General features: G+C 41.6%; 130 protein-coding genes, 1 tRNA gene and 2 riboswitches (1 of these 133 running past the window's edge). Of the genes, 10 read left to right on the top strand and 121 right to left on the bottom strand.

Annotated elements, in window-relative coordinates:
- From proC to BLR65_RS00565, 18 genes are all read right to left on the bottom strand, one after another.
- Positions 1-181: the 5' end (the start) of a pyrroline-5-carboxylate reductase gene (proC, locus tag BLR65_RS00650; RefSeq protein WP_093791431.1), read on the bottom strand. Its footprint begins 632 nt before the window's first position; only the first 181 of its 813 coding nucleotides appear in the window; its start codon is at positions 179-181; its stop codon lies off the left edge, out of view.
- 26 nt (positions 182-207) lie between these two features.
- Positions 208-660 (bottom strand): cell division protein SepF, encoded by a 453-nt coding sequence (locus tag BLR65_RS00645; protein ID WP_093791430.1) that lies wholly within the window; start codon positions 658-660, stop codon positions 208-210.
- Between the two features lie 20 nt (positions 661-680).
- Positions 681-1,352 (bottom strand): YggS family pyridoxal phosphate-dependent enzyme, encoded by a 672-nt coding sequence (locus BLR65_RS00640; RefSeq protein WP_093791428.1) that lies wholly within the window; start codon positions 1,350-1,352, stop codon positions 681-683.
- A 171-nt stretch (positions 1,353-1,523) separates the two neighbouring features.
- A complete protein-coding gene (locus BLR65_RS00635) occupies positions 1,524-2,687 on the bottom strand; it encodes an ABC transporter substrate-binding protein (RefSeq protein ID WP_093791426.1) in 1,164 nt (387 codons plus the stop codon).
- Positions 2,688-2,956: 269 nt separating this feature from the next.
- On the bottom strand, positions 2,957-4,105 hold the full coding sequence (locus BLR65_RS00630) for an NAD(P)/FAD-dependent oxidoreductase (RefSeq protein WP_093791424.1): 1,149 nt from the start codon (positions 4,103-4,105) through the stop codon (positions 2,957-2,959).
- Positions 4,098-4,373 (bottom strand): (2Fe-2S)-binding protein, encoded by a 276-nt coding sequence (locus tag BLR65_RS00625; protein ID WP_093791422.1) that lies wholly within the window; start codon positions 4,371-4,373, stop codon positions 4,098-4,100. Before BLR65_RS00625 ends, BLR65_RS00630 begins: the two co-directional genes overlap by 8 nt.
- Positions 4,374-4,376: 3 nt before the next feature.
- Complete coding sequence (locus BLR65_RS00620; protein WP_093791420.1) at positions 4,377-4,865, bottom strand: 4Fe-4S dicluster domain-containing protein; 489 nt, start codon at positions 4,863-4,865, stop codon at positions 4,377-4,379.
- Positions 4,858-5,964 (bottom strand): NAD(P)/FAD-dependent oxidoreductase, encoded by a 1,107-nt coding sequence (locus BLR65_RS00615; RefSeq protein ID WP_093791418.1) that lies wholly within the window; start codon positions 5,962-5,964, stop codon positions 4,858-4,860. Before BLR65_RS00615 ends, BLR65_RS00620 begins: the two co-directional genes overlap by 8 nt.
- Positions 5,961-6,266, bottom strand: coding sequence for a (2Fe-2S)-binding protein (locus tag BLR65_RS00610; protein ID WP_093791416.1), 306 nt, complete (start codon positions 6,264-6,266; stop codon positions 5,961-5,963). Before BLR65_RS00610 ends, BLR65_RS00615 begins: the two co-directional genes overlap by 4 nt.
- Positions 6,267-6,429: 163 nt before the next feature.
- Positions 6,430-8,175, bottom strand: coding sequence for a sigma 54-interacting transcriptional regulator (locus BLR65_RS00605; protein ID WP_245692260.1), 1,746 nt, complete (start codon positions 8,173-8,175; stop codon positions 6,430-6,432).
- A gap of 163 nt (positions 8,176-8,338) precedes the next feature.
- Positions 8,339-9,154, bottom strand: a complete 816-nt coding sequence (gene pgeF / locus BLR65_RS00600) for a peptidoglycan editing factor PgeF (RefSeq protein ID WP_093791414.1) — start codon at positions 9,152-9,154, stop codon at positions 8,339-8,341.
- 142 nt (positions 9,155-9,296) lie between these two features.
- The gene (gene fusA, locus BLR65_RS00595) at positions 9,297-11,378 is read right to left on the bottom strand and encodes an elongation factor G (protein WP_093791412.1); all 2,082 of its coding nucleotides are present in this window, start codon (positions 11,376-11,378) and stop codon (positions 9,297-9,299) included.
- Between the two features lie 483 nt (positions 11,379-11,861).
- The gene (locus BLR65_RS00590) at positions 11,862-12,071 is read right to left on the bottom strand and encodes an FmdB family zinc ribbon protein (RefSeq protein ID WP_093791410.1); all 210 of its coding nucleotides are present in this window, start codon (positions 12,069-12,071) and stop codon (positions 11,862-11,864) included.
- 16 nt (positions 12,072-12,087) lie between these two features.
- Positions 12,088-12,606 carry a cob(I)yrinic acid a,c-diamide adenosyltransferase gene (locus tag BLR65_RS00585; protein WP_093791408.1) on the bottom strand — a complete coding sequence of 173 codons (519 nt, stop codon included), beginning with the start codon at positions 12,604-12,606 and terminating at the stop codon, positions 12,088-12,090.
- The gene (gene ndk, locus BLR65_RS00580) at positions 12,599-13,039 is read right to left on the bottom strand and encodes a nucleoside-diphosphate kinase (protein WP_093792000.1); all 441 of its coding nucleotides are present in this window, start codon (positions 13,037-13,039) and stop codon (positions 12,599-12,601) included. Before ndk ends, BLR65_RS00585 begins: the two co-directional genes overlap by 8 nt.
- A gap of 177 nt (positions 13,040-13,216) precedes the next feature.
- Positions 13,217-14,083 carry a zinc metalloprotease HtpX gene (gene htpX, locus BLR65_RS00575; protein ID WP_093791406.1) on the bottom strand — a complete coding sequence of 289 codons (867 nt, stop codon included), beginning with the start codon at positions 14,081-14,083 and terminating at the stop codon, positions 13,217-13,219.
- 137 nt (positions 14,084-14,220) lie between these two features.
- Positions 14,221-14,661 (bottom strand): type II toxin-antitoxin system RatA family toxin, encoded by a 441-nt coding sequence (locus BLR65_RS00570; protein WP_093791404.1) that lies wholly within the window; start codon positions 14,659-14,661, stop codon positions 14,221-14,223.
- Between the two features lie 26 nt (positions 14,662-14,687).
- Positions 14,688-15,944, bottom strand: a complete 1,257-nt coding sequence (locus BLR65_RS00565) for an aminotransferase class III-fold pyridoxal phosphate-dependent enzyme (RefSeq protein ID WP_093791402.1) — start codon at positions 15,942-15,944, stop codon at positions 14,688-14,690.
- A 193-nt stretch (positions 15,945-16,137) separates the two neighbouring features.
- On the opposite strand from BLR65_RS00565, the gene BLR65_RS00560 reads away from it, so the two are divergent.
- The 3 genes from BLR65_RS00560 to BLR65_RS00550 all read left to right on the top strand — a co-directional run bounded on the left by BLR65_RS00560 (position 16,138) and on the right by BLR65_RS00550 (position 21,891).
- The gene (locus BLR65_RS00560) at positions 16,138-17,406 is read left to right on the top strand and encodes a DNA recombination protein RmuC (RefSeq protein WP_093791400.1); all 1,269 of its coding nucleotides are present in this window, start codon (positions 16,138-16,140) and stop codon (positions 17,404-17,406) included.
- 217 nt (positions 17,407-17,623) lie between these two features.
- Complete coding sequence (gene htpG, locus BLR65_RS00555; protein ID WP_093791398.1) at positions 17,624-19,585, top strand: molecular chaperone HtpG; 1,962 nt, start codon at positions 17,624-17,626, stop codon at positions 19,583-19,585.
- A gap of 65 nt (positions 19,586-19,650) precedes the next feature.
- Positions 19,651-21,891 (top strand): HelD family protein, encoded by a 2,241-nt coding sequence (locus BLR65_RS00550; protein WP_093791396.1) that lies wholly within the window; start codon positions 19,651-19,653, stop codon positions 21,889-21,891.
- Positions 21,892-21,929: 38 nt separating this feature from the next.
- Here BLR65_RS00550 and BLR65_RS00545 read toward each other — a convergent pair whose 3' ends face one another.
- The 9 genes from BLR65_RS00545 to BLR65_RS00500 form a co-directional block, all read right to left on the bottom strand.
- Positions 21,930-22,301, bottom strand: a complete 372-nt coding sequence (locus BLR65_RS00545) for an HsmA family protein (RefSeq protein WP_093791394.1) — start codon at positions 22,299-22,301, stop codon at positions 21,930-21,932.
- A gap of 139 nt (positions 22,302-22,440) precedes the next feature.
- Entirely contained in the window at positions 22,441-22,566 is a 126-nt protein-coding gene (locus tag BLR65_RS31270) for a hypothetical protein (protein WP_281241468.1), read from the bottom strand.
- 47 nt (positions 22,567-22,613) lie between these two features.
- Positions 22,614-22,700: riboswitch (cyclic di-GMP riboswitch) on the bottom strand.
- Between the two features lie 107 nt (positions 22,701-22,807).
- Positions 22,808-23,227 (bottom strand): DUF1259 domain-containing protein, encoded by a 420-nt coding sequence (locus tag BLR65_RS00540; RefSeq protein WP_093791392.1) that lies wholly within the window; start codon positions 23,225-23,227, stop codon positions 22,808-22,810.
- A gap of 163 nt (positions 23,228-23,390) precedes the next feature.
- A complete protein-coding gene (gene rpoZ / locus BLR65_RS00535) occupies positions 23,391-23,597 on the bottom strand; it encodes a DNA-directed RNA polymerase subunit omega (protein ID WP_093791390.1) in 207 nt (68 codons plus the stop codon).
- A gap of 125 nt (positions 23,598-23,722) precedes the next feature.
- Positions 23,723-23,995 carry an anaerobic ribonucleoside-triphosphate reductase gene (nrdD, locus tag BLR65_RS00530; RefSeq protein WP_093791388.1) on the bottom strand — a complete coding sequence of 91 codons (273 nt, stop codon included), beginning with the start codon at positions 23,993-23,995 and terminating at the stop codon, positions 23,723-23,725.
- 1,724 nt (positions 23,996-25,719) lie between these two features.
- A riboswitch (cyclic di-GMP riboswitch) is annotated at positions 25,720-25,806 on the bottom strand.
- A gap of 497 nt (positions 25,807-26,303) precedes the next feature.
- Positions 26,304-26,486, bottom strand: a complete 183-nt coding sequence (locus BLR65_RS00515; protein WP_093791382.1) for a hypothetical protein — start codon at positions 26,484-26,486, stop codon at positions 26,304-26,306.
- Positions 26,487-26,728: 242 nt separating this feature from the next.
- Positions 26,729-26,965 carry a hypothetical protein gene (locus BLR65_RS00510; RefSeq protein ID WP_093791380.1) on the bottom strand — a complete coding sequence of 79 codons (237 nt, stop codon included), beginning with the start codon at positions 26,963-26,965 and terminating at the stop codon, positions 26,729-26,731.
- A 629-nt stretch (positions 26,966-27,594) separates the two neighbouring features.
- The gene (locus BLR65_RS00505) at positions 27,595-27,810 is read right to left on the bottom strand and encodes a hypothetical protein (RefSeq protein WP_093791377.1); all 216 of its coding nucleotides are present in this window, start codon (positions 27,808-27,810) and stop codon (positions 27,595-27,597) included.
- A 445-nt stretch (positions 27,811-28,255) separates the two neighbouring features.
- On the bottom strand, positions 28,256-28,552 hold the full coding sequence (locus BLR65_RS00500; RefSeq protein ID WP_093791375.1) for a LysM peptidoglycan-binding domain-containing protein: 297 nt from the start codon (positions 28,550-28,552) through the stop codon (positions 28,256-28,258).
- A gap of 672 nt (positions 28,553-29,224) precedes the next feature.
- Between BLR65_RS00500 and BLR65_RS00490 the strand changes: the two genes are divergently transcribed.
- From BLR65_RS00490 to BLR65_RS00485, 3 genes are all read left to right on the top strand, one after another.
- Entirely contained in the window at positions 29,225-29,635 is a 411-nt protein-coding gene (locus BLR65_RS00490) for a DUF6173 family protein (protein ID WP_093791369.1), read from the top strand.
- Positions 29,636-29,664: 29 nt separating this feature from the next.
- The gene (locus BLR65_RS29360; protein WP_169716862.1) at positions 29,665-29,811 is read left to right on the top strand and encodes a hypothetical protein; all 147 of its coding nucleotides are present in this window, start codon (positions 29,665-29,667) and stop codon (positions 29,809-29,811) included.
- A 648-nt stretch (positions 29,812-30,459) separates the two neighbouring features.
- A complete protein-coding gene (locus BLR65_RS00485; protein WP_093791367.1) occupies positions 30,460-30,900 on the top strand; it encodes a GrlR family regulatory protein in 441 nt (146 codons plus the stop codon).
- Here BLR65_RS00485 and BLR65_RS28860 read toward each other — a convergent pair.
- From BLR65_RS28860 to BLR65_RS00310, 36 genes are all read right to left on the bottom strand, one after another.
- On the bottom strand, positions 30,897-31,073 hold the full coding sequence (locus BLR65_RS28860) for a hydrogenase maturation nickel metallochaperone HypA (RefSeq protein WP_143122458.1): 177 nt from the start codon (positions 31,071-31,073) through the stop codon (positions 30,897-30,899). The two genes, BLR65_RS00485 and BLR65_RS28860, sit on opposite strands and share 4 nt — an antisense overlap.
- Before the next feature lie 165 nt (positions 31,074-31,238).
- Positions 31,239-31,315: transfer RNA gene (locus BLR65_RS00480), tRNA-Pro, on the bottom strand.
- 110 nt (positions 31,316-31,425) lie between these two features.
- The gene (locus tag BLR65_RS00475) at positions 31,426-33,246 is read right to left on the bottom strand and encodes a cobalamin B12-binding domain-containing protein (protein WP_093791365.1); all 1,821 of its coding nucleotides are present in this window, start codon (positions 33,244-33,246) and stop codon (positions 31,426-31,428) included.
- A gap of 12 nt (positions 33,247-33,258) precedes the next feature.
- Complete coding sequence (locus tag BLR65_RS00470; RefSeq protein ID WP_093791363.1) at positions 33,259-33,495, bottom strand: hypothetical protein; 237 nt, start codon at positions 33,493-33,495, stop codon at positions 33,259-33,261.
- 96 nt (positions 33,496-33,591) lie between these two features.
- Positions 33,592-34,971: a hypothetical protein gene (locus BLR65_RS00465; protein WP_093791361.1), complete on the bottom strand. Its 1,380-nt coding sequence runs from the start codon at positions 34,969-34,971 to the stop codon at positions 33,592-33,594.
- 12 nt (positions 34,972-34,983) lie between these two features.
- Complete coding sequence (locus tag BLR65_RS00460; protein WP_093791359.1) at positions 34,984-36,264, bottom strand: FAD-dependent oxidoreductase; 1,281 nt, start codon at positions 36,262-36,264, stop codon at positions 34,984-34,986.
- A 23-nt stretch (positions 36,265-36,287) separates the two neighbouring features.
- On the bottom strand, positions 36,288-37,757 hold the full coding sequence (locus BLR65_RS00455; RefSeq protein ID WP_093791357.1) for a PLP-dependent aminotransferase family protein: 1,470 nt from the start codon (positions 37,755-37,757) through the stop codon (positions 36,288-36,290).
- Between the two features lie 68 nt (positions 37,758-37,825).
- Positions 37,826-38,284 (bottom strand): RidA family protein, encoded by a 459-nt coding sequence (locus BLR65_RS00450; protein WP_093791355.1) that lies wholly within the window; start codon positions 38,282-38,284, stop codon positions 37,826-37,828.
- Between the two features lie 28 nt (positions 38,285-38,312).
- Positions 38,313-38,735: a DUF6917 domain-containing protein gene (locus BLR65_RS00445; protein ID WP_093791353.1), complete on the bottom strand. Its 423-nt coding sequence runs from the start codon at positions 38,733-38,735 to the stop codon at positions 38,313-38,315.
- A 145-nt stretch (positions 38,736-38,880) separates the two neighbouring features.
- Positions 38,881-39,789 (bottom strand): homoserine kinase, encoded by a 909-nt coding sequence (thrB, locus tag BLR65_RS00440; protein WP_093791351.1) that lies wholly within the window; start codon positions 39,787-39,789, stop codon positions 38,881-38,883.
- A 20-nt stretch (positions 39,790-39,809) separates the two neighbouring features.
- On the bottom strand, positions 39,810-41,102 hold the full coding sequence (locus BLR65_RS00435; protein ID WP_093791349.1) for a homoserine dehydrogenase: 1,293 nt from the start codon (positions 41,100-41,102) through the stop codon (positions 39,810-39,812).
- Positions 41,103-41,112: 10 nt separating this feature from the next.
- Positions 41,113-41,562: an ACT domain-containing protein gene (locus BLR65_RS00430; RefSeq protein WP_093791347.1), complete on the bottom strand. Its 450-nt coding sequence runs from the start codon at positions 41,560-41,562 to the stop codon at positions 41,113-41,115.
- A 152-nt stretch (positions 41,563-41,714) separates the two neighbouring features.
- Complete coding sequence (spoIVA, locus tag BLR65_RS00425; RefSeq protein WP_093791345.1) at positions 41,715-43,193, bottom strand: stage IV sporulation protein A; 1,479 nt, start codon at positions 43,191-43,193, stop codon at positions 41,715-41,717.
- Positions 43,194-43,337: 144 nt separating this feature from the next.
- Positions 43,338-44,366, bottom strand: a complete 1,029-nt coding sequence (locus BLR65_RS00420) for an NAD(P)H-dependent glycerol-3-phosphate dehydrogenase (RefSeq protein WP_093791343.1) — start codon at positions 44,364-44,366, stop codon at positions 43,338-43,340.
- Between the two features lie 10 nt (positions 44,367-44,376).
- Entirely contained in the window at positions 44,377-44,997 is a 621-nt protein-coding gene (plsY, locus tag BLR65_RS00415; RefSeq protein ID WP_093791341.1) for a glycerol-3-phosphate 1-O-acyltransferase PlsY, read from the bottom strand.
- Positions 44,998-45,017: 20 nt separating this feature from the next.
- Positions 45,018-46,343: a ribosome biogenesis GTPase Der gene (der, locus tag BLR65_RS00410; protein WP_093791339.1), complete on the bottom strand. Its 1,326-nt coding sequence runs from the start codon at positions 46,341-46,343 to the stop codon at positions 45,018-45,020.
- A gap of 59 nt (positions 46,344-46,402) precedes the next feature.
- On the bottom strand, positions 46,403-47,710 hold the full coding sequence (locus BLR65_RS00405; protein ID WP_093791337.1) for a DUF512 domain-containing protein: 1,308 nt from the start codon (positions 47,708-47,710) through the stop codon (positions 46,403-46,405).
- Between the two features lie 109 nt (positions 47,711-47,819).
- The gene (gene spoIIP / locus BLR65_RS00400) at positions 47,820-49,025 is read right to left on the bottom strand and encodes a stage II sporulation protein P (RefSeq protein ID WP_245692257.1); all 1,206 of its coding nucleotides are present in this window, start codon (positions 49,023-49,025) and stop codon (positions 47,820-47,822) included.
- Positions 49,015-49,776, bottom strand: a complete 762-nt coding sequence (locus tag BLR65_RS00395; protein WP_245692254.1) for a DUF1614 domain-containing protein — start codon at positions 49,774-49,776, stop codon at positions 49,015-49,017. The genes spoIIP and BLR65_RS00395 overlap by 11 nt, the downstream gene beginning before the upstream one ends.
- Positions 49,777-49,876: 100 nt before the next feature.
- Positions 49,877-50,938: a type 2 isopentenyl-diphosphate Delta-isomerase gene (gene fni / locus BLR65_RS00390; protein WP_245692252.1), complete on the bottom strand. Its 1,062-nt coding sequence runs from the start codon at positions 50,936-50,938 to the stop codon at positions 49,877-49,879.
- Positions 50,939-50,946: 8 nt separating this feature from the next.
- A complete protein-coding gene (locus tag BLR65_RS00385; protein WP_093791335.1) occupies positions 50,947-52,908 on the bottom strand; it encodes a bifunctional 4-hydroxy-3-methylbut-2-enyl diphosphate reductase/30S ribosomal protein S1 in 1,962 nt (653 codons plus the stop codon).
- 138 nt (positions 52,909-53,046) lie between these two features.
- The gene (locus BLR65_RS00380) at positions 53,047-54,906 is read right to left on the bottom strand and encodes a carbon starvation CstA family protein (RefSeq protein WP_093791333.1); all 1,860 of its coding nucleotides are present in this window, start codon (positions 54,904-54,906) and stop codon (positions 53,047-53,049) included.
- A gap of 212 nt (positions 54,907-55,118) precedes the next feature.
- Complete coding sequence (locus BLR65_RS00375; protein ID WP_093791331.1) at positions 55,119-55,889, bottom strand: LytR/AlgR family response regulator transcription factor; 771 nt, start codon at positions 55,887-55,889, stop codon at positions 55,119-55,121.
- The gene (locus BLR65_RS00370) at positions 55,879-57,603 is read right to left on the bottom strand and encodes a sensor histidine kinase (protein WP_245692249.1); all 1,725 of its coding nucleotides are present in this window, start codon (positions 57,601-57,603) and stop codon (positions 55,879-55,881) included. Before BLR65_RS00370 ends, BLR65_RS00375 begins: the two co-directional genes overlap by 11 nt.
- Before the next feature lie 2 nt (positions 57,604-57,605).
- Complete coding sequence (locus BLR65_RS00365; RefSeq protein ID WP_093791329.1) at positions 57,606-58,211, bottom strand: lysophospholipid acyltransferase family protein; 606 nt, start codon at positions 58,209-58,211, stop codon at positions 57,606-57,608.
- Positions 58,204-58,878: a (d)CMP kinase gene (cmk, locus tag BLR65_RS00360; protein ID WP_093791327.1), complete on the bottom strand. Its 675-nt coding sequence runs from the start codon at positions 58,876-58,878 to the stop codon at positions 58,204-58,206. The genes BLR65_RS00365 and cmk overlap by 8 nt, the downstream gene beginning before the upstream one ends.
- Positions 58,875-60,191 carry a 3-phosphoshikimate 1-carboxyvinyltransferase gene (gene aroA / locus BLR65_RS00355; protein WP_093791325.1) on the bottom strand — a complete coding sequence of 439 codons (1,317 nt, stop codon included), beginning with the start codon at positions 60,189-60,191 and terminating at the stop codon, positions 58,875-58,877. Before aroA ends, cmk begins: the two co-directional genes overlap by 4 nt.
- 3 nt (positions 60,192-60,194) lie before the next feature.
- Positions 60,195-61,223, bottom strand: a complete 1,029-nt coding sequence (aroF, locus tag BLR65_RS00350; protein ID WP_093791323.1) for a 3-deoxy-7-phosphoheptulonate synthase — start codon at positions 61,221-61,223, stop codon at positions 60,195-60,197.
- A gap of 128 nt (positions 61,224-61,351) precedes the next feature.
- A complete protein-coding gene (locus tag BLR65_RS00345) occupies positions 61,352-61,909 on the bottom strand; it encodes a hypothetical protein (protein ID WP_093791321.1) in 558 nt (185 codons plus the stop codon).
- Positions 61,910-61,941: 32 nt separating this feature from the next.
- Positions 61,942-63,180, bottom strand: coding sequence for a BaiN/RdsA family NAD(P)/FAD-dependent oxidoreductase (locus tag BLR65_RS00340; protein ID WP_093791319.1), 1,239 nt, complete (start codon positions 63,178-63,180; stop codon positions 61,942-61,944).
- Between the two features lie 68 nt (positions 63,181-63,248).
- The gene (locus BLR65_RS00335) at positions 63,249-63,983 is read right to left on the bottom strand and encodes a pseudouridine synthase (protein WP_093791317.1); all 735 of its coding nucleotides are present in this window, start codon (positions 63,981-63,983) and stop codon (positions 63,249-63,251) included.
- Positions 63,984-64,013: 30 nt separating this feature from the next.
- A complete protein-coding gene (locus tag BLR65_RS00330; protein ID WP_093791315.1) occupies positions 64,014-64,997 on the bottom strand; it encodes a hypothetical protein in 984 nt (327 codons plus the stop codon).
- Positions 64,998-65,014: 17 nt separating this feature from the next.
- Positions 65,015-66,295, bottom strand: a complete 1,281-nt coding sequence (locus tag BLR65_RS00325; protein WP_093791313.1) for an FAD-dependent oxidoreductase — start codon at positions 66,293-66,295, stop codon at positions 65,015-65,017.
- A 106-nt stretch (positions 66,296-66,401) separates the two neighbouring features.
- Complete coding sequence (locus tag BLR65_RS00320; protein ID WP_211285138.1) at positions 66,402-66,941, bottom strand: spore maturation protein; 540 nt, start codon at positions 66,939-66,941, stop codon at positions 66,402-66,404.
- Between the two features lie 18 nt (positions 66,942-66,959).
- A complete protein-coding gene (locus BLR65_RS00315) occupies positions 66,960-67,541 on the bottom strand; it encodes a nucleoside recognition domain-containing protein (RefSeq protein ID WP_093791311.1) in 582 nt (193 codons plus the stop codon).
- A 73-nt stretch (positions 67,542-67,614) separates the two neighbouring features.
- Entirely contained in the window at positions 67,615-68,712 is a 1,098-nt protein-coding gene (locus tag BLR65_RS00310; RefSeq protein ID WP_245692244.1) for a D-alanyl-D-alanine carboxypeptidase family protein, read from the bottom strand.
- Between the two features lie 222 nt (positions 68,713-68,934).
- Here BLR65_RS00310 and BLR65_RS00305 point away from each other — a divergent pair, with 222 nt between their 5' ends.
- Positions 68,935-69,123, top strand: a complete 189-nt coding sequence (locus tag BLR65_RS00305; RefSeq protein ID WP_093791307.1) for a ferritin family protein — start codon at positions 68,935-68,937, stop codon at positions 69,121-69,123.
- A gap of 66 nt (positions 69,124-69,189) precedes the next feature.
- Here BLR65_RS00305 and ytfJ read toward each other — a convergent pair whose 3' ends face one another.
- The 6 genes from ytfJ to BLR65_RS00275 all read right to left on the bottom strand — a co-directional run bounded on the left by ytfJ (position 69,190) and on the right by BLR65_RS00275 (position 73,343).
- Positions 69,190-69,636 carry a GerW family sporulation protein gene (ytfJ, locus tag BLR65_RS00300; protein ID WP_093791305.1) on the bottom strand — a complete coding sequence of 149 codons (447 nt, stop codon included), beginning with the start codon at positions 69,634-69,636 and terminating at the stop codon, positions 69,190-69,192.
- Complete coding sequence (locus BLR65_RS00295; RefSeq protein WP_176772656.1) at positions 69,629-70,240, bottom strand: DUF2953 domain-containing protein; 612 nt, start codon at positions 70,238-70,240, stop codon at positions 69,629-69,631. The genes ytfJ and BLR65_RS00295 overlap by 8 nt, the downstream gene beginning before the upstream one ends.
- Positions 70,241-70,405: 165 nt before the next feature.
- On the bottom strand, positions 70,406-71,005 hold the full coding sequence (scpB, locus tag BLR65_RS00290) for an SMC-Scp complex subunit ScpB (RefSeq protein WP_093791301.1): 600 nt from the start codon (positions 71,003-71,005) through the stop codon (positions 70,406-70,408).
- Positions 71,006-71,012: 7 nt separating this feature from the next.
- Complete coding sequence (locus BLR65_RS00285) at positions 71,013-71,726, bottom strand: segregation and condensation protein A (protein WP_093791298.1); 714 nt, start codon at positions 71,724-71,726, stop codon at positions 71,013-71,015.
- 3 nt (positions 71,727-71,729) lie between these two features.
- A complete protein-coding gene (trpS, locus tag BLR65_RS00280; RefSeq protein ID WP_093791296.1) occupies positions 71,730-72,707 on the bottom strand; it encodes a tryptophan--tRNA ligase in 978 nt (325 codons plus the stop codon).
- Positions 72,708-72,722: 15 nt separating this feature from the next.
- Positions 72,723-73,343: a site-2 protease family protein gene (locus BLR65_RS00275; protein ID WP_093791294.1), complete on the bottom strand. Its 621-nt coding sequence runs from the start codon at positions 73,341-73,343 to the stop codon at positions 72,723-72,725.
- A 175-nt stretch (positions 73,344-73,518) separates the two neighbouring features.
- Between BLR65_RS00275 and BLR65_RS00270 the strand changes: the two genes are divergently transcribed.
- Positions 73,519-74,271, top strand: coding sequence for a hypothetical protein (locus BLR65_RS00270; protein WP_093791292.1), 753 nt, complete (start codon positions 73,519-73,521; stop codon positions 74,269-74,271).
- A gap of 43 nt (positions 74,272-74,314) precedes the next feature.
- Here the strand turns inward: BLR65_RS00270 and BLR65_RS00265 are convergent, their stop codons facing one another.
- The 19 genes from BLR65_RS00265 to BLR65_RS00170 all read right to left on the bottom strand — a co-directional run bounded on the left by BLR65_RS00265 (position 74,315) and on the right by BLR65_RS00170 (position 89,350).
- Positions 74,315-75,829: a spore germination protein gene (locus BLR65_RS00265; protein ID WP_093791290.1), complete on the bottom strand. Its 1,515-nt coding sequence runs from the start codon at positions 75,827-75,829 to the stop codon at positions 74,315-74,317.
- Entirely contained in the window at positions 75,819-76,427 is a 609-nt protein-coding gene (gene spoVAEA, locus BLR65_RS00260; protein ID WP_093791988.1) for a stage V sporulation protein SpoVABEA, read from the bottom strand. Before spoVAEA ends, BLR65_RS00265 begins: the two co-directional genes overlap by 11 nt.
- Positions 76,428-76,437: 10 nt before the next feature.
- Positions 76,438-77,004 (bottom strand): hypothetical protein, encoded by a 567-nt coding sequence (locus tag BLR65_RS00255; RefSeq protein ID WP_093791288.1) that lies wholly within the window; start codon positions 77,002-77,004, stop codon positions 76,438-76,440.
- Between the two features lie 63 nt (positions 77,005-77,067).
- Entirely contained in the window at positions 77,068-77,379 is a 312-nt protein-coding gene (locus tag BLR65_RS00250) for a hypothetical protein (RefSeq protein WP_218130609.1), read from the bottom strand.
- Positions 77,380-77,460: 81 nt separating this feature from the next.
- Positions 77,461-77,799: a stage V sporulation protein AE gene (gene spoVAE, locus BLR65_RS00245; protein ID WP_093791986.1), complete on the bottom strand. Its 339-nt coding sequence runs from the start codon at positions 77,797-77,799 to the stop codon at positions 77,461-77,463.
- Between the two features lie 30 nt (positions 77,800-77,829).
- Positions 77,830-78,837 carry a stage V sporulation protein AD gene (gene spoVAD / locus BLR65_RS00240; RefSeq protein WP_093791284.1) on the bottom strand — a complete coding sequence of 336 codons (1,008 nt, stop codon included), beginning with the start codon at positions 78,835-78,837 and terminating at the stop codon, positions 77,830-77,832.
- Positions 78,838-78,852: 15 nt separating this feature from the next.
- Complete coding sequence (gene spoVAC, locus BLR65_RS00235) at positions 78,853-79,308, bottom strand: stage V sporulation protein AC (protein ID WP_169716863.1); 456 nt, start codon at positions 79,306-79,308, stop codon at positions 78,853-78,855.
- Positions 79,309-79,497: 189 nt separating this feature from the next.
- Positions 79,498-79,698, bottom strand: a complete 201-nt coding sequence (locus tag BLR65_RS00230; protein ID WP_093791281.1) for a dodecin family protein — start codon at positions 79,696-79,698, stop codon at positions 79,498-79,500.
- 4 nt (positions 79,699-79,702) lie between these two features.
- A complete protein-coding gene (locus BLR65_RS00225; RefSeq protein WP_093791279.1) occupies positions 79,703-79,918 on the bottom strand; it encodes a hypothetical protein in 216 nt (71 codons plus the stop codon).
- Positions 79,919-79,989: 71 nt separating this feature from the next.
- Positions 79,990-80,736 carry a SigF/SigG family RNA polymerase sporulation sigma factor gene (locus tag BLR65_RS00220; protein WP_093791277.1) on the bottom strand — a complete coding sequence of 249 codons (747 nt, stop codon included), beginning with the start codon at positions 80,734-80,736 and terminating at the stop codon, positions 79,990-79,992.
- 8 nt (positions 80,737-80,744) lie between these two features.
- Positions 80,745-81,191 carry an anti-sigma F factor gene (gene spoIIAB / locus BLR65_RS00215; RefSeq protein ID WP_093791275.1) on the bottom strand — a complete coding sequence of 149 codons (447 nt, stop codon included), beginning with the start codon at positions 81,189-81,191 and terminating at the stop codon, positions 80,745-80,747.
- Positions 81,192-81,203: 12 nt separating this feature from the next.
- On the bottom strand, positions 81,204-81,545 hold the full coding sequence (locus BLR65_RS00210) for an STAS domain-containing protein (protein WP_245692239.1): 342 nt from the start codon (positions 81,543-81,545) through the stop codon (positions 81,204-81,206).
- Positions 81,546-81,657: 112 nt separating this feature from the next.
- Positions 81,658-82,824 (bottom strand): D-alanyl-D-alanine carboxypeptidase family protein, encoded by a 1,167-nt coding sequence (locus tag BLR65_RS00205; protein ID WP_093791271.1) that lies wholly within the window; start codon positions 82,822-82,824, stop codon positions 81,658-81,660.
- Positions 82,825-82,918: 94 nt separating this feature from the next.
- Entirely contained in the window at positions 82,919-84,241 is a 1,323-nt protein-coding gene (locus BLR65_RS00200) for a pyrimidine-nucleoside phosphorylase (RefSeq protein WP_093791269.1), read from the bottom strand.
- Positions 84,242-84,248: 7 nt separating this feature from the next.
- The gene (locus tag BLR65_RS00195) at positions 84,249-85,436 is read right to left on the bottom strand and encodes a phosphopentomutase (RefSeq protein ID WP_093791267.1); all 1,188 of its coding nucleotides are present in this window, start codon (positions 85,434-85,436) and stop codon (positions 84,249-84,251) included.
- 52 nt (positions 85,437-85,488) lie between these two features.
- A complete protein-coding gene (gene xerD / locus BLR65_RS00190) occupies positions 85,489-86,376 on the bottom strand; it encodes a site-specific tyrosine recombinase XerD (RefSeq protein WP_093791265.1) in 888 nt (295 codons plus the stop codon).
- Between the two features lie 538 nt (positions 86,377-86,914).
- On the bottom strand, positions 86,915-87,553 hold the full coding sequence (gene spoIIM / locus BLR65_RS00180) for a stage II sporulation protein M (RefSeq protein ID WP_093791261.1): 639 nt from the start codon (positions 87,551-87,553) through the stop codon (positions 86,915-86,917).
- 69 nt (positions 87,554-87,622) lie between these two features.
- Positions 87,623-88,807, bottom strand: a complete 1,185-nt coding sequence (locus BLR65_RS00175; RefSeq protein WP_093791259.1) for an endonuclease Q family protein — start codon at positions 88,805-88,807, stop codon at positions 87,623-87,625.
- A 3-nt stretch (positions 88,808-88,810) separates the two neighbouring features.
- Positions 88,811-89,350 (bottom strand): NUDIX domain-containing protein, encoded by a 540-nt coding sequence (locus BLR65_RS00170; protein WP_093791984.1) that lies wholly within the window; start codon positions 89,348-89,350, stop codon positions 88,811-88,813.
- 74 nt (positions 89,351-89,424) lie between these two features.
- On the opposite strand from BLR65_RS00170, the gene BLR65_RS31265 reads away from it, so the two are divergent.
- Complete coding sequence (locus BLR65_RS31265; protein ID WP_281241467.1) at positions 89,425-89,550, top strand: hypothetical protein; 126 nt, start codon at positions 89,425-89,427, stop codon at positions 89,548-89,550.
- A gap of 78 nt (positions 89,551-89,628) precedes the next feature.
- Here the strand turns inward: BLR65_RS31265 and BLR65_RS00165 are convergent, their stop codons facing one another.
- The 33 genes from BLR65_RS00165 to aroQ form a co-directional block, all read right to left on the bottom strand.
- Positions 89,629-90,291 (bottom strand): nucleotide-binding protein, encoded by a 663-nt coding sequence (locus BLR65_RS00165; protein ID WP_093791257.1) that lies wholly within the window; start codon positions 90,289-90,291, stop codon positions 89,629-89,631.
- Between the two features lie 18 nt (positions 90,292-90,309).
- Positions 90,310-91,380 (bottom strand): butyrate kinase, encoded by a 1,071-nt coding sequence (gene buk, locus BLR65_RS00160; protein WP_093791255.1) that lies wholly within the window; start codon positions 91,378-91,380, stop codon positions 90,310-90,312.
- A gap of 106 nt (positions 91,381-91,486) precedes the next feature.
- A complete protein-coding gene (spo0A, locus tag BLR65_RS00155; protein WP_093791253.1) occupies positions 91,487-92,272 on the bottom strand; it encodes a sporulation transcription factor Spo0A in 786 nt (261 codons plus the stop codon).
- A 149-nt stretch (positions 92,273-92,421) separates the two neighbouring features.
- The gene (gene spoIVB, locus BLR65_RS00150; RefSeq protein ID WP_245692236.1) at positions 92,422-93,828 is read right to left on the bottom strand and encodes a SpoIVB peptidase; all 1,407 of its coding nucleotides are present in this window, start codon (positions 93,826-93,828) and stop codon (positions 92,422-92,424) included.
- Between the two features lie 309 nt (positions 93,829-94,137).
- On the bottom strand, positions 94,138-94,344 hold the full coding sequence (locus BLR65_RS00145; RefSeq protein ID WP_093791251.1) for an aspartyl-phosphate phosphatase Spo0E family protein: 207 nt from the start codon (positions 94,342-94,344) through the stop codon (positions 94,138-94,140).
- A gap of 236 nt (positions 94,345-94,580) precedes the next feature.
- On the bottom strand, positions 94,581-96,290 hold the full coding sequence (gene recN / locus BLR65_RS00140; RefSeq protein ID WP_093791249.1) for a DNA repair protein RecN: 1,710 nt from the start codon (positions 96,288-96,290) through the stop codon (positions 94,581-94,583).
- Between the two features lie 13 nt (positions 96,291-96,303).
- A complete protein-coding gene (gene argR / locus BLR65_RS00135; protein ID WP_093791247.1) occupies positions 96,304-96,774 on the bottom strand; it encodes an arginine repressor in 471 nt (156 codons plus the stop codon).
- 5 nt (positions 96,775-96,779) lie between these two features.
- A complete protein-coding gene (gene mnmM / locus BLR65_RS00130) occupies positions 96,780-97,346 on the bottom strand; it encodes a tRNA 5-(aminomethyl)-2-thiouridylate-methyltransferase MnmM (RefSeq protein ID WP_093791245.1) in 567 nt (188 codons plus the stop codon).
- Entirely contained in the window at positions 97,333-98,202 is an 870-nt protein-coding gene (locus tag BLR65_RS00125) for an NAD(+)/NADH kinase (protein ID WP_093791243.1), read from the bottom strand. The genes mnmM and BLR65_RS00125 overlap by 14 nt, the downstream gene beginning before the upstream one ends.
- Before the next feature lie 15 nt (positions 98,203-98,217).
- A complete protein-coding gene (locus tag BLR65_RS00120) occupies positions 98,218-99,036 on the bottom strand; it encodes a TlyA family RNA methyltransferase (protein WP_093791241.1) in 819 nt (272 codons plus the stop codon).
- A complete protein-coding gene (gene dxs, locus BLR65_RS00115; RefSeq protein WP_093791239.1) occupies positions 99,033-100,925 on the bottom strand; it encodes a 1-deoxy-D-xylulose-5-phosphate synthase in 1,893 nt (630 codons plus the stop codon). Before dxs ends, BLR65_RS00120 begins: the two co-directional genes overlap by 4 nt.
- Before the next feature lie 91 nt (positions 100,926-101,016).
- Entirely contained in the window at positions 101,017-101,475 is a 459-nt protein-coding gene (locus BLR65_RS00110) for a divergent PAP2 family protein (protein ID WP_093791237.1), read from the bottom strand.
- Positions 101,476-101,485: 10 nt separating this feature from the next.
- Positions 101,486-102,373 (bottom strand): polyprenyl synthetase family protein, encoded by an 888-nt coding sequence (locus BLR65_RS00105; protein ID WP_093791235.1) that lies wholly within the window; start codon positions 102,371-102,373, stop codon positions 101,486-101,488.
- Entirely contained in the window at positions 102,373-102,633 is a 261-nt protein-coding gene (xseB, locus tag BLR65_RS00100) for an exodeoxyribonuclease VII small subunit (protein ID WP_093791233.1), read from the bottom strand. Before xseB ends, BLR65_RS00105 begins: the two co-directional genes overlap by 1 nt.
- A complete protein-coding gene (xseA, locus tag BLR65_RS00095) occupies positions 102,623-103,876 on the bottom strand; it encodes an exodeoxyribonuclease VII large subunit (RefSeq protein ID WP_245692233.1) in 1,254 nt (417 codons plus the stop codon). The genes xseB and xseA overlap by 11 nt, the downstream gene beginning before the upstream one ends.
- 90 nt (positions 103,877-103,966) lie before the next feature.
- Positions 103,967-104,104, bottom strand: coding sequence for a hypothetical protein (locus BLR65_RS29355; protein WP_169716850.1), 138 nt, complete (start codon positions 104,102-104,104; stop codon positions 103,967-103,969).
- Between the two features lie 76 nt (positions 104,105-104,180).
- A complete protein-coding gene (locus tag BLR65_RS00090; RefSeq protein WP_093791229.1) occupies positions 104,181-105,137 on the bottom strand; it encodes a Kae1-like domain-containing protein in 957 nt (318 codons plus the stop codon).
- Entirely contained in the window at positions 105,134-105,550 is a 417-nt protein-coding gene (gene nusB / locus BLR65_RS00085; RefSeq protein WP_093791227.1) for a transcription antitermination factor NusB, read from the bottom strand. Before nusB ends, BLR65_RS00090 begins: the two co-directional genes overlap by 4 nt.
- Before the next feature lie 22 nt (positions 105,551-105,572).
- The gene (locus BLR65_RS00080; RefSeq protein ID WP_093791225.1) at positions 105,573-105,800 is read right to left on the bottom strand and encodes a DUF2273 domain-containing protein; all 228 of its coding nucleotides are present in this window, start codon (positions 105,798-105,800) and stop codon (positions 105,573-105,575) included.
- A 10-nt stretch (positions 105,801-105,810) separates the two neighbouring features.
- Positions 105,811-106,350 (bottom strand): alkaline shock response membrane anchor protein AmaP, encoded by a 540-nt coding sequence (gene amaP, locus BLR65_RS00075; RefSeq protein ID WP_093791223.1) that lies wholly within the window; start codon positions 106,348-106,350, stop codon positions 105,811-105,813.
- A gap of 28 nt (positions 106,351-106,378) precedes the next feature.
- Entirely contained in the window at positions 106,379-106,780 is a 402-nt protein-coding gene (locus tag BLR65_RS00070; protein ID WP_093791221.1) for an Asp23/Gls24 family envelope stress response protein, read from the bottom strand.
- A 134-nt stretch (positions 106,781-106,914) separates the two neighbouring features.
- On the bottom strand, positions 106,915-107,457 hold the full coding sequence (locus tag BLR65_RS00065; RefSeq protein WP_093791219.1) for a SpoIIIAH-like family protein: 543 nt from the start codon (positions 107,455-107,457) through the stop codon (positions 106,915-106,917).
- 13 nt (positions 107,458-107,470) lie between these two features.
- Positions 107,471-108,085, bottom strand: coding sequence for a hypothetical protein (locus BLR65_RS00060; RefSeq protein ID WP_093791217.1), 615 nt, complete (start codon positions 108,083-108,085; stop codon positions 107,471-107,473).
- The gene (gene spoIIIAF / locus BLR65_RS00055) at positions 108,082-108,702 is read right to left on the bottom strand and encodes a stage III sporulation protein AF (protein WP_093791215.1); all 621 of its coding nucleotides are present in this window, start codon (positions 108,700-108,702) and stop codon (positions 108,082-108,084) included. Before spoIIIAF ends, BLR65_RS00060 begins: the two co-directional genes overlap by 4 nt.
- Positions 108,703-108,717: 15 nt before the next feature.
- Positions 108,718-109,875, bottom strand: coding sequence for a stage III sporulation protein AE (gene spoIIIAE / locus BLR65_RS00050; protein ID WP_245692230.1), 1,158 nt, complete (start codon positions 109,873-109,875; stop codon positions 108,718-108,720).
- 12 nt (positions 109,876-109,887) lie between these two features.
- The gene (gene spoIIIAD / locus BLR65_RS00045) at positions 109,888-110,274 is read right to left on the bottom strand and encodes a stage III sporulation protein AD (protein WP_093791211.1); all 387 of its coding nucleotides are present in this window, start codon (positions 110,272-110,274) and stop codon (positions 109,888-109,890) included.
- A gap of 15 nt (positions 110,275-110,289) precedes the next feature.
- Complete coding sequence (gene spoIIIAC / locus BLR65_RS00040; RefSeq protein WP_093791209.1) at positions 110,290-110,487, bottom strand: stage III sporulation protein AC; 198 nt, start codon at positions 110,485-110,487, stop codon at positions 110,290-110,292.
- A gap of 38 nt (positions 110,488-110,525) precedes the next feature.
- Complete coding sequence (spoIIIAB, locus tag BLR65_RS00035) at positions 110,526-111,044, bottom strand: stage III sporulation protein SpoIIIAB (protein ID WP_093791207.1); 519 nt, start codon at positions 111,042-111,044, stop codon at positions 110,526-110,528.
- Positions 111,035-112,042: a stage III sporulation protein AA gene (gene spoIIIAA, locus BLR65_RS00030; RefSeq protein ID WP_245692228.1), complete on the bottom strand. Its 1,008-nt coding sequence runs from the start codon at positions 112,040-112,042 to the stop codon at positions 111,035-111,037. The genes spoIIIAB and spoIIIAA overlap by 10 nt, the downstream gene beginning before the upstream one ends.
- Before the next feature lie 128 nt (positions 112,043-112,170).
- Positions 112,171-112,638 (bottom strand): CD1247 N-terminal domain-containing protein, encoded by a 468-nt coding sequence (locus BLR65_RS00025; protein WP_093791202.1) that lies wholly within the window; start codon positions 112,636-112,638, stop codon positions 112,171-112,173.
- A gap of 109 nt (positions 112,639-112,747) precedes the next feature.
- The gene (gene efp, locus BLR65_RS00020; RefSeq protein WP_093791200.1) at positions 112,748-113,305 is read right to left on the bottom strand and encodes an elongation factor P; all 558 of its coding nucleotides are present in this window, start codon (positions 113,303-113,305) and stop codon (positions 112,748-112,750) included.
- Between the two features lie 28 nt (positions 113,306-113,333).
- Positions 113,334-114,401 (bottom strand): M24 family metallopeptidase, encoded by a 1,068-nt coding sequence (locus BLR65_RS00015; protein ID WP_342741355.1) that lies wholly within the window; start codon positions 114,399-114,401, stop codon positions 113,334-113,336.
- On the bottom strand, positions 114,398-114,856 hold the full coding sequence (gene aroQ, locus BLR65_RS00010) for a type II 3-dehydroquinate dehydratase (RefSeq protein ID WP_093791198.1): 459 nt from the start codon (positions 114,854-114,856) through the stop codon (positions 114,398-114,400). The genes BLR65_RS00015 and aroQ overlap by 4 nt, the downstream gene beginning before the upstream one ends.
- Before the next feature lie 208 nt (positions 114,857-115,064).
- On the opposite strand from aroQ, the gene BLR65_RS00005 reads away from it, so the two are divergent.
- Positions 115,065-115,343: transposase family protein (locus BLR65_RS00005; protein ID WP_143122457.1), on the top strand; the 279-nt coding region annotated here is incomplete at its 3' end.

Raw genomic sequence — 115,343 nt, 5'->3', positions numbered from 1 at the left:
CCTGACTGTCGGTGGTTGTTAAAATCGTAAAAGTACCACGCAGGTAGTCCAGACGTTCTACGGAAACATCACTTACCAGTATTTGCGACGGCACTACCAGCCCTGCATTTAAAATGCCGCGAATGAGTGCTTCAGCCATGGCGCCGCCGCCAATGAAGCCAATTTGTTTATTTTTTAGCATAGTTCCTCCGTCTGGTGCTCTAACTTTTATTTATTTCCCCAAGGTATAAATGTCTTATCACTGACATCTTCCCGTGGGCTATAGGCAACATCAACATTGCTGGGAGCACATAGAAAAATATTATTGCCTACTTTTTGAATTTGACCGTTTAAAGCGTAAGTAGTACCACTGATGAAATCAATCATGCGTTTGGAAATATCGGGATCAGTGCTTTCCAGGTTAACGACAACCGGTTTGCGATTTTTTAGATAATCGGCAATATGTTGAGCATCATCAAATGAAAAAGGTTCAACGACCATAACCTTAACTTGTTTAGCTTGCGGCTGACTATTATTATTCGGGGCTATCGGCAATGATACTACATTACTATTTCTTTGCTTGTTTTTTGATTCAGGTTCCTCTAATTTTGGACGCTCATCCTCTTGCTCTGATGGTTCGAACAGACCAAGACTGCCCCAAACCTTTTCCATGAACTTCATACCTTACTCTCTCCTCCTTATTATTGACGCGAACCAAATATTCCAGTGCCAATACGCACTAAGTTTGCTCCTTCTTCAATAGCCACCATATAATCATTTGTCATCCCCATGGATAACCACTTGATATCAGTATTGGCAAGATTCAGCCCCTTTAATTCGCCAAACAACTGATAAAGTTCTTTAAACACAGGACGTACTGTCTCGGGATTTTCGCTAAAAGGTGCAATCGTCATCAAACCGCAAAGCCTGACATTTTCCAGATTGTTGATAAATTTTGCTAACGGTAGAGCTTGATTAACGGAAATACCATATTTGCTGTCTTCATCCGCGACATTAACCTGTACAAGCACCTCTTGCCGTTTACCTAAAGTACCGGCAATTTTATCAATTTCTACAGCTAACCGTTCACTGTCGACTGAGTGAATCAGATCGATCAGCGGGACAATCTGGCGGACTTTATTGGTTTGTAAATGACCTATTAGATGCCATTCTACCGGTTTTGCCGCCCGGACGGTAACTTCCGGATATTTTGCGAGTGTCTCCTGAACGCGGTTTTCACCTACGGCCACTACCCCGGCAGCAATTGCTTCCAGCATTGCGGAAACGCTGTGATTTTTCGTAACGGCTACAAGTTTAACCTTGTTAGCGAATATTTTATTTTCAATTTCAGCAATATTTTGCGCTATAGACATGGCAAACCCTCCATTTTAGTAGATATTCGCCCACAAACAGAATTTTCCTCTAAAAATCACATATATTATTGTATCTTTTTACATAAAAACTATAAGAGACACCCTCTGGTTTTCTGCTACTAAAAAAATCACCGTCCAGTCTAAGCCGGACGGTGATTTTTTAGGCTACAATTACGGTTTTATAGTTTCTTTGTAAACTTGTTTACCATCTTTCATTTCGATGATTACTGCACTTCTGATAGCATCATGGTTAGGACTTAAATCCATATCACCGCTCAAACTTTTGAATCCTTTGGTTGCCACAAGTGCCTCGCGGATTTTTGCTGCATCGGTGCTGTTAGCGCGTTTAATGGCGTCTACCAGTAAGTAGGCGGCATCATAGCCCATAGCTGACATGGCATCAGGAGTTTGTCCATATTCTTTCTTGTATGCTTCAACAAATGCTCTTGAAGCGGGGTTAGTATCTTCAACAGAATAAAGGTTAGTGAAATAAGTATTGTTCAGAGCTTGAGGACCACCAATTTCGGGCAGTTTGGGAGAGTCCCAGCCGTCGCTGCCGAGAACAGGTACCATGATACCCATTTCACGAGCTTGTTTTACTATCTTGCCTACTTCCTCATAATAAGCAGGAATATAGAGTATATCAGGATTTTGAGCTTTAATCTTGGTTAGGATGGCCTTAAAGTCTTGGTCTTTTTGCAAAAATGCCTCTTCAGCTATAATTTGGCCGCCGCCTTTAGTAAAGGCATCTTTAAAGAATTGGGTCAAGCCTTTGCTATAGTCGCTAGAATTATCAATCATAATCGCGGCTTTTTTGACCTTTAAACTATTAAGTGCAAAATTGGCACCAACCGTACCTTGGAACGGATCAATAAAACAGGCGCGGAAGACAAAATCTTTTACCTTACCGGATTTCTCATCAAGGGTAACTTTGGGATTGGTAGTTGCTGCCGCTACGAACGGAATTTTATTCGCTTCAGCTACAGTCGATCCGGCGATACCATTAGAGCTTACAGTAAAGCCGGTTACTGCAACTACTTTGTCCTGATTTATTACTTTGGTCATAGCATTTGTTGACTCTGAAGGCTCCCCTTTGTTGTCCGCAACTATTAACTGAATTTGTTTGCCAAGAACACCACCCTTAGCATTGATTTCTTTGAAAGCCAGCTTTGCTCCATTGGCTGCCGCAGTACCAAAAGAAGCAGTATTGCCTGTCAATTCATACACTACGCCAATTTTGAGATCCTTGCTGCCGGAATCACCACAGCCTGACACTAAACCGACCAGCATTACCAGCATTGTCAATAAAACTGCCAATTTAAACCCTTTACTCATAAATTCCTCTCCTCTCTTAGTTTACCTGGTTTTATATGATTCATCAAAATTTAGATCTATCACCCCCGACGGCTATATTGTTGCTAAAGCAATGAATAAAAAAAGCTTTTTGAGGAAAAATGTTTCCTCAAAAAGCATCTTTGCTTAACATATTAAATACTTTTGTTTCCTTACAATAAACATTGTATTACAGAAAATAAAAATAAGCAAGAATAATTTTAGATTATTTTTAAGTTTTTTTACTGTCATTGTTTATGTGACAAACAAATTTAAACAACCGATGGCTCTATATATAATTGATTGAGAGCAAAACGCTCAGCACTAAACATAGTAATTGGGATATCTGTAGGTGATCCCATAATCGTTTGCGCCATAAGCTTGCCCACTATAGGTGAAATCATAAAGCCGTGTCCGCTAAAACCGGCAGCAATATAGAACCCTTTCAATGCGGAATCTTCGCCTAAAATAGGTGTTCGGTCAGGACACATATCATAGAGACCTGCCCACTGTCTAATAACATTAAGATTCTTTAACGGCGGTAAAATTTTCGTAATGCGCCTTGCCATTTCCGGAAGAAATGACAAGCTTGATTTGATGGTAAAGGTCTCTGGTTCATTGGGATGACCGATACCCATAATAAAGCTGCCGTGTGGAGTTTGCTGACAATAAAGATTGTGGTAAAAACACATAACCATCGGCATATGCATAGGTTCAACCGGTTCGGTGACGAGGATTTCATGCCGCTCCGGGAAGATCGGTAACTCTACACCAGCCATGCGGCCTACTACTTTGGCATAGCCGCCAGCCGCATTGATTACGGTGTTTGTGTCAATATCACCTTTTGTGGTATGAACTGTTGTAATTTTACCGGACTTAACGGTTATATCCGTAACTTCCGTATAAGTATAAAATTCTACCCCCAACCGGCGTGCCGCTTTAGCGTACAAACTGGTTACCTTAAACGGATTAGCATGCCCATCCTTGCCACAAAATGTGGCTCCCAGGAGACCTTCTATGTTTAATTGGGGAACAATTTCTTTTGCCTCAGACGGTGTGGTCCATCTGGCTGGAATGTCAAGAGAATTTTGCAAAACAAGATTTTTCTTGAACTGATCTACCATTTTATCGGTATAGGCCAGCAGTAAATAACCACTTTGATTAAACTCAATATCGTCTTTTTCTTCGAGGATAGCCGGCAAGTTTTCCAGGATCTTAACACTTTCGCGAGAGAGCAGACAATTTGTCTTGCTTCCCCATTGCATCCGGACACCGGCACCACAGCGGCCTGTTGCCCCGCTGGCCAAATAGGCGCGTTCAATGACAGCCACTTTTCCGGCTCCGGCTTTAGCGAGATTGTAGGCTATAGAACAACCGACAACACCGCCGCCAATAATAACAATATCTGCCTGCTTAATCATGATTGTCACCCCTGGCTAGAGCACCTAACGATATGGGGGCAGTCGGCGGCCGGAACGTCGGTAAGGCAACATCGCCGACATTACTTTTTAGCGTTTTGGCCAGTTCTTGCGCAATAAGCGGGGTACAAGTCCGCCCCTGGCAAGGACCCATGCCGCACCGACATTCGCGTTTTAGTTCTTCTATGGTATGTTTTCCTTGTTTGATAAGTTCTTGAATCTCTTCAAGGGTAATGTCTTCACAACGACAGATAATAACAGGCTCAGTCATGGTTTAGCCCTCCTTTCGCAGGGCGATGCCCCGCACTTCCATAATTAATGCTTTGGGGACAGATACCCATACCACATTTGTCTTGTTTTTATTTTGTTGTACCCGCACAATTTCGGCGGCAGCGACTGCTTTCCCCTGACGGTTCAAGGCATCCACGGTTTCACCGGTCGCAGGCAACGGCCAATATTCGTACGGCAATTTAATCAAAGCCGTATCCGGGGCATAAGCATAGTCAATAACAAAAATGGATAGACCGGGACAATGTGTTATACAAATACCACAGCCATTGCATTTGCTTTCATCAAGTACCGGGCGCTCATTGATATCAGCACCAATAGAAATCGCCCCTTGCGGACAAGCATCAACGCAGGGATTACAAGGAATATTTTGAAAACATTCAAAGATTGCGATCGGCCCCTTGTTTAAACGTTCCATAACTGGCAAAACAGCACTAATTTTATCGGTAGTCGGTATCCCTGTTTGTTCAAGCATTTTGCATCACCTCCGCTTGACTGCTGATTGTTGCCTTAGCAAGGCCGAAACGTATTTTATTACTGATATCTCCAGCTCGAAGGACAGTCAATTGGTTTTTAAGTTCGCTATAATTTTCTTGCTGGGAAGATGTCAACAGTCCGATACCGGCAGCAGCAGCCATTCCGGCTAATTTACCTTCGACCATGGCCGCCGAGGCTTCTTCAACGCCGGCTACGTCACCGGCAACATAGATATCAGGCTGGGTAGTCTGTAATGTATCGTCGCGTAATGGCACATAACCGCCCAGTTCCGGCACATAGAGCATTTGACAGCCAGCTTGCCACAATAGCTCGGCAAGCGGTGTAAGCCCGACGGCCAGGCAGAGTCCGTCAATCCTAAGGTCAAACTCAGTACCGGCGATTGGCTGCCAATTTTTATCAAGCCGATATATGGTTGCTTTGTTTAGGGCAGGTGAGCCATAAGCAGCTTTTATACTATGAGAAGTATAGATGGGAATACCGGCCCGGCGGATTTTGGCGGCATGAACCAGGTAACCGCCAATTGTCGGGGCTGCTTCCACAATGCCCGCAACTTCTACGCCGGCCTGTAGCAGTTGATACGCTACTATTAGGCCGATATTGCCTGCGCCTATCATTAATAATCGCTTGCCAGGCATAACGCCATAAACGTTCATCAAAGTTTGGACTGCACCGGCGCCGTAAACGCCAGGTAGGTCGTTACCCGGAAAAGCCAATGTTTTTTCAGAGGCACCGGTAGCAACAATGATCTTCTTTGCCTGTACTGTAGCATAATTGCCCTGACGGTTGACGGTCAGAACTTTTTCTTCCTGGTAATATCCCAATACAGTGGCATTTGTCCAGGTGGTAACATTTTTATTGCTTAGTGTTTTTTCTATTAGCATAGCGGCAATAGTTACACCGCGTTCACCGGCGAATTGGCTTTTAGAACCAAAAAATTTGTGTGTTTGTTTGATGAGTTGCCCGCCTAAATTGGCGGCACGCTCAATTAAAAGCACCGAAGCTCCCTGACTGCCGGCTTGAATAGCTGCCATTAAGCCTGCAGGGCCGGCACCGATAACTGCAATATCTATTTTCATGGCAGTTTACCTCTTCCCACTTGAGTTTCTACCCTCATACCTTCAACGAGTGGTTCAACACATACCCGCACATTTGGCATCCCGTTAACAGTCATTAAGCAGGATGAACAATTGCCGATTGCGCAGAACAATCCTCGCGGCCGATTCAGTTCGTGACTATGTTTAAGCACTGTGATACCGGCGGCATGCAGCGCGGCAACAATAGGTTCACCAGCATAACCTTCAAGTGACTGGCCATTGAAGCTGAATGAGACTTTTTCTTTTGGGGGAAACTCTAAAATTGGATGATTAGTAATTCGCATAACTGCACCTCCTTGTCTATTTAAACAGCAAGAAGTGTGCCAATATAAATAGCGACGAAAATTTCATTGAGAAAACCAGTAAATAGGATTGCTCTTAAAAAAAACGCCTCCTCTGGCTGAGGAGGCGCAAATCATAAATGTGTCAAGTTTTTGACGCTGTCGTCTATTTATTGACATTAATATCTTCCAAGTTAAATTGGTGCATTTTATAATACAAGGTACTGCGGGGAATGCCCAGTTTTTTCGCTGCCATTGCTTTATTGAAGTTAACTTCCTTCAAGGTTTGCTCAATAAGTAAACGTTCCAGGGTTGATAATTCCGGAATGGTTTTTAGTTTGGCGTTTTCGGGTAATTTGTCAATAGGCTTGCCGTGATGCCCATTAGTAAGAAAATTAGGCGGCAAATTAGCTGTTGTTAAGCTGTCACCATCGGTAAGAATGACCAGACGCTCCAGAATATTATTAAGTTCACGGACATTTCCCGGCCAGTCGTGTTCTAAAAAAACGGCCATAAGCGCCGGATCCACTTTGTTAATTACAGCTTCCTGGTTAGAGTTGGCGGTAAAGTTTTTGAGCTTGCGGTATACTAATTCGGGAATATCTTCCCGTCTGTCACGCAGCGGAGGTAAATATAAGGTGACAACATTCAGGCGGTAGTATAAATCCTCTCGAAAATCGCCAGTAACTATCATTTCTTCCAGGTCACGATGGGTAGCCGAAATAATTCGCACATCTACTTGTATTGGTTTTTCACCGCCTACCCGATAAAAACTTTTTTCTTGGAGAACTCTGAGTAATTTTACCTGCATCTCTTTCGGCATTTCACCAATTTCATCGAGAAATACGGTACCGCCGTCAGCAAGTTCAATCAGGCCTACCTTTCCTTTTTTGTCAGCGCCTGTAAAAGCTCCGGACTGATAGCCAAAAAGTTCACTTTCAAATAAATTGGCAGGAATGGCCCCGCAGTTAATTTCCATGAATTTACCTTGACGGCCACTGGCCGTATGTACAGCCCTGGCAAATACTTCCTTGCCTGTACCGCTTTCACCTCTGATAAGTAGTGGCGCATTGGTAGCTGCTACTCGTCTGGCCATGCTCACGGCGGTTACTATGCCTGGGCTGTGGCCGGAAACATTGGCAAATGCATCGGTTCCGGCGTTGATTTTATCAATTTGGCTTTCCAGGGACTGCACTTTGCGGCTAGTTCGCGTGAGTTCCTGATTCAGTGTTACCACTTCGGTAATATCGCGTTCGGCACTAACTCCGCCAACAACCTCGCTTTTTAGGAAAATGGGGGCGGCATTAATAAGTACATGGGTACTTGAACAAGGTTTATGATATTGATCTTTGACAACGAGCTGCTCAGCAAGCGCCTTTTTCACCAGCAAATTTGTAAAAAAATTATCAATCCGGTTGCCTAAAATACTATCAGCGGCAATGCCATATAGTCTCTCGGCGCGTTTATTCCATACTACGACTTTATTATTCGGATCAATAATACATACCGATTCACCAACCGTATCTAAAACAGCTGTCATACGTGCCTGCTGAAGATGGTATTGGGTAAGCAGTGCATCAATTAATGATTCAGGAGTACTGATCCCTACTATTTTTTGATCATCTTCAAACAAAACAGGTGTTCGCAGCAGATTTGCCGGGTAATTTTCCACTATGTCATCTAAACAGGAGGCTGAAGTAATTACAGCATCAAAATTAGCAATATCTTGGGCACATTGACCGGTACGGCTGAGGTCGTTTAACGTAATATAGCCCCAGTTGCTCTCTGCTCTTATAATAATGGCGCTTTGTTCATTATTCGCGATAACATTAGCCACGTCAGCAAGTACGGTTGATGGATCCATTACGATAACATTGGTAATAATAATGTCTTTTATGCATAATGGGAGCATGCTGTCATACCTCCTTATAGTCAAAAAGACGCTATCTTCCCAAAGGAAATACAGCGTCTTTGCTTAGTGTCAATTATTTGACGTTTATTCTATTATAGCTTGCTAAAGTGTTAATTTCAAGAAATAAATAGCATTTAAAAACTACATATGTTTACAAAAATTACTATAAGGAGATAATGGCGCCAATTCGCCCGGTATTGCCTTTCTCGGCACGATGGGAAAAGAATAGGGCCGTATTGTCGGCTGTGCATATTTGGCTAACTGTAATATTATTGTCTCTGATACCAATTTCGTTAAGTTGTTGACGATTGGCTTCCCACAAATTTAGTTGCCAGCGATTTTCACCTGTTGGCTTTACCAGTCTGTCCCAATGGTCAAACTCCACACTCAGCTTATTAATTACGGCTTCATCGACTTCATAGCAGCAAGGTCTGATTGACGGCCCAATTCCTACCAGGCAGTCTGACGGGTTTGTATGAAACTGACGCTGCATAGCGAATATAGTTTTTTGCGCAATTTTGGCAACCGTACCTTTCCAGCCAGCGTGGCTTATGCCAATGGCTTTGGCTACCGGGTCAACAATAAGTACCGGTACACAGTCAGCAAAAAACAACATTAACGGCAGACCCGGTTCATTGGTGATAAGCGCATCGGTACCTTTTATCGCTTCATCATAGTGTTGGGCACCGCGCCCGGCATCTGTTGCGGTAACTCGATAGATGGAATCACCGTGTATTTGTTCGGCAGTGACTACTTTCTCTGCGGTCAAGCCCACGGCTTGACAAAATAACTGTCTGTTATGCCAAACAACTTCAGCATCATCACCAGTATGCAGTCCCAGGTTTAGGCTGGCAAAAGGAGAAGCGCTATGGCCTCCCAGACGAGTAGATATGCCATGTTTGATGCCTAACGCCGCAAAGCTGGTAAATGTTCCATACCAAACTTTATTTATAGCTTGTTGCAAAACGAATTTGCTCATAATAATCCTCCGAAAATTAATGATATAATTCATGTTACTCATATTTTACCGCAATATGGCGGCTGTAGCAAAATTTCCATGAAAAAAGCCCTGGCAGATGTCCAAACTCCCTACCAAGGCTTACTCTTCCTTATATCTTATATTAGGACTCTTCTACTTTATCTTTCTTGGCATTGGCAATGATTGATTCGGCAATACGCGCCGGTACGTCTTCATAATGAGAAAAAGTCATATCAAAGGAACCGCGTCCTTGGGTTATGGATCTAAGATCAATACTGTAGCGGAACATTTCCGCCAATGGTACTTGCGCTTTTACTTTTCCAAGTCCGTCACCAATGGGCTCCATACCTTGAATTCGTCCACGCTTGGTATTAAGATCCCCAATGACATCACCCATATAGGGTTCTGGGACAACAACTTCTATAGAATAGATTGGCTCAAGCAAAACGGGTTTGGCTTGTAAAACGCCTTTACGCAATGCCATGGCGCTGGCAATTTTAAAAGCCATCTCCGATGAATCGACTGTGTGATATGAGCCATCAGTTAAGGTTACTTTGACATCAACCATGGGATAGCCGGCAAGTATGCCACCGGTTAAAGCTTCTTTTACGCCTTTTTCAACAGCGGGAATATACTGACGTGGTACGGCACCGCCAAAAATTGAATCAACGAACTCAAAATCCTTACCAGGAGCGAGTGGTTCCAGTTGCAGCCAGACATGACCATACTGTCCATGTCCCCCGCTTTGCTTTTTGTGTTTGCCTTCTACTTTGGCTGAACCGCGAATAGTCTCACGGTAAGGCACTTTTGGTGTAGCCAGCAGGGTTTCAACGCCGAACTTTCTTTTCATACGTTCAGCTATAATATCCAAATGCAGTTCACCCATACCGGAAATAAGCAATTGATGGGTTTCCACATCCTTACGGACTTTGAAGGTTGGATCTTCGTCCATGAGACGGGCTAACGCCTGCCCAATCTTATCTTCGTCACCTTTATTCTTGGCTTCAACCGTGCGGGTAAACATCGGTTTGGGATAAGCAATCTGTTCAAATAAAATGGGATTATCTTTGTCGCAGAGAGAATCACCGGTAGCGGTTTCCTGCAGCTTCGCTACAACGACAATATCGCCGGCGTTTGCATTCGTGATTGGATCTTGATGTTTGCCTTTTAGCGTAAAGATCGTCCCAATACGTTCAGCTTTTTGTTTAGTGGCGTTATAGAGAGTAGTATCCGGTTTCATACTGCCGGAAAACAGACGAATATAACTTAAGCGGCCAACGAAGGGGTCGGCGGTTGTTTTAAAGACCATAGCGGAAAAAGGATCGGTACTATTTCTTTCAACAGGATCATTACTCACAGGGTGATAACCCAAAACCGAAGTAGCATCCGAGGCTGGCAGGTAAGTAACAATGGAGTCAAGCACCTGTTTTACACCAATATTTTTAAGAGCTGATCCACAGAAGACCGGAAATACTTTGGCTTGGGCAATACCGGCTAATAAACCGTTTTTTATTTCGTCATCGCTTAATTCTTCTCCTTCAAGATATTTAGTTAAAAGCTCATCATTGCCTTCCGCGGCTGCTTCAATAAGTGCCATTCTTGCTTCTTCGGCTTTATCTGACATATCTGCCGGAATATCGGCTTGCGTATATTCCTTACCTGTTTTGTCAGGTAGGTAGGCTTTCATGTTGAGTATATTAACAATACCTTTGAAGTTATCCTCAGCGCCGATCGGCAATTGAACCGGGACAACGCCATTGCCGAATTTTTCCTTCATACTTTCGACAACACTATAAAAGTCAGCGTTTTCCCGGTCCATTTTGTTGATAAATCCGATACGCGGCATACCTAATTCAGAAGCATATTTCCATACTTTTTCGGTTTCTACCTCCACGCCAGCAGCGGCGCACAGCACAATGAGCGCACTATCAACAGCCCGTAGAGCGCCCTTAACTTCAGCAACGAAATCAGCATAGCCCGGGGTATCGACAAAATTTATTTTGTAATCGCGCCACTCGCAAGGCGCTAAAGCCGTACTAATTGTTACCTTACGTTTGACTTCTTCCGGTTCAAAGTCAGTTGTCGCCGAACCATCATCAACACGTCCTAAACGGTTAACCGCGCCAGAATTAAATAACATGGCTTCTGTCAAGGATGTTTTACCGGCTCCGCCGTGGGCTACAATTCCAACATTTCTTAACTTGTCGCTCTTGTACTCTTTCATGGCTAGTCCCCTCCTGTTGTGGTCTGCTTAAATTCCCTACTGACATATGATTAGAATAATTCTCTGTTTACTACAAATATTCCTGCTTTTCAGTCAACTTTGTTTAAGTTAAAATGATCAATTTTTCTAGTTTTTATTCCATATTTATAAATTTTTTCCATTTAATTATATTGGAAAAATAAAACAAAATAAAGAAAGAAAAATCCCCCTGTACATACAAAAAGAGCTACTGCCTGACAATAGCTCTTTTTGTATGTACAGATTGTCTATCCTTTTATGAACATACGCATCAATTTACGCAGCGGTCCCGGCAGTGACATCACATAAAAATGAAAATTCATAGTGCTCGCCCCCCATTGAACTATATCGATAGTTTATGCAACCTTACGTTATCAATATAGTTTATGCGGATTGAGCAAAGTTGTGCAATATCTATCTTTCTTTTAGCGCAAAAGGTTTTTTTATAGGAAATGGCGCCCAATGCTATTTACAGCCACTGCAACCACTGCAACTTTTGCCTGAGCATTCGCTGCTATCGCCTCCGGAACGACCATGACTGCTAATAAGAGAAATTACTTTTTTAACATCAGTCTGCTTGCACGCGGGACAGGTAACAGTTCCCTGCCAGCTAATACGGCATAATTGTTCAAACTTCTCACCACATTCATTGCAGATAAAATTATAAATCGGCATAATTCATCACCTTTAACTATTTACTCTCTGCTTCATAACGAGATAACACAAAACATAAGTCTGACAGACGATTTAGGCTGATTAACAAGTCGTCCGTCACGTTGTTATCGGCTTTCTGTTCTTTCAGACGTAAGGTCTGACGTTCTGCCCGCCTTGTAACTGTTCGGGCCAAATCAAGTGCTGCTGCGCCCGGTGTTTCACCCGGAATAATGAAATTTTTTAGTGGGGGCAGTTTACTATCAAATTCATCAATTATTTGCTCAAGAGTTGTTACATGTCCGGCTGTTACATAATGCTCCTTATCACCGCCGGTACTGGCTAAATCGGCCATAATTGACATTAACAAATTCTGAAGTTTGAGTATGGTATCTTTGACTTCCGTCTTAGTACAATGGGCACGGGCTAACCCTAACGCGGAGTTTATTTCGTCAACAGTACCGTAGGCTTCTACGCGGGCACTTGTCTTACTGACCCGTTCGCCGGTGAGGAGACTAGTTGTTCCTTTATCACCGGTTTTAGTATAAACTTTACTCATAACAATCCTCCCAATCATATTGAATAATTTCCTGCTTAGTAAAATAAATAGCGATTTCCCGGGTTGCATTGGCTGCACTGTCGGAACCATGCACAATATTATATGACATAATTGTTGCATAGTCGCCGCGGATAGTTCCGGGTAACGCCTCTACCGGATTGGTTGACCCCATCATGGTTCTGACAACTTTGACGGCATTTGGTCCGGAAAGTACCATGGCGACCAATGGACCTGAAGTAATAAACTTGACTAGCGACGGATAAAATGGTTTGCCTCTATGTTCAGCATAATGATTAGCCGCCATATCCGGCGTCAATTGCAGTAATTTGAGTGCGGAAATCAATAGCCCTCTGCGCTCAAATCGATGGATAATTTCTCCGCAAAGTTTTCGTTGTACGGCATCAGGTTTTAGCAGTACTAACGTACTTTCGATGTTACTATTCATAGTGTTGGACTCCTTCACAAATAGCCATAGATTAAAAGCTAGTATATTTTTTCCATATCTACTACGCTATATCCTGCAAAAGGATTATTTTAGGTAAAAATTCTAAAAAAAATAAAAAGCCACTGGGCAGTTAAAGCTGCCAGTGACTTTTAGGAAGAAAAGAAGCTATCGCAGTTTTTTTGCCTGTTCTTCTAATTTAGCTACCCTATCAGCAGTTGAAGGATGGGTACTGAACAAGTTGGTAATCATGCCGCCAGCGCCACTAAATGGATTCACAATGAAAAGATGCGAAGTGGCCGGAGTAGCTTCAGGCATAACCTTATGTTGCGCAAAATATTCAATTTTTTTAAGGGCGCTGGCCAAAGCCAACGGATTGCCGGATACAGAGCCACCTGTTTCATCAGCGAGATACTCACGTGAACGGGAAACGCCAAGCTGGATAAGGGTTGCGGCCAGCGGCGCCAGTACTACCAGAAAAACAAACTCCACAATACCGCTAATACCGCCTTCTTCATCATCGTTGCGGCCGAACCCAAAAATTGCTGTCCACTGGGCAATGTTGGCAATCATCGTGATTACGCCGGCTATACTGGCGACAACTGTACTAATCAGTGTGTCACGATTTTTAACATGAGCCAGTTCATGCGCGAGAACACCTTCCAATTCTTCATAATTAAGCGTGCGCATAATAGCCGTAGTAACCGCTACGGCGGCATGCTCAGGATCACGGCCGGTGGCAAAGGCATTCGGGACATCCGTGTTTATAATATAAACTTTGGGCATCGGTAATTTGGCTTTTTGAGCGAGGTTACTTACCATGCGGACTAGATCTGGTGCATCTTGTGGTGTAACCTCTTGCGCGCCATACATATTCAGCACAATTTTATCACTAAACCAGTAGCTGGCAAAGTTCATTAAAATCGAAATAACAAACATGAACGTCATGCCTTTAGTGCCGCCAAAAAAAGCACCAACTGCAATGAGCAAACCCGTTAATGCAGCAAGTAAAACTGTAGTTTTAAGCGTGTTCATAAGACACCTCCATATTGTATTTTTTATAGTAATCTGGTCTTAAGCACCCACGCTAGCTAAAGATGACATCGCCCCTCCATTTCTTTTTTGAGTCTACTATAATTATAAGTGATTAACTCAGAATTAACAACAAGCATTTACGCTGGATTTTCCATGCGTTCTTTGATGGCAGTCAACATATTCATACTGTTGTCCCGTACCTTCTTTTTTAGAATCGGATTGAGCAATCCCGCGATCATCGGAATTCCAAATTCAAAATCAACTGTTAATTTAATTTCTGTGCCACCGTCAAGCGGCGTTAATATCCAATCTCCTTCAAATTTTTTTAAATCGCCTTCGATTTGCTTATAATGAATATGCAGGTTGGCTTCATCAAAAGTGTCAAGTTCTGTCCATTTGATAATGCGGCCATCTACATTGGATACCCATTTTGTTATTGTTGTATTATCCTTTCGTTCCATCACTTCTACACTAACTAAATCAGCCATAAACTCAGGATATTTTTCCATATCTCTCAAAATGGGAAAAATTTGTCCACGGTCGGCCTTTACAGGCAGAGTAACTTCCACATATGGCATATTATTTCCTCCCGTCTTAGTAATAATTATAGATCTTCCAACATAGCCTGCGCCTTTTCTAAAGCACCGGACAGCGCAGTAATGACATAATCAATCTGCGATTGTTCAATGGTAAGTGGTGGTTCAATGCGAATGACTTTAGGATTATTAAGAGTGTAGGCAATAAGCACACCCTTGTCAATCATTTCAGCCAAAAGCAGTCCGCCAATACCTTCCTTCGTCAATTCTATCCCCAGCATAAGCCCTTTACCGCGAACTTGAGCTATTACCTCAGGATACGTCTCTGCTAGTTTTATTAATTTGCCCATAAAATACCGGCCGCTTTGTTCCGCTCGTTTGCTTAAGTTTTCCTCACGTATGACGCCAATAGCAGCAATAGCAGCAGCACACGCCAAAGGATTGCCGCCGAAAGTTGAAGTATGCAGAAAAGGACTGGTAATATACTTGTCCCATACCTTGGGCCGGGCAGTAAAAGCTCCAATCGGTATAACGCCGCCACCAAGCGCTTTTGCTGTTGTTATAATATCAGGCACCACTTCGTAATGGTCAACGGCAAACATCTTGCCAGTGCGGCCCAGGCCGGTCTGAACTTCATCACAAATTAGCAGGGCGCCCGTCTTATCACAGATTTCACGTACTGCCGGTAAATATGCATCAGGAGGAACAATGATTCCACCTTCCCCTTGAATAGGTTCAATAATGACGGCTGCTGTTTCCTCATCCACAGCATGATATACTGCATCGATGTCGCCGAATGCCACATGACTAAAGCCGGCGAGCAGCGGCTGGAAAGGTTCCCGGAACATGTCGCGCCCGGTCGCACTTAAGGCACCTAGTGTTTTACCATGAAACGAGTTCACCGTAGCAAGGATTTTGTTCCGGCCGGTATGCACCCGTGCCAGTTTAAGGCTGCCTTCCACTGCTTCGGCACCGCTGTTGACAAAGAAGCTATACTGTAGGTCACCTGGCGTTATTTCTGCCATAAGTTCTGCCAAATCAGCCATGGGTTTATCAAATAACACTTTGCTGGACAAAGGCATGAAATCCAATTGGCGCTTAACCGCTGCGACCACTTTGGGATGACGGTGTCCCAGACTGAATACGCCATAGCCGCCCAGACAATCAATATATTCCTTACCCATAATGTCCCGGATCACATTGCCTTCAGCTTCCCATTCGATAGTGGACAGCCCCATGAACCGGAACAGTTTAGCCATTGCCGGGTTAATATAGTGTTCGTATTTATCAATTGTCTGGGTTATCAATTGTTCCTTGTTAGACATATAGACCAAGCCTCCTACGCAAAATTGATGCCACTATTATCCAATCTAACAGGGCATTATTTTCTATTAATAACAAAAAAACTCCTTCTTTATTCAATTATAATTAGAATTAGGTGCAAATTCTGTCTGATAAAGGATTTGCCAATGTTCTCCTTGAATTAAGATAACAAACAAGTAATGGACGGTGGAATTGATGAATGACATAATTACAATAATCAATCTATTATTGCTTCTAGGTAACGGCGGGCTCCTCCTATTACTATTAGTCCAAGTGCGTAAAAACGGAAAATCTGATTTAATGCCATTCAAACAACTTATTTATAATCAGGAACGACTGGAAGCTTTATTACGCGATGAGCTTGGGAAAAACCGACAAGAAATAGCTTTTCATTCGAAAATACTTAGGGAAGAGTTAGGCAGCGAATTACATAAATTTACCAATAGCAATGATCAAAGATTTGCCCGTCTTACACAACTTAATGAACAAAAACTTGACAAACTGCGTGAAACCGTTGAAAGAAAACTCACGGAAATTCAGCAGGATAACAGCAAAAAACTTGAGGATATGCGAGCTACAGTCGACGAAAAACTGCATGCTACCCTGGAAAAGCGTTTAGGCGAATCTTTTCAGCTTGTGAGTGAGCGACTGGAGCAAGTGCATAAAGGGTTAGGTGAAATGCAGCAACTGGCATCAGGTGTTGGCGATTTAAAGAAAGTCTTATCTAATGTTAAAACCCGCGGCATTTGGGGAGAAATGCAACTGGCGTCTCTCCTGGAACAGGTACTGACACCCGAGCAATATGCAGCCAATGTGGCAACAAAACGCGGCAGCCAGGACCGGGTAGAATTTGCCGTTAGCCTGCCGGGCAAAGATAGTAATAATAGCACTGTTTGGCTGCCAATTGATGCGAAATTCCCGCAAGAAGACTATCAACGACTGTTAGAGGCCCAGGAGTTAGCAAATAGCGAATTGGCCGCTGCGGCTGCCTCCAGCTTAGAAAGCCGGATTCGCCAGGAAGCTAAGACTATTAGAGAAAAATACATTGATCCTCCCAATACGACCGATTTCGCAATTATGTTTTTGCCTGTTGAGGGATTGTATGCCGAAGTGTTGCGGCGTCCTGGCCTCTGTGAAAGCCTGCAGCGTGAATACCGTATTAACGTTACCGGGCCAACAACTTTAGCTGCCTTGTTAAACAGTCTGCAAATGGGCTTTCGTACGTTGGCAATTGAAAAGCATTCCAGCGAAGTCTGGAGACTTCTGGGGGCTGTTAAGACTGAGTTTGGTAAATTTGGTGACGTTCTAACCAAAACGAAGGAAAAATTGGAGCAAGCCAGCAAACAAATTGATTCTGCTGCCGTTCGGACCAGGGCTATTGAACGGAAACTCAAGGCGGTTGAACAGTTACCCCCGGCTGAATCTGTTCGGATTTTAGGACAATATAATGATGATTCCGAGTAAATCTAAAAGCAAAGACAGTTAAGTTGAGAAAAAACATGATATTCCACAAAAACAAGAGATAATTTAGTTGATTGCGGGGATTACACGGTTAATTTCCGTTTTTATATTACTGAATATTTGATTTTGCCGTTTATTTTCGGTATTATTTAAATAGATATTAGCACTCGCTTTATAAGAGTGCTAACAAATGAAATTATTGTTAATATTGGAGGTACCTATGGTTCAAGAAGCAAGCGGCAAACAAATAAGAGAATTCCAGGCTGAAACTAAACAGTTACTGGATCTGATGGTTCATTCAATTTATACAAACCGTGAGATTTTTCTGCGGGAACTTATTTCTAATGCTTCAGATGCTATTGATAAAATTCGCTTTGAAGCTCTGACTAATCATGAACTGCTTGAGAATAATTCAGATTTTGAAATTTTTATTCTTCCTGATGAAAAGACCAACACGCTCACTATCTCTGACAATGGTATGGGTATGACTTATGACGAAGTTGTAGAAAATATCGGCACAATCGCTAAGTCAGGCACCAAAGCTTTTCTTGATAAACTAAAGACTGCCGGTTCTGTGGCCGATACGGAATTAATCGGCCAGTTCGGCGTTGGCTTCTATTCGGCTTTCATGGTTGCTGAAAAGGTGACACTGCTTACCCGTGCTCCCGGACAATCAAAAGGTATTAAATGGGAATCAAACGGTGACGGTACTTATACAATTGAAGAATGTGACAAAGACGCACGGGGCACTACGATTATTTTGAACCTTAAAGAAGAATACCGTTCTTCCGAACATCCTGAGGAAAATTTTCTTAACCGGTATATTCTGCAAAATTTAGTAAAAAAATATTCCGACTATATCCGTTATCCAATCAAAATGAACTTTATAAAAGATGAAAAACCACTGGACGCTGAGGGGAAAGTAATTGAAGATGCTCCAGCTACTCAGACAGTCGAGGTTCGTACCCTTAATTCCATGGCTCCCCTTTGGACTAAAAATAAAAATGATATTACCCAGGAAGAATATCATCAGTTATACAAAAATCTCTTTCACGACTGGGAAGACCCTTTAGAAATTATTCATTCCAAAGTGGAGGGCGTAGTAGAATATACAAGCCTCCTCTACCTTCCCGCTCATGCGCCTTTTGATTTTTATCAAAAAGAGTCAATGACCGGTATCCGCCTCTATTCAAAGAATGTGTTTATTATGGATAATTGCCAGGAATTGTTGCCGGATTATTTACGCTTTGTTCGCGGTTTAGTCGATTCACCTGATTTTTCTCTTAATATATCCCGCGAATTACTGCAACAAAGCCAGCAATTAAAGCGGGTTGGTAAAAATCTTGAAAAAAGCATTCTAAAAACCCTGGAAAATATGCTAAGCAAAGATCGTCCTAAATATGAGAAATTCTGGCAAGAATATGGAAGAGCCATTAAAACCGGAATCTATTCTGATTTTCAAAATCGAGATAAACTAAAAGATTTATTGTTATTCGCTTCTTCCAACTCCCCTGAAGGATTAACCACTTTGGAAGCTTATACGGAGCGTATGCCGGAAAATCAAAAAGTGATTTACTATGCAACAGGTAAAGATCGTTCGGCAGTTGAACGCTTGCCACAAATGGAATTACTTCGTGAAAAAGGCATTGAAGTTCTGTATTTGTTTGATCGCGTTGACGAGTTTGCGATTGACGCCTTGCATGAATATAAAGAGAAAAAGTTTCAATCAGTCAGTCGCGGCAGCTTAGAACTTGATAACATTGAATCACCTGAGGATAAAAAAAATAAAGAAGAAAAAACGAAAGAGAATGAACCTCTGATTAAGGCCATCAAGGATCAACTCAATGGCAAAGTAGCTGATGTTACAATCAGTAACCGTTTGAAGTCCAGCGCTGTATGCTTGGTTAGCGACGATTCAGGTATTAGTCTTTCAATGGAACAGATTTTGTCTGAAATGAACAAAACTATGTATAAAGCTAAACGGATTCTAGAAATTAATCCCGATCATGAAATATTTACGGTGTTAAAAAATTTATACCAAACTGATCCAACCTCCGAATCCTTTAAAGACTACTGTGATTTATTATACGGCCAGGCATTATTAATGGAAGGAATAACTCCGGACGATCCCATTAGCTTCGCTAGTAAAGTGGCCCGCCTAATGGCTCGCAGCGCTCAATAACAACAAGCGCCTATCATTGTTGGTAGGCGCTTGTATTTACTATTGAAGAAATATGGGGAGGAAGCATGAATAAGCAGGAACAACAATTTGAAATTGCCAGACTGGCGGAAACACGGCAAGAGATAGAAGCACAAATTAAAATGAGCGAGCAAACGTCCTCCAACCACCAGCATTCTCTCCACTCTACCCTGAAAGAATATTGGAAGTCAGGCGCTGGCAGCTCGATAGACGAGGCACAATTTATCGAGACGATGAACCGGCAGCGTTTACTATCTTCTCATCTTAACCAGACTTCAGACCGATTGCGGAAAATGCTAAATTCCCCATATTTTGGCCGTATTGATTTTACTGAGGCTGGCTATAGCAAAACGGAAAAAATCTATATTGGAATTGGCAATCTAGGTAACAGTATTAGTGGCGATTTTATGGTTTATGACTGGCGTGCGCCGGTATCAAGTATGTTTTATGATTATGGACGGGGTCAAGCCGCTTATCGTTGTCCTGCGGGAACAATATCAGGTACAATTTCGCTTAAACGTCAATATAAAATTGTTAACGCTCATATCGAATATATGTTTGATTCCGATTTGAAAATTGATGATGAAATTCTGCAACAACTATTAGGGAAAAGTGCTGACGATAAGATGCATACCATTGTTAACAGTATACAGCATGAACAAAACCAAGTAATTCGTGATCAGACCCATAAAATTTTATTTGTTGAGGGCCCGGCAGGATGCGGTAAAACATCGGTAGCTCTGCATCGAATCGCCTTTTTGTTGTATCATGAGCGTCAAAAGTTAACAGCAAGGAATGTACTGATTCTTTCACCTAATCATATATTTAGCGATTACATCTCCAATGTTTTACCTGAAATTGGCGAAGAAAATGTAGTGCAAATGACGTTTCAGGATTATGTGACTCAATCCATTACCAATCATTCGCTGCAGACTGAAACGCGTAAGAATTATTTTGAAAAAATGCTGTCGGCTCACCCCAACAAGGTGCGGGCATCTGCCATAAAATTTAAATCGTCAAAAGAGTTCAGGGAGGCTTTGATAAAATATCTTAACTGGCTTGCATCAGACTGGATAAATACACATCCGGCTATCATAATCCGCGGAAAAACTTTTTTTCGTCAAGATGAATGGCGGCATTATTATACGGATAGTTTTAGCAAGATGCCGCCTGCTCTCCGCTTAGAAAAAATAAGAATCATTATTCAAAACCGCATGCGCGACTTTGTTCATACTATTCGCGAGGAAAAAGCAAGAGAGATTTCTGACCGTGGTGAGGAAATCAATGAAAAGGTAATAAAAGCATTGGCTAGGATTCAAGCAAGGGATGAATTAAAACCAATTACCGATAAAATTGAGAAACTAACTACATTAGACGCCGAAGTTGAGTATAAAAACTTATTTACGGATAATAGACTATTTCAAAAAACCGGAATTTCTCTTCCAGTTGAATGGGGGTTAATCAAAAAGCGAACATGTAAGTCTCTAAATAATAGATGGCTACCCTATGAGGATATCGGACCATTTTTGTATTTCCAGGGTGTATTGCATGGTTTTGCAATTAATACTGCTATTAAGCATGTCGTAATTGACGAAGCACAGGATTATACCGCTTTTCAATATCAAATTCTTGCTCACATGTTCCCTAACAGTTCTTGGACGATTGTTGGTGATCCTATGCAAGCCGTGCAGCCATTTTTAACATCCTCCTCTTTTGTCGAAGCCGGCCAAATACTTAATAACCTAGAAACGCCACTGTTTTTCCGCTTGCACAAAAGTTATCGTTCAACAAAGGAAATACAGGCTTTTTGTCAAGCACTGCTGCCAGATATATCGACAGGACAATCGATTAACCGCCCTGGTTCGCTGCCTGTTGTTAGTCATGTAAATCCATTGAAATTAGATGCAGTGCTTGCTCGTGCTATAAATTCTTTTTTTTACCAAGGATGGCATTCTGTTGCCATAATTACAAAGAACGCTTCAGAAGCTGAAACCGTATATCGTAAGCTTATAAAATCCGTTAGCCCTAACCTTGTCATTGAAGAGAATGATAAGTTTCATCATGGTGTCGTTGTCATTCCTTCTTATTTGGCTAAAGGATTAGAATTTGATGCTGTATTAGTGTTTAATGCCAACGCTCAGAATTACTATCAAAAATCTGATCGCCACATACTTTATACTATCTGCACCCGGGCACTACATCGTCTGCATCTCTTTTATACAGATAATCCTTCCCCTTTTTTAGAACAGGTTTGTAAAAATCTATATGAAACAGTTAATACCTTATAATATAATAAATAGCTGCCTTCTGGCAGCTATTTATTATATTATTGTGTTTTAAAAAAACTGAATATCAGCCCTGAGATCATAGGGATTAGCCAAATTAGCCATACGAAGATACTTAGTTTATGAAAATTTACTTTGAGATGATTATTGTCTGAGTGTAGTACATATGTTGCCCATATTGTGTGAACGAACATAAGAAGTATAGCCAATAAACCAGTTAATCCATGAAAGTCTGCTTGAAATCTCCCTGCAATCTTGCTCATTGCGGTAGTACCGATACTATCAGAAGCTAAGCCCATCCAAAAAAACATTACGTGCCACCATTTTAAAATGTTCTGAGTTTTTTCAGCCAATACAGCCAGAGTATAAAAAAGACCTGCTAAACTGATAAAACTAATTGCGATAATTAACATTTACGAATCCCCCAGCATCTTTTACTAGCATATTATACTAAAATATTTTTTGTCTGAAATTCTGAATATTATTATAGCTAAAATTAAAATTTTTTTACTTCTATTTTACCAGCAATTAGCTTATTTTGCAGAAAAAACATTATTTTTTTGACAATAACTCTTCTAATTCTTTTATAAATTGAGGTAATTCCTCCAACAATTCTTTTAATTCCTCGTCAGTCAAATCAGGATAATTAAAATTACTATTATCAGCTGTATCCCCCATCCTAACACCCCCAAATTAATCAATAAAAAATTGCCAGATTACACAATTAGTGCAACCTGGCAATCATAGATTTTTTCATCGTTAGACCCACGGCTTTGCGTCCCTTCCTTTCAGAAGGTTTGCTTAAATTTATTTAGTTTTGATAGTATTATTGGGCAATAAGGGAAAAAATCCTGCAGAAATAAATAAATTTTTTAATTTAAATATTTTTCAGCGCAATTTTCAAATTTATGTCAAATATTTATTCCAAAGTATTTTCTGTTATTCTAAAATTGAGAATTTCAAATGCTTCTGCAACATTACGTGCAAACGATAAAGGATTATCTATCACTTCAAAATGAATATACATAAGACGCAATCTTTCAAAAAGCCAATGATTGTGTAATGCCGTAATAATTATGCCATTATCTCTTAAAACGTCTATAAAGGGGTTAACTTCTCTTGGCAATATTACAGTTTCGCCCAGATTTAATGTCCTCCCCTGGTCGTCGGGAGACTCATAAGAGAACATTGCCGCTAATGTTAGCGGTGATGTTGATGTTCTGCCTAAAATAGTTACAGCAATATCTCGCATTCTTGAAACAACACAGGAACTTTCACTGGACATAATAATGGTACTACCCAAAATTCTGGCAAATTCCTGACAGGTATTATTGGGCATTCAAAATACCTCCTATCACAATTATGGAATGATCTCTATACCATCTTATGTATACCTAAGGCATATTGTTCGTATTATTTAAGCTGTTTTCAGGCATGCCCTATTTTTCTTGGCGCACATTTTGATAAATAAAAAACCGTATCGGCTTGATACGGTTTTTTATTTATTTAATTCCATCCTTGGTTCTCTGATATTTTATTTTTCCTTGAACGATTTCTTCTAGTGCAATACTGACCGGTTTGGCCGATTTGGTTTCTACTAATATTTCACTACCCTCAATGATTTCCCGGGCTCGTTTTGCAGCTAAAACAGCTAAAGTATACTTACAGTCCACTTTTTGCAGCAAGTCTTCCAATATTGGATGATTCATTTTCATTCCCCTTTTCATTACGTTTTTATTTTTATTGCCAATTTCACCACCTATTAAAATAAAAATAACCGGCCTCTTAGCAACGGCTTGTCAATTAACTAAATATTTACTTTAGCTAAATATTTTTATACATGCACAACTCTTGCATTTAATTCTGCTACTTTTGCATCATTGAACCTATCAACAGTTGATAAATATCCTGTTATTCTCCGAGTCCGCGTAATTGGTGAGCGTTCTGTAGTTTTGACAACAACTTCTTGACCGTCAATAGTCAATTCTATTTTAGCAATTTTTTTACCTTTTTTCCCCCAGAGTTTTTGTTCTTCGGCTACGATATCTTGTAATTGAGATTCTACTATGCCCTCTTCAGCAATCACCTTTATTCCGTTAATTAACATATTATCCCTCCCTATAAAAATCATAGCACTTATAGCAATTGTTATAAAGGAAGATGACATGTCCAAAAAGAACTAAATGTCACTACATTTCTATCTAAATTCATAAGCGGGGGTTGTTTAATTTGACAATAGTCTTTATACACTAAATTTAAGGTTGACAAAATAAATGTGAAAAATAGCTAAACATTCATCTCATCAAAAAAACCTTCTTTCGCATTCTAGAGAAGAAGGTTTCTTGGTATACAAACTGATAGAGCTAAAAATGCAGAAAGCAAATCGAGTTCATCTGCCCAATGTTTTAAATGCTGACATTTATTAGCACCTCACTCTAAATAGCACTCTTTTTAGCTTTTTAGACACTCTTTAAAAAGTACTAAAGGGAATATTTTGACATATATCTTTCTAAAGCTTGATATATTGAGATTTCTTCACCGTTTATTTGCCTGGGATATGGCTTAGCGTGATTAGAAGTCCTCCCTTTAGTCGGAGTATATTGACATTTCTTTTTTAGTATAGTGCATTGACTTATCTGTGTTTTCATAAATTTTCCTCCCGACTTATTATATATTTCTTTTTTTTTCGACAAAATCCTTTAAATTTAATAAAAACTACAACAAGAGATTTTACTTGCGCTTCATTAAATATAGCAATTAATTAGTTGACAATATAACAAAAAACCCCCTGGCGCATGCCAGGAGATAAAGTAATCCATTCTACAAGTTACAACTAATCGATTGCAGTTTGCCAGAAGTTATTCAGATTTTAAAGTGCTAGCTGGTTCTTTATGAGCAGCAGCTTTTTTTTCAGCAATTCTCCTAAGTTGCTTCTTCTTATTCTTAGGGCTTTTATCTCCCATTGCAAACATCTCCTTTTGTATTTATTATAGCACTTTTTGCTGAATAGTTTATTTTAGTAACAGTGCCCGTCTGCTTATATCTAAGCAAAAAGAAAGTTAAGAACCTATGTAATTTGCAGTTTACCCTAATATCTTCCGAATCGACCCAGTTTCTTTTTTTTTCAAAATAATTGATATAAATACCGTCAAACTATAAATTGTTTTAGGAAAATAAATTAATTCGTTTGATGATACTGATGTGATAAATTCCAGTTAAGATGACTGCAACTAACCCGTAATTAACGAGCATAAACTTCTTCCCGCTTCCTCTTTCATGACGTTTTCCCTATGCAGCCGTCCTCCATCGTGCCGTCACTGACGTAATGAGCCTGATAATCATGCCAATCATGGTTATGTACCTATATGAAAATGCGCAACTGTTACAGCAAATTAACCGAAATACATGATACCGGCCGTAGTATAAATAATCAGCTTTTTGACCAAACTGTTCATAACTGGAAAGCTGCACCGCTAAAAAATACTGAAGCACTGCCAAAAATATGTTTCTCACTACAATATAAATTAATTGTTATTCTGTATCAGGCTCCTATTTCAGCCGATTCACCTCGATAGCATATGATAAACCTTACCAGGGAGCCAACCGATGTTATGTAATACATAGGATAATACCAAATGCTCTTGCCTCCGAGCCCTACATCCATGAGCAGCTATGACTAAGCCGCACTGTTTGCATCTTGTAAAATATCTTTTTTCTTTAACTCCGGCCGGTGTCACATCCACATTTTCAAAAAATTTACTTCCGCAGGAACATCTATTCAGAGCCATTTCATTCACCTTCTTTTCTAAAATAAAATAGCCAGATTGCTTTTTATGCAACCTGGCTATCATAGATGATTACATCTTTAGACCCATGGCTTTGCGTCCCTTCCTTTCGGAAGGTTTGCCAATTTAATTTTTTAATAATGATACTATTATACATCAGTCTCCAAAATCCTGCTAATATGTAAAAATTCTGCCAATTCCATTTCGATTTTTTTGTTACAGCAGAACTCCTGGTATATAACGTAAATAAAGAGATTAACGGAAAAGTATATACATACAATAATGGATTTGTTAAAATAATAGTACAAACATATTAAAGGGGGAATTTCAAATGAGACCTTCTTTTCTTAATACCATTGGAAAATCCCTAGATACGTTATGTATTCTATATCGTGTCGCTCCAGTAATTCTAGGAATTTGCTTTTTTATAGCAGCATTGATTTGTTATATAGTAATTTTTTCTGTATAGTGAGATGTAATTCCAACCTGGTAACTACAAGACAACCTGCCTGTACGGCAGGTTTATTTTTGTTATGTTCGTAATTTACTAAGCAACGGTTCGTTACTTGATTTTATAAGCTTCTTAGCAGCAACACTATTTACTATTATTTTTGCGGACGGATTAACCGGCTATTTTATTTTGATACGTTTGCTTAAAGTTGCTTCCATTCGTTTAACCGCTGATTTGGCGATATTCCGTTTAGAGTACGTCATCGTACCTCTGCATTTTGCCATATAGGCACTACCTTCAGGCGTTATTGGCACAATTTCAAATCCTGCCCTACCAACATCAATGATAGCAAAATGAGACAAACCAGATGCCTCCTTATCTAACAATAATTTGTAATATCATATTCATCTCAATGCTAGAAGTGAAGACCATCTTAGTTACTATCGTAGGAAATAACTTACACTTGCGGCTTGCCCTTTTGTCCGCAATAACTGCTCTGTAATTTCGTTTTTGCTCATTAAGCAAATAAGAAAAAACTTACTGAAAAATAAAAAGAGCCCTAGGGCTCTTTTTGGTTATCATAACATGGCTAAGCTGTTTGCTATTACTCCCAATTAAATTCCAAAGTAACAAGTAACTCGCCTTCTTCAGCCTTTATGCTAAAATAAGAACAATAAGAAAGTGCCTTTCGTAAGGTCCGAAGCTGCTTAGGAGAATCCCCTATAATTTCAGGCACTCGAACGGTTACCAGTGCTTTTTTATTAAAGTTCTCTATAACACTTACATTATTCGAAATCAGTTTTATAGCAGTTAAAATACGGATAAAATTCGTTCTTCTCATAGAGAATCCTCCTTAGCTTACTTTATGTTAATTATATCATAAACATTTTATAAATGTATTAATTTAACGGTTTCTTTATTTTCAATATAAGTAAAACTAAAAATGCTAATAATTTACTAGATTATTATATTCCTTCATTTTATTTCTAAACATTAAAATTGCACGCTTTGCTTCAGGTGAATTAACACCTTTGCTTCTTATAGTTTTTCGCATTTTTTCCTGTAAATACTCGATGTCTTTCCATAACTCTTTTTGATTACACATAGTCAACACCAGCTTTCTTTAAGTGCTATGTATATTATAATACAGAACAATTGTTTGGTAAATAGAACAGATCCACCTAGCAATTGCCTGTTTCTGGACAAAAAAAGAGAGCCCAATAAAGGGGCTAAAAATAAATATATTTGAATTTTTTTAATTTCGTTAATAATTTTTTCTCATCTATATATTCCGTATTAAAGAAGTTTACAAGCACAGGCGGGTATGTATTGACAACGCTCCCCCACTGGCGTCTGACTTCCGCTTTTGCCAACACACCACCCGCCTGTAAAATTCTTTAGCACGTTGTATATATTTGGGCAATTTTCAAGATATGCAATAAACCTTATAATCATAAATTCTTCGTAACATTATAGTATCTTTCGATAAAAGTCGTTTTCCTCCATTTCAGTACAAAATTCAATAGTTGCGCCATTAAATTCGGGATTCCTACTACCAGATGTTACAGAAAATTCATTACGTATTTCGGCAAAGGTTTTATGCGACATTTTTATTAACGTAAGTGGTTTATTGTTCCGGGTTTTATATTCGTGCATTAATTTTAGAACTTCTTCAATTTGTTTCATAATAAATACACCTTCTGAAATTTTATCGTTTACTTTTCCCAAGTAGCTCTTAATATAGTATTTTAGCACGTAAAAAAATTTATAGCTATGAGATATTATTCCTATTTATAACAGCAGAATTTCTAAAAAAATTTTATAACTGCCCAACGAACACTGAATCACTTGATAAATCAATGACTCGTTTAACCTAGTATACAATTTTAGCTTCATTCGGGACCTATACATATCTTTAACAGTAATGCGGCAATCTTATTAATTGGATTCTAAATTTTTTCATAATAATGAGCGATTGTAACTCACGCAATATTATAGTTTCACCTTATTTTTCAAGCCTTATACGTTCTATTGACAGGTTCCTTTAGCCATGTTTAATATCATGTCTTCTAGAATATGCATAGGCAACGATTACTGCTATTGCAATTTCAGGCTGCGCGCTTTTTCACCGTCAGTCCTCTTCCCAGTAATTTATTTGCAGATGATCTCCGGCATAAATCGTGCCGTATGGATACCTGTCCTTAAAAACTTTGTCATAATTCAATTCAATGATTCCTTCACGAAATTCACGAATGTCACGACGAACACTAGATTTTGCAATAAACTTGCTGGCTATCTCATCTAAGGTATCACCGGATTTTACAATATAAAACTCACTGACTAAGTGTCCCTTAGGCGGTTCCGAATTACCATAACTTGCTATGGCTAATAAAATCATTAAACCCATTACAGCCACTTTCTTAATCATCGAATCTCCTCCTAATCACTGCTTGTACTTCATTGTATGATTAGAAGTCATGATTAATGCAGATCCAATCGCTTTGATTTTTCATACAGTTGTTGCCCTCCCCTATCTGTATTTGGCTCAGGCAGCGTAACATTTACCTTTTTTACAAATCATTACAAGGAAATTTTTGGATTCCATCGAAGTATCACCTAAAAGGAGGTGATACTATTGGACATGCTATTTACTAAATCATCTAACGACTGTGATATGATTAAAATATGCGAAAAAATCCATACTGGGACAGTTTATAAGCTGTGTTACAAAGGTGGTGACTCGCTCAACAGATGCAAAATTGCTGATAGAACAATGATTTTGGCATTATCAAAAATCATTGACAAACTTGAGAATAAGTAGTTCTTGGGGCTTTTCGATACTAGGTAACTTAAAAATCAACAATTTTCCAGTTCAATTGTTTTCGCAATTGAACTGTTTTTTTCTTACGGTTGACACATTAGCTGTTATTTAACCCTGCTTTATAATATTCTATATAAGTATACGTTTTATTTCCTGGAAATATTTTACATTAAACAATTTATTATCCGCAGCTTGTGCGGCACTCCTTCGTTATAACTTTTCACCTCCTTATTACATAAACCGTATAATAAACTAACAGACACATAAGGTGGTGAAACTATGGATTTTAATTTGACAACGACGACACCCCCAACATTATCACGAACGCCTTTAGCAAAAGAGGCAATGAAAAAATTATATGAGCCTTATACTGCAAAGAATATATTCAGTCAACTTGTTCAAAGAATTAAATTATTTGACATGTCACTTGATCATGAGCACGAAGTTGGTATGCAATTAGTTAGCTTTGGACAATCAATTCAATTCAGCGTTTTGCGCTTAGGGTATATGGACCCCAGTATTATTTGGTTTGAAGGTATATTGCCTGATGGTTCTACTGTTCAGTTGTTACAACATGTAAATCAGATCAGTTTTTTGATGGTTGCTGTTAAAAGACAAAATCCTGAAAAGCCGAAAGCTCCAATTGGATTTTGTCGCCCTGATCAACAAAACGAGCAAGAATTTGATTGATTAGAACCTATGCAGAGGGAGGCTCAAAGATGGATAATCAACAAATTGCCACATTAACCACACAGATCATTGCGGCAGCTGTAACTAACACGCAGCTATCACTTAACGCAACAGCAATTGTAAATCTTTATCAGCAGGTATTTAATATTATTAAACAAATGGATCAAACGACTTAACGAAATTTTTAGCCGCCTATATTGTGAGATCGTTTAGTTTATATCTATGAATTACAAAGCGACGAAGAATATTCAGAGAACCGTAATGCAGATTACTACAAACAGTAAAGCCGTAAATAAATCCAAAGCCAGGTTAATGAATAGTCTGGGGCCCAGAGTAATAGACAAAACCCGCTTCAGTGCCGAGAGGCTTAGGAGCGGGTTTTGTCTATATACTCTGAACTCCGGTTTAGGCAGTTATTTTAATTGGAGCTAAACACTAAAAATCACAATACAAAGGGAAATAAAAGTAGGCTTCTGGGATTTACCCCAGAAGCTTGAAATATCTTTGTCCCTGTATTAAATGAAAATAAGGAGAGTTTAACGTCTATTTCCTCCCTGGTTATTTACAACTAATTAATAATTTTGATTAACATATAAGAACAGTTATTTGATTTGCCATCATAATCGCACCTGCCAGCCGGATATTTTTCTAAAAATTAAGTTATCGCCTTTTACCGTTTTTATCATACCATCTGGTAAAAGGAAAATAATTTCTAAAACACAAAATAATATTGGAAGTCCATGTGGAAAATTCCGTTAATTTGCAGGAATTAATAATTATTCTAAGAACTCTATAAAACAAGACTAAAGAAAGAAGGAATTCCTATGACTAAATCACTTTGGTCCATCAAATTCGAATCAGACATGAAGGATTTTGGTTCAAGGGTCGTTATGCTTGACGGCGATCAGGTTGTTGGTGGCGATATGGGATATTATTATCTCGGTAAATGTACAATATCAGGAAGTTCAGCCAGCGCTGTTATTACCATTACCAAACATAATCGTGCCATAACTTCAGTATTCGGCGACATAAATTCATTCAAACTCACTTTAACCGGCAATGTTAATGGTGATCAAATATCATTATCGGGTAACGTCGAAGGTTTCCCGCAAATGAAACTGACCGCCACAATGAAAAAAATTGTAAACCTAGCTTACACGCTCAGCGGTTCACCGTCTACTCAAACCAATTCTCAAAATAATAGAGCAAAAGCTTACATTGACTCGCTAATTTGCGAATTCGATAAGACTTCAGGAGAATATTAAAAATTTTTCCATGAGCTATCCTCATCACTTGGGAAGTAGTCCATATAATAGACATTAGTACTGCCGCATTTAGGACAACATTCTAAATATCCACCGTCGCCTATTGGTTTCAATATTGCTCCCTCGGTATTAAATACTTTTCCACATTTCATACATTTTGCAACTTTCCCCATTTTTGTCTCCTCCTACCCGGCTACTGCTAGATTCTTTCTTTTTCCAAACTATTTCATAGCCCAGCACGTTAGCAATTCTGAGCACCCGCCAAGATGGAAAGGACCACGGTATATAAAGCAAAAATCTGCAGGTTTCTAAAACCTGCAGATTTACTAGCTTTTTACTGGTCGGAGCGACACGACTTGAACGTGCGGCCTCTACCACCCCAAGGTAGCGCTCTACCAAACTGAGCTACGCCCCGATCTTATCTTTAACCAGCAGACTCTAATACCCTTGCCTAACTGACAACGTTTATTGTACCCAATTTAGCTAGAGATGTCAACACTTATTACTAATATTTTTATGGAAACTTCACTTTTTTTGCTTAACCGTATCCTTGCCGATTCGTCCCGGATATGCCCCTTCTTCTCTACTGCCTAAAATACCTTTATGAATAGCAGCAACAAAATCACCTTCGGCAATGACTTTGTCAAGTACATCATCGATACCGTTAACAATTTGCTCAGCATAAAGGTGTGCTTTTTCTGTAGGCGTAATATTAGCGTGGCCGAAGAAACGGAATCCATCCTGAACTGCCCGAAGGGTATCAATTTTAGCAGGTACAGAAATGGGTCCGCCGGAGTAGGCTTCATCAGTAGAAGCTATTGAAATAGCATCTACGCCTAGTGACATGGCAAGACATGCATGTAGGGTGGTTGTCATAGCTGATTGGACGCGGTCTTCGGTATGTGTCAGAAACCCGATAGGTGCACCCGGCCAGACCGGCGCATTAATGATTTTTCTAAGTGCATAAATTTTGGCGGCATTAAAGTTAACATAGTTATCATCCATGAGATCATTGATCATAACTTCAGGTGAATAAGCGAACAAGGGTTGTAAAATGGGCTTTGCACCAAGTTTTATAGCCAAATCAGTCACAATTAACATGCCTGCAAAAGCTTTATGAGCAGGCACACCTGCCAACTCTTCATTGGTAACGATGTCAAAGGGTAGATTATATTTTTGGGCATACTGAATGGAATGATAACCATCTACCGTCATACGTTCGGGGTCAGTACCGGCGCCAAGCGAGCCATAACAGATATTAATCTTAGTTAAGTCGGCGCCAATTTTACCTGCCATTACTACAGTTTCTGGAGTATTTAAGCCACGATGGGCACGAATTTGCCACAGCGTTGAATTTTCCAAGGCCAGCCAAATTCGATTAAGATTGGCAGGAGTTATTACTGTACCATCTTCCTGATGCGTCAAAAAGCCATCAAGAAACCCTTCGGTTCTAGCTCCCCATGATGGATCGAAGTGAACGACTCCATCGGCACCCCAGGCCTCGCTAGCCAGAATATGGGCAATATCCATAAAGGGACAGCCTGTACCATATTGATTAAATACCAAAGGTTTTTGCCTGGTATGCTGTAACTTAAGAACAGACATACGAGCTTTAGTTTCTTCAAGGTATTTTTCGAGGCCAATGACTTCATCTTTGGTAAAGCGTCTGGTTTTGGGATGTAACTCACCTGTTTTATAAAATTTTTGCGGTAATTCACTACAAAAGCCGGAATAATATTTATCAAGATCGCCATTGCCAAGACGGTCACGCCAACGTTCAACATCCCAGTATTCATCACGGATGCGACCGCGTTCAACGCCAGGGGAAGTTTTATTTTTAACCCATTCTATTATTATGTCTGATATTTTGCTAAGTTTGCTGCCAATTACAGCTGACCCATAATGATAATCATAACTTGCTGTCATATCTTTTTTGATTTTCTTGGTACGTATTAGGTCCGGTTTATATTCACGATCCTCTACAAAACAGATAACCTCTTCTACAGTAGTTCCTGGTCCAAACCCCGCATCAAAACCAAGCTCTGCTGCCAATTCAGGGCGAATGGCCATCCCGCCAATACCAATTTTGACACGTTCTCTTATGCCGACGGCATCAGTAAGATCAATAAAACGTGCCAGCAGTTCCCCTACCCCGTAGCCAAGCGTACGGCTAAGAAGCAATATTTCAACCTCATGATCATGAAGAATTTTTTGAATTATTTCTTCAACAGGTAGATCTGGCTGCAATAATATAGCTTGATGTCCTGCTTGCTCTAATCCTCGAGCTATCATTTTTAAGCCGATGTCATGTACTGGATCGATAGGCGCCAAAAGTACTTTTTTCATGGTTCTATGCCTCTATTTCCGTTCAGAATCAGGAAGAATCCAACTATATCTGTCTGCCGGACGATATATATAGGCCCTTCCTCTCACGCGAATTCCCGGTCCCATATGTTGAGCAAACACTACGTCAATATCAGATAATCCCCATTGTCTAAGCAGTTCCAGCATTAAACTGCGCCCTTGCTGCTCATTATCACAAACGAAAAAAGTTTCGACATCAAGTGCATCCATAACTTGCTCTAATGGCCGCATAAACTTTTTACCTCCTATCCCCAGATAGCATAAAAGATGATATCTCCGTATCACCTTCTTTGCTGCCGCCTGGTTATCCCGTGTTATTATTATTCTTTACATGAGGAGTATTGCCACGATCGTAGTAGCGGCAAATCCTAACACAACAGGAATAAAATTTCGACGGGCAAGATCAATTGGGTTGACACCGGTAATCGCGGCAACTGGAATCAATCCCCAAGGGATAATAGTGCCACCGCCTGTCCATACACCAGCTATTTGCCCAAGTGCCGCCAGGGTAGCTGTGTCAAAACCGGCTTTACCAAAGGTGGCGGCAACACTGCCAACCAGTGGTAAAGGCGAAAAACCCGAACCGTCCAGGCCGACAACAATTCCTGTTGCCAAACTGACTAAAGCAACGAATACTTTGTTGAGCGGTACAGTCTGGGATAATGCCACACCAAAATCTTCGAGAAAGCCTGTCGCTGCTTTATCACTTAAAATACTCTGGGCCAATTCTCCTTTGCCAAGAAAGAAGAATCCGCCAATAATAACAACAGGAGCAAAAATTTTTATGCCAAACATAAAGCCGTCCCGAATAAAATCAGTAATTTTTTCTAGACCTTCCCACCCATACTTGAGTATGGTACCTACCGCCAGTATGAGTACCGCTGTACCGCCTAACAAGGCTGTAGCATCGCCGCCCCGGAGTTGCAGAACCCACATAGCGGCTACATCAAGAGCAAAAGCCAACGGGGTAACTACGGCCAGGAAATACGATACACCGGTCAATTCTCTTTTGATTTCTTTGCCTATTATGGTCTCACGTTCGGCAGCAATACGTTCAGGATTGCTGCGAATATCCTTCTTTATAATAATATAGGCTGCAATTGTGGCAACAAGCCCCATTGTCAGTGCTAGTGGTATGCTTGCCTGGATAACTGGAGAAGGGTCGGCAAATCCGGCAGCTTTAGCAGTAATTGTGGGGGCACCTTGGATAATATAATCTGTTGAAAGCGCAATACCGTGGCCAAATAAATTCATGCTCATAGCAGCACCAATCGCGGGAAGTCCTGCTCGTACTGCTACCGGAAACATAATTGCACCGATTAGCGCGGTAGCCGGTGACGGCCAAAAGAACCAGGAAGCCACCATCATCGCAATGCCAATTACCCAGAAAGCAATATCGGCATTAATCATCAGGCGTGCCGCAGGACTCATAACCAGGTAGTCGGCTCCTGTCTCACTCAATAGTTTCGATAAGGATACAATAAGAGAGATAATAACAATTATCCCCCAAAACTCATTTCCCGCAACAATGAGCGCATTATATACGCTGGTAATACCGCCAAGAAAGCTATTTTTGAAAAGCCAGCTTACTGTTAGCAGGCCTAAGAGACAAGGGATCAGCGGATCTTTACGGAATCCCATGACGATGATAACCACAGCGACCCAAAAGAGAAACAGCCAATGTGCTGTTGTCAAAGTTACCGACATCTTGCTACCTCCTTAGACTGGGCGAGAAAATACGCCAGTTAAGCCAGCTTTTTCCACACGGTCTTTAATAGCCTGTACATCTGTGGTATACAGACCTTTTTCTTGCATACGTTTGAAATACTGAGCTCCGGAAAAGGTATATTTAAGTTTTAACCCTTCTTCTGTTTGCATCTGTTCCCTAACATGGGCAATTGCATCACCAATGGCTAATGCTTCGGGCAATACCAGCATTTCTTTACCAAGCGTAGAACGAACGGCGTTATGACCTGCCAAAGTACCTGTAACAATAGCCTCGGTATGTCCTACAAGAAGACCGGCTTTTTCACCGCCGCAAAATAGGTTATCAACCCCCTGGACTTTAAGGGCGTTATCACGCGGTGATAGCGCGGTAAAACGCATGGAGTTACCCACACCGCCAGCATAGGGATCTTCATAGCGGGCATTCTCAAATCCCGGTATTTTACGCAACTTATCTAAAGGATAGAATGGCGACATAAGTTTAGCATGCCCCGTATCAAGTAGTATTATATTGTCGGCAAATTCTTTCAGGGCGTATTGCTGACAGGCTTTTATCGATAAAGATTCAGCCTTCTTAAGCTCTTCGGGAATAGGAATAACGGCTACGCCTTTGCTGTTGAGTTCTGTGACAATAGCTTTACTTAATGATTCTTTGTGGAGTTTACAAGAACCGCTCATTGCTCCTAAGCTGCCGTCTGCCTTTTTGCCAATCATCTCCTGAACACCCGCACGCGCAGCAATACTTATTCTCGGACCAAACGAGGGACAGCGGATAATGCACATGACGCAACCATTGCCGTATTTACTGCATTGGCCTTGAGGACCGGCAGTACCGGTGGCCTCAATAAATACGTCGCCATATACCTCATCGTCTTGATCAGTAATAACTGATTTAATCTTCTGCCCCTCCATGGTAATATCGCGTACTCTGGCCATTAGGTTATATTGAACACTAAAGCGTTCCAGAACTTTTCTAATAGCGGGCTCAACATGAGCAACATCATAAAGGGTTACATGTTTATGACCGGGAAACTCTATATTCTTATGACGGGCGACCTGATCAACCGCTGCAAAAATATCGCCGCCGCCCATGGCAACCGCTTCTTCGGTGGCCGTAAAGCGGCCATTATTACGCATAATACCGCCGACCAATCCTGTGCCGAGAAGCATATCTGCCCGTTCAAGCAAAATAACTTCAGCCGCACCGGCTTTTTTGGCGGACACGGCTGCACTGCAGCCGGCCCATCCGCCACCGATGACAACTACTCTGGCCATGATGTTTACCTCCTGTTAATTGTTTAGGCAATACCTGCGTACTTGCACGTTATTTCAATAAGGCGTACTAGGGCTTTTATGGCATAACGGGTTACGTCCTCAAGCAGACGACCTTTATTATCGGTAGTGGCTAAACCTGTAGACACATAAATGTTTCCATCATAGGCTACAGTCGGGATTACTCCCATTTGTGCCATACCAGTCTGGAAAATATTGCTGCCGGCATACATATCCTCAATTGAGAAGATAGGAATACCAAGCTCACCATTAGACCAAGTTTTTTCATAGTTAATTTCAACAGCAGTTGAATTATAGGATTTGGAAATCAGTATGCCATCTTTGAGGTGAGCGGGGAGATTAATGTTGGCAAATTCTTCTTTAATAATATTTTCCAAAACATCGACTGGCTTAGTTAATACTTTCGGATTATCTCGCAATACCTTAAGAGCCTGAATTTGAGTCAGGAGAGCCTCTTTCCCCGGATCAAAAGCTACATATGCAGCCTTGCCATAGGATGCAGTAGTACCATAGCGGTCACCATGTACGCCCATAGCGCGGCGAATAGGCACCAAAAATTCTTCTTTACCGATAATAAGGCCACTGGTAGCGGAACCTGTAGCCTTGTCCATGCTGTAAATAATGACGTCGGCACCATTCTTTAGCGGATTGCACCCTACGAATGGAAGGCCCCAGGCATTGTCAATGACATAGGGAATATCATAGGAATGAGCCAGGTCAGCCAGATATTTTTGCAGAATTGGCGTCCCCTCTTCATCTTTTACGGCATAGCCATAACCGGGAGTTTCATAACCAAGACTGGTAATGCCTGTCAAAAACGGGGCATGAATACTGGCATGCTCAGTTAAGATATCTAACGATTCGTCAGGATCAACATCAGTCAGAAGAGGTACAGGATGGTATTTAATTCCATGAACATCATAACGGGCACCCGCCAACGGTACGATAATGGTATCAAGGTTATTTTGGCGTTTGCCGTAAAAGCCCAATTCGCCGGCAGTACTGCCACGATCGGCTAATACATCCTTATACCGGGCTGGAAAAGGACGGCCATATGACCCTTGATGATGAAGATGCTTTTCATAAGGCGCGATATAACGTGCCCGATAGTTATCACCGCGCCCCATCATCGGTGGGCTAAACAAACTGTCAAAAGTCACCCATAATCCTGCTTCGCAAGTAGTAACAGGACAGGCATCATATTCGTCACCATACACGGATTTAACTAGTTCACGAATCTCATCCACGAGCTTAGCAAGTGGAATTACTTCTTTGGCACCATGTTCACTAAATTCCATAATATCATCGCGAAGAGGAGCCGGACAGCCGGAGATAGCACCAGTCAAGCCAAACTTGCCTCTAAGCTCTTTGGGTATATTAATTTCGTCAGCGGCTTTGCGGGCGTCTGCATAGATATTGGGAATATTTTGTTGGAGAGAGCGATACATTTGAAACTTAAATTTGTGAGCTGACATGTGATTGCCTCCCTGTTAATAATTATGTATGTTTGGATAATAAACGAAAAGATGATATTTGAAAGCAATTACTTCACCTTGACAACCATTTCCACTTCGACAGCGGCGTTGAGTGGCAGTTCGGCCACACCGACTGCAGAACGTGCATGTTCACCTGTTTTGCCGAAAATCGAACCAACTAATTCCGATGCCCCATTAATTACCTTAGGCTGGTCATAAAATTCTGGGGAACTGCTGACAAAGCCAACGATTTTTACAACTTTTTCAATATTATCAAGTGATTCAATTTGCCCTTTAATAGCCGCCAAGCAATTTATGGCACAAGTTTTTGCGGCTTCGTAACCTTGTTCAACAGACAAATCTTTGCCAAGTTTCCCTTTAAATTTTAATTCACCAGCGACAAAGGGGATTTGCCCGGACGTATACACATAGTTTCCGTCTCTGACAGCTGCAACGTAGGCTGCAACCGGCTTAGGGGCATCTGGTATCGTAATACCTAGTTCTTTTACTTTTGCTTCATAACTCAAAGTTAATCCCTCCTGTAGTTATAGAGTGTTAACCAATTACAACCTCATCGGCAACCGATAAATGAAAATCTTTCCCGGATATTTTGTTCCCATTCATAACGATATTTAGGTGATTGAGCATGTGAGTTTCGTCATAACCGGCAATTTTGCCAATCCTTTTACCATCAATTTTAACTTGATCGCCCACAATTATGACACCACCTTGTACTACTTCAAAAAAGCCAATATAGGCGATACTGTTTACCTTGCTTCCTGGCTGAGTATCCTCATTGGTTATTATTAATTCATGAATTTCCGTTTGCCGTAAGGCGCGTGAAGGCGGTTTAATGAGTTCCATTCCACGGTTCTCATAGGTTCCGTCCAAAACCACTACCAGCCTGCCGATAACAGGTTGTTTGGCATAATAAGGATTAAAAGTGCCAAACATATTGCGGGCATAAGGATCGGACACACAGTTCCCCCCTTTCAAAAACGGAATTAAAATTTATAAGACTTTTATATTGTGCCAAATACTGCAATAACTATGTAAAAAGAAACCCGTTTGCATATTGTGCAAACGGGTTTCTTTTTACATTATTGGATAATATAATATTAACTTATGATAAAATGATAGCACCTTGCCGGTCAATCTGTAAAATTTGATATTTTGCTTTCACTTTGTTGACATTAAAAGCTTGAACCATAGCTTTCCCAATTTCATCAGCGTTCTCATTAGCAAAGGCCAATAGACAGGGACCGGCACCACTCAACGCTGAACCCAGTGCCCCAGCTTGACGGGCTGCCGCTAAAACCTGTGTCATGCCGGGAATAAGCGGTTCCCGATATGGTTGATGCAACTTATCTTCAAGTGCGGGCAACAATAGCTTTAACTCACCGGTACATAAGGCGCCAATTAACAGTGCCGTCCGGCTTACATTAAATACGGCATCCGGAAAAGGTACTGTTTGCGGTAAGACTTTGCGGGCTGCTCTAGTCGAAAGATTAAATTCCGGAATTACCGCCACCATTAAAAAATCTACAGGTGGCAAAAAACGCAAATATTTGACTTTGCCACATTCCATAATGCTAACAGTAATACCGCCCAAAATAGCTGGTGCAACATTATCAGGGTGACCCTCAATAGCCGTTGCCATCTCTAATAATTCCTCTTTACTGAAATGCCTGCCCGTAAGCTCATTCGCAGCCACTAATCCACCGACAATAGCGGCCGCACTACTGCCAAGCCCCCTCGCAAGCGGAATATGATTAACCATGTTAAGCTGTAAACCTTTGGCTTGATGACCGGTTTTATTTAATACCATTTTAACGGCCCTAACAACAACGTTGGATTCATCAGCAGGAATGTACCCGGCCCCTTCACCCTTAACTTTTAGGGATATACCATTTTGGTCACACAAGGTAAGCTCAAGGTCATTGTATATTGTACATGCTATACCTACTGCGTCAAATCCCGGGCCACAATTGGCAGTTGTTCCCGGTACGCGAACTTTTATAGAATTTGCCATGTTATCGCCACCTTTTGACCTTATGAAATTTGTTCGGCTTCCACCCTTATAACATTTCCAACCTTACTTACTATGGACATACCTAATAAGGTACTCATAGCCAGACGAATACTTTCGTCGGATACTCGATAGGTAATAAGAACCAGTTCAGTAGAATGCTCAACTTTTCGTTTTTGAATAACGGAATGCAAACTAACCTGCTGAGCGCCAAAGGCCCCTGCAATAGCGGCCAACACACCGGGTTTGTCTTCGACCAGCAGCCGGATGTAATAAGGTGATTCCGTCTTACTTACAGGGTAAATCGGTTTTTGATCAAAACAGGTACAGAGAATTTGGCTACTGACATTGTGGCGAATATCCCGGGCCACATCAATAATATCGGCAGCTACTGCGCTGGCCGTGGGCAATTCGCCTGCGCCACGCCCGTAAAACATAGTTTCGCCTACAGCATCGCCTTTAACAAAGATTGCATTAAATACGTCATTAACTGCGGCTAGAGGGTGATTAACGGATACAAATGCCGGATGTACGCGGACATTAATACCGTGATCATCCTGTTTGGCAACTGCCAATAATTTGATAATAAAGCCGAGTTCTTTAGCATACTCAATATCTTCAATAGAAATGTTTGTAATGCCCTCAATATAAACATCATTCACTGTTACCCGGGCGCCAAAACCGATTGATGCTAAAATAGCAATTTTGCGGGCAGCGTCAAAACCACCGACGTCTGCTGTCGGATCGGATTCTGCGTAGCCTTTCGCTTGTGCTTCCGCTAATACCTCTGCATAATCCATCCTGTCATTAGTCATTTTAGTGAGCATGTAATTGGTAGTGCCATTGACGATGCCCATGATTTCCGTTATTTTATTAGCGGCTAAACATTGCTTAAGAGGGCGGATAATGGGAATGCCACCGCCCACACTAGCCTCAAACAGAAAATCGGCATGACTTTTCTCGGCTGCTTCAAATAGTTCGCGGCCATATTTGGCAACAACATCTTTGTTGGCAGTAACAACATGCTTGCCGGCATTTAAGGCGGCAAGCATATAATCTTTGGCAGGAACTTCGCCTCCCATGACCTCTGCCACAAGCTTAATATCAGGATCACTTAGGATTTCTTCAAAGTCAGTGACCAGCTTAGCATCTGTCGTAACATTTCTAGCTTTTCCAGGATTTTTTACTAATATTTTTTTTATGGTAACCGGCGCTCCCACTTTTTGCGCAATACTATGAGCATTATTGGTTAATACTTTGACAATTCCGGTACCTACCGTACCCATTCCCAGTAAAGCAATGTTAATCGCACTCATTTTTCGCCTCCTAAGCTTGCCCTAAGACTTCCAGTCGCTTTACACCATCTATCATTCTTAATTTATCAAGCATAGCTTCCAAATCTATAGATAAATCGGCAGTTTCAATGGAAATTGTCGCATTAGCCACTCCCTGCAGCGGAATGCCTTGGTTGATGGTTAATACACTGCCATGCTCATTGGCGACGGTGTTCAGAACCCTTGATAATACGCCTGACTTATGTTCAAGCAGCAAAGCAATTGTTACAATCTTTTCTTTACTTGCTTCATAAAAAGGAAATACATAGTCCTTATATTTATAATAAGCACTACGGCTTAATTCCATTTTTTCTACTGCTTCATTGATTGTTCGTGCCTCACCACGTTTTAATAGTTCCTTAACTTTAATAGTTTTTTTGATCGCTTCGGGTAATATTTCCTCGCGAACTAGATAAAATATAGCTTTTTGTCCTGTAACCATAATTCCCCTCCTCGGTACTGCTGTTACGGATGGATATCTCTATATGGTAGACATTATATCATCAAAACACCAAACTATACAAGTTAAAATACAAAAAAATTAGTCAGTCCTGTACAGACTGACCGCTATTATTAAATAATATATTGATTTATCTAAAAAATAATGCATATTAATCCGCCACTGCCATCATTAACAATTTTTTGCAAAGTATCTTTCAATTTCATTTGTGCATTTTCCGGCATTCCTGTTAATTTATTTTGAATGCCTTCGCGAACAAGTTCATTTAACGATTTTCCAAATAAGTTTGTGCGCCAGATTTTTTCCGGTTCACCTTCAAATTCACGCATTAGGTATTGAATAAGTTCCTCACTTTGTTTTTCAGTACCAATGATAGGCGAGATTTCAGCTTGTACGTCTGTGCGGATAATATGCAGTGAAGGCGCTGAGGCTTTTAATTTTACACCAAATCGATTACCGGTACGAATAATCTCCGGTTCTTCCAATACCATTTCATCAAGCTGTGGCGGTACAATGCCATAGCCGGATTGTTCCACATCTTCGAGTGCAGCTGATATTTTGTCATATTGCCGCTTGGCCACTGCCAAGTCTTTCATAAGCCGCAACAAATGATGCTCGCCGGTGATGGTAAAGCCAGTAAGTTCTTCAAGAACACTATAAAAAAGATCTGAGCGTGCCGTCATTTCGATAACCGCTATACCGCTGCCAAGATCCATGTCATGAAGAATTACGTCGGCTACAAAGTCATAACCCGACAAATCGTCAATCGCTCGGTCAATATCCCGTAAACGGCGAATATATTGAACTACATCACTAACCGCACTCTCAAATTTTTGGCGTAACCAATAATCTTTTTCAAGTTCTTCAACCCACTTGGGTAAAGTAATATTGACTTCTTTAACCGGGAACTCATAAAGTACCTCTTGCAAAATTCCATAAATGTCGTCATGAGATAATTGAGCACAATCTACCGGAATTACCGGTACATCATATGTACCTTCTAATTTTGCAACCAACTCCCGTGTGTCTTTCGAGTTCGGCTTGCCTGTATTCAAAATAACGAGAAATGGTTTTTGTAACTCTTTAAGTTCACTAATGACCCGGTCTTCTGCCGGAATATATTTATCTCTTGGCAAATCGGTTACTGTACCGTCTGTTGTAATGACCAGGCCAATTGTTGAATGTTCTGTAATTACCTTGCGAGTGCCTACTTCAGCCGCTTCCTGGAACGGAATTTCATTCTCGAACCAGGGTGTGAGCACCATGCGAGGACCTTCTGCTTCTTCATAGCCCAACGCACCATCTACCGTGTAGCCAACACAATCGACAACCCGCACCCTGACGTTCACGTTATCTTTAACATTGATTTCAACTGCTTCATTTGGGATAAATTTAGGTTCGGTTGTCATGATGGTTTTGCCACCGGCGCTTTGCGGCAACTCATCTTTGGCACGTTCTTTATCATGGGGATTGATGATATTAGGCAGTACCATTGTCTCCATAAAACGTTTAATAAATGTTGATTTACCCGTGCGGACCGGACCGACTACACCAATATAAATATCTCCACCAGTGCGTTCGGCAATATCTCTAAACAGGTCGAATTTTTCCATCTGGCGTCTCCCTCCCTGATTACGGTAATTGTCATTATAAATATATGACAGGCCAAGCCAAATATTACAAAAATAAAAGTATGGTAACTAAAAAGTAATCTACAATACTTTATTAGCTACCATACTTTTTTATGCCAAGTTTATTTAATCCCAACTAGAATTATGAAGGGCGACTTCCTCAACTTCATGGGTGCGGCTTCTGGTCATTAATTCAAAAACAGCGTCTTTGGGAGATTTATTCTGGTAGAGAACTTGGTAAATCTGATTGGTGATCGGCATATCTATGCCTTGCTTAACCGCTAGTTGATAGGCGGCTTTTGTAGCCCGGATGCCCTCAACCACCATGGATGTTTCGGTTTGAATTTCATTGACTGATTTGCCCGAGGCTAACATAAGCCCGGCCCGCCGGTTACGGCTATGGCTGCTAGTACAGGTAGCAATTAAGTCGCCAATACCTGCTAACCCCGCAAAAGTCAAAGGGTTGGCTCCCATAGAAATACCTAAGCGGGCAATTTCAGCCAGGCCGCGTGTCATCAGTGCGGATTTAGCATTGTCGCCGAAGCCTAACCCGTCCGCAATACCGGCTCCTAAGGCGATAATATTTTTAAGTGCTCCGGCCAGTTCCACGCCAATTATGTCCGGGTTAGTATAAACGCGGAAATAGGGTTGCATAAATGCATCTTGAATATATTCTGCTACTTTGCGTGATTTGGCAGCCACAACCGTAGCGGTTGGGTAAGCTAACGCTACTTCTTCCGCATGATTGGGGCCGGATAATATAGCGATTTGGTTGGCTATTGCCGGCAACTCTTCCACAATGGTTTCAGATAATCGTTTTAAGCTTGACAGTTCCAGCCCTTTAGCCACGTTAACCAGAATCGTTTCAGGACTAACATAAGAAGATAGCTTTGCGACGGTTTGCCTTACAGCGTGTGACGGGGTTGCCAGCACAATGAGTGAAGCTCCTGCAGCAGCTTCTTTTAGATCGGGAGTAATAAGAACAGATTGAGGCAATTTACAGCCAGGCAGATAATTTGCATTTTCACGACTAACCTGGATTTGTCGGGATAATTCTGGTGAGCGTACCCATAGCCTAACTGAATGGTGCTTTTGACCTAATACAGCGGTTATGGCCGTCCCCCAGCTTCCCGCGCCAATAACGGCTATATGCATTTGTAATTAGTCACTTCTCTTTCGGAGAGCCGGTTTCAGGTTTACCGCCGGCTTTAATTTTTGCTTCTGTTCCTGCAAGCAGTCGTTCAATATTGGGTCGGTGTCTTGCAATGACAAACAAAGCAGCTAACATACCAAAATAATAAAATTCCTGTCTGGCGTTAAGTATCCACATAGTGATGGGAACGAAAGCGGCTGCGACAATAGAAGCAAGTGAAACATAACGGGTAAAATATACAATAAATGCCCAGATAATAAATACAATCAAGGTAACTTTCGGCGAAAGCATGGCAACTACGCCTAAACCGGTAGCTACGCCCCGGCCGCCTTTAAATTTCAAAAAGACTGACCAGTTATGGCCGGCAATGGCTCCAATTCCGCCTGCTACTTCAGCCAGTGCGCTACCGCCAATATATTGACCAATCAAGACTCCGACTACTCCTTTTAATGCGTCTGATAAAAATACCCAGAATGCTGGTCCGGGACCTAGTGTCCGATAGGCGTTGGTTGCGCCAATATTTTTACTGCCAAACTGCCTTAAATCAGTTTTATAGAAAGTCTGACCAATAATCAATCCATTCGGAATTGATCCAATCAAGTAGCTGGCGACAATTACCAATAAAAACTCCATTCTCCTCTCCCCCCAATTTTTTATTCATCTTTCTCTTTACGACCGCGAACGACCAGCTTGAGTGGAGTTCCCTCAAATCCGAATGCTTCTCTCAATTTATTTTCTAAAAAGCGCAAATAGGAAAAATGCATAATTTCCGGATCATTAACAAAGAAAATAAAAGTAGGCGGTTTAACATCAGGCTGAGTAGTAAAATAAATTTTAAGACGCCGTCCCCGGTCGGAAGGAGGCGGATTTATGGCTGTTGCATCTTCAATAACTTGATTCAATACACTTGTAGCCACCCTCATTACATGTTGATCAGCTACATATTTGACAAGTTCAGTAACCCGCTGTACGCGCTGCTTAGTAAGTGCCGAAGTAAATAGTACGGGAGAATACTGCATAAAACCTAACTCTTCCCGGATGGTTTCGGTAAATCGTAACGAAGTCTTACCATCTTTTTCAATAAGATCCCATTTGTTAACTACAATAATACTGGCTTTACCAGCTTCGTGAGCATAACCGGCAATTTTCTTATCTTGTTCCGTCACACCCTCTTCCGCATTAATAACCATGAGCACTACATCAGAGCGATCAACAGCCCGGAGTGAACGAATAACACTATACCGTTCGACAGGCATATCGACTTTCGCCTTACGCCGCATGCCGGCAGTATCAATTAAGACATAGGACTGTCCGTCTTTTGTAAAGTGAGTGTCAATAGCATCCCGGGTTGTGCCGGGAATATCGCTTACAATTACCCTATCCTCACCAATAATAGCATTAACCAGTGAAGATTTACCCACATTAGGTCGACCGATAACAGCTACTTTGATTTGGTCATTTTCTTCCGTTTCAATATGTTCCTCGGGTAAGTTCTCGATCAGTCTGTCCAGCATATCGCCCAGATTAAGTGCATTAGTCGCTGAAATAGCGATTGGGTCGCCTAAGCCTAAATTGTAAAACTCATAAATATCGGCTTCATTTTTCATATTGTCAACCTTGTTTACCACCAGCAGGACCGGTTTACGGGTATTGCGTAAAATGGCGGCCACTTCATCATCGGCGGTTGTCATACCAACTTTACCATCAACAATAAACATGATAACATCGGCTTCATCGATAGCCAGTCTGGCTTGATTACGTATAGCTGTAAGCATCTTATCATTAGTTTCAAATTCTATGCCGCCGGTATCAATCATGGTAAAATTGCGACCTAGCCATTCAGCGTCCATATAGATGCGGTCACGGGTAACACCAGGCATATCTTCCACGATCGACAACCGGTTTTTTCCTATGTAATTAAATATAGTTGATTTACCGACATTTGGTCGGCCAACAATTGCAACAATTGGTTTACTCATTACATACCACCTTGTATCTTATTCAATCTAACTCATATTATTTCTTCATTCTCTAGTTTTTATCGCCATTTGGCAAGTAACTGTTTTAAGTCCTGGGCAAAGTAAGCCGTGCGAACCGGGACATGTAATGCGGCGGCAATCTGATCCGGAGTAGTGTTATCAAGAAAAACATGCTCACCCTTTCTGAGGGCAATACCAGGAATGATAATCCCTGTACGGGGGCCTGAGTAAGTTTTTAAAGTCTCGATAATATCACCACCGGTCAACAGGCCAGTGACGGTCACATCATTACCAAAAAATTCATTTTCAACCGCAATGACTCTTACTGTTAAATTAGGAATTATAAATTCAGAAAATAGTGGTGAAAGAATCTTCTCTGCCGAAACGCCACAAATGACATCGATATGACATGCTTCACCATAACCTTCAGTACCTACCTGTTCCTGCTCCCAGTCGGCAAGAAAATTGCGGACAAGTCCAATCCCATTTTCAAGTTGAGGAAAGCCGTCATAAGATTCATAACTGGGAATTTCCTTGCCAGCAGACAGATAAAATTCATCTGCCAAGTAGACAAAGGACTCATTGATTTCTTTACGGCAATTTTTTTGCCATTTTTCAACTTGGCTTATAACCTCTGCCGCAGCTGACGACGAAAATTTGGTCAATGGGTGACAGTGTTCCCGATAACGGGTAAGACCAACCGGTACAATCGCCAGTGACAAAATCGAAGGGTACATGGTATAAAGATCATGAATTGTTTTTTCTAGTTCTTTGCCATCATTAAAGCCGGGGCATAAAACGACCTGTGTATGCAGTTCAATACCCCTCTTTACTAAATCGTTAAGTTGCTCCATAATTTTGCCTGCTTGTTTACCACCGAGCATTTGTTCTCGCAGCTTCCCATTGGTAGTATGTACGGAAACATAAAGCGGTGATAAATGCAGTCTGGATATCCGTTCCCGGTCACGGGGACCCAAATTAGTTAGCGTAACAAAGTTTCCATATAAAAAAGACAAACGATAATCGTCATCTTTAATGTAAAGACTATCCCTCATGCCAGCAGGCATTTGATCCACAAAACAAAAGATGCATTTATTGGCGCATTGCCTTACTTTGTCGAACACCGCACTTTCAAATTCTACGCCTAGCTCTTCATCATACTCTTTTTCAAAAACAATTAATTCCTGTTCGCCTGAAGTTCGTTCAATCAGCAGTTCAATTTCTTCCTCCGCTAGCGCAAAGCTAAGATCAATAATATCTTCAACAGCCTCACCATTTACTTCTAGAAGACAATCACCGGGCACAAGGCCAATTTCCTCGCCAATACTATTCGGTTTAATGTTGGATATAATGCCTTTATATGTCAAAGTATTCCCCCCTCCTTTATTATTCCGTCAGGAGTCATATTTTCCTGCCAATAGTTTTACTAAACAGCAAAATAAATAGGAAAAGGCAGGGTTATGCCTGCCTAAAATATTATTCGTTATCATTTGGTTGTTTGGGGTTCTCTGACTTGGTGTGGCTATTACTTTTCTTCTTTTTTTTGGCCCCTATAAAATTAGTAAACTCCGTTGAAGCAAAATTCTTCAGTTTGGCACCGGCTTCTTTTACACTGCCGGTACTTAGCAGTAAAAATGCTGCACTGCCAACAAGCAAGATCCCTAGAATCCATCCTATCGACTTAGTTGCACCTGATGCCCCGCCAGCCGCAGATCCTAAACCGGCATTGCCAGCCGCTCCGGTTTCCCCGGCAGCGTTAGGTCCTGTAGGGGTGCTAGACTTGCCAAGAATAGTAGGCACAACGTCGGAAAACAAGGCGATTCCCCTTTCGGCCGATTCGCGATCATTCGTGTGAGCCCCTACTTCCAATAATATGGAACGTGGATGTAAATCCTGGTTATAGTCACCACCCTTGGCAAAGAATATTCCTTTTATTAATCCCGGATGTTGTTTATCGGCGGCTGCTTTTATCTGGAGCGCGTAATCCTCTATTTGCTTACCAGTAGCCCCGTATTTACCAACAACCAGTTGGACCTTGCTTACATCCTGGCCGTCAATATTGGTTTTATATACTTCTGGCGGCACTGCATCGCGATGTATATCAAAAATAGCGTCAGGTTGTTCTTTTTTTATTAAATCCATAGCTGTTCGCCGCGAACGTTCATAAGCCATATCATCATGCGGATCATGTTTCGCCTGTGAATGAATTACTGTAATTCCGTGTTTTTCCAGGGATGACGTAAAAGCATCGCCAACTTTGTAAATACCGCCAGCTCCCAAGATGCTTTCTTGACCATCTGTAGGTACATAGGATTCATCAGAATGTGTATGGTAAATGGCAACTTTGCCATTACCCTCGGCTTCCGCAATGCCTAACTTAAGGTATGCTCTTAAACGATTGAGTATATTGATATCTTCATGATAATAAGCAGATAAGTCTACCTCGCCTACAAATTTGGCATAGACGTTGTTTCCCTCAATACGGAAAACTTCATATCTGCGATTATTCCCGGTAAGTATTTGATCGCCTGGTCGCATTGTCCAACCGGTTGTATACACTGAATTACCGGCTTCATCGATCACTGTTGAGTAATTTCCGCTTACACCGTCATTCGCATAACATATAGCATTTGAGGCAATAAGTAACAGCGTAAGGAATGTCGCAAATACTTTATTTATCACTACGTTTTTCCTCCTTTTCAGAGGTGTTATTGCGCTCTTTGTTTTTCGTTTCTTGCTGACTCCCATTCTCTTTATCTGGGTGTAATTCATCGCTAAACTCGTACAATCCCTCAGGCCGGTTAGGACCAAGCACCGGACCACCTTGCATCTTCTCACGGGTTTCGCCGACAAGTTCTGCGATCATTACGGCTACAATGCCAGCAATAATGGTAACATCAAATGCCCCAGCCCCGCCAATCGCAGTAGTCCCAGGGACGCCCACCCCTGAAAGTGTAATAATATGTACAATATCACTTAATACCACACCCAAAACTCCGCCGATGAAAGCACTTCGCCGTGAGCGACCTGCCAAATAAGCAATAAGGCCGGCTGCTATGCCATATATCAGTTTAGGATCAAGAAACATGTTTTCCGGCTCATAAGGCAAATAACGTGAGCCTAACGATATGGCAACAGCAACTAGTAGGGAAGCGATAATTGCCCGCACTCTTTCGGCTGTTTCATCCGCCTTCGCAATTAAGTAAATACTCAGTAAAATAGGCAGAATTGCTCCACCGACATTGACTGTAATCTCCATTGGAGAACGCATTAAGGGAATGTCAATAAAACTGCCGACGACAATAGCGGCAATAAATAATAACGCTTGTTTATCGGTCATTCGCATGCGGTCTAAAATTCGTTGAGCCAAGCCAAAGAAAACCAGCACGCTTACAACTAAAAGCAGAATCATTCCGAGCGGCAAATTCATCATATTGTTTCACCTCATAGCCTTAATGTTATCGCATCACTCCTAGTTTGCACTGTTGCCGCTTGATTAATGCAAAAAGCATGGCCTTGAGGCCATGCTTTTACTATTTTTTTCGTTTAGCAAATTGTTCTACGGAAAATCCACGCGCTTTCAGCCACTCTCGACTGAAACCGGTAATCACTAACGGGACTGACTGCAAATCGTGAATAGTAGCTGCCCCAGTTAAGAGCATAAATCGTTTGATGTCTAAAACCAAATTTTCATACCACCGAACGGCATTTTCCAGTCCTTTTTGTTTTATTATTTTTAATACAGGACCGGCAATTCCCACTGCCTTGCCGCCAATGGCAAGTGCTTTGACAACATCAAGCGGCGTTCGAACCCCCCCTGATACGACCACATCCACCTTGGGTGCCACTGCTGCTACCACTTCTACAGCCGAAATCGCAGTTGGAATTCCCCACGATAACATTTCTGTATCCAACGTAAGCTGACCGCGTGCAGCTTCAATGGCCAAAAAATTGGTACCACCAGTGCCACCTACATCGATAGCGTTAACGCCAACGCCCACAAGTGCGTGAGCTTGCTCTTGGGCAATACCACAGCCAACTTCCTTAACAATAACAGGTATATCAATCTTTTTGATGATCGCTTCGATGCGAGACAAGTAACCGTTAAAATTGCGATCCCCTTCGCTCATAATAATCTCTTGACCGGCATTAAGATGAATCTGAAGAGCCTGTGCACCAATCATCTCAACAGCATTGAGCGCAGCTTCAGGGGAAACATGGGCCCCTAGATTGGCAAATACCACTCCATCGGGGTTAATTTTTCGAACAATTTTATAGGAATCGGCAGCAGTTGGATTTTCAATAGCCGAATATTGCGATCCTACCGCCATGGCCGTACCTGTTAACCGCGCGAATTCCGCCAATTCCTGATTGACTTGCATGACATCAGCAGCCCCGCCAGTAATTGCATTAATAATAATCGGTTGTGACAAGTCAATACCTGCTATCGCCGTATTAACATGAATAGTTTGCCACGCTAAATTAGGCAAACAGTTATTCACTAAATGAAAATCATTAAAACCGGCAGCCGCCGGCCCGTCGTCCAAGAGCATCGAATACTTCAAGTGTTCCAATTTACGTGACTGCCGTATCATGCCCCTTATTAGTCCTCCCGCTTGAATAAATGACCAAATTTATCACCAAGTGTAACTCCAGATGAGGGGGCCTGGCTGGAAAGATAGTTACTGAATTCAGCTCGTTCTTTATCCTGCTCGGCCTGGGCTATACTAAGACCGATTCGCTTCTGATCTTTGTCGATACTTAAGATTTTTACAGCAACTTTTTGCCCGACACTGACTGCCTCTTCAGGGCTGGCAACCCGGCGGTCAGCCATCTCAGAAATATGTACTAATCCTTCCATACCTTTTTTTATTTCAACAAATGCACCAAACTTAGCAAGCTTACTAACTGTACCTGTGAGGACGGTTCCCACTGTCAGCGTGTCGATCATATCATACCAGGGATCACGCTGCACATCTTTTAGACTAAGTGATAATTTTTTTGCTTCAGCGTCAACTTTAAGAACAACGACAGTCACCTCATCGCCAACATTGACAACTTCTTGTGGGGTTTTTACCCGCTGCCAGGATAAATCAGAGATATGAATAAGTCCGTCAACTCCGCCGACATCGACAAATGCCCCAAAGTTTGTTAAACGACTTACTTTACCTGTTATGGTCTGTCCTATGGTCAATTTAGCAAATAATTCTTTTTCCTTTTTTTCTTTTTCTTGCATAAGCAATTGTTTACGGGATAGAACCGCTCTTTGCTTCTCCCTATCAATTTCAATAGGTATGACCCCAATAACCTGCCCTACAAATGGTTTTAAATCTTCAACAAATCTAAGATCTACCTGTGAAGCCGGAATAAAACCGCGAATGCCTAAAATGCTGCAAACCAATCCACCTTTGACTACTTCAGTAACTTTTACATCTAGCGGTTGTTTTTTGGAAAATGCCTGCTCCAGTTTATCCCAGGCGATAATTCTATCTGCTTGAACCTTGGATAATTTAACCTGCCCCTCAGAACTATCAGCATCAAGGACCAAAACATCAATGATTTGTCCCTCACTGACAATATCGCTGGCAGTCTGCGGGGTCGGATAAGTAAGTTCAGTTAAGGGAATAACACCCTCGGCCTTATAACCAATATCAACAAATACTTCATCATGACGGACGCCAACAACAGTACCTTTTATCAGGCTGCCATTTTCTAAATGAATTACATCATGCATTGTCAATTCTTCCATTCTTTCGTATACCTCCTTAATTACCCAGTCAGGTGTTGATGCTCCCGCTGTAATCCCTGCAGCCTGAACATTAATAAACCAATCCGGTTTAAGTTCACTAGCTGATTCAATATGATAAGCCGGTTTGCCAATATCCTGACAAACGCTGGCTAAGCGAGCTGTGTTGGCACTGTTTTTACCACCCACGACGATCATGACGTCGACTTTTTTTGCCAGGTTAACGGCTGCTTGCTGCCTAAAATCTGTTGCCGTACAGATTGTGCGTTCAATTCTTATTTCCTCGCTTTTTGATTTCAAGATTGCGACAATAGCATCAAATTTATTAGCAGCGAATGTAGTTTGCGCTACAATTCCCAATCGGGAGTAATTAGGTAATTTTTCGGCTTCTGCCGGTGTTTCAATGACGGCCGCTTCTTGATTTGTCCAGGCAAGAATACTTTGAACTTCAGGATGGTGAGGTTCACCGACAATAACTACTTTATAACCTGCAGTTACAAGTTCGTGTGCGGCTTGCTGAGCCTTTTTTACATGGGGACAGGTGGCGTCTATAATCGTTAAGTGTTTATTTTCAGCCTGCCTATAAATGGCGGGAGCGACACCGTGTGAACGGATGATGACTTTGCCTTCAGGAATTTCTGCTAACTGGTCAACAGTCTTAATTCCTAATTCTTTAAGTCGGTTTATCATTTGCGGATTATGGATAATTGGTCCTAAGGTATGCACTAGGCAGCCTTCATCTGCTGAGCTAATTGCCATATCGACAGCTCGTTTTACACCATAACAAAATCCCCGGTGTTCGGCCAGGTAAATTTTCATAATTGCCTCCTGCTGATAGTCTCTGGCATATTCATCCTATTTATTATACCCCCTTTATCCTGTTGTTTCAAATTAAAAACCGCCACTATCTAGCTAAAGCAAAATAGTGACGGTTCTGATTTTTTATTAACTTAATAATCAGCTTGGAATATTGGGACGAGAATTAGAGTCAATGGGGCACGACTGGAATGAAATTTCGGTGTTCATGCCGATGGGTTTATCAGTCTTCAAGAGTTTCAACCAAACCCTTATCGAGTCGACCAAGGTAATAATTACCAAAATAATGAGGATAATACTCACTGTCCCGTTAGTATTGCCAAGCGTATCACCGCGATTGAAGAACATTTGGACATTCATTATACCGGCAAGCAGAACAGTTACAGCCAGAAAAGCAAGTGGCGCAAATGTTACCAGGGCATAAGATTTTTTAGGAGCAATTTTGAGAATAATAGTGGTTCCAAGAGCCAAGGCAATTACGGCTAAAAGCTGATTGGCAACACCAAATAACGGCCAGATAGTGGCAACGTCGCCGCTATAAAGCAAGTAACCCCAGCAGTACGTTACAATCGCGCTGGTAAATAAAATTCCGGGCCACCAATTCGTCTGCTTAAGCGGAGCATATACATACGTACCAAGAATATCTTGCAGAATATAACGCGCAACACGCGTTCCCGCATCAATTGTAGTTAAAATAAAGAGCGCTTCAAACATAATGGCAAATTGATACCAATAGCTCATAAGATGTTTCATGCCACCAATATTGGAAAAAATATGAGCCATACCGACTGCCAAGGATACTGCGCCGCCGGGACGGTGAGCAACATCCATTTCTACTAAACGTGATAATTCCTTAATTTCAACGGTTGGAATACCTAATTTTGCAAATACTGCTGCCGGACTGTTGATAGCAAAATAATCTCCGGGCATCAGTACAACAGCTGAAATAATAGCCATTACGGCAACAAAACCTTCGGTGATCATACCGCCATAGGCAATCATGCGTGACTGTGATTCGCGTTCAATCATTTTACAGGTAGTGCCTGAACTAATTAATGCGTGGAAGCCGGAAATAGCACCGCAAGCGATAGTAATAAACAGGTATGGCCACCAGGGACCCGGGATGATCGGTCCACCGCCATCCATAAATTTAGTAGTAAAAGGCATGTTGATCATGGGCTGTACAATAAGAATGCCCAGAGCCAAGGCTACAATCGTACCTATTTTCATGTATGAACTTAAGTAATCGCGCGGAGCTAACAACAGCCATACCGGTAAGACTGCGGCAAAGAATCCGTAAAGCGGTAAGGCAATTGATAGCTGTGGTTTGGTAAGGTTAAAAATATTGGCAATACCTTCCCAAGGCTGACCGGGACTTAACCAGTGACCGGTAAATACCGCACCTAATACTAACAGGAAACCCACGATAGACCCTGACCGAATAGAGCCGGGAGCAATTTTAAACATATAAAGGCCAACGACAATCGCAATGGGGATAGTCATAGAAAGTGTATACAGTCCCCAAGGATTTTTAAAGAGGGCATTTACGACCACGATAGCCAAGCCGGCAAGTGCAACAATGATAATGAATAGAATCGCAAAGGACGTTGTTACACCGCTTACCGGCCCCACCTCACGTCTGGCAATAACAGACAGTGATTGACCATTATGCCGTATTGAGGCAAACAAAATAATAAAATCATGGACTGCACCCGCAAATACTGAGCCAAGCAAAATCCACATAAATCCAGGACCCCAGCCATACTGAGCAGCCAATACCGGGCCGACAAGCGGACCAGCACCCGCTATAGCTGCGAAATGATGACCAAACAATACCCACTTATTGGTTGGGACAAACTCCCGGCCGTCATTGCAACGGTAGGCAGGGGTTATGTTAGCGTCATTTAAAGCAAGAACCTTGGCAGAAATAAAAGCAGAATAATACCGATAGGCTAAAACATAAAAACATATGGCAACTACCAACAAATTGACTGAATTCATAAAAATTAGTCCTCCTTTCAAGAATACAATTACAAAAAAATGATAGAAAAAAGGCCTTAAATACTAACCCTGTCCTCCTTTCTGTTACAATTTTCTTTATATTTCAAATAATACAGTATATAGGTTAAACAGGCAAGATGTATCTGATGAAATGACAAAAAACCAGGACGAAATACACTAATGTCCTGGTCAAATACAAAATAGTTACGCTCTTATAATCCAAACAATTTCTTTAGTTTAGAAACTTGCTGACGGCTAACGGGAATTTCTTCATCTAGACCTTCTAATATTAAGTTATATGTGCCGTTAAACCAAGGAATTATCTCGCGTATTTTCTCAATATTAACAAGATAGGCGCGGTGGGTTCGAAAGAATAGGCGGTCATCCAGACGGGACTGCAAATCCTGAAGTGGCATGTTGGAATAATAACACTTGTCGGCAGTGCGAATTAATAACTGCCCTTCCGTACAATACGCCGCAATAATATCCTTGCTAGCAATTACAACTGCTTTGCCATTATATTCAATAGCAAGTTTCTGCAGGCTATAACGCCCGGCTAAATCAGTATCTTGCTTTTTTATCAGGGCCTGCTCGGCTTCCGCTAAGCGAGTCCGAACCTTGTCAATGCATTTAGCGACCCTTTTGCTGGAAAAGGGTTTAAGTAAATAGTCAGCCGCATTGAGTTCAAAAGCCTTCACAGCGAATTCTTCGTGGGCAGTTGCAAAAACAACTAACGGAAATGTTTCTGCTATTTTCATTTTTTCAGCAGTTTGCAGGCCGCTTATTCCCGGCATCTCAATATCTACAAAGATTAAATGCGGACGCAAAGACGTTATTGCCTTAAGAGCGGCTTCGCCGCTTGAAAACTCACCTACAATTTCAACTTCTTCAAATTGTTCCAATAAGAATCTTAGCTCACTTCGTGCCGGTTCTTCATCATCCACAATAATTACTCTGATGATACATAATTGATCAGTCATCATCTACAACCTCCATATTTACAGGAATATGCAGCCGTATTGATGTACCTTCCCCCATTATGCTGGTAATGGTAAGGGCGTGTTTGGTTCCATAAATCGTTTTTAAGCGCTCATTCACATTAGTCAGCCCTACACCTGCCCCTTTACCAAAACCATACTCCAATACTTGTTTTTGGATGTCAGGTGAAATTCCTATGCCATCGTCATTGATAAGAATTTCAACTTGATTTTCTATTTTTTTCGCTACAATGGTAATGGTTCCGCCATCAGTCTTAGCTAACAAGCCATGTTTAACTGCATTCTCCACCAAAGGCTGAAGAGTGAACGTAGGAATTAGTATATTTAACGTATCGGGCTCAATTTCTTGTTTAATTGTTAACCTGTCACCAAATCGTGCTTGTTCAAGTGCCAGGTAAGAATCTACATGTTCAAGTTCTTCACTGAGTGTTACAAAATCACGTGCTGTTTTCAGACTTCGCCGGAAAAACTCACTTAGCTCAATTAGAAGGCTGCGTGCTTTTTCCGGATTGGTACGGCAGAAAGAAACAATGGTATTAAGAGCATTGAACAGAAAATGGGGATTAATCTGAGCCCTGAGTGCTTTAAGCTCGGCCTTTGCGGCCAATTCTGCTTTATGCTGAAGCGCTGATAATTCCAGTTGCGTACTAAATACCTGTCCAAGTCCTTGTGCAAATTCGATATCAAGCGCCGTCAGTGCCTCTTCGCGTGCATAATAAATTTTTAACGTACCGACAAGTTCTTCCCGGCAGTACAGCGGTACTACAATGGCCGATTTCAGAGGACAAGCTGGTACTTTACAGCCAATTTCTTCTTGACTTTGCGCTACAGTGACCTGTTTTTGAGTTAAACAAGCTCTGGTTAATTTCGTCACTATTTGCATTCCCGTTACGTGATGGTCACTACCTAAGCCAACATGCGCTAAAACACGTTCCAAATCAGTAATAGCTACTGCCGCAGCCGAAGTCATACTTAATATGTTGGCAGCCACCTTCTCAGCAGATGTCGAATTGAGTCCCTGCCGGAAATGAGGTAATGTAATATTTGCGATTCTAAGTGCTTTATGGGTTTGTAAGGCGGCAATTTTGGTCTGATGTTCCCTGGCATTATGAATAATAATCATAAAGATGGCAATACCCAGCGCATTAGCCAGAACCATTGGTATTGTTATTTGTGTAACAAGCGATACTGCTGTTTCATAGGGCTTGGCAAACAGGATAATTAACCCCATGCTGAGCAAAATAACACAACTGCCGGTAATAATTCCCGTAATCCACTCCGGCGATTTAGGTTTTGTCCGTACATGGATGTAGCCGGCCAGAACGCCGCCAATCATAGTAGCAAGGCCGCATTGTAAAGCGGTATAGCCTCCTAAATAAATGCGATGACTCCCACTAATCATGCCAACCGCTGTCCCGACGGCCGGTCCTGCCAGAAGGCCTGCAACAATAGCGCCGGTATCCCGGACGTTAGCAAGCGCACCTTCAATGGGGATGCCAAAATAAGTGCCTACGATAGAAATTAGCGAAAAAATAAAGACCAATACCATCTTTTCGCGAGCTGTGGTTTTTTCCTTGAAAAGTAAACGAAACACTTGCATATGGGATAATACATAAGCAAACACAGCGATGATGGCAATCCGCTGCACTAGGATTATTGATAGGTTTCCGTCCAGTAGCCCAATTGTAGTGTTTTCCATAGCTATACCGGCTTATCCGCATCTGCCCGCTCAAGCAGGTTACCAATCTCCGTCATAACTTTGCTACTCATGGCTTCCATACTTTCTTTGACAGTTTCACTGCGACTAAGGATTATTGGGTTGCCAAATATCACTTTAAACCTAGGCAACAAACAGCCATTGCTAAAAACTTTGTTGGTACCAATTACAGCTGTAGGTATAATGGGGACGCCGGCTTTAAGCGCAAGTAGAGCCAAACCAGGTTCGGGATTGCCTAATTTTCCATTTTTACTTCGAGTACCTTCTGGAAATATGCCAAGGACAGCACCTTTTTCCAGAATTGTTAAAGCGGTTCGAATGGCGGTCCGGTCAGCAGTACCACGTTTTACAGGAAAAGCTCCTAATTTAGTAATGATCCAACTAAATATTCGGTTAGTAAATAATTCTTCTTTAGCCATAAAGTGAATCCTCCGCGATAAGGCGCTACCAATTACCGGCGGATCCCAGAGGCTTATATGGTTTGCCGCAATAATAACGCCACCCGGGGGAATATTTTCTGCACCTATAATTTGCCAGCGAAAAACAATAGAGAAAAGTGTAGTAAAAAGAATACGCAATAATTCATACACTTGCTTGTTTCTCCCTGTGCAACTCTAAAATTGACGCCACCGTAGCATCAATGGACAAATTGGTCGTATCAATATTAATTGCATCAGGCGCAGCGACTAAAGGTGCAATTTCCCGCTCACAATCCTCTTTATCCCGGCAGGCAATTTCAGCTTCCAGTTCAGCGAGGGATATAGAATATCCTTTGGCCGTTAATTCCTGCCAGCGTCTTCTTGCTCGTTCAGCAATAGAAGCTGTTAAAAAAACTTTTATATCCGCATGAGGTAAGACACGTGTACCAATATCACGGCCGTCCATAACAACACCGCCTGGTTTGGCCATGTCTTGCTGCAGTTTTAGCATGACCTCTCTAAGTTCACCGACTTGAGCCACCTTGGGTACTAACCGACTGACCTCCGGTGTACGGATTGCCTCCGTTATGTCATGGCCGGCCACAGTTACATTAGTTTTGTTATCAATATTTGTTAGTTTCAAATCAAGATTACAGGCTAATTCGGCAATTGCACGATTATCATGCTCAACGCCTTTTTTAAGTGCCTGCCAGGCTACCGCCCGATACATAGCGCCGGTATCAATGTAAGTATATCCAAGTTTTTGAGCAGTAAGTTTGGCCACTGTGCTCTTTCCTGCCCCTGCCGGCCCGTCAATGGCAATATTTAAACGTTTCATTGCTTACCTCCCGTTAATCCTGAGCTTAAATCAGCTAACACGGCAAAGAAATCAGGATAAGAAATTTTTACACAATCAGCTTCTTCGATTTCAACACCGCGGGCTGCTAAGCCGGCAATTGCTAATGCCATAGCCATACGATGATCGTCATGGGAATGGCATAGTGCTGCATGTAATGACTGTGATCCATCAATAATAAGCCCATCTGCCGTTTCAGTAATCCGGGCACCCATTTTTCCAAGTTCTAAGGAAATCGCTTTGAGACGGTCTGTTTCCTTTACCCGTAATTCTTCAGCGCCTTTGATAATCGTTTGACCCTGAGCAAATGAAGCAGCTACCGCCAGAATGGGAATTTCATCAATAAGTCGTGGAATAATTTCAGCTTCGACGGTGACACCTTTCAGCTTAGCTGAACGCACAACAAGATCGGCAACCGGTTCTCTTCCGCTCCAGCGTTCGTTAGTAACAGTGATATCTGCACCCATTTGCTGTAAAATATCAAGAATACCTGTGCGCGTAGGATTAATGCCAACATTATGTAATACTAACTGACTGTTAGGAATGATCGAAGCGGCAATTAGCCAAAAAGCAGCAGAGCTAATATCACCAGGCACGTTAATATGTTCCGGCGCCTGAAGTTGTTTTACCGGTTCCAAAATAATAGAGTTTCCTACCCTTTTTACAGGTATCCCGAATGTTTCAAACATCCGCTCCGTATGATCACGTGAAGGCATCGTTTCATGCAGCACAGTAGGAGAACTAGCGTAAAGGGCAGCAAGCAGGATAGCTGACTTTACTTGCGCACTGGCAACAGGCATATCATATTCGATACCCCGTATTTGTTCGGCCGCATGAATAGCCAAAGGCGCATAGCGCGACTGCTCGCGTCCTACAATATGTAATCCCATTTGGATCAGTGGTGTTATAACACGGGCCATTGGACGTTTTCGCAGCGAGGCATCGCCCGTTATAATACTAAAAAAAGGCTGCGCACCCAGTAAGCCGGTCAATAACCTGATGGTGGTTCCGGAGTTACCGGCATCAAGTATATTTTTTGGTTCCCTTAGTCCATAAAAGCCATTGCCGGTTACTGTAAGCGCACCCTCTTTATCCTGATCAACACTAACCCCTAATGCCCGCATACAATTAATTGTTGACCAGCAGTCCGCAGCGTGCAAAAAATTGGTCACTTTTACCGGTGTATTGGCCAGCCCGGCCAACATGATACTGCGGTGCGATATCGATTTATCGCCAGGAATATTGACTGACCCTGTCAGATTACCGGTTGGCTGTATTTGTATATTTTGACCCATTAGCTACTCCCCTTTATTTTTGTATAGTAACCGCCCGAGCGCTCCAGTTAATCCGTCCAGATCTGTCATAAGCTGGGAAAAATTTTCAGGAGTCAGTGACTGCGGCCCATCAGATAAAGCTTCTTCCGGATTTGGATGCATTTCAATTAAAAGTCCGTCGGCACCGGCAGCGATCGCAGCCTTAGACATAGGATTAACCCAACGCCAACTGCCGGTGCCGTGACTAGGATCAGCAATGACAGGTAAGTGACTTACATGTTTGATTACCGGTATAGCGGTTAAGTCCAGAGTATTGCGTGTAAAGGTTTCATAAGTTCGAATACCTCTTTCGCATAATACGATTTGGTTATTGCCGCTAGCCATAATGTATTCGGCAGCCATTAACCATTCTTCAATCGTGGCCGCTAGGCCTCGTTTCAATAAAATCGGTTTCTTACTGAGAGCAACTTCCTTAAGTAAGACAAAATTCTGCATGTTACGTGTTCCTATTTGCAGCATATCCACATGTTCCGCAAAGAGATCGATGCTACGAGGATCTGTAACTTCGGAAACAACAGGCAATTCTAATTCACGTCCTACAGCCTTGATTATTTCAAGTCCTTTTTTTTCAAGTCCTTGAAAACTATACGGCGAAGTGCGCGGTTTGTAAGCACCGCCGCGTAGCATAGCGGCTCCTGCCGCTTTTGCCGTTACACCGGCCTGATAGAGCTGGTCATAACTTTCAATCGCACATGGCCCGGCAATTACAGGAATGGTTTTTCCCCCAAAACTAGCACAGCCAACTGTAACAATCGTATCCTCTCGCTGAAATTCTCTGCTTGCAAGTTTATAGGGGGTTTCAACAAGCAGCACTTTGTCAACTCCAGGCATTCTTTCGTATAACGCAGGATTACAGACAGACAAGTCGCCATTGGCCATAATTATTTTACTATGTAAGCCAGTAATTAAATGACTATCTAAACCTAATTGACGAAGCTTATCCAATACCCGGTTAACTTGTTCGGTAGTGGCTGCATTCATCAGAATAATCATAGTAAGCCTCCAAATACCTCAAAAATCTATTCATTATAATTCCCTATTAAACAAAAATTTCCTCTAATCTTTGCAGTTTGCCGGTAAGTTTCTCTATTCCATCAACCTCAGCCAATAATTAAGTATATTTACTGTTTAAAAATGACTTTGCCAATAACAAGAATATTATCTTTGCCTTCCAGTAAGATGCCGTCAGCCGGATAAATCATGTCATTTTTATGAGTGTCGATAATAAATTGAGCAGGTTTTTCAACAGCGGTAATATCAAGTTCCATATAATCGCCATCAAAAACCGTTAATTCTACTTTCCCTTTGGCAAAGTTACCTGCTATCTCGCCATTTATTGTGACAAACGCATCGCCACTGGTTGACGGAGTAATCATACGCACCGTAATATTTTTTCCGGATCTTAACGTACGTATTGATTTGGCAATCGCCTTATTTACTGTACCCCATACCCTATTTGAATCAGATCGTGAAACATCAATCGCATACATTGCAGAAGGAGATGTTATTTGTTCTCCTTCTAGTCGATCTACAAGAGATAAGTATTTTCTGGCTTCACCATTTAGCAGGAGTGCTTGAGTTATTAATAACAGAACAATCGCACTTGTCGCCAGTCTTATAAGTAAGCGATCAATATATGCAAAATGCTTGTGGCGGAACTTGTGATTTCTGTTCTCCATACAACTCCTCCTATATAGAGTAAAACGTTTATTTAGATCGCAGCATACTTACCGGCCACATATCCCGTTGAAAAAGCCGCCTGTAAATTATACCCGCCGGTATAACCATCAATATCAATGACTTCGCCGGCCCAAAAAAGTGATTGGATTAATTTTGATTCCATGGTACGTGCCTCAATTTCCTTCGTGCTTACACCGCCGGCTGTTACTATCGCTTCAGCCACTGGTCTGGTTTGTGTAATGGTAAAAGTTAGATGTTGCAATACAGCCACCAGACGAGACCGTTCTTCTTTGGTAATCTGGTGTACAAATTTATCCGGATCGATAAAAGATAAATCAATAACAACAGGAATTAATTTGGCTGGCAACAGTTCATGCAATGAGTTTTTTAGTTGTTTCCTGGCAAACTGGGTAAAGTCGCGCTGCAAGCGCTTGTCCAATGTTTCGGCGCTTAGTGCCGGTTTGAGATTAATTGCTATGGTAACTTCTTGAGTGGGATAGGCGGCAAGAAGTTCGGCAACTTTTTTGCTCAGGGAAAGGATAATAGGCCCCGACAATCCATAATGCGTAAATAACATTTCGCCAAATTCTTCGGCAGCTTTTTTTTCGTTATATAAAACGGTTGCCTTGACATTTTTGAGCGACAACCCTTGTAGTTCGGCTACCCATTCTTCTTCCACTTCAAGTGGCACAAGGGAAGGCTTGAGTGGTTCGATGGTATGTCCGCATGCCTGAGCCAACCGATAACCATCGCCCGAAGAACCTGTCCCTGGATAAGAAGCACCGCCTGTTGCCACAATGACGGCGTCAGCCCGATACTCGTTATCAACGGTAACGGCTCCGACAGCCTGCCCATTTTCTATGATTAGCCGTTTTACAGGTTGCCCTACTCTAACCGTTACATTTAGTTTGGCCAATTCTTTGGCCAATGTTTTAACAACATCTTTGGCTTGGTCGCTTACAGGAAAAACCCGGCCACCACGTTCTATTTTTGTCGGTAAACCAGCCTGGTTAAAAAGTTCAATCACATCCTGATTGTTAAAAGCATAAAAGGCACTATATAAAAAATTTCCATTACCCGGCATATTTTTTATTAAATCAGGAATATCGCAATTGTTGGTTAAATTGCAGCGGCCTTTTCCGGTAATCAATATTTTACGGCCCAGATCTTTCATTTTTTCCAATATGATTACTTTTGCCCCATGTCGGGCTGCGCTGATTGCGGCCATAAGACCAGCAGCACCACCACCGATGATTAAGACTTGTTTCATAGTTCACACTCACTTTTTATTGGATTGCCAATAGTAAAAAACCCTTATTGAAAATAAGGGTAAACGTCTTAGACGTTTGGCTTTTTACTAAGCCGCTTTAATTCTTCTACTTCGCCAGCGAGCAGTTGGCGGTACTGCCCTCGGCGAAGCCCTTCCAATGTTAAAAAAGCAAACCTAATTCGCTTAAGATTTTTTACTGGATAGCCGATCGCTTCACACATGCGGCGAATTTCCCTGTTTTTTCCTTCATGAATGGCAATCTCCAATGTAGTTAATTCTCTTTCTTGATCAATAGCAATAATATTTATTTTAGCCGGAGCAGTTACACCATCTTCGAGTTTAATACCCACACGCAGTTTGTCGAGCTTTTCTTCGGGAGGACAACCATGTACTTTCGCTAAATAAGTTTTCGTAATTTCATGACTAGGATGTGTTAAAGCATAAGTCAAATCGCCATCATTAGTCATGATAAGCAAGCCTTCGGTGTTATAATCAAGTCTTCCTACCGGATAGATTCTTTCCGGAATATCGGCTACAAGGTCGGCAACTGTCTTGCGACCACGGGGATCTTCCAGTGCCGTTATTACTCCTTTAGGTTTGTTCAGTAAAATATATCTATACTTTTCGGCTTTCACGAGCTTGCTGTCAACGGTGATCCGGTCCCGTCTTGGTTCAACTTTCGTGCCAAGTTCGGTAACAATCTTGCCGTTAACCGCTACCCGGCCGGCTTTAATGAGTTCCTCAGCCTCCCGGCGTGAAGCAATACCCGCTTGAGCAATTATCTTCTGCAAACGTTCTAACATTGAAATTCGACTCCTACTTTCAAACTTATTTTATTCCTGAATAAATTGGCTAAAATCTGTCTGGACTTTACAAGTACGTAAGCGTTTATTATCTTTAGTTACCCGCTCACAACTACCACAGATACCCTCGCCGCAGCACATCGCCGTATTATTTGTGGCTGCCATCGGCAAATTGATACCGGCTGCATGCATGGCAGCAATCAATGCATAATGTTGATCATCAGAGCCGGAACTAACAACTAATTCCGGACATTCCTGGCGATTTGTCAATAATTGAGAAAACAATTGGATACCCACCTGACGCATAGAAGGTATTTCCTGAACCCGGATACCTAATTTGCCCAATTCTTCGGCAATAAATATTTTACCAATCTTTCCGGGTGCTACAATAGCGTTTACACAATTATTTTTTTCTGTTAGCTGGCGGGCTATCGGCATAGCCGGCGGTTGACCCATACCTCCAACTATTAATAATATTTTACCATTATCTATATTGTCAATCCATGGTTGACCAAAAATACCATTATAATACGGACCGCGGACAAGAACTTGATTATTCCTGTCAGCCAACAGCCGGGCTGACTTGGGTCCAATTGTTTCAATGACAACCTGAATCGTATTCCCTTCGACTTTCATAATACCTACCGGAAAATGATAAAATTGTGGATCTGACGACCGGCGCAAAAAAACAAATGCGCCACATTTGTCAAGTGACCGGGCAAGTTCATGAGACACAGCAAACTCTAACAAGTATGTATCTTTAGAGATTATTTGCTTCACTACAAATTGAGTATCGCTTTCCAGCCGTATAGGCGTATCGGCATCAGGGATCCACATTCTTTTTTTGGGCTGCCACTGTTTCTCATATAGTATGCACACTCCACTCCAGTTGCAGTCACATACGTCTTCACCTTTCAAATGACTACAAAACGTACAATGATTTGTATCTGCGAGGAAGCAGGGACAATAAGCCGAATTAATATCAATACATCTGGTCACAAGTTTTTTTAGCACGACTTATTCCTCCCATTCTATACTAAACAAACATTATATACGTCCGTAAGCCCCGCTTTAGCAACACGTTCATTTATTTCCTCCCGCCTTGCCGAATAAAGGCCTGTTTTTTTCATATGCGCAAAATATGCCGCACCTGAGAAGGTATATCTTTGCTTAATGCCATCTTCCGTTTCCATCTGTTGATGAATGAATCTAATAAAATCACCGGATGCCAGTTCATTCGGCAATTCAAGATATTGCATATCCAAGCAGTACCGTACAGCATTATGGCCAGCAAGTAGTCCTGTCACAACAGCTTCCGTATGACCGACTAATATACCGGATTTTTCTCCTGCACAAAACAAGTTATCAATACCCTCCACTTTGAGCGAATTATCACATGGTGCTATACCCAAATACCGTATAGAATTGCCAATACCACCGGAATACGGGTCCTCATATCTGGCACGTTCAAGCCCTGGTATCGTTCTAAGTGCATCAAGCGGAAAGAACGGCGTCATAAGTTTGGCATGGCCGGTATCAATCAAAACGATGTTTTCAGCATAATCAGCAATTGCATATTGTGTGCAGGCTTTCTTGCCTAACATGCCAGTCTTTTTTAGGTTTTCAGGCAGCGGTATAACTACCATGCCTTCTTTTTCCAGCTTGTCTTTAAGTTCAGGACTTAGGGAATCTTTATTGATTTTGCATGATCCACTCATGGCGCCATATGTTCCATCCGCTTTTTTACCCATAACTTCCTTAACTTCCGCCTTGGCAGTAACGCTTACCCGCGGGCCAAAAGTAGGGCACCGTAAAATACACATAGCACATCCATTACCATATTTCAAGCAATTTCCCATCGGTCCTGAAGTGCCAGTAGTGTCGACAAAAGCGTCCCCTTCAATAACTTCCTCGTTATCATCCGATAAATACTGAATTTTTTTGCCATATTTAACAACAGTGGAAACCCTTACTCTGGTTTTAATATCTATGCCATAGTTTTGAAGAATTTTTTTGACCAGTGGTTCCATCGTCGTTACGTCGTAGAAGGAAGCGTGACTGTGTCCGGGAAAATTTATTCCCCGGTGCCTGGCATTAGCATCCATGGCTACAAATAAATCCCCGCCGCCCATGGCAATTGCTTCCTCAGCCGCAGTAAACCTGCCATTATTACGAAATATACCGCCTACCAAGCCGGTTCCCAGCAATAAGTCGGTGCGCTCAAGCAAAACCACTTGTGCACCGGCCTTGGATGCTGCTAGTGCTGCGGCACAGCCGGCCCAACCACCGCCGACAACTACCACTTTAATCATGGAATTCCCTCCATTCCCTGCTTTAAAATCACACTACAGTGTATTCATTGCTTATTCAAGTGCTACAAATGGAGGCATAGAAAAAACTGGTAACAATAGTTACCAGTTATGTACTAAACAAATATTTGCAAATATAAACAGAGGCCAGAAAGCTTGCTATATCACCTGAAAAACCTACTAACGGAGCATACCGGGGATTACTGATCGACACCGCGCCAAAATATACGGTTAACACATAAAAGGTTGTATCCGTACTGGCTAAAACCGTTGAAGCAATCTGTCCGATTAATGAATCAGGACCATAGGTGTTAAGAAGTTCTGTTGCCAGCCCCAATGAACCACTTCCTGATAATGGCCGCATAACTGCCAGCGGTACCAATTCAGGTGGCACACCTAATATATTTAGTAACGGAGCCATCCAAACTACACATACATCCATAGCGCCTGACGTCCGAAAGATACTGATAGCCACTAACATGGCAACAAGGCAGGGAAGAATACGAATTGCAGTATGAAACCCCTCGCTAGCTCCTTCAATAAAAGCTTCATAGACCTTAACTTTTCGACAATACCCTATTAGGGGAATTACCAGCAAGACAATAGGTATTGCCCATACTGATAGCTGCTCACACAATTCTACCAGCACTAGGATATCCCCTCCCGTTTATCGTCTAGATAGCAATTGGCAAATCCGGTCAACACATAATACAAAAATAGTGGCAAACAAACTGACGATTATGGTTGCGCCAACAATTGCTGTGGGATTGGTGGAACCTGCTGCCGACCGTATGGCAATAATTGTTGCCGGAACTAAGGTAAAACCAGTTGTACATAAGGCTAATAAAGTACACATTGCCGGCGTAGCCGTATCCTTTTTCGGGTTAAGTGTTTGTAGTTGTTGCATGGCTTTAATTCCCAGAGGCGTTACTGCATTACCTAATCCTAGCAGGTTTGCGCTGATTGTCATAATAATTGCACCCATAGCCGGATGATTTTTAGGCACACGGGGAAACAGTAACCCAACAATCGGATTCAACAGATAAGAAATTGCCTTGATAAGCCCGGATAATTCGGCAATTTTCATAATACCCAGCCATAAGCACATAACGCCGATTAAGTTGAGCGATAGCTCTACCGCATCTTTGGCCGCATTGATAGCGCTGGCTGTAACAAGTTCAATTTTTCCGTTCATACCGGCATAAATAATCCCGCTTGCCATAAGAATCATCCAAATTACATTGATCATGATCTTCTCACCCATTATGATGCTATGACAGATTATCGTATGCTAGAACGAAAAGGACGCCAATTGGCGTCCTTTAAGCAAAATTATGAATTACAAAGGATACAATTCCTAAGACGGAGCCCCAAAGCATTCCAAAAAATGATTTTCGCTCTACCTGCTGATCGGCAAGTAAATCAGCATTGGCGACCTCAACATTGTTATAAAGTACTTTGACTGTGCCGATTTTCTGCCCCGCAGCGACCGGCGCATTCATCTTATTGGGAGCATCAATAACAGTGGAAAATTGATCATGTTCATTGTCAGCCATTGGTAAAACAATATCCTGGTCCGCCACTAATTTCACATTGCCGGTTTTTCCCTCGCTAATTTTAACAGTTTTTAAAATATCGCCTTTGTGAACAACGGGAACTGGTTTAAGTTGCGCAAAGCCATAATTCAAAAGTTTAATTGAATCGTCCCACATCCGTTCGCTGTCTAATACTACGGCAACAAGCTGAACCCCGTTGCGGTTGGCCGCTGAAACCAAACAACGCCCGGCAGCATCCGTATAACCGGTTTTAACACCGTTTGCCCCATCATATAACCACAACATTCTGTTTTCGTTGTATAGATCTCGATCGTGTTCTTTGCCTGGCCAGGGAATAATTTTGTGCTGAGTAGAAACAATTTGAGTAAACAGCGGATTTTTATAGCCATATGCTGCAATTTTAGCTAAATCATGAGCCGTTGTATAATGCCTTTCATCAGGCAATCCGCTGGTATTAACAAAATTGCTGTTTACTGCGCCAATTGAATGGGCTTTCTCAGTCATTAGTTTGGCAAAAACGTCGACTGAGCCCGAAATATGTTCGGCTACCGCCACTGTCGCATCATTACCGGAAACAAGCATTATCCCATATAACATATCAAGTAATGTAAGCTGCTCTCCCGGTAAAAGCCATAGTGAGGACCCTTCGGTAGTCGCGGCGTTCTGGCTGGCGGTAACCACATCATCAAGTTTGCCGTATTCCAGTGCAGTAATCAACGTAATAATCTTGGTGGTACTGGCCGGATAACGCCGTTCTTCGGCATTTCTGCTGTAAAGTACCTTTCCTGTTGATGCTTCCATAACAATAGCCGCTTTAGCTGTAAGATCCGGTATAGAGTCTTGTGCAGCTACGGTTTTTGGCAAAAAAAACAGACATATAAATAACAGTAATCCAAGATTAATTAGTTGTCGCATGGATCCAGTCCTTTCATTTAGGTTAAACCAAGAATTATTATATAATTAATTTCGCTAAAGGTCAAAGTGTACTCATTCCAGGCTTGTCTAATTTTGGTATGTAATAATATCCTGGCATTAAGTAAAGAGGTAACGGAAATAATAGTAACAAATTTAAGGAGGTGAATCAATATGGAAATGCTTGACGTTAAAACAGCTTTACGCACCACGCTTACCCAAAAGCAAGAACTTGTGCGTGATTATCAATCTTTCGCTGATCGTATAAACAACGAAGAAGTCGCTAAAATGTTTAAACATTTCGCCGAAGCAGAGGCATTACATTCCACTCAAATTAAGGACAAACTTGATCAGTTAGCTTAGTTTATTAATTTGTTGATTTATATGTAAAAACCCACACAATTATGTGTGGGTTTTAAAAGTTCAGTATCATAGAGTAGAGTGTTGATGAATCGGTTGAGTTTCAGCTGTTTGCGCAAGTTCTTCAAGATCAGTATCCTCATCATTGCTCTTTCCCAGCATATTCTCAATTTTATTCATTACCTGCGGGACCATATCGATAAGACGGTCATAAAATAAATTGCTTTCCACAGACATAAATCTTACACCACTGGAGGGCGAACAAACTAAAAAGCCTACAGGCTTAACACTAATGCCGGCACCGCTGGCACCGCCGAAAGGATGTTCTTTCTCTGTATTTTCTGCTTCATAGTCACCGCCACCTGCCGCAAATCCAAATGCTACCCGCGATATAGGAACAATTACTGTGCCATCGGGGGTTTCCACCGCGTCACCAACAATGGTATTAACATCTACCATGCCTTTGATGCTTTCCATAGCTGTTTTCATCAAACCCTGTATTGGATGCTCAGCCACTGCGAGTCACCTCCCCATGCAATGAATTTAGTAGTACCGACATAGTTGCAGTTATAACATTGCCAAATCTTATTCGCAATATACACCTGAATTCAATTTCTGCTTGGCTGCATCCAAAAACCGGCTGTAATAAAATTACAGGCTTAGCATCAAATATCAACCGCTTCTGTGCGGATGACAACAGCGTATTAACAAATGATCCCAATACACCCATCATAATCCCGGTAAAGGCGGCATCCTCAAATCCATATATTGTAGAAAGCTCAAACTTTTCACAACGGATGCCTTGAGCTAGTTTGCTTATGTAATGGTTATATCCGCGTATAAACTGTTTAACCGATCTAACCAATTGCACAAATTCTTCTGGATTATGAAATAATATTTGGATGGATTTTTTCAAAAAGCGTTGCTCCCGCCCGACTTGTGTTTTGGTATCTCCTTGGGGTGTCTTAATATTGGATGCAATCCAGGGTATCTCGTTATGCTGGATAACCGCTATTGTCGGAATCCTTATAGTATAAAGAAAATTTTTTTGCAGGGCGAACACAGAAACGGCTATATAGTCATCATCTTTACGACGGCAAAAGTGAAATTCAATAAACAAACTGATTTTAAAAAGCAGTAACAGCAAAATGACTGCTGCGATCAGCATGAATAGCCAATTATTCATCAGCGTTTCCTCTTGATTTGCTATCAATATTCTACATATTAAATCTTTTGCATTACTGCAACATACTATGCATTTGAATTTTTGTAGAGCTGATAGATATTACTTGCCAGTTGGAAGTTGTTCTTGAATATCCAAAATTAGCTGTTCGTCCGTCGGCGCATCGTCCTCGCCTTCAATGGCATCAGACGTCAGTATGTTGGTAATATCAGGCAATTGTTCCAGGTTTTTCAATCCAAAACACTGTAAAAATTCATTAGTGGTACCATACAATATAGGACGTCCTATCGCATCTTTACGTCCTACTTCTTTGATAAGCAAACGATCAAGTAAGGTGGTAACTACTCTGTCGGACTTAACACCGCGAATACCTTCAATTTCTTGTCGTGTTACCGGCTGCTTAAATGCCACAATCGCCAGAGTTTCCAAAGCGGCTGCAGATAATTTACTGTCTTGTACCTCGGCTAATTTTCCAATAATAGGAAATAGTTCAGGTTTTGTACATAGCTGATACCCACCGGCCACTTCAACTATTGTTAATCCACGCTCTTCGTCAGACATCGTATTTGTCATTTCCTGCAGTAACGTATAAACCTGTTCAACTTGAATATTAAGTAGTCCGGCAATTTTATCTGCGGCAAGCGGTTGCCCGCTTGCAAATAATAAAGCCTCAATTGCCCCGCGCAAATGCCTGCTAAACATACATTCGTCACTCCTTTAACTTGAGGCAAATAGGTTCAAATTGCCGTTTCTGATAAACTTCTATCTGTTTTAATCTAACTAACTCCAATACGGCCAGAAAAGCAGCGATAAATTCTGAGCGAGAACCTGTCCTAATTATAGTTTTGCTCAACTCCATACTCCCGTCATTATTTCGCAACAGGGTAATAATATCCTGCATTTTGTCTTTAACACTAATTTGCTCAGGTGCAATAATGGCAAAACTCGGGATAGTACTTTCCCAAAGCGTAACATAAGCTTTCAAAAGATCATCCAGGCAAAGTCCCTCAGGCAATGGAAATTGTTTGGCAAATTCTTGAGGAAAACGGGTAATAAATTGTCCGCGTTCACTGCCTAATTTTTCAAATAAACCTGCAACTTGCTTAAATTTGCGATATTCAATCAATCGTTCAACTAGTTCCTGACGCGGATCAATGTCTTCTTCGACTGCGTCCACACGAACCGGCCGCGGCAGCAGCATGCGTGATTTTATTTGCAGCAAAGTTGCCGCCATAACTAAAAATTCGCTGGCTACCTCAATATTGAAGTGTTCCATGGCCTTAAGATAAGCCAAGTATTGTTCCGTGATTTCTGCAATGGGAATATTGTAAATATCAATCTGATTTTTTTCAATCAGATGCATTAATAGAGCCAACGGCCCTTCAAAGGCTTCTAACTTAATATTATAGCTAACTGTAGCCATAGATTAGCCCAGGTTCATAACTGACCGCACTTCTTCCATGGTTGTTGCTGCTATTTTTCTCGCCCTTTCAGCACCATAAGCAAGCAATTCTTTTATTTTTTCTGGATTTTTCGCCATCTCCCTGCGACGCCCATGAACATCAGCTAAAGTCATAATCATTTTTTCTGCTAAACGCTTTTTGCACTCTACACAGCCAATACTGGCATTGCGGCAATGTCCGGTAATTTCATTGTGTTCGGGAGAAAAAATCTTATGAAAAGTATACACTGTACAAATGTCCGGATTACCGGGATCCGTCTTTTTTACACGCTGGGGATCGGTAACCATGAGCCTTACCCGTGCACTTATTTCATCAGGTTCTGCTGCATAAGGGATTTCGTTCCCATAAGACTTACTCATTTTCCGCCCGTCAATTCCCGGGAGTAAAGGGCTTAAGATGGGTTGAGGTTCCGGAAAGACCGGCTTGTACAAATTGGCGAAGCGGCGAATTATTTCTCGGGATAGCTCAAGATGCGGGAGTTGGTCTTCGGCTACCGGAACAACATTGGCCTTGTATAATATAATATCGGCAGTCATTAGCTCCGGATAACCAAGAAAACCGTATGTGTTGATCTCTTTGCCCATTTCACCCAACTGCTGAAGTTTGTCTTTATAAGTCGGTACGCGTTCTAACCATGACAAGGGAGTCATCATTGATAACAATAAATGTAATTCCGCATGCTCTTTGACATGGGATTGAACAAAAATAATATTTTTTTCCGGATCCAAGCCTGCGCTCAACCAGTCTAGTGCCATTGTTTCAATTCGCTCGGGAAGCTTACTGGTATCTTCATAAGAAGAGGTAAGTGAGTGCCAATCAACAATCGAAAAGATACAGTCATATTCCTCTTGCAGCTTAATCCAGTTAGTTAATACCTGATAGTTTCCCATATGGAATCTTCCTGACGGCTGCATGCCGCTAAATATACGTTTTTTTGCCAAGTATATCTCCTCCTGTTACAAAATTGTCATAACTATTGTATTAATCACATAGGCTAGGCCTCTTTCCAATGGATACGTAATCATACCAATAACCCCAATATAAACAAGTGCCATTAATATAAACGGGCCAAACTGTTCCATTTGCTCAAATATGCGTCCCTGTTGCCCGGGAAGTATGCTGGAAAGTATTTTGGAACCATCTAGCGGCGGTATTGGCACCAAATTAAAAATAGCCAAAAGAATATTATAGCTATAGGTCAACTGCAAAACCTTAATCCATTCTCCTCCTAAAAGCTGCATCTTAGCCAAAATCACAATAAGAAAAGCTGTTAAAAGGGCTAGCAACATATTTGACAGCGGTCCTGCCAGGGCTACAAATAACATTCCCTGGCGATAATTTTTAAAATAGCTGGGATTGATAGGTACTGGTTTTGCCCAGCCAAATTTGAATAGCCACAACATGAGAAGGCCTAACGGATCTAAGTGAGCAATTGGATTAAGCGTTAAGCGCCCCATAAATCTTGGTGTAGGATCACCTAAAGCGACAGCAGCTTTAGCGTGAGCATATTCGTGTACAGTAAGTGCAATTAAAAGAGCCGGAATCCGAAAAATCATATCGGCGTCAAAACCAAACAAATGATAGCCTCCTTAGTACTTTCATTGATATACTACTAAATTATACTAAAAAAGTAGTAAAAAGCAAAACGAAATAGCTGATTATTTGTATACTAAAATCAATAAAATTGTCCAGAATAAACATAAGCAGCATAATAAACAGTGTTTTGTCAAACTTAAGGGAGGTATTTTCTACATGCGAAGAGCGATTCCGGTAAAATTAATCACGGCTTTTTTGATTCTAACCTGTTTTTTATCCGGCTGTTCATTCTTGTCTGGGTTAGCGAAACCAGCCCCCAAACCAGAAACAGGCCCTGCAGGCAAACCGGTGGAATCCAAACCGAATCCACCCTTTATGGAAAGATTTTTTTCAGCTCCTGCCGAACTGTATGATCTAGAAGCAACCGCCGGTGTTGTTTTTGAGGGGATTAATAAAGAAGATTGGTCGCAAGCGCAGGCTGGACTTATTAATCTTCAATCTTTATGGCAACAAGTTAAAACGGCAGTCGGCGATAAAAAAGGTGTTAAAGAAGGCGATGAAGGAATACAAAAACTTACTGCTGCTGTCAACAACAAAAAAATAACAGATTCGTATGAAAATCTAAATAAGTTTATGGGTAGTGTAAGCGATATCGGTAAATCCTATAAACTTTCTCCCATTGCTGATATTATTGCGGTTGATAACGGGATTCGCAATGTAAGTTTTTTTGTTGAGGACAAAGACTGGGTAAAAGCTGCCGCCAAGGTAAAAGAACTGCAGGGTACCTGGGAGAAAGTTAAGCCAAGTATGGAGCAGGTTGGCATTTTAGGAGAAGTTACGAAGACTCATTCCACAGTCAATCAAATGAAAGATGCCGTTAATGCGGAAAACAAAGGAGCGTTCCAAGAGCAGCTAGCTAGCATTAATGAAAGCATGGGACGCATCCGTGATTTTTTCAGGGGCAAATAAAGTTACCTATTAAAACGCCGCCCGTGTATCGGGCGGCATTTCCTTATTTCTCTTTATTTTTTTTGTTTTTAGTATCGTTTTCTTGCACACCGCCACTTTCAAGCCGGTCCTGATCTTGAGGCTTGAGTACGGCAGGCCGCAAAATTTTATTAGGAATAGGCAGACGAAATAAGACATCTTTCATTGCACTGAAATTAAAGGGCAACGCTGGCCATAAATAAGGAATATTAAACGATTTTGTTGTAAGCATCAATAAAAATACTCCTGCTAAACCACCTGCCAAACCCGGCAGTTTAAAAAACATGACAAGGACAATAATAATGGCCCGGAAGAGCCGGATTGCCATCGCAAATTCCATGCTGGGTGTGGCAAAAGCACCCACAGCAGCTACCGCAGTGTAAAATATAGTTTCATTACCAAACAACCCTACTTTAGTAGCTATATCGCCCAGCATAAAGGCCCCAATAAAACCAAGAGCAGTGGATTGTGCTGTGGGAACGTGTACGGTAGCCATTCTAACTAATTCAACTCCAAATTCGGCCAAAAGGAATTGGATACCGATAGGTATAATTCCCGGATCCCTCGGGCCAAGAAAAGCCAACGATTCAGGCAATAAATGACGGTTTAATACCATTGCCAGCCAGAGCGGCGGTAAAATTAATGACAATAATACACCTGCCAGCCTAATTAATCGCAAATAGGAACCGATAATTACATTCTGGTGAAATTCTTCAACATGTTGGACATGATGCCACAAGGTAGTTGGCAGAATCATAATGTTAGGTGAAGTATCGACAATTATGCAGACATGCCCCTCTAGCAGGTGTACTGCCGCTACATCCGGGCGTTCTGTATAGCGTACTCGCGGTAAAGGATTCCATTTGCTTCCCTTGACAATATACTCTTCGATTGCCTTTTCTGCCATAGGTACACCGTCAATATTAATGTTATTAAGCCTATCTTTAACAGTGGCAATCAATTGCGTATTCGTAATATCTTTAATATAACAAATTGCAATATCGCATTGCGAACGTGTACCAACCTTTATTATTTCAAACCTAAGGTTAGGATCGCGTAATCGTCTGCGGATTAATGCCGTATTAAATACAATTGTTTCAACAAAAGAATCGCGTGATCCTCTTGTAACCTTTTCAATATTAGATTCGGCAGGAGTACGGATAGGATAAGAACGAGCATCGATAACCATTACTTGATCTGAACCTTCCACAAAGAAAAGCATTTCACCTGACAAAAGGCTGGTTATCGCATCATTCATATTTTCTACTAATTTGACTTGCGAGTGGGTTGCGCGTGAATAAAAAAGCTTTTCCATAGTATTTATGGATAACTCTTCCTGGTTATAGGCAGTCAATTCTTCCAACACATTGGCTAAAACAACGTCATTGGTCATACCGTTGATGGAAAATGAAGCCGCGCGTTTCCGGCCTACTTTATATTCACGAAATATGATATCAAAACTTTCGCCAACTCCAAGCTTATCTTTAATATAATTTATATTAGTATCAAGTTCTTTGGCAATTGTTTTTTCATTTGCCATAAGTCACACCACTCCGTTTCAATATCTCTTCTATTGCCCTTTTGGTAATGGGTGCCCCACGACTTAAGTCATCATGTTTATCCATTTTCCCGATATCACCTACACCGATAATAACAGGTATGTTAACATCATTGAGAACATCAACCGTATCACCGGTTATTACCGGCTTACAGTCGCAATTGTTGTTGTTCTTAATTTCCCCTTTTTTATCAACAGACATGTCTATGACATGCCCTTGACAATCAATACATGCATCTGCGTGAACTCCTGTGATACCTGTAGTATTAGACGCCACGGCTATAGCCCCAAGTACTTCAATGTCAGGGTGATTGGCGACATATTCAAGTGCCCGCTCGCCTGCCGCTTTTTCGCAACGTCCTTTATCGTCAAACATAACCAGTACTGGATCATAAGGCACAGTTTTTAATAATTCAACAATTTTTTTCCCGCTAATAGGGGTTGGATTGCCTGCGGAAGCCGAAATACACCTTAACCTTAATGAAGAAGCAATAGTTTCAACTGCTTGCTGAGCTACCTTATCACCATCGGTAACAAGAATAACGCGAATTTTTTTGTCAGATGCGGTATCATTGCCCAACTTATCCACCTCACTGCTGCTGGTTATTTTCTTCTCCTAACAAATTACTTATTTTGTTGGCAATTTTTTCACTCTCGCTGATTACCTGTTTCAGCTTTTGCAGGCTCGCTTCTAACTCATTAGAAAGCTCATATTGTGCTTGCGCCAATACTTGTGCAGCCGTTTGCACAGTAATAGAGTTATTTTGATTATTCCCCTGCTCTGCCGCTTGATTTTGTTGCTGGCTCTGGTTTTGCGCCAAATTCTGTTGCTCCATATTCCCATTGTTTGGCAGCGTGTTTTGCTGTTTTTCTTGTGTGAGTAAAGAGCTAAACAAGTTTCTTAATTCTTGCGATACATCGGCGTCTGATTGTGGAGCGTTTAGTCCTTCCTTTTGTTGCGATTGGTAAATTGGGGGCTGAATTTCTTGTCGTGACTGATTATCTGAATTACCTGTAACGAGAGAATTTTGCAGATTTTCCAGTTTTTGATTTATTTTTTGTAATAAGTCTACAACTCCCTGCGAATTAGTCGATTGTGGTTGTAATTGATTAGGCTTAATATAACTGGCAATTTTACTTGAAACTCGTTTTGGCATATTAAATCACCCCATAATTTATAAGCAAATCGACTTCTTAGTGATTTCTTCTTTCTATTCGTATTAAAGAAGTTGGCATAAACCTAGTAGGAATGAGACTACCGCAAATCTTAAATTTATTACAGCTAAAGGATGTTTTAAAACCGCAAATGGGTTGACTATATTAGCTGTGCTCACAAATTCTACCCCACCCGCCATTTTACTAAGTAAAAAATTAGTTATAGGTCCACTAAAAGTAAAAAGGATCGTCTTTAATCCGCCTAAGTTTGTAACTTCGGCTGAACTAAAAACTCCTGCCGTAATAAATTTTTCAACATTGCCTGTAAATAAAACAGCGGTAATAATTTGCCCCAGAACATTGACCATGGCAGCCATAAAAGCATAATGGGGGTATCGTATACTAACTAAACATATCGATATCAGTAAGCCGACAATATCTATTGCTAACATTTTTACCTACCCTTTTGGATTAAATACTATCGCGATTACAAGGCCAAAAAATACCGCAGCTGTAACTCCTGTTGCAGTAGCTTTAAAGCCTCCACTAAAAATCCCCCAGAATCCTACTTTATTTATTTCCTCGATAGTGCCGGAGACTAAAGAATGTCCAAAACCGGGGAGGGGAACAGTTGCCCCGGCACCACCAATATCAATAAGTGGCTGGTACCACCCTAAGCCACTTAAAACACCACCTAAAACAACAAAAAGCACCAACACGTGAGCAGGTGTAAGCGGGGTTAAATCCATGAGTAGTTGTCCAAGTACGCAAATTAACCCACCGATAACAAAAGCCATTAGATATGCCTGCAACCCAAAACTCCTCCTTTACCCTTCCACTGCTACAGCATGCGCAATGCAGGGAATGGATTCTTTTTGTTGATAAGATGTCGTACTATGCAAACTACCCGTACCTACCAGCAAAATCTTACGAAGTTTTTGCTGCATAAGCAGTTGGTAAATATAGCCTGTGAAGACTATACCTGAGCTGGCGCAACCGCTGGCACCGGCGTGAGCGTCCTGGTCTTCCCGGAATATCATACAACCACAATCTTCATAATTTGTAGACAAATCAATATTCTTTTCTTTGAATAATTCAATAACCAAAGCTTTACCGACGCTTCCTAAATCGCCGGTATAAATCATGTCATAATAATTAGGCTGCCGACCCGTATCTTCAAAATGATGCCATAACGTATCGGCAGCAGCCGGTGCCATCGCTGCCCCCATAGCGTTAGGATCCTGCATTCCTATATCTACTATTTTTCCCACTGTTGCCGCAGTAATTCGTGGACCGTTTCCGGCAGAAGAGATGACTACGGCACCCGAGCCAGTCACCGTCCATTGCGATACCATCGGCCGCTGGACGCCCTGCTCGGTAGGAAAACGATACTGCCGTTCCGCAGTATCATGGTGACTGGAAACAGCGGTAACGATTTTACTGGCAAATCCCCCATCAATAAGTGTAGAGCCGATTAACATGCCTTCTGCCAGTGTTGAGCATGCGCCATACAGGCCTAAAAAAGGACGACCAATTCCCCTGACCGCAAAATGCGTACTCATTAGCTGGTTAAGTAAGTCGCCTGCCAAAACATAATCAATATCATTTGTCGCACTATTTTCTCTAGTTATTGCTGTTTTTATCGCCCATTCCATCATGCTGGACTCACATTTTTCCCAACTGGAATTATTATCAAGGTTATCTTCAAGAATCCGGTCATAGAACTCAGTTAGAAGCCCATCTCCTTCCATTGGCCCCACAATATTGGCCGTACTGGTTATGACTGGCGGCGACGCAAAAAGAATACTTTGCTGTCCGCATTTTTTTTTATTCATAGTATCCCCCTCTCTTTATAAACGTAACCAATAAATAAAACCAATAAGTACAGCTGTTGAAATACCATATACCAGGACCGGACCGGCTATAGTAAACATTTTAGCCCCTATCCCGAAAACATATCCTTCGCGCTTAAACTCCATAGCCGGAGCGACAACGGAGTTGGCAAAGCCAGTAATTGGTACTATTGATCCAGCTCCTGCCTTGCGTCCCAGCTCGTCGTAGACACCCAAGCCGGTAAAAAATTCACTTAAAAAGATCAGTGCTAGGGAAGTAGGGCCACCAGCCTCGTTCTTACTTAATCCCAGACTTACAAAATAATTAAGAAAAAATTGTCCTAAAACACAAATTAATCCCCCCACAATAAAAGCCCATATAATATTTTTCAGTATGGGAGTTTTGGGTTTCAATTGATCAAATTTTTCCTGATATTTCTGTTGTTCAGCATCACTGGCTTGACTGTTAAACAATGCGCCACCTCCAATTGCTTATAAAATATTTAAGAAAAGTTTGTACTGGAGTTTGCTGCTTTTATTGTAGCCATTGAGAAACAGATTCATTCATTGATATGATTTAGTTTCAAGGTAAGCCGCATAGTACAAGTGATATAACAAGAAAAGACACCACATAAGGTGTCTTTCTTTTATGTTCAAGGAATTTTAGTGGTGAACCTGGAAAGCAATCTTTACATCAGCTTTGTATTCGGCAATATGCCCATTGCCTACATTGGCCGTAAAATTAGTAACCTCAACGCCCAGAATGTCGTCAACAGTTTTAGAAGCTTCTAAAATAGCATTATCCACCGCATCTGTCCAATTATGTCGGGAAGTTCCTACCAGTTCAATTACTTTTACAACCATGTTATTACCCCCCTGAAATGATGTGATCGTTGACAATGATAGTGTGTGCATTATTCTGATTGTTATGCCAAAGAAAAACTTGTTTTGCTCTAAGCGGTGCTTTTTTGGGGATATCAGAACCAAAATACAGCCAGGCAGCCGTACTGCCGGCTACCATCATGAATAGTATGATCAGGTAAATAATGCCTTTTACTTTAACATTACCAATACTTCGATCCATTACTATCACCTCTGGTTTTATTATGTCCAAAATAACTGCTGATAATAAAATAAAACCAGACCTCATCACATTTATGAGGTCTGGAGCAATTCTCTAATTATTTTCAACGCTTGCTTTTCTATTCTTGATACCTGCACTTGCGATAGGCCGATTAATGCGGCAATCTCAGCCTGGGTCTTATCGGCAAAAAAACGTAAATAAATAACAGTTCGTTCCTTCACAGGCAAGCGGGCTATTACTTCCCGCAAAGCTAACTTGTCAAAATAATTATTATCCTGTCCGTCTGCCAGCATAAGCTGGTCTAATAGATGAATCGTATCACCACTGTCGCTCTGAAATGTTTGTTCGTACAAAGAGAGCTGCGGTTGAACGGCTTCCAGGGCAGATACAATTTCCTGGGGAGCAAGTGAAAGTTCTCTGGCGATTTCAGTTATTGTTGGCTCCCTGCCTAATGCTCCTTGTAATCTTTCCTGTGTTTTGTGAACCCGATAAGCGAGTTCTTTTAAAGGACGGCTGACTTTAACCGGATTATCATCACGAATAAATCTGCGAATCTCGCCAATAATCATAGGTACGGCATAAGTAGAGAATTTGACACTAAATTCAAGATTAAAACGTTCAATGGCTTTTAAGAGACCAATACAACCGATCTGAAATAAATCATCCCATTCATAGCCACGGTTGGAAAAACGATGAACAATGCTTCTCACCAAATTCAGGTTAGCTTCCAGAATACGTTCTTTGGCTTCCTCACTGCTGGATAAGTCAGGAGACTGTGCCTTGCTTAACAAACTTTTAAATTCTTCTTCTGTGAGCATATTGGCACCTAGTGCTCTGTGCTTGGTACAAGCAATTTAACCATCTTCACTGTTGTACCCTGCCCCAGTTTTGAAATAATCTCCAGTTCATCCATGAAAGAATCCATAAAAACAAACCCTAGCCCCATACGTTCCGGGTCGCTAGAAAATGAAGGCTGGCGGGCCTCTTCAATATTGGCAATTCCTTTCCCAAAATCAATAATGAAAAATTCCAGTTTGTCACGATATAAGTTCATAACTAATTCAATAAAATTTTGTTTATGATTATTGCCGCCATAGCCATGAATAACGGCGTTCGATACCGCTTCTGAAACAGCTACCTTAATCTCATCAATGTCTGTAATTGTCAAATCTACCTGAGCCGAAAAAGCGGCTGCTGCCGCCCTGGCGAAACTCACATTTTCGTTGATACTTAGAAGTGATAACTTTACTTGATTTTTTATGTGCGTCCCCATTGTCTACCCTCCCTATAATAGTTCTAGTGCCTGCTCTTCAGACTGATATACTGTCAACACTTTCAATAATCCAGCTAATTCGAATATCCGCTTGCTATGTGGTTCAAGGTTCACAACAAACAGCTTACCTCCGTTTTGCGCAATACGCTTATACCGACCAAGGATAGCGCCCACTCCTGAACTATCAATGAAACCAACAGCTTGCATATCCAGTAAAATATGTTTAGCCCCTGTCATATCCAGTGCCTCGTCAACGTAAGTACGAAATTCGTTAGCTCCACAAACATCCAATTCACCATCAATTTTTACAATTAGGACTCCTTGCTTCATATATGTATCGACTTTCAACAACACAACCCCCTAGTTACTTATTTTATATTGCTAATTCGGTAAAAGGAAATATTTTCCTGCCAAATATTTTAAAAAAAACTGCGGAATTTTTCCGCAGTTAAAAAATTTTACCCTTCTATGAGTTGGAAATGCTAAACATATTAGTGATCATATTTTGAAAAATTCGCAGTAAACTTGCCTTCGGAACAGTCTTTTCGGCAAGCAAATCAACTTTACCTATTTCTTTGCCGTCTTTGAGAACAATAAGTTCTCCACATTTTTGTCCTTCATCAATTGGTGCATTAACACTCGAATCTGCTATTATTTTTTTTTGCAAGTTTTTATTTTGACCTTTGCCGATAATAAGATTTAAATCTTGAGAAGCAAGTAATTGGACTTCTGCTTCAACACCTTTGTTCACTTTAATTCGTTCCACCACGGTTCCTTGATTTACAATGGGTACTGCGACAAAATTGGCAAATCCCCAATCAAGTAATTTCATGCTTTCTCTCAGGTGAGAACGTGGTTCAGGAGTGGCAAATACGGACGATATCAGGCGAAGTCCATCTCGCTTGGCTGTGCCGACAAAACAATACTTTGCTTCTTCAGTCCAACCTGTTTTCAGCCCATCGCCACCTTTATACCACCATAGTAACTTATTTGTGTTAACAAGCCAGTTCTTCCCATTGCGCAACCAAGTTTCTTTGATGCCGCACATATCCATGTACAATGGATGGGTAACAGCTTCTTTGGCAATTAGCGCAGTATCGTATGCACTCATATAATGATTGGGTGCCGGTAAGCCATTGACATTGCTAAAATGTGTATCCGCAAGTCCAAGAGTCTCAGCCCGTTTATTCATAGCTTCCACAGCCGCGATTTCACTGCCGTAAATATGTTCCATAAGCGCTACGGCTGCGTCGTTGGCACTAACGACCGCTATGGCCGTCAACATCTCCTTGACTGTCATTTTTTCTCCCGGTTCAAGCCATATTTGCGATCCACCCTGGCGCCAGGCATTCTCACTGGCGTATACATCGTCGGCAATGTTGATGCGCCCTTGTTCAATAGCTTCCACCGCTAATAGCAAAGTCATAATTTTAGTTACACTGGCGGGCGGCAATCGTTTATGAGCATCTTTTTCATAAAGTAGGGTGCCATTTTCATCCATAAGCACAGCTGATACAGCGCTTGTTTCCAGTTGCGTACCGGATTGTATTTTGGGCGGTGTCGCCTGGGCACCAAAAACTGTAGTAACTGAAAAAATAAACAACAATAATGTAACCAGCGCACATTTCCGCATCAATCAAAACACTCCTTTCTTTTAAATCTATGTTTCCCAGATTAAAACAGCTTAAACAGGAAATTCGAACAAAAAAATTGACTGGCAAAGCCAGTCAACGATGAAATCCATATTTGTCAACTATTCCCAATATTAGCGGTGGAGAAGGAACAGGTTTGTCAGCAAACAAGATAGCCTGCCGGATTAGAAAATCCACTTCTGTAATTTTTGATTTATCATTAGTATAAATAACCGCCAAAGCTTGACCCTTTTGAACAGCTTGGCCAACTCTGCATTGCATAACAATACCTGCTGATAAATCAATGGTTTGTCCTTTATATTCCCGGCCTGCACCCAACCGCATGGCCGCATAGCCAATCTGTGCGGCTTTAATTGCCGCAACGTAACCTGACCGTCCACTATAAACTTCTTGAATAAACTGAGCTTGCGGCAATTTAGTGGTATCTTGTAAAATTGAGGAATCTCCACCTTGCGCTTCAATAAATTCACCGAATTTAGCCAAAGCTTGCCTGGTATCAAGTAAAGCAGTAAATTGTCGACGTCCATCTTCATAGTTTTGTGCTTTACCACCTAATGTAAGCATGTATGATCCTATTGTCAGACAAACCTCTTTAAGCAAAGGTTCTCCTCTTCCTTGCAAGATTTCAATAGCTTCCTTAATTTCCAGGCTATTGCCAATAGCCATTCCCAAAGGTTGTTCCATACTCGTTAGTATCGCTACAGTCTCTCTGTCAACAAGCTGACCAATTCGCACCATGGTTTCAGCCAACTTAATCGCATCTTCCCGACTTTTCATAAAAGCCCCATTACCGACTTTAACATCTAATATAATCTTATCTGCACCGGAAGCAATCTTCTTACTCATTATCGAAGATGCAATAAGCGGTATGCTTTCCACCGTAGCCGTAACATCCCTGAGCGAATAAAGCTTGCCATCCGCCGGGGCGACAGATGCAGTTTGGCCGGTTATTGCCATATTGTGTCTTTGTAAATTAGCAATAAATTCATTACATTCCAAGGCAACTTTAAAACCCGGAATAGCTTCTAATTTATCAATTGTACCACCAGTAAACCCCAAGCCACGTCCGGACATTTTGGCTACAGGAACACCGGCCGCAGCTACAGTGGGCGCTAATACCAGCGTCGTAGTGTCTCCCACCCCGCCGGTACTATGCTTATCTACTTTTACCCCAGGCACTTGGCTTAAGTCAACCATATCGCCAGATGCAGCCATAGCCATAGTCAATGCTGCTGTTTCTGTATCCGACATGCCCCGAAAAAAAACTGCCATCAGCCAAGCTGCCATCTGGTAGTCGGGAATCGCGTCACTCGTATAGGATTTGATTAACCAATCTATTTCAGATTGTGAAAGCTCTATACCGTCACGTTTTTTTGCAATAATATCAACAATATGCAATATCGCTTCACCTCATCAGGTCTATTAGAAAACTCTGTCCAAAGGCAAGAGGCTGTAAACCAAAATTAGCAGCTATGGTAGCTCCCATGTCGGCAAAAGTTGATCTTACTCCCAGATTTACGGTTTTTTCGATTTCTATTAATCGGTGATGATAAGCTATAATCGGTACATATTCTCGCGTATGGTCCGTTCCTGCTGTAGTAGGGTCACACCCATGATCGGCGGTTATTAGCAACAAGTCGTCATCGGTAAGCTCAGTTTTTAAAACAGCCAAAGACAGATCAAACTCTTCCAATGCCTGAGCGTAACCTGCCGCATCATTTCGATGTCCGTAGGCACTATCGAATTCAACAAGATTGACCATAACTAAACCACGATTCCATTCTTTTTGTGCCAATTCTGTTACGATTTCCATACCATGCTTGTTCGATTGAGTCGGATATGACTGGGTTAGCCCCCGATGAGCATAAATATCGGCGATTTTGCCAACGCCACATACCATGAATCCAGCCTGTTTTAAATTATCAAGCACGGTCGGTGCTGGTGGTTGTAAGCTATAGTCGTGACGATTGGCAGTGCGAACAAAACTTCCCGGTTTACCGACAAAAGGCCTGGCAATTATCCGTCCAACCGCATGCTCGCCAATACAAACTTTGTTTCTAACAATCTGACATATTTCATATAAACGCTCCAGCGGGATTACTTCTTCATGAGCGGCAATTTGAAAAACACTGTCGGCGGAAGTATATACGATTGGCTTGCCTGTCCGTAAATGTTCTTCACCTATTTCAGCAATAATTTCAGTACCGGATGCTGGTTTATTGCCTAAGGCACCCATTCCTGTATAGGTGGTGAACGCTGCAATGACTTCAGCTGGAAAACCGTTAGGATATACGGGAAAAGTAGAAAATAATGGACAACCGGCTAACTCCCAGTGACCACTCGTGGTATCTTTTCCTTTCGAGATTTCAGCCATTTTCCCGAATGCAGCAATAGGGCGGGGAACTTGCGGAACACCAGCAATAGGCTCAATTAATCCTAAACCCATACTAGCCAGTACCGGCAGTTTAAGCCCGCCCTTATATTCAGCAATATGTACCAACGTATTTGCCATGGCATCACCATACTGTACGGCGTCAGGCATAGCTCCAATGCCAACACTATCAAGTACAATCACAAATATACGTTTAAACAAATTTCAAAACCCCTCTAAAAATGTAGGTTGCTATTCTCTCATTTCTATTCTATTATGCGCGAGGATGTGTTTTGTCATAAACCTCTTTTAAATGGTTTTTGGTTACATGGGTATAAATTTGTGTTGTTGAGATATCAGCATGCCCAAGCATTTCCTGAACCGACCGCAGGTCTGCACCATTTTCCAATAAATGTGTAGCAAAAGAGTGTCTTAATGTATGCGGAGTAATTTCCTTAGTGATATTAGCCTCCATTGCATACTTTTTAATAATTTTCCAAAATCCCTGACGGGTAAGCCGATTGCCATGATGGTTCACGAACAATGAAGGTTCCTCATAAGTACGTACAAGCTTAGAGCGTCCTTTATTGATGTATTCCTGCACACATTTAGCAGCAATTGAACCTAATGGTACAATCCGTTCTTTAGCGCCTTTACCGTAGCATTTAATATACCCCATATCAAGATTTACATCGGAAATATTGAGGTTGATTAGCTCTGAGACTCTGATCCCGGTAGCATATAATAGCTCCAGCATAGCTTTATCTCTAAGACCGGTAGGCTGAAGCGAATTAGGTTGTTTTAGCAACTCTTCCACCTCGGCAATAGTAAGAATCTTAGGCAGTTTCTTTTCAAGTTTGGGTGACTCCAAATTAACAGCGGGATCTTTGTCGATATGACGTTCCCTGACAAGATACTGATAAAAGGACTTTATCGCCGCCAGATTACGTGATATCGTAGAGACAGCTCGCCCCTTCATTTGAAGATTATTTAGATAGCTTAGGATGGTTTCACGGTTCGAGTTTCGAATAAAATCTAATTGACTATTTTGCAAAAACGTGTGAAATTGTCTTAAATCCCGCCCATAAGACTCGAGAGTATTTTGAGCTAATCCCCGCTCGACTGCAAGATAGTTAATAAATTCATTAACATACGATTCCATTTTTATTTACCACCCTTTTTTCTTCCCAGATTTCCGGCCAACACATTTACAATTTCTGGTCTAGGTTCTTTATTCAACATTAAGTTTACTTTTCCTTTATTTAACTACTATGTTTTGTAACGTTTTCGTGCTTTTTTGCAAAAACTGCTAATCTATGTCATACTGCAACGGTCAGCCATGTGACAAACAGCCATAACCCGTAAAGGCTTTTCTAATAGATGCTGGTCCCGCATTTTCGGACCTGGATTAGTACAATCCCAAAGCATGGTCATTAGTTTTGGTAGAATGTAGAAGATAATAAGCGTTAACAAGGCTATTTTTATGTAAATTTTTGATTTCTTAATTATGCTTCGCCATGAAACTCTTATCACCATGCGTCTGTACTTCCCTCCCACCCTATAATGTTAATGGATTCTGGCTTAACTTAATATCATACTTATTCACCCAGCAGTAGGTTTATTCATCATTTGAAAATCCTATTTACAAGAATCTAATAAAGAAAGTGAGAAAAAAAAGGCGGCACATACTGTGCCGCCTTTTACTGAGCAAAAAATTGAGCAACTGTTTTCATAAACACGGGTGAAACATATACTTCAATTAAAGCCGCACCCAACATAATTATTACCATGGTAAAACAAAATATCGAATAAGCTATTGAATTGTAAAAAAGGTTCTCTTTATTTCTCTTTCGTCTTACCAACATTAAAGAAAAGGTGGTCGCAGCTACCCCTGTCGCTAAAATAGCAGGTATGGCCAAAAAATTATGCGGCAGTACGGCAACAATAGCAAATAATAATCCCTTCATAACATACTCATTGACTAAAAAGCCAACCGTAAACCCAATGACAAATCCGCGTAAGCATACCATAAACAAGACAAAAGGTATGCCAACAATCGTAAAACCCAGCAGCCACATAATGCCAATTATTTTAATATTATTAAGTACTACACTAGTTAATAAAACGTGAGTATCACCGATTCCTTCCGAACGTGCCGCGAGTCCCTGAAAGAATACCCGTAAATAGCCGATGAGTTCAACTTTTTGTTCATCCGGCAATGTCTTAACAGCCATAGCGCCAATTACTACGCCGATAACAAAGATCAATATCATAAAAAAGTAAGCCACAATGTTGGCACGAATATAATCGGCAGTATTCTTGCGAAGAAGTTTTAGCATGCATGTACCTCCCTGCCAGTACCTGCTACAATATATGTTTTGCTAAAACTTGTTAGACCTATTTGTCCATTAAGTTCCTATCATTCGGCCATATATGCCGCCACCACCAGCACTAATAATCGCATTTCCGCTGCGCGCCTCCATGATCAAACCGGCAATTTTACTGCCAGCCACACCGGCTAAAGCCTCATAAGTCGCGTAATGCAAAATATTCATTTCCGTATCAAATTCACGCAGCAGTTTAACCATGACTTTTTTTCCCACTCCGGGGATAAACTCAAGTGGGATCTGGTAGAAATATTGCGACCGATGCACAGGGTGATGCGGCTCAATATAATCTGCAATTTCATTAATTCGTTCTAAAACGCCTTTAGTTAATACGCTGCTGCCACACTGTGGGCAGGTATAAATTAGGCCATCACCAGCGGTAAAACCGCACTTTTGGCAAAAGGTCCGATGATATTTTCCCAGTCGGGGATCCAGTCCATAATTGGCGATAACCTGATTTTGCTCTGTCCGGGACAAAGCCTTGGCAATTGCTCCAAAGGATAATTCGCTCATAGAAAAAATATTATATTCGCGAGCAATTTTGTCAAGTGAGTGGGCATCCGAGTTGGCTATAAACGTGTATTCGGCTAACTCGCCGACTCTGTCGGCCATATTGCTATCTGCACTAAGACCTAATTCAATGGCCGCAATTTTGTACATTTCTTTATCAGAAAGAATATGTGAAAATCGCTCACAGCAAACGCCATATAGGCTCTTATGAGGAGTAAAAACATGAGCCGGAATAATAAGCGAGTCAAAGCTGCCGGCTATTTGAATGAGTTGTTTCAGAGGCATATGGGCATTTTGTGAACTGAGATTAATGTTGCGGATATACCGGCTCATATATGTAGAAAATGAAGACATTGTTTGTATATCCGGAATAAAGACCAGAGTATGCGCCAAACCGCCATTGGCTTCCCGGGTTTCAATCTCTGCGCCTAAAATAAGCAGAGTACTTTCCCGATACATGTACCCGCCGGAACTAACAGGCGCGAGCAACTCTTTTTCGATAAGGGCTTCAATATCAGCCAGTACCAACGGTGACAACGCATCAACAATGCCGACAATATTCATACCTTTTTGTTCTACGGCTTCTTCCAGAATTCCGCATACTGTCAAATGACGTGAGGTGGGAATCTTAATCCACTTTCCACTTTCGCTCATGCCAACATGAATGTGGAGATCGGTAAAATACTGATTAAGCATGTCTCAGATTCCAGCCAGACAAAGTGCAACTAAACTTTTGGCATCACATAATTCACCAGAGGCGATCATTTGGCGGATTTGTTCGGGCGAATAAGTCTCGGTATGGATAAACTCGTCTTCGTCAGGTAGTTTATCTGAGTCGATAAGGTCTTCCGCCATATATAAATGAATAATTTCATTCGAAAAACCGGGAGTAGTATATATAGCCGTTAACTTCTGTAATTTTTGGGGCATAAATCCTGTTTCTTCAGCTAATTCCCGCCTAGCACAAGCTTCCGGATTCTCACCTGGATCAAGTTTGCCGGCAGGCACTTCGAGGATAACCCGCCCAATCGGATGGCGAAACTGCCGTACTAAAATAATATTGCCCTCCTTTGTTATCGGGACAATGGCTACTGCCCCGGGGTGTTCCACTACTTCCCGCGTTGCTGTTCGGCCATTTGGCAGTGTCACCTCGTCACGTCTTACATTAATAATTTTGCCTTCAAACAATCGTTGTGAATTTATAGGTTTTTCATAAAGATCTGTTTGGGAATCCGACATAGCATTACCTCCTAATAATTTGGAATAAATTTCCATAACCATTCATATACTACCTCCATAAGGAGGGACGTCCAATGAAAGTCATTGCGAATAACGGCGTATATTTTTGTGGTAAAATTAAAGAATTGCTTATAGAATTGCATAATATGAGTAGAACATATAAAACTCTACAGGAGTTACTTGCAAGAGCCAGACAATAATTTCTACTAGTGGAGCGTTACTAGCATCCTGACAGAAGGAAAATCTTAAACCGTGGCAAGCCACGGTTTTCCCTTTTGTTACACCATCCAAGGATAATGTGTATACGGCTTTAAAATAAACAAAGGCGGATTGACCTTCATCGGCAATTTTATCCACTCCGGTACTACCACCCAGGTAACAGGCAGTGATAAACGGCTGGCGGCTTCCTCAACAATAGTCAATCCCTGATAAATATGCTCGACCGTTGTCTCTGAACCAACATTGGTATTACTGATCAAGCCGCTAATTCTAAGACGTGAAACCTGTTCAATACGTTCCAGAGTCGTGATAATACCTTGAACATCTCCGGTAAAAGGGCGGCGCGTGTTAACGACCAGTAAAGCCTGATAACCATATTGATCAAAAGATCGTTTTAGTTGGCCCAATACAATAGCCGACTCGCCACCACCAACATCCATGATAACCTTAGTGGTTGTCTGAGCAAAGACTGCAACCAAATTATGCGGTAACACAGGTAAATCTGCATGTGCCAGGCGGGGATCAGGTGCAATAAGCCTGACGCCGTGTTTTTCCAATAATTCTTGATTTTCCCTGGTACGAAAGTAGGGTTTCACCAAGTCAATATCGACAATGGCAGTATCTGCACCAGCTGCTTTTAGTTGTAAAGCATAATTAGTGGCCAATTCGGTTTTGCCGCTGCCAAATTCGCCGACAAAAACCATAATGTGGTTATCATTCATATCATTTTCCTGCCTGCTCTATTTATATACTTTTGGCTGTTCTTCACCGCGCAATACCCGTAGTGCTCCTTCAGCCAGTGCTTTAAGCTCATCCTCTCCCGGATAAACGATAACCGGAGCGATAAATTTTATCCTAGCGGTTATCATTTTTACCAGCATGGCAGAATAGGCTAAACCGCCAGTAAGCACAATTCCATCCACCTGTCCGTTTACTACGGTAGCCATGGCACCAATTTCTTTTGCTACCTGGTAGGCCATTGCTTCATAGACAAGAGCGGCTTTACTATCCCCTGCGGCAATACGGTCTTCTACGTCACGTCCGTTACTAGTGCCTAGGTGAGCCAGCAAACCGGCATTGCCAATGAGCTTTTTCTTAATATCCTCAATAGTATATTTACCAGAAAAGCACAAATTAATCAACCCGTACGAAGGTACCGCACCAGCACGTTCAGGTGAAAACGGTCCTAGGTCATTCGGATTGGTTACATCAATCATTTTACCGTTTTTCTGTACGCCGACAGATATGCCGCTGCCAAGATGAATTAGAATTAAAGTTAACTCATCATAATTTTTATTTAAATCTTTTGCTACCCTATGCGCAACGGCCTTTAGATTTAATGCATGAAACAGGCTGCGGCGAGGTACGTCTGGTAAACCGCTGATTCTGGCTAACGGTTGCAGTTCATCCACACTTACCGGATCAACGATAAAAGCGGGGATATTCACCTGATCAGCAATACCTTTTGCTAAAATTCCTCCCAAATTTGAGGCATGTTCCGTTTGTACTCCTCTTTTTAAGTCCTCGATCATAGTTTCATTAACTTCATAGGTACCGCTTGCTAGTGGCTTAAGCGGGCCACCGCGGCCAACAACAGCCGCCAAACTTTCCATATCGACATGATAGTCTGCAAGGGCTTTTTCTACCAGTTGAAGCCGGTAGTCATACTGGTCATAAATTTTTGCAAATGGCTTAAGTTCATCAAGACTATGGCGGATAACTTGTTCAAAATTAATCTTTTCATTTGTATACACAGCTATTTTAGTAGATGTCGAGCCTGGGTTTATTGCAAGAATCTTATATTGCTGCATCGATAGCCTCCAAATTAAATTCAATGCTATTGTTATCTTATTCATTATCAGGATAAAAAATCCTGCAAAAAAAACAAACCCTCAAGCAGTGAGGGTTTGAAAAACGTTAGCTTGCCCGCATTTCCATACGCAATTTATCGGCAATCATAGCCATAAATTCAGAATTTGTAGGTTTCCCTTTATCCAATTTAATTGTATAACCAAAGAGTTTATTAATCATTTCGATATTTCCCCGGTTCCAAGCAACTTCAATCGCATGGCGTATCGCGCGTTCTACACGGCTTGGGGTAGTGGAATATTTTTCGGCAATCATAGGATAAAGTACTTTTGTTACAGCTCCTAATAATTCTACTTCCGCTACGATCATCATAATTGCATCACGCAGATATTGATAGCCTTTAATGTGAGCAGGAATACCAATTTCTCTAATAATATTCGTTACTTCCACATCCATTGGACGGGATTTGATAACAGGAGTTGTAGCCGCTGCAGTAACCGGACGTGTAGTAGCAGCAGTGCCAGCTAATTGCCTAATTCGATTGATAAGCACCTCCATGTTGAAAGGCTTTAAAACATAATAGTCTGCACCTAATTCTACTACCCGTTGCGTTATCGTCTCCTGGCCAAACGCAGTTAACATGATGATTTTCGGACGTTTACAATTTGATACATTAATTCGCTCTAAAACACCAAGTCCGTCTAAATGTGGCATAATAATATCTAACACAATAACATCCGGAGTTTTTTCTTCAATGATAGACAGCATTTGTTCTCCGTTGTAAGCTACACCAACTAATTCAATATCGGGTTCCCGGTTAAGACATTCTTGCAAGATATCCGAAAACTCTTTGTTGTCGTCAGCAATAGCTACCTTAATTGATTCTCTCACCATTATTTTGACATCCTCCCAGCAAATCTTATATGTATAATAAAACATATTCTATAAATATACGTCAATTCCTTCCTACCATGGAAAAAAAATCCATTTATTTTAATTTACAAAAATATGTAACAGACTTGCCTTAAAATCATTATATATGATTATGACAAGTTAGGACAAGAAATTTTAATAATATTACAAAAAAAAACGCCAGAAAAACTAAATAGTTTTCTGGCTGATTGATGATCCTTTTTAGGAATTATTCCACTTTCCATGAGCATCCAATCAACAAAGCAACCATATCCGCTTGTTGGATCATGAACAAAGACATGGGTAACGGCTCCTACCAATTTACCGTTTTGGATAATTGGACTGCCGCTCATACCTTGAACAATCCCACCGGTCTTTTCGATAAGCCGCTGGTCTACCACTTTGATAACCAATCCTTTGCTTTCCGGGACTTCCTGGAGATTAATTTTTTGGATTTCTATATTAAATTGATCAATTGTTTGACCATCCACTACTGTCAACATTTCGGCTGGTCCCACTTGCACTTGGCTCATAGAAGCTACGGGAATTAACTCAGGATATTTTTCATTCGGTAATTTTTCATTTAACTCCCCGTAAATTCCAAATTGGGTATTTTTACTGATAGTACCTAATAATTGGTCTTCTTCAATAAAAACACCAATTTTTTCGCCTGGATGCCCTCTTTTTCCTTGCTGAATGCCTGATACTGTTGCCATTACAATTTTTCCCTGATCACAGTCAATGGGTTGATTGGTATCACTGTCAGTAATAACATGGCCTAAAGCTCCATATATTTTTGATTCAGGATCATAAAAAGACAATGTTCCAACCCCTGCTGCACTGTCACGAACAAATAAGCCTATACGATAACGCTTGGTATCCGTACATAAAACTGGAGCCACTGTAACATGGTGCTGGCCTTCGGCACGTTTTAACAAAATATCAACATTCCGGTTGTTCTTGCCGCTTTCATCAATTATCTCAGCAACCTGAGCGTCACTCTGAACAGGTGTACCGTTTATGCTGATAATGACGTCGCCAACTACAATACCAGCATCTTTAGCTGGAGTAACATATTGACTCAGCATATTTAAGACCGGTGAATGACCGACAACAATTACACCTTGTGATTGCAGCACCACACCAATAGAGTGGCCTCCTGGAATTAAGCGAATGGGCGGTAATACATCCACTTGTACACTGCGGAATGGTATGATCCCAAATAATTTAAACTCCACAGTAGATTGTCCCAATTTGACCGGTTGAAGAGATACCGGCCGGGATAACGCCAGTGTAGGTAAAAAACCGGGTGATTGCACGCGAATACTGTCACTATCATGTCTAACAGTAACTGTAAGTGGAAAATTCACATCAAATAATGCCGTCTCTCCTTCAATAATTCTGATGTGCATGGGAAGACCGTAAATATTACGGAATTGGGGAGAAAGACAAAATGCAAAGATTGTACTGATAATCAACATTGCCCATAAGGGCCTACTGCTAAATAGCCGGATAAATTTTGTCATATTTTCTTCCATCACTCCCTATTACATTCTTCCCAAAATTGTCATGTCGCCTCTCACCTCTTACATTGTTTTCAGCTGTAACTTGCTGCAAAATTAGAATTTCCCGAATTTAATGGGGATTATTCCGGAATTATTAGCATAAATTGTCTTGGAAGCTGAATTTTATGCGTTTTTTTAATAAAAATAGTGAAAGCTAATGATTGGGCATTTTTTCTTATAAAATCGTTGATTTACAATTCATCTACGGGTTAGCCGTCACCCTTAAAAGCTATTTTAATGCTATTGGGTAATAGAAAAATAAAAATGCTATGTAGGTAACTCCTACATAGCATTAGCTATTAGCCTGTCGTGGTAACACCGTTGATATAATATTTTAGTTAATTTGTTATATTGATTTAGTGCAATATCTAATTGCTGACTTGCGGCTAAAGCCTGTGGGCTATTCATCCCACACATTTCCACTGTCTTTTGGAGTTCTTCACGCAATTCTTCAATAAGATGCAATAGTTTATCCCTTTTGGCAGGCATTTCTAATGTCTCCTACTATTACAAAAAATTTCATTTGTTACTATTATATGCCAACTAATAATGAGTATCCATATTATTTTTTTGACATTGTCATGTAATTTTTTGATATAATACAAAAAGCCGTGTACCAATCAAAAATAAAACAGCCATGACACCAAGTTATTATTGGCGTCATGGTCACTTCATTTTACTGTATATATGAAAAATGTATACTTACTTTAGCGATTAACTTATGCTTATACCTTATTTCCCCAGTTTTTCTTTTTTCTCTTAGCTAATTCTAGCATTTGAGCAGCGTTATCCATAGATAGTTTAGTTACCTCACCAGAAGTCATTCTGGCTAACTCGGACACTTGTTCCTTAGTGGTAAGGGCCGTTACTTGTGTTATGGTTCGGTTTTTTTCCAGTACCTTTTCGATATAAATATGACAATCAGCCATAGCTGCAATTTGCGGTAAATGTGTTATGCATAATACCTGTTTATTAAACGCGGCGATTCTTGCAATTTTTTCCGCCACTTTTTGGGCTGTTTGTCCCCCAATCCCTGCATCTACTTCGTCAAATACCATGGTAGCTGTTCCGTCCCGTTCCGAGCATACTGTTTTGATGGCCAGTGCAATCCGCGATAACTCACCGCCTGATGCAACTTTGTGCAAAAATCTGGCCTCCTCACCAGAATTGGCTGAAAACAAAAAAGCGACATCATTAGCACCATCGATATTATACTGATGATTTCGGTTGACTTCTACTAGAAATTTCGCCTTTGGCATACCTAAATCAGCCAAATGTTCCGATACTTGCCGGGATAACAGCCTGGCGGCAATCTGGCGCTGGTTATTTAGTTCTTCGGCCAATTGTTCAACTTTACCTGCAAGGTTGCGCTCTTCTTGTTCAAGTTCAGTTAGCCGCTCATCATAATGCGTAATTGCCGCCAGTTCGTTACTCGCATTTTCGTAGTAATTCAGAATATCTTCAATTGTTGCTCCATACTTTTTCTTAAGTCGATGAATCACATCAAGCCGCTCTTCCATTTTAGCCAACTTGCCTGGATTAAAATCAAGATTATCATGATAGTCTCTAAGATCGCCCATGATTTCTTCTAATTGGTACAAAGAATCAGTCACAATAGCTAGCTGTTCATTAAGTGTATCGTCATAACGTACTGCTGTTTCCAAATCACGTTTAATCTCTGCCAGGCACGATACTACCCCACTAAATCCTTTACTCCCCTGGTTTAAAAGTGCATAAGAATGCGAAATGGCATTGGAAATTTTTTCAGAATTGGCAAGAATTTTGACTTGGCTTTCAAGCTTTTCTTCCTCACCTAGTGTTAAAGCTGCTGCGCCAATTTCCTGGGTTTGCCAGGATAGCATTTCCTCCCGCTGCAGACGTTCCCGGGAATCCTGGATAAGTGATGCGAGCTCAGTTTTGATAGTATGCCATTGTTTATAAATTTGCCGGTATTCTTCAAGTTTAGGCCTGACTCCGGAGGCAAAAGCATCGGTAAGTGACAGATGAACCTCGGGTTTTAACAAAGCTTGGTTTTCATGCTGCCCATGCATGTCCACAAGCTTTTCGCCAACCTTCCGCAAAGTAGTCAATGTAGCTTGACAGCCGTTAACATGAATTGAATTCTTGCCATTTTTTGCTAAACGCCGAGTCAAAATTAACGTTCCGTCTTCTTCTTGCGGAATACCCTGTTCGTCCAAAATGGCTTTCACTGAACTGATATTCTCTATATCAAAGACAGCTTCGATTCGAAAATAATCAGTTCCTGAACGAATGGAGTCGGTTGAAGATCTGCCGCCGATTATAGCGGATAGGGCATCAATAAGAATAGATTTGCCTGCCCCAGTTTCACCGGTTAATATATTAAGGCCTGAAACAAATTCAATATATGCTCGATCAATCAGTGCAAAATTAATGACCGTCAGTGATTTTAACATCTTTTATCACTCCTTAAGCACGCTCCATACCACTGCCCATAAGTGATCGAAATTTTGCTATGACCTGCATAACCGCTTCAGCCGGTTTTACCAAGACAAAAATAGTGTCATCGCCAGCTACCGTACCGATGATTTCCGGCCATTTTACGTAATCAATCGTATAGGCAACTGCTTGAGCAGTTCCCGGTAACGTACGCAGTACAATAATATTTTGGCTATAATCAATCGCAACGATAGAATCTTGAAATGTCCGCTCCAAGCGAGCCTGAGACAATACAATATTTTGTTCTGGCGGAAATGCGTAGCGATACCGCCCGTCGCCTGTAGGAACTTTAATCAGCATAAGCTCCTTAATATCTCTTGAAACAGTAGCCTGAGTAACACCAATTCCCTGTTTACTAAGCGCATCAGCCAACTCTTCCTGAGTTTCAATTATATAACGTTCAATAATTTCTTTAATCTTTGAGTGACGCAGAGTCTTCAAGCCATTCACTCCTTTCTTTTTTCAATGACGTATAAAATCGGTGGATTATTTAACTGATTAACCATAGACCAACAGGCAACCGTATACTTTTTTTGGTCCAAACCGGAAATATATTGGTAAACGGCCTTGCCTTCCTGCCTGCCATGCTCATAGCCGGGATAAGCAGCAACTGTTATCAATCCGTTTACAGCAAGTAATGGTAAAGTTTGCTTTATCGCTTGGATAGTAGAATCCGGACAGGTGCTTATTGTATGATCCCCGCCTGGTAAATAGCCAAGATTAAACATAGCGATATGTATTGGCTGAGAAATATAAGCAGCGATGTTTGCATGACTATCCAACACAAGCCGGACTTTGTGAGACAAGCTATGTTGAGTTAGCAGCAATTGGGTGTGGAAAAGAGCTTGCTGCTGAATATCAAAGGCCCATATAGTGGTCGATTCCGGAGTATGTTCAGCTAAAAACAATGTATCTTTGCCATTGCCGGCAGTGGCGTCAATAACCAACTTAGCCTTATGTAATTGAGGAATTATAAATTGATGAGCCATGCGAACGGCGTTAGCTACTTCCATTCTGGTCGCCTCGCCGTAATTTAGTCCGCAATGTTTCATAATAGCTTTTTCCTGTAAATTTCATAAATCTGGCACGGAAGGGTGACCGTCTTACTACTACGGTGTCATCCGGAAATAAGCTGTAGACAGTCTGACCATCTACCGTAAGCACAATATCGTTGTGAGTTGCCTGCATCCTGACTTTTATTTCCTCCCGCTCGGAAATAACCAAAGGACGTGAATGTAAGGTGTGGGGGCAAATGGGAGTAATAACGATTACCTTTAATTTGGGGTTGATAATCGGTCCACCTGAAGATAAAGAATAGCCGGTTGAGCCAGTTGATGTAGCGATGATAAGTCCATCGGCAGGATACTCAGCGGTAAGCTCTTCGTCGATCAGCAATTTGAGATTGATCATCCGGGAAAAACCACCTTTGGCAACAACGACATCATTAAGTGCAGGGGATATGTAAATTGGGCTGCCGTCACGAATCACAACAGCATCCAGCATAAGCCGTTCTTCTATGTAATATTCCCCTCTAACCAGCCGTTCAAGAGCCGCACTCAAATCAGATAACTCAATTTCAGTAAGAAACCCTAAATTTCCCATATTTATTCCACAAACGGGAATACCAAAGGGGGCAATCTCCCGGGCCGTATTAAGCAGCGTCCCATCTCCACCTAGTGTAAGAGCAAATGTAATATCATTTTTCACGCATTCCAGCTTTTCGGTAAATTGAGCATATTTCAGTCCCGGCGCCGCATTTTCTGGCAAAACGACTTTCACGCCATGTTCATGAAAATACTGTATAATTGAGGCTAATACAGTATGAATGCCTTGCTTTTTCGTGTTAGGAAATAACCCTACAGTCAGCACATCTGTGTTCCTCCGTCATCCCGTTAAATTGGCATGAGCCTCTGCCACTACAATTGCAACATTTGACTCAGCCACGATTTCTCCCACTGGATAATTAGTAAGATATAATAAATATTCAATATTTCCTTCCGGTCCTTTTACAGGCGAATAAGTCAGTCCTGCCGGGGTAAGCAATTGTCTGGCAGCCACTTCGACAACATTGTTAATAACTTCACAATGAACGGCCGGATCACGGACTACCCCTTTTTTCCCGACCTTGTCCCGCCCCGCCTCAAATTGTGGTTTTATCAGTGCAACTACTATGCCTTGAGGTTTAAGCAATGTTTTTACTACCGGCAAGACTTTATCAAGGGAAATAAAAGCCACATCAATGGAAACAAAGTCCAGTAATTCATTCAAGTCCTCTGGTCGAACATTGCGAATATTTGTACGTTCCATATTAATTACGCGCTCATCTGTTCGTAACGACCACGCAAGTTGTCCATAACCAACGTCAATTGCATAGACTTTAGCCACACCGTTTTTTAAAGCACAATCAGTAAATCCGCCTGTTGACGCTCCGATATCGGCCATCACTTTACCGGTTAAATCCAGGCCGAAATAAGCCAATGCCTTGGCTAATTTGAGCCCGCCTCTGCTCACATAGCCAATATTATCGCCGTGGACAAGAAGACTAGCATTGCCGGGAACCATGGTGCCGGCCTTATCTACTTTTTTACCATCTACGGTGACAAGGCCGGCCATAATATAAGCCTTGGCGCGTTCACGACTGGCTGCCAGTCCCTTTTCTACCAACAACACATCAAGACGATCTTTAACCCGTTCTCCTGTCATTTCCGCACTCCAAACTGCCGGATAAAAGTTTCAACATTATTGGCAATGCCTTGAGCATCCAAGGCATACTTATGTAATAGATAGCTACGGGGGCCATGTTCAATGAATTTGTCCGGCAACCCCAGCCGTAATATTTTTACCCAATTAAGATTTTGTGAATTAATGTATTCAAGTACGGCTGAACCAAAACCTCCTGCAACAACATTATCTTCAACCGTAACAATAATACCTGTATCGCGGGCTGCTTGGCGAATCATCGTTCCATCCAATGGTTTTATAAATCTACTATTTACCACACCTGCTGCAATCTCCTTGTCTGCCAATAGCTCAGCAGCTTGTCGGCAAGGTTCAACCATGGCTCCCACGGCGAATAAGACAACATCCTTGCCTGCATGCAAAATTTCTGATTTACCTATTTCAAGTTTAGTAAATTCTGATTGCAAATTCACGCCAACACCGCTTCCCCGCGGATAGCGAATGGCTACGGGTGCATTCATCTCAGTAGCCGAATATAACATATGCTGAAGTTCATTCTCATCTTTGGGGGCCATAACAATAATATTGGGAATATGACGTAAAAAAGAGTAGTCAAAAACGCCATGGTGGGTTGGCCCGTCTTCCCCCACAATTCCCGCCCTGTCCAATACAAATGTGACAGGCAGATTTTGCAGGCATACATCATGGAGAATCTGATCATAAGCGCGCTGCATAAAGGTTGAGTATATAGCAACGATTGGGTGCTTACCCTGGGTAGCCAACCCAGCCGCCATAGTTACCGCATGTTGTTCGGCAATCCCAACGTCAAAAAAACGTTTAGGATACCTTGTCGCAAAATTTTGCAGCCCTGTTCCGTCAGGCATTGCTGCCGTTATCGCCACAATATCAGGATTGTGTTCCGCTAATTTCACGATTGCATTACCAAATATTTGGGTATAGGCGGGTGGTTTGCCGTTAGGTTTTATAACTGCCCCGGTTTCCACGCAAAAAGGCCCTACCCCATGAAATTTGTCAGGATTAGTTTCGGCAGGTTGATAACCTTTCCCTTTGTGAGTTACGATATGGACAATTACCGGACCCTTAATGCTCTTTGTTTTATCAAGCACCTCCATAATTGACGGAATATTATGACCGTCAATAGGGCCAAAATAAGTAAAGCCCAGTTCTTCAAATAGTATACCAGGTACTAACAGGTATTTGAGACTCCCCTTCAATCTTTCAACCGTTTTGGCAACACTATCGCCAATAGCCGGAATACTACGCAGCAAAAAATCAATGTCGCGTTTGACCTTCGAGTATGTGGGCGCTGTACGCATCTTGGCAAGATATTCGGATATGGCACCTACATTTTTGGCAATAGACATTTCGTTATCATTCAAAATTACGGTAAGATTTATGCCGAGATGCCCGGCATGGTTAAGCGCCTCGTAAGCTTCTCCCCCTGTTAACGATCCATCTCCAATTACGGCAATTACATTATATTTTTCTCCTGACAAGTCCCGGGCTAATGCGATTCCCACAGCGGAAGATATTGATGTACTGGAGTGCCCGGCGCCAAAAACATCATGTGGACTTTCGCAGCGTTTAGGAAAACCGCTAATTCCGTCAACAGAACGGAGTGTGGAAAAAGTTGCTCGACGTCCTGTTAAAATCTTATGTACATAGGCTTGGTGCCCGACATCCCAAACAATTTTATCTTTGGGACTATCGAACATTTTATGTAAGGCCAGCGTTAATTCTACAACACCTAAATTAGGTGCCAGATGCCCACCATTAGAAGCTACCGTATGTATAAGAAGCTCGCGGATTTCCCCAGCGAGCTTTTCTAATTGCGCCATGGAAAAATGTTTAATATCCTGTGGCCCATTAATACTGTCAAGCAATCTGCTCAAACTCGTTCCCCGCTTTCTCTGACTGGGGTCAGGTAAGTTGCTAGTTATGGTAAATATATATATCAACCATATTATAGCATATCTTTACTATTCATTTGTATAAAACATAAAAGACATAGGCCACAAGTATACCATGAACCGCTCCACCCAGAACTTCAAGCGGCGTATGGCCCAATAATTCTTTAAGGCGAGTTTCCCTCACTTTATGCTCAACTCGCATTTCACGTACCAATTTATTAATTACCTTGGCTTGGCGTCCTGCCGCCCGACGTACGCCCGCGGCATCATACATAACAATTCCGGCCAATATTACAGCTAATGCAAATAAATCCGATTCAAGTCCTTCCCTAAGCGCAATGCTGACAGCAAGGCTGACTACTAGAGCAGTGTGCGAACTAGGCATCCCCCCAGCGCCGACAAGCCGTTCGGCATTAAAACTGCCATGGCGCCAGTATGCTGTCATAGTTTTAAACAATTGTGCCGTAACCCATGCAGTCAATGATGTCATTAAAATGATATTATGTACAATTGAGGTCAGGAATTCAGCCATAGGCTACACCTCATGCTTCTCGATTTATTAGGTGTTTTACCAACTCACGCAGTATATCTGCTTCCGATCCAAATATTCTAAGGCTGTTAATTGCTTCGTCAACGGCTTGCCGGGCAAGCTGTTTTGCTCCTTCTAGCGTATGCAGCGTCACATAAGTTACCTTGTGATTTTTCTCATCACTACCGACAGGTTTGCCAAGTTTCTCCTGGGTACCAACCACATCGAGGATATCATCCGTAATTTGGAACGCCAGGCCGAAATGCGAGGCATAATTCGTTAAAGCATCAATGTACATCTGACTGCCTCCGGCTAACAACGCTCCTGAACGCAAAGCCGCTTTAAATAGCGCTCCTGTTTTAGCTTGATGAAGATATTGCAATGTTTGGGCATCAATATGTTGGCCTTCAGAAATCAGGTCAATTGCTTGACCGCCAACCATACCGGCAGCGCCGGCAGCGCTGGCTATTTCACGTCCCACTTGGCTAAGTACCTGCGGCTCCACCTGGGTTTGGGATAATATAACTTCAAAAGCGGCCGTTAGCAGACCGTCGCCGGCTAAGACAGCGATCCCATCACCGAACACTTTATGGTTAGTCAGTTTGCCACGCCGGTAGTCATCATTATCCATAGCCGGCAAATCATCATGAATCAATGAATAAGTGTGAATCATCTCCAGTCCGCATGCGACCGGTAAATAGTCACTTCCCTTGCCGCCAACGGCATCAGCAGCCGCCATAAGCATAATTGGCCGCAGCCGTTTCCCGCCGGCAAATAGACTATAACGCATAGCTTCGTAGATAACAGGTGGATAGGCATCAGTGGGAATATACCGCGAAAGTTCCGTATCAATCAATTCAATTTTCTGCTGACAGTACTGTTTTAATTCATCTACAGACATTATTGGTTACCCTCCGCTAGATTTAATGGTTTTTCAACTAACTGGCCTTGTTCTTGCTGAAGAATTTTATCTACTTGGGCTTCGGCAGTGTTTAATTGCTCAAAACAGTACTTTGCGTGGGAAATACCTTCCCCGAATTTGTCTAAAGCTTCTTCCAAAGGTAATTCGCCTGTTTCCAATTGCTTTACAATTACTTCTAATTTTCCAAGAGCTTCCTCAAAACATACATTTTTGTGTTTACTTCCCGCTCTATTTGCCATGTATATCCTCCCCCGCCTGACTAACCAGAACGTTTAGTCTTCCCTGATGCAAAATAACCTCTAGTTGCTGACCTGTCTCTACCTGGCTTGTAGCGGTTACAACTTGTCCCTCCATTGTTCGCACCAGACTGTAACCTCTGGAAAGTACAGCCAAGGGATTGAGTACCGCCAGTTTTTCCGTATTAATTTTTAAGTCATGTTGCTTGGCGACAATAATTTTTCGTACCGACTGTTCCAAGCGCTCCATACAAGAATCAATAAACTGCCGTTTGTCGGCGAAATATTTTTCCGGCTGAGTAAATACCTTATTATCACGTAATTGACGAACAGCCTGGCGTTGTTGCTTGATATATAACCGCATGTTGTTTGCCAACATGGTTTGCAGTGATTTTATATACCTATTTAGTTCAAAGACATCCGGCACAACAATTTCTGCCGCCTGTGAGGGCGTCGCTGCCCGGCGGTCGGCAACAAAATCCGCTAACGTATAGTCTGTCTGATGGCCTACAGCCGACACTATAGGAATATGCGAGGCAGCAATTGCCCGCACTACCTGCTCATCATTAAAGGCCCAGAGTTCCTCAATAGATCCCCCGCCTCTGCCGACGATAATCACATCAACACTTTTTAGCCGATTAAAGCCACGGATTGCCTGGACAATCTGCCCGGGAGCTTCTACACCCTGCACCTGAACAGGATACAAGACAAGTGGTATGCCCGGATGCCGGCGTTTGGCTACCGTGACAATATCCCGCAGTGCCGCACCGGTCGGCGAAGTCACAATGCCGATGGCTCGGGGCAAGAGACATAATTTCTTTTTCCGGCTATCATCAAACAAACCTTCGGCACTCAATTTCTCTTTAAGTTGATTAAAAGCAATACTTAATTCCCCTACACCGTCAGGTATTAATTGATCAGTGTAAAGCTGATATTGACCATCTCTTTCAAATACGGTAATTTGACCATAAGCAACCACTTTCATTCCGTCGCGAGGCTCAAATTTCAAGAATTGCGCACGGCTTTTAAACATGACTCCTTTTATCTGCGACCCAACATCCTTTAGGGTAAAATAGCAATGGCCGGAATAGTGGCATTTGAAATTAGAAATTTCCCCTTTAACAAAAATCGAAACCAGTTTGGGATCTTTGTCAAAGATCTGCTTGATATATTTAGTTAAATCGCTGACTGTAAAAATATTATTCATCGAATTACTCCACATATTCAATACACTGTTAATAATCATAACCTAAAAATGCAAAAAAAACCAGACATAAGTCTGGCTAAAGAGTTTTTTCAAAGCTGTCTGCCCGGCTTTTTTCCTGCTTTTATTTTCCTAAAATCGGGTACCAAAATAGCGTTGAGCCAAATATCCGCTTACACTTCCCACCACGAACCAGAATAAATATCCGGGTGGAATAAGATGCCCGACAATGGAACCAATTACTGCACCGGCCAGAATATATGGCACCATAGTGTCACCTCCCGGCATATACCATTTTTGTATAGTATGCTGGGCAGGCGGCAATGGTGAGATATACAAGTCTAAATCAGGCGCATACAAAATACGCAGCACCGGTTGCATTATCAGGACTATAAGGCGGTTCTGGAAAATATAATTTCAAGCAACCAATTTCTTCAAGCTGATAAGTAAGATATTTTCTGATAAATTGATTTGCCGTCACCCCACCGACCAATAACACATCAGTAAGCCCGGTATGAGAATGTGCTTGTTTAATCATAGCCGCTACCGCCCGCGCTATACATTGCTGAACGCCCGCGGCAATGGTTGCCGGCTCTGCGCCTTGCGCCACCAGTTTGCGGACATAAGTCTCCGGACCTGCAAAACTAACACTGGAATCTCGTACTGTCACCGGGATATTAATTATTTGTCCGTGAGCAAGTGCTGCTAAAGATTCCAGTTGGGGGCCTGCAGGAAACTTTAGTCCCAAAAGAACGCCGATGCGGTCAACTAATTGCCCGGCATGAATATCCAGAGTACCTCCCAAAATATCGATCGCCATACGCCTTGGGTCATCTACAGCGTTATTCCGTGATACCTGAACAATTTCGGTTGTACCGCCGGATAAATGAACAGCTAAAAAACGAGACGCTAAAGGCCCGCCAGCAGACCGTATCCCGGCTAAAATATGATTTTCCTGATGGCTTATACGGTAAAGCGGACTATCATGACTAAGGGCTAATACCTTCGCATAGCCTTCACCTACCAAAAAGGCCGGCATGTAGGAATTAGGCAATGGACGGGGAAAAGCCGAAACACCAATAGCCTTAAAGCGTACAGTTTTACCAATTTCATGATAGGCCTGAGCGAATAAGTCAGGCAGGTTGCGGGTATGCTGAAACACCATTTCCGATTGCTGGAGACCACGCTTACCCGGTTTTACCGCTAAAATCTTCCTGCAATCAGCAACGATCCGGGCATTCTCATCCAATATGGCAACTGAAGTCGTATAGCAGCTGGTATCTATACCTAACACGTAATTCATAATAATTCTTTATTTTTTACAATTGACCCTAAAATTCCGTTAATAAACCGGCTTGAATCCTCAGTGCCAAAAGTTTTCGCCAATTCAACGGCTTCATTAATAGCAACTCCAGGCTGTAATTTTTCCTGGCTATATTTCATTTCATATATAGCCATCCTGGCAATATTGCGGTCAACACCGGCCATACGGTCAATTTTCCATTCTCGTGACAGTTCGGATATATATTCGTCAATTGCTTCCAGATTTTTCTGAGTTCCTTCTACTAACGACTTTGCATAAAGCCTAGTGGTTTCATTAGTATCTTCCCGTTCATTTAATACGGAATTAAGTGCTTCCTCACTCGTTACCCCTGAATTAAAGTCTAGTTGAAATAACGCCTGAACAGCCATTTCACGGGCCTTTCTACGACTCATAATTTCCCTCTTTCTAAAGCAGCTACCGGTTGTAACCTGGTGGCAGCAGCTTGTCCAATATTTCCATAATGTCTTCCTTTTGGTCAATGCGTTTACCAACAACATAGCCGGCTATAATGCATAAAACTACGAATAAGGTCCGGAAAAAGCCAAAAGTTATAACCAGGATACCGAAAAGAAAGCCGAAAAATACCCCTAGAAGTTTACCGCTGTGATACTGCCAGATTTCCTCCAAGAGTTTAGAATTCATGCTGCCACCCCTATTCAACGCGTTGCTTAGTTTTAAAGTCATTGCTAATGTTTTCTACCATGACTCGAACATCTGCCAACTCTATTCCAACCGTATTTTTTACGTATTCATGAACGCGGTTTTGAATCTCGCCCGCCACGGTTGGCACATGGCTTTCCGGGCTGACAACCGCTTTCAGTTTTACGGAAATCCCCTGTCCGGCTAATGCTACTTTAACCTTAATGCCACGCACGCCACGAATATGCCTTGCCACTTTCTCTATCAAATTTTCCACAGCATCAAGAGAAATATGTACGTCTCCCAGGTCATTATGGTGAACAATCGTGTCTTTTGCTTTATGGGAACGTAAGCCTGCCAATAGCAGTCTAATACTCAACAGAAAAAAAACGGCTCCAACCAGCGAAGCTTCCCATTGACCATACATGTATGCCAGGCTTGTCCACGCCAATTCCAAAGGAATAAGGCGTAAAGACAGGAGAATAGCGGCGACTGACAAAAATGCCAACAAAAAAGTATATATAGATAAAATGATGCGGTCAATGATTCCCATAGTGTCTCCTTTCTTGGCCTTTTCCAATCTATCTTACCCTAATATCTTCTTCCTTACCTTCAGGAACAAACCCTACACCTTGAACATGAATATTAACTTCAACAACGTCAAGGCCAGTCATGGACTCAATCGCACGTTTGACATTTTCCTGCACTCTTAGCGCCACATCCGGTATACGTACACCATATTCAACAATGATATATAGATCTACGGCTGCTTCCCGTTCGCCGACTTCAACCTTAACACCTTTTGAAAGGTTTTTTTTACCAAGCATTTCAGCTATACCGCCAACCAAACCCGCACTCATGCCCGCAACCCCGGAGACTTCAGTCGCCGCAAGTCCGGCAATTATTCCCACGACCTCATCGGCTATGCGAATAGATCCAACATCATTATGCTCGGTTTTTTCCATACGTTCTCGCTTTTCCACTCCAACCCCCCCAAGAAATCAACTGGATAGTAAAACTATTACATGAGCAGAAATCTTATAACTCTATTATTATACCAAGCTTTTTCCATTTTTACAATTTGACTAAAAAAATAAGAAAAAGTCGAATAGCTTGCTCATGGTTTTGCACTTACAGTAATGTCCCCAGGTTTAACGCCGGAAATACGGCTGATCACATCAGCTACTTGTACGACCTCTTCGCGCGTTAAAGCCGTTGTTTTTACTACTGCACTGACGGAATTGTCACGGATAAAGACCAAAGCATCACTGAATCCTTTGGCCTTAATGAGATTTTCCATCTCCGCTTCGCGCTGTTTTTCTAGCGTCATTTTAAGAATAGCCTCTTGTGCTTGTTGTTTACTATCTTCTGTTTTGGCATTTTGAATAATTTCCCGTAAAAGATCTGTCCGTTCACTTCTTATTTTATCTCTTTCCAAACGATACTCAGTAAAAAAGTCCGGAGCCATTACCGGTACAACCTGTTCAGAGGCCACCTGTTTTGTAACCTGCATAGCATTAGACCGATTTGCCCTGGCATCCAAAATATCCTGGATACAGTTCCAGACGCCGCTGATTACCAATAATAATACACCCAATGCTACAAATAGGGCAGCCAACCTTCCCAGCTTATTTACCGAAAAAACCGAAATTATTTTCATAATTTTTAGCGCCTCACTTTCTTTGGGGTAAAACTGTAATTTTATATGACGGAATTCCCAAACAGGATTCTATCGCTTTGGTAAGATTGGCTTTTACCGTTGAATCATTAGCTCCTTCCGCAACAACCAATACACCTTTAATAACCGGCTTATATTCCTGAACCATTACTGGTTTATCAGCTCCATTTTCTTTACTTAACAGTACTTGTTCGGATTCTTTGGTCTCTGTGGTCGTGCGAATGCCGCCTGTATTATCTTTTTCCTGTATAGTTTTTGTCTCCTTAATAATATTTTTAGCATGCTCCTGTTTACCGCTTCTCTCTAACGTTATACTTACAGACACAGCACCTGCACCTTTAACTTGCGCTAACAGATTGCCAACCTTGCTCTCAAGAATTTCTTCATAACTACGGCTGACAAGAGGTGCTACTTGGCCGCTTTCTGTTGAAATACTCGGCTTCGGAACAGTAAATGGCTCATAAATTCCCCCTACAATCAACAGAAAGATTCCCAGCACTCCAAGCCAAATCAATCGGGTATTAATCACGCCGTCTTTCAAAAATGCCCCAGGTATAATTTTTTTTGCTCCCAAAAGCCATTCTTTCAAAGAAATTCCAGAAGCACTCATTTCTTACCCTCCTTCATTCGTTTCACGTCAATTTGACTTGTCTTAAGCTGGTACAACTCAGCTACGGTCTTTTTCGTTTTTTCAACTACCGTAACCGGCAAATTACCGGAATCCTGGACTGTTTCCGTCGAGGCATTGCCAATGGCTATTTTTGCGATTTTTCCTTTTTCCGCGGTAGTCCCCGGTTCAATGTAAATCACTATATTCTTTATTTTACTTAATGACGCTGTGGCAGGCTCAAGACTAATCGTCACCTTGGCGTCTTTAACACCGTCAATGGCCATGACGGTTGCCCGGATTTGTTTGGATAAATCCCGTATATATAAATCGCGCGCCATAAGATCGCGTTTTTCTGCAACATGATTAACTGCATTAAGGATGTCCGTATTAACTGCTTCGTTGTCAAAACCTGTTGCCAGTACAGGTAGCTGATTGGCTGCTGTTTTACTTTCAATAACGTCAATCACAGGGTTTAAAATAGCCAGCATAATAAATAAACCGATTATAACTCTAACAAACCTTTGCATACTGTTACTCGGCAGTAAGAGTTCCAGAAAGGAGGCAAATAAGACAACAAAAATAATATTTTTGATCCAAACGGTGATGTAGGCTATCATCCTTATGTACCACTCCTAGCGAAGCATCATAGTAACGCTGCCAACCCCAATAATCATGGTAACAATCAAAAAAAACATCAATACCACCGTAAGCACGGCGCCAAACACCAATAATAAATTATTTCCCATAGAATCGAGGCATTTTGCCATTTTTTCATCACCCATAGGCTGAATCAAAGCGCCGACAATTTTCATAATCGCAGCTAAGGAAAGCAGCTTGATAAGCGGCAAGGCACAAAGTAAGGCAATAGCCGATACACCAAAAATACCTACAGCGTTTTTTAATAAGAGAGATGCCCCCATGACTAGTTCCACAGTATCGGAAAACATTTTGCCTACAACTGGAATGAATGTAGCGGTCGCATACTTAGCCGTTCTTAAAGTCAAGCCATCGGCAACACTCCCAGCAACCCCCTGGACACTGACAATTCCAATAAATATGACTAAAACTAACCCCAATATGACCATGCCGGCTTGTTTCAGTACTCCGGTTAAATTACTGAGGGAATATTTGCCTGACAGATAGTTAACACATTCTAACAGCGCGGTTAAAAACAATAAGGGTAAGATAACGTCCTTTACAATAACACTGGTTGCGCTGACAACCAATAACATGAGGGGAGTAAGCAGTGCTGCCGATGTTAACGCCCCAACTCCCGCCAATAGTGATAACAAAAGAGGCAAGAGCGCTTCCATAAAACCGACCATATTGTTTACCGTTTCTCTGGCAAGTGTTAAACCATTATAAAAGGCGCTTAAGGCAATGACACATAAAAAGATGAAACAAACACTATAAGCTAATAAAGAAATTGCTGATTGTTCAAAAGAATTTTGCAAGTTCTGTAATAGTGCACATAATACGGCCAAAAATAGCAATTTACCCATAAGATGAAGATTGGTTGATAACTCTGTTAGAAAGTATGATAGAAATTTAGTACTAAGATTTTGCCAATTAAAGTTAAGCCCCTTGGATGCGATCTCTTTCATTGTGGAAGCAGTTAAAAGCGGAACCTCCTCATTCAGCTCTGTATTAACGAGTTGAATAAAATGGTTAACATTGTTAAGCGATGAACTATCAAGCAAGTCCATAGGTAACTCCGGACCGGAATCAGTTGCTGCCCAAGCAATATTACTACACAACATGAACAATAATGCTATTATTATTTTTTTCACGTGCATTCCACCTTAAGGAATGAGTCTTACAATAGTATCTAATACCAACGCAATAATGGGTATTGCCAATACCATGACCAATATTTTGCCGGCAAATTCAATTTTGCCGGCAACTGCCCCTTCACCGGCATCCCGACAAACTTGAGCACCAAATTCAGTAACATAGGCTATGCCAATAATCTTCAGAATCGTATTCAGATACATCTGACTGATATTGGCTTTTTCAGCCAAGTCCCGGAATAAATCGAGAACAACATCAAGCTTGCTGAGAACCATTAAAAAAATGATAGCCGAAAGTGTTAGCCCGAGCTGTATAGCTAATTCCGGCCGTTGTTGTTTAATAATTAAAATTAAGAGCGTAACAACAAACCCCAAACCAATAATTTGGATGATTTCCATGGCGTCTACAACCCCTTAGAACAACTTAAAAACATCCTGGACGGTGTTAAAAAGCCGCCCTAATAATTCTACAACCCATAATAAGACAAGGCTAAAACCGGCGAGTGTACATAAATGCGCCATATCCTCTTTTCCGGCTTGTTTGAGCGCCGTATGAATAACTGAAATTAAAATACCGACTCCGGCAATTTTAAACAAAACGTCCAAGCCCATATTCTACTCTCCTCTCCTTATGCGTATAACATTGCTGACTATATTAAAATTATGACTACTGCTAAACCACCACAAATGCCCAAATATCGGCACATTTTGACGTTTTGTTCACAGAGTCTCTCCGCCTCACACTGAAGCCTGGCTAATTGCTCGTGAACCAATTCCAGTGATTTAACCTGTTCTTCCTGATCCATGCTGCCTAGATTTGCGCTAAATACGGCAAGAATCTCTCGCTCCGGCTGATTTAGAATAAGCTGTTTGGATTCTTTAAGAGCTTGCTCCATTGCGGCCTGTGGCGTCAACCAGCCGTTATTCGCAAGCAATAATGACATAGTATGAAAGAATTCCGCTACTGGGCCGGCAACACCACAGGTACATTGTGATAAAGCCTCCGGCAGCGGTACTGCCGCGTAATTTATGTGTGACTTTAAAGCCGACAAACAGCTAATTAGCTGGCGTATCTGACGGGGGCGCTCAACATAGCGTGAGGCTAAACTGAATCCAATAGATGTTCCGGCAGTAATAACCAACATACTTCCCAATATTTTTAACCACATACCTTCACCTCATTTAAACCGGTATACACTACCGTATCCCTAAGAGCATCATAGATTTCTTCAATGGTTCCTGGGCCTAAGCGATTACTTAAAATAACATAACGTTCAAACAGCTTTTGCTGTACCAATTCACCAATATACGGACGCTCACGCAGTTCATTTAATGTCCGGCTATGAACAGTGGCAATTACGCTTACGCCGGCATGAATGGCCTCCCGGACCGCGTAGGCGTCTTCCTCCCGTCCCAATTCGTCTGTTGCCACTACTGCCGGAGCCATGGAACGGATAAGCATTAATAACCCTTTTGCCTTAGGACAAGCATCCAGTACATCAACGCGCGGACCTAGATCCACACTCGGAATGCCATTCTCGCAGGCAGCAATTTCTGAGCGTTCATCCACTAAGCCAATTTGTACACCTTTAATCCCCAATGCGGCATTACCTGTACTTAATTGCCGAATTAGGTCCCGTAACATCGTCGTTTTACCACAGCAGGGAGGCGAAACCAGCAAGGTGTTATATACGCTTTGCGTATTGCTGTTAATAACAAAAGGTAAAACAACCTCCGCACAGCCGGCTATAGCCCTCGCTAAACGAATATTTAACGAACTAATATGGTTAAGTGTCTTAACTGTTCCGTCAAAAGCTGCTGCGTGCCCTGCTAAACCGACCCGGTGTCCGCCGCTAATCGTCAGGAACCCTTGCCTTACTTCCCGTTCGAAAGCATAAACAGAATTTTTACAGATCAATTGAAAAGTTGTTAGCAAGTCCTGCCTAGTACAATGATAGGCTTGAAACTGATTCGTTACTTCCCCGGAAGCGGATACCATTATGTCATTATTACTACCCAAAACTAACAATAGCGGCTGGTTTGCCCTAATACGGATTTCAGTAAGCTTAAACAAAACATTGTCCGAGACTGAGTTAATGATCTGCGACAGGTGAGACGGCAGAATCGGATATATATGCTGTAGTAAGACCTGATGAATATTGATCATGTTTATCATCCTTACAGTAATTAAACACTTTACCTATATTCTTTTTTCTTTACATAGATATGTATTCTCAAAATAAATTATGACAAAAAAGAAAGACCTGGCGTTATATCGCCAAGTCGAGAAATTTCTTATACACCTGGATGCATGATATGGTTAGTTTGACTGATATCATGAGGGCCGTTATCTGTAATATCCAGAGTATTATCGTAAACAACGCTGCCGCAGTACGGACAGGTTACTTCAATATCATCATCATCATCCAGTATTCCGGATTCAAAGGTAACTAGTTCATGGCAATCCGGGCAGGCCATTTCAACCATATCATCATCAATGTCCTCTGAGAAATCCCCCTCGCTGTAATCATCATCAATATCTTCATAAAATTCTTCTTCAAGGTCAGTTAAATCCTCGTCAATTGATTCAACATAATCTTCAAGTTCAACCTGGGCAAGGTTGACATTCTGAACTTCGTCGGCAAATGAATCAAGTACATCAATAATATGGATTAAAATTTTACCTTCGGATGAATGCTCGTTAACATTAAGCCCTTGTGTTAATCCATGTAAATAGGCCACTTTCTCTTTGAGATTTCTCATAAAAATTTAACCCCCTTTAGCTATGTTCTAAACATCGGATACTATTTGTAGTATGTCCAATGCTTATTAAAACATAACTAAGGAGGTTTTCCGCTTTCTGATATTCTACTTAAGCGCGTTCGATATATTCCCCGGTACGGGTATCAATTCTGAGCACCTCACCAACATTTATAAAGAGAGGTACGCGTACAACATGACCTGTTTCCAATTTTGCCGGTTTTGTTCCACCAGTAGCAGTATCACCCCGGATACCAGGGTCAGTTTCAACAACCGTAAGTTCCACTGACATCGGCAAATCAATGCCGATCACATTGCCTTGGAAAAACAGGACGGCAATATTCATATTTTCTTTTAAAAATTTTGTAGCATCGCCCATTTGCTCGGCTGACATAGCAATCTGTTCAAATGTCTCATTATCCATTAGATTATACATGCCGTCACTCTCATAGAGATACTGCATTTCACGGCGGTCAACATGCGCTTTCGGCAATTTTTCACCGGCATTAAAAGTACGTTCAACGACCGCACCAGTACGACCGTTTTTTAGCTTTGCTCTGACAAAGGCGGCACCCTTGCCTGGCTTTACATGTTGGAAATCGACTACTTGCCAGACATCGCCATCAATCTCAACTGTTACTCCTGTACGAAAATCATTAACTGAAATCATGAATTAGCCTCCCCATAGTTCGGTCAAATTAGATTAATTCTATTAATTTCTTCTTACTGGCTGTAAGAATTTCACAACCAGTATCGGAAACTACAACCAAATCTTCGATACGTACGCCGCCCCAACCGGGCAGATAAATTCCAGGCTCAACTGATACAACCATGCCAGTTGACAATATGCTGTCGCTGGCAGGGGACAACCTGGGCTCTTCGTGAATATAAAGCCCAACCCCATGGCCTAAGCCGTGTCCAAAATAATCGCCATAGCCGGCATCAGTGATTATCCGCCGGGCAACCGCATCGACTTCCTTACCCGTTTTACCTGCAACTACCGCCTTAATCCCTGCTAATTGGGAATTTAAGACAATATTATATATTTCACGCTGTTTATCATTGGCTTTGCCGGCGACAACTGTTCGCGTTATATCAGAATGATAGCCCCGGTAAACCGCACCAAAATCCATTGTTATAAAATCGCCGGCTTCAATAACTCTATCCGACGCCTGACCATGTGGCATAGCCCCTCGGTCTCCGGAAGCTACAATTGTATCAAAAGCAGGTTTTTCTGAACCAAATTTGCGCATTTGATATTCAAGTTCCAAGGCGATTTCCAACTCGGTTATTCCGGGTTTTATGATTGTTATTACCTGATTAAAAGCCGCATCAGCAATCTCAACAGCTTTTCGCAAAAGCTTAAGTTCATCCTTATCTTTTTTCCTGCGCAACGCATCCAGCTTAATGGGCCGCAGCTCTACCGACTTAAAAGACTCCTTTACCATCTGATAAATGTCCCAGGTTACAAAGTCACTTTCAAAACCAATACGGGTAATATCCAGCTTTTTCGCTGTATCCGCCACTATATCAAATACTGCTGTCCCATGGCGAACTATTTTATACTCCGGTGCTTGAGCTTTGGCCTGCTCGATATATCTAAAGTCGGTAAACAACATTTGCGTTTTTTTGCCAATCAACAGCAAACCAGCAGAGCCGGTAAACCCGCTAAAATACCTGCGGTTTTCCGGTTTAGTTACGATGATAGCATCAAGGTCATATTCCGCTATTAATTTATGAATATTCGCCAAGCGTCGTTGCATCATAAACTCGCACCCCTAATTAGACAAACTGCAGCCTCTAAAGCTAATAAATAACCATCTGCGCCAAAACCGGCTATCTGGCCAACAGCTACAGGCGAAATAACGGAATGATGGCGAAATTCTTCTCTACGGTAAATATTAGATAAATGTACCTCAATGGCTGGCACATTTATAGCCGCCAGCGCATCTCTTACTGCCACACTGTAATGGGTAAAGGCAGCAGGATTAATAATAATACAGGCATAGTTGTCCTGAGCTTGCTGGATGGCATCGATCATTTTACCTTCGTAGTTAGTCTGAATAATGGTTAATTCTAACCCAAGCTCTGCTGCCCGCGCATTTAATCTATCATTAATAGTCTGAAGCGTAGTTGCACCGTATATGTCCGGCTCACGTTTGCCGAGTAAATTAAGGTTAGGCCCATGGAGAACCAAAACTCGTTTTTTTGATGCTTCCACCCCATCACCTCCGCACCAATTAGTCTGTATGGACAATATAACTCTAGCAGAATATACATTTATGTACTAACTTTAACATTTTAGCATATATTTTGTATTTTGACTACTGAAAAACAGTTACCTGACAGGGGATGTTCATGAAAAATAAGTTATAAAAAAAGAGGAAAAAAGAGAGAAATAGAAAATATAAGGCAATGAGGTGAAGAAGATGGAAAATCTCATTGCGATATTAGAAAAAGTGTCAGATCCACGACAGGCATGGAAGATTAAACATAAGCTATCGGACATATTACTCATCTGTTTATTTGCAGTAACCTGTAATGCTAATAGTGCGCTAGAAATCTATGATTTCGCGGTTAGCCGAAAGCAATGGCTTAATACGATCCTTTCTTTGGAAAACGGTATACCAAGCCGTTTAACCTTTGCCAGAGTGCTGCAACTGATTTCACCCAAAGCATTCGCTGTGGCCTTTACGCAAATTATGGCT

Source organism: Sporomusa acidovorans, assembly GCF_900101845.1.
Classification (GTDB): domain Bacteria; phylum Bacillota; class Negativicutes; order Sporomusales; family Sporomusaceae; genus Sporomusa; species Sporomusa acidovorans.
The sequence above is the reverse complement of the archived record's forward strand: the minus strand, read 5'-3'. Positions and strand labels throughout refer to the sequence as shown.

Bases quoted from the DNA above. Each gene is read 5' to 3' on its own strand.
- BLR65_RS00550 (WP_093791396.1), top strand. From the start codon at position 19,651: ATGAATAAGCAGGAACAACAATTTGAAATTGCCAGACTGGCGGAAACA.
- pgeF (WP_093791414.1), bottom strand. From the start codon at position 9,154: ATGAGCAAATTCGTTTTGCAACAAGCTATAAATAAAGTTTGGTATGGA.
- BLR65_RS00145 (WP_093791251.1), bottom strand. From the start codon at position 94,344: ATGCCTGCCAAAAGGGATAAACTATTGCATCTTATTGAAGAATTGCGT.
- spoIIIAC (WP_093791209.1), bottom strand. From the start codon at position 110,487: ATGGGCTTGGACGTTTTGTTTAAAATTGCCGGAGTCGGTATTTTAATT.
- BLR65_RS00540 (WP_093791392.1), bottom strand. From the start codon at position 23,227: ATGCCCAATAATACCTGTCAGGAATTTGCCAGAATTTTGGGTAGTACC.
- BLR65_RS00620 (WP_093791420.1), bottom strand. From the start codon at position 4,865: ATGCTTGAACAAACAGGGATACCGACTACCGATAAAATTAGTGCTGTT.
- buk (WP_093791255.1), bottom strand. From the start codon at position 91,380: ATGCAGCAATATAAGATTCTTGCAATAAACCCAGGCTCGACATCTACT.
- BLR65_RS00060 (WP_093791217.1), bottom strand. From the start codon at position 108,085: ATGAGTGCTTCTGGAATTTCTTTGAAAGAATGGCTTTTGGGAGCAAAA.
- BLR65_RS00345 (WP_093791321.1), bottom strand. From the start codon at position 61,909: ATGGAGAACAGAAATCACAAGTTCCGCCACAAGCATTTTGCATATATT.
- BLR65_RS00470 (WP_093791363.1), bottom strand. From the start codon at position 33,495: ATGCGGCCATTAGAGCAAGTTATGGATGCACTTGATGTCGAAACTTTT.
- BLR65_RS00630 (WP_093791424.1), bottom strand. From the start codon at position 4,105: ATGATTAAGCAGGCAGATATTGTTATTATTGGCGGCGGTGTTGTCGGT.
- BLR65_RS00105 (WP_093791235.1), bottom strand. From the start codon at position 102,373: ATGTCTGTAGATGAATTAAAACAGTACTGTCAGCAGAAAATTGAATTG.
- BLR65_RS00545 (WP_093791394.1), bottom strand. From the start codon at position 22,301: ATGTTAATTATCGCAATTAGTTTTATCAGTTTAGCAGGTCTTTTTTAT.
- rpoZ (WP_093791390.1), bottom strand. From the start codon at position 23,597: ATGAATCATCCAATATTGGAAGACTTGCTGCAAAAAGTGGACTGTAAG.
- BLR65_RS00110 (WP_093791237.1), bottom strand. From the start codon at position 101,475: ATGGCTGAATTCCTGACCTCAATTGTACATAATATCATTTTAATGACA.
- BLR65_RS31270 (WP_281241468.1), bottom strand. From the start codon at position 22,566: ATGGGGGATACAGCTGATAATAGTAATTTTAATTATCCTGATTTGACT.
- htpX (WP_093791406.1), bottom strand. From the start codon at position 14,083: ATGAACACGCTTAAAACTACAGTTTTACTTGCTGCATTAACGGGTTTG.
- spoIIIAF (WP_093791215.1), bottom strand. From the start codon at position 108,702: ATGATAGCCTACATCACCGTTTGGATCAAAAATATTATTTTTGTTGTC.
- BLR65_RS29355 (WP_169716850.1), bottom strand. From the start codon at position 104,104: ATGGTGCCATATATTCTGGCCGGTGCAGTAATTGGTTCCATTGTCGGG.
- BLR65_RS00170 (WP_093791984.1), bottom strand. From the start codon at position 89,350: ATGTCGGATTCCCAAACAGATCTTTATGAAAAACCTATAAATTCACAA.
- spoIIAB (WP_093791275.1), bottom strand. From the start codon at position 81,191: ATGGGGACGCACATAAAAAATCAAGTAAAGTTATCACTTCTAAGTATC.
- BLR65_RS31265 (WP_281241467.1), top strand. From the start codon at position 89,425: ATGAAAGTCATTGCGAATAACGGCGTATATTTTTGTGGTAAAATTAAA.
- spo0A (WP_093791253.1), bottom strand. From the start codon at position 92,272: ATGGTGAGAGAATCAATTAAGGTAGCTATTGCTGACGACAACAAAGAG.
- BLR65_RS00025 (WP_093791202.1), bottom strand. From the start codon at position 112,638: ATGAGAAATCTCAAAGAGAAAGTGGCCTATTTACATGGATTAACACAA.
- spoIVB (WP_245692236.1), bottom strand. From the start codon at position 93,828: ATGGAAGAAAATATGACAAAATTTATCCGGCTATTTAGCAGTAGGCCC.
- BLR65_RS00605 (WP_245692260.1), bottom strand. From the start codon at position 8,175: ATGCTCCCATTATGCATAAAAGACATTATTATTACCAATGTTATCGTA.
- BLR65_RS00460 (WP_093791359.1), bottom strand. From the start codon at position 36,264: ATGGCCAGAGTAGTTGTCATCGGTGGCGGATGGGCCGGCTGCAGTGCA.
- BLR65_RS00610 (WP_093791416.1), bottom strand. From the start codon at position 6,266: ATGCGAATTACTAATCATCCAATTTTAGAGTTTCCCCCAAAAGAAAAA.
- BLR65_RS00560 (WP_093791400.1), top strand. From the start codon at position 16,138: ATGAATGACATAATTACAATAATCAATCTATTATTGCTTCTAGGTAAC.
- xseA (WP_245692233.1), bottom strand. From the start codon at position 103,876: ATGATTATTAACAGTGTATTGAATATGTGGAGTAATTCGATGAATAAT.
- BLR65_RS00270 (WP_093791292.1), top strand. From the start codon at position 73,519: ATGCGAAGAGCGATTCCGGTAAAATTAATCACGGCTTTTTTGATTCTA.
- BLR65_RS00265 (WP_093791290.1), bottom strand. From the start codon at position 75,829: ATGGCAAATGAAAAAACAATTGCCAAAGAACTTGATACTAATATAAAT.
- BLR65_RS00590 (WP_093791410.1), bottom strand. From the start codon at position 12,071: ATGCCGATTTATAATTTTATCTGCAATGAATGTGGTGAGAAGTTTGAA.
- fni (WP_245692252.1), bottom strand. From the start codon at position 50,938: ATGATACGGCAGTCACGTAAATTGGAACACTTGAAGTATTCGATGCTC.
- BLR65_RS00430 (WP_093791347.1), bottom strand. From the start codon at position 41,562: ATGGTTACAGGACAAAAAGCTATATTTTATCTAGTTCGCGAGGAAATA.
- BLR65_RS00465 (WP_093791361.1), bottom strand. From the start codon at position 34,971: ATGTCGGTAACTTTGACAACAGCACATTGGCTGTTTCTCTTTTGGGTC.
- BLR65_RS00640 (WP_093791428.1), bottom strand. From the start codon at position 1,352: ATGTCTATAGCGCAAAATATTGCTGAAATTGAAAATAAAATATTCGCT.
- BLR65_RS00120 (WP_093791241.1), bottom strand. From the start codon at position 99,036: ATGACAGGAGAACGGGTTAAAGATCGTCTTGATGTGTTGTTGGTAGAA.
- BLR65_RS29360 (WP_169716862.1), top strand. From the start codon at position 29,665: ATGGATAATCAACAAATTGCCACATTAACCACACAGATCATTGCGGCA.
- xseB (WP_093791233.1), bottom strand. From the start codon at position 102,633: ATGGCAAATAGAGCGGGAAGTAAACACAAAAATGTATGTTTTGAGGAA.
- BLR65_RS00435 (WP_093791349.1), bottom strand. From the start codon at position 41,102: ATGAGTGCGATTAACATTGCTTTACTGGGAATGGGTACGGTAGGTACC.
- spoIIIAA (WP_245692228.1), bottom strand. From the start codon at position 112,042: ATGATCAATATTCATCAGGTCTTACTACAGCATATATATCCGATTCTG.
- spoVAE (WP_093791986.1), bottom strand. From the start codon at position 77,799: ATGGCTTTTGTTATCGGTGGGTTAATTTGCGTACTTGGACAACTACTC.
- BLR65_RS00220 (WP_093791277.1), bottom strand. From the start codon at position 80,736: ATGCTCACAGAAGAAGAATTTAAAAGTTTGTTAAGCAAGGCACAGTCT.
- BLR65_RS00315 (WP_093791311.1), bottom strand. From the start codon at position 67,541: ATGATCAATGTAATTTGGATGATTCTTATGGCAAGCGGGATTATTTAT.
- BLR65_RS00225 (WP_093791279.1), bottom strand. From the start codon at position 79,918: ATGGATCGAAGTATTGGTAATGTTAAAGTAAAAGGCATTATTTACCTG.
- BLR65_RS00250 (WP_218130609.1), bottom strand. From the start codon at position 77,379: ATGGCTGCCATGGTCAATGTTCTGGGGCAAATTATTACCGCTGTTTTA.
- BLR65_RS00380 (WP_093791333.1), bottom strand. From the start codon at position 54,906: ATGAATTCAGTCAATTTGTTGGTAGTTGCCATATGTTTTTATGTTTTA.
- BLR65_RS00165 (WP_093791257.1), bottom strand. From the start codon at position 90,291: ATGAATGATAACCACATTATGGTTTTTGTCGGCGAATTTGGCAGCGGC.
- fusA (WP_093791412.1), bottom strand. From the start codon at position 11,378: ATGAAAGAGTACAAGAGCGACAAGTTAAGAAATGTTGGAATTGTAGCC.
- BLR65_RS00565 (WP_093791402.1), bottom strand. From the start codon at position 15,944: ATGTCTAACAAGGAACAATTGATAACCCAGACAATTGATAAATACGAA.
- BLR65_RS00285 (WP_093791298.1), bottom strand. From the start codon at position 71,726: ATGGCTACAGTTAGCTATAATATTAAGTTAGAAGCCTTTGAAGGGCCG.
- aroF (WP_093791323.1), bottom strand. From the start codon at position 61,223: ATGATTATTCTGATGAATGCAGCCACTACCGAACAAGTTAACCGGGTA.
- nusB (WP_093791227.1), bottom strand. From the start codon at position 105,550: ATGAGTCGTAGAAAGGCCCGTGAAATGGCTGTTCAGGCGTTATTTCAA.
- BLR65_RS00420 (WP_093791343.1), bottom strand. From the start codon at position 44,366: ATGCATATAGCCGTTATTGGCGCGGGAAGCTGGGGGACGGCCATAACC.
- thrB (WP_093791351.1), bottom strand. From the start codon at position 39,789: ATGGCAAATTCTATAAAAGTTCGCGTACCGGGAACAACTGCCAATTGT.
- BLR65_RS00475 (WP_093791365.1), bottom strand. From the start codon at position 33,246: ATGAAAAAAGTACTTTTGGCGCCTATCGATCCAGTACATGACATCGGC.
- BLR65_RS00395 (WP_245692254.1), bottom strand. From the start codon at position 49,776: ATGATGAATTTGCCGCTCGGAATGATTCTGCTTTTAGTTGTAAGCGTG.
- BLR65_RS00570 (WP_093791404.1), bottom strand. From the start codon at position 14,661: ATGCCATATGTGGAAGTTACTCTGCCTGTAAAGGCCGACCGTGGACAA.
- BLR65_RS28860 (WP_143122458.1), bottom strand. From the start codon at position 31,073: ATGGGGAAAGTTGCAAAATGTATGAAATGTGGAAAAGTATTTAATACC.
- scpB (WP_093791301.1), bottom strand. From the start codon at position 71,005: ATGTTTAGCAGGCATTTGCGCGGGGCAATTGAGGCTTTATTATTTGCA.
- BLR65_RS00090 (WP_093791229.1), bottom strand. From the start codon at position 105,137: ATGAATTACGTGTTAGGTATAGATACCAGCTGCTATACGACTTCAGTT.
- BLR65_RS00375 (WP_093791331.1), bottom strand. From the start codon at position 55,889: ATGATGACTGATCAATTATGTATCATCAGAGTAATTATTGTGGATGAT.
- BLR65_RS00080 (WP_093791225.1), bottom strand. From the start codon at position 105,800: ATGAATTCTAAACTCTTGGAGGAAATCTGGCAGTATCACAGCGGTAAA.
- spoIIIAB (WP_093791207.1), bottom strand. From the start codon at position 111,044: ATGTGGTTAAAAATATTGGGAAGTATGTTGGTTATTACTGCCGGAACA.
- spoIIM (WP_093791261.1), bottom strand. From the start codon at position 87,553: ATGCTAAAACTTCTTCGCAAGAATACTGCCGATTATATTCGTGCCAAC.
- BLR65_RS00500 (WP_093791375.1), bottom strand. From the start codon at position 28,552: ATGATTAAGAAAGTGGCTGTAATGGGTTTAATGATTTTATTAGCCATA.
- efp (WP_093791200.1), bottom strand. From the start codon at position 113,305: ATGATTTCAGTTAATGATTTTCGTACAGGAGTAACAGTTGAGATTGAT.
- htpG (WP_093791398.1), top strand. From the start codon at position 17,624: ATGGTTCAAGAAGCAAGCGGCAAACAAATAAGAGAATTCCAGGCTGAA.
- BLR65_RS00255 (WP_093791288.1), bottom strand. From the start codon at position 77,004: ATGCCAAAACGAGTTTCAAGTAAAATTGCCAGTTATATTAAGCCTAAT.
- BLR65_RS00385 (WP_093791335.1), bottom strand. From the start codon at position 52,908: ATGAAAATTTACCTGGCCGAACACCGGGGATTTTGTTATGGTGTAAAA.
- BLR65_RS00490 (WP_093791369.1), top strand. From the start codon at position 29,225: ATGGATTTTAATTTGACAACGACGACACCCCCAACATTATCACGAACG.
- amaP (WP_093791223.1), bottom strand. From the start codon at position 106,350: ATGGGAATCATTGACCGCATCATTTTATCTATATATACTTTTTTGTTG.
- BLR65_RS00615 (WP_093791418.1), bottom strand. From the start codon at position 5,964: ATGAAAATAGATATTGCAGTTATCGGTGCCGGCCCTGCAGGCTTAATG.
- BLR65_RS00370 (WP_245692249.1), bottom strand. From the start codon at position 57,603: ATGGAAAACACTACAATTGGGCTACTGGACGGAAACCTATCAATAATC.
- BLR65_RS00510 (WP_093791380.1), bottom strand. From the start codon at position 26,965: ATGAGAAGAACGAATTTTATCCGTATTTTAACTGCTATAAAACTGATT.
- BLR65_RS00230 (WP_093791281.1), bottom strand. From the start codon at position 79,698: ATGGTTGTAAAAGTAATTGAACTGGTAGGAACTTCCCGACATAATTGG.
- cmk (WP_093791327.1), bottom strand. From the start codon at position 58,878: ATGAAACGTTTAAATATTGCCATTGACGGGCCGGCAGGGGCAGGAAAG.
- spoIIIAD (WP_093791211.1), bottom strand. From the start codon at position 110,274: ATGGAAATCATCCAAATTATTGGTTTGGGGTTTGTTGTTACGCTCTTA.
- plsY (WP_093791341.1), bottom strand. From the start codon at position 44,997: ATGGAGTTTTTATTGGTAATTGTCGCCAGCTACTTGATTGGATCAATT.
- BLR65_RS00635 (WP_093791426.1), bottom strand. From the start codon at position 2,687: ATGAGTAAAGGGTTTAAATTGGCAGTTTTATTGACAATGCTGGTAATG.
- BLR65_RS00505 (WP_093791377.1), bottom strand. From the start codon at position 27,810: ATGAAACAAATTGAAGAAGTTCTAAAATTAATGCACGAATATAAAACC.
- recN (WP_093791249.1), bottom strand. From the start codon at position 96,290: ATGTTAAAATCACTGACGGTCATTAATTTTGCACTGATTGATCGAGCA.
- xerD (WP_093791265.1), bottom strand. From the start codon at position 86,376: ATGGAATCGTATGTTAATGAATTTATTAACTATCTTGCAGTCGAGCGG.
- aroA (WP_093791325.1), bottom strand. From the start codon at position 60,191: ATGGGTCAAAATATACAAATACAGCCAACCGGTAATCTGACAGGGTCA.
- BLR65_RS00455 (WP_093791357.1), bottom strand. From the start codon at position 37,757: ATGTCAGCTCACAAATTTAAGTTTCAAATGTATCGCTCTCTCCAACAA.
- mnmM (WP_093791245.1), bottom strand. From the start codon at position 97,346: ATGGAAGTAGCTAACGCCGTTCGCATGGCTCATCAATTTATAATTCCT.
- BLR65_RS00585 (WP_093791408.1), bottom strand. From the start codon at position 12,606: ATGAGTAAAGTTTATACTAAAACCGGTGATAAAGGAACAACTAGTCTC.
- BLR65_RS00485 (WP_093791367.1), top strand. From the start codon at position 30,460: ATGACTAAATCACTTTGGTCCATCAAATTCGAATCAGACATGAAGGAT.
- BLR65_RS00625 (WP_093791422.1), bottom strand. From the start codon at position 4,373: ATGACTGAGCCTGTTATTATCTGTCGTTGTGAAGACATTACCCTTGAA.
- BLR65_RS00205 (WP_093791271.1), bottom strand. From the start codon at position 82,824: ATGCGGAAATGTGCGCTGGTTACATTATTGTTGTTTATTTTTTCAGTT.
- spoVAD (WP_093791284.1), bottom strand. From the start codon at position 78,837: ATGAATAAAAAAAAATGCGGACAGCAAAGTATTCTTTTTGCGTCGCCG.
- spoIVA (WP_093791345.1), bottom strand. From the start codon at position 43,193: ATGGAAAAATTCGACCTGTTTAGAGATATTGCCGAACGCACTGGTGGA.
- der (WP_093791339.1), bottom strand. From the start codon at position 46,343: ATGAGTAAACCAATTGTTGCAATTGTTGGCCGACCAAATGTCGGTAAA.
- BLR65_RS00325 (WP_093791313.1), bottom strand. From the start codon at position 66,295: ATGATTAAAGTGGTAGTTGTCGGCGGTGGTTGGGCCGGCTGTGCCGCA.
- nrdD (WP_093791388.1), bottom strand. From the start codon at position 23,995: ATGTTAATTAACGGAATAAAGGTGATTGCTGAAGAGGGCATAGTAGAA.
- BLR65_RS00340 (WP_093791319.1), bottom strand. From the start codon at position 63,180: ATGAAACAAGTCTTAATCATCGGTGGTGGTGCTGCTGGTCTTATGGCC.
- BLR65_RS00015 (WP_342741355.1), bottom strand. From the start codon at position 114,401: ATGATGCAACGACGCTTGGCGAATATTCATAAATTAATAGCGGAATAT.
- BLR65_RS00645 (WP_093791430.1), bottom strand. From the start codon at position 660: ATGAAGTTCATGGAAAAGGTTTGGGGCAGTCTTGGTCTGTTCGAACCA.
- BLR65_RS00335 (WP_093791317.1), bottom strand. From the start codon at position 63,983: ATGTTAGAACGTTTGCAGAAGATAATTGCTCAAGCGGGTATTGCTTCA.
- BLR65_RS00305 (WP_093791307.1), top strand. From the start codon at position 68,935: ATGGAAATGCTTGACGTTAAAACAGCTTTACGCACCACGCTTACCCAA.
- BLR65_RS00065 (WP_093791219.1), bottom strand. From the start codon at position 107,457: ATGAAAATAATTTCGGTTTTTTCGGTAAATAAGCTGGGAAGGTTGGCT.
- BLR65_RS00175 (WP_093791259.1), bottom strand. From the start codon at position 88,807: ATGCTTAATCAGTATTTTACCGATCTCCACATTCATGTTGGCATGAGC.